The 113171-nt window shown below is 70.9% G+C and carries 104 protein-coding genes and 5 pseudogenes (1 of these 109 running past the window's edge); 59 read left to right on the forward strand and 50 right to left on the reverse strand.

The genetic code is table 11. The annotated features are described in order from the left end of the window. On the reverse strand, nt 1–218 hold a 218-nt coding region (locus ACFYOP_RS24350), incomplete at its 3' end, for a transposase (RefSeq protein ID WP_388452748.1). Between the two features lie 351 nt (nt 219–569). Between ACFYOP_RS24350 and ACFYOP_RS24355 the strand changes: the two genes are divergently transcribed. The 3 genes from ACFYOP_RS24355 to ACFYOP_RS24365 all read left to right on the forward strand — a co-directional run bounded on the left by ACFYOP_RS24355 (nt 570) and on the right by ACFYOP_RS24365 (nt 3216). Next, entirely contained in the window at nt 570–1514 is a 945-nt protein-coding gene (locus ACFYOP_RS24355; protein ID WP_356893731.1) for an AEC family transporter, read from the forward strand. A gap of 97 nt (nt 1515–1611) precedes the next feature. After that, nucleotides 1612–2577, forward strand: coding sequence for a pirin family protein (locus ACFYOP_RS24360; protein WP_356893729.1), 966 nt, complete (start codon nt 1612–1614; stop codon nt 2575–2577). 423 nt (nt 2578–3000) lie between these two features. Then, entirely contained in the window at nt 3001–3216 is a 216-nt protein-coding gene (locus ACFYOP_RS24365) for a hypothetical protein (RefSeq protein WP_356893727.1), read from the forward strand. Nucleotides 3217–3285: 69 nt separating this feature from the next. Here the strand turns inward: ACFYOP_RS24365 and ACFYOP_RS24370 are convergent, their stop codons facing one another. The 13 genes from ACFYOP_RS24370 to ACFYOP_RS24430 form a co-directional block, all read right to left on the reverse strand. Beyond that, the gene (locus ACFYOP_RS24370; RefSeq protein ID WP_356893725.1) at nt 3286–9303 is read right to left on the reverse strand and encodes a hypothetical protein; all 6018 of its coding nucleotides are present in this window, start codon (nt 9301–9303) and stop codon (nt 3286–3288) included. A 31-nt stretch (nt 9304–9334) separates the two neighbouring features. Beyond that, nucleotides 9335–11854, reverse strand: coding sequence for a hypothetical protein (locus ACFYOP_RS24375; RefSeq protein ID WP_356893723.1), 2520 nt, complete (start codon nt 11852–11854; stop codon nt 9335–9337). A gap of 76 nt (nt 11855–11930) precedes the next feature. After that, complete coding sequence (locus ACFYOP_RS24380) at nt 11931–14825, reverse strand: DUF6603 domain-containing protein (protein ID WP_356893721.1); 2895 nt, start codon at nt 14823–14825, stop codon at nt 11931–11933. Between the two features lie 6 nt (nt 14826–14831). After that, nucleotides 14832–15899, reverse strand: a complete 1068-nt coding sequence (locus ACFYOP_RS24385; protein ID WP_356893719.1) for a WD40 repeat domain-containing protein — start codon at nt 15897–15899, stop codon at nt 14832–14834. A 30-nt stretch (nt 15900–15929) separates the two neighbouring features. Then, nucleotides 15930–16304, reverse strand: coding sequence for a hypothetical protein (locus ACFYOP_RS24390; protein ID WP_388452754.1), 375 nt, complete (start codon nt 16302–16304; stop codon nt 15930–15932). Then, nucleotides 16277–17500 (reverse strand): hemopexin repeat-containing protein, encoded by a 1224-nt coding sequence (locus ACFYOP_RS24395; protein WP_356893715.1) that lies wholly within the window; start codon nt 17498–17500, stop codon nt 16277–16279. Before ACFYOP_RS24395 ends, ACFYOP_RS24390 begins: the two co-directional genes overlap by 28 nt. A gap of 94 nt (nt 17501–17594) precedes the next feature. Then, nucleotides 17595–18629, reverse strand: a complete 1035-nt coding sequence (locus tag ACFYOP_RS24400; RefSeq protein WP_356893713.1) for a hypothetical protein — start codon at nt 18627–18629, stop codon at nt 17595–17597. Nucleotides 18630–19339: 710 nt separating this feature from the next. Beyond that, on the reverse strand, nt 19340–20800 hold the full coding sequence (locus ACFYOP_RS24405) for a Yip1 family protein (RefSeq protein ID WP_356893711.1): 1461 nt from the start codon (nt 20798–20800) through the stop codon (nt 19340–19342). An 82-nt stretch (nt 20801–20882) separates the two neighbouring features. After that, entirely contained in the window at nt 20883–21575 is a 693-nt protein-coding gene (locus ACFYOP_RS24410; protein WP_356893709.1) for a peptidoglycan DD-metalloendopeptidase family protein, read from the reverse strand. A 10-nt stretch (nt 21576–21585) separates the two neighbouring features. After that, nucleotides 21586–22302 (reverse strand): peptidoglycan-binding protein, encoded by a 717-nt coding sequence (locus ACFYOP_RS24415; protein WP_356893707.1) that lies wholly within the window; start codon nt 22300–22302, stop codon nt 21586–21588. A 17-nt stretch (nt 22303–22319) separates the two neighbouring features. Beyond that, nucleotides 22320–23009 carry a hypothetical protein gene (locus ACFYOP_RS24420; RefSeq protein ID WP_356893705.1) on the reverse strand — a complete coding sequence of 230 codons (690 nt, stop codon included), beginning with the start codon at nt 23007–23009 and terminating at the stop codon, nt 22320–22322. A gap of 113 nt (nt 23010–23122) precedes the next feature. After that, nucleotides 23123–23902 (reverse strand): BTAD domain-containing putative transcriptional regulator, encoded by a 780-nt coding sequence (locus tag ACFYOP_RS24425; RefSeq protein ID WP_356893703.1) that lies wholly within the window; start codon nt 23900–23902, stop codon nt 23123–23125. A 57-nt stretch (nt 23903–23959) separates the two neighbouring features. Further along, entirely contained in the window at nt 23960–25063 is a 1104-nt protein-coding gene (locus ACFYOP_RS24430; RefSeq protein ID WP_356893701.1) for a hypothetical protein, read from the reverse strand. Between the two features lie 218 nt (nt 25064–25281). On the opposite strand from ACFYOP_RS24430, the gene ACFYOP_RS24435 reads away from it, so the two are divergent. Further along, nucleotides 25282–26157: a peptidoglycan-binding protein gene (locus ACFYOP_RS24435; protein WP_356893699.1), complete on the forward strand. Its 876-nt coding sequence runs from the start codon at nt 25282–25284 to the stop codon at nt 26155–26157. 98 nt (nt 26158–26255) lie between these two features. On the opposite strand, the pseudogene ACFYOP_RS24440 reads toward ACFYOP_RS24435, so the two are convergent. Then, nucleotides 26256–26858 (reverse strand): annotated as a pseudogene (locus ACFYOP_RS24440) (N-acetylmuramoyl-L-alanine amidase); the annotation flags it as partial. A gap of 567 nt (nt 26859–27425) precedes the next feature. Here ACFYOP_RS24440 and ACFYOP_RS24445 point away from each other — a divergent pair. From ACFYOP_RS24445 to ACFYOP_RS24455, 3 genes are all read left to right on the forward strand, one after another. Beyond that, complete coding sequence (locus ACFYOP_RS24445) at nt 27426–27929, forward strand: hypothetical protein (protein WP_356893697.1); 504 nt, start codon at nt 27426–27428, stop codon at nt 27927–27929. Between the two features lie 1109 nt (nt 27930–29038). Further along, nucleotides 29039–29656, forward strand: a complete 618-nt coding sequence (locus ACFYOP_RS24450; RefSeq protein WP_356893695.1) for a LysE family transporter — start codon at nt 29039–29041, stop codon at nt 29654–29656. A 39-nt stretch (nt 29657–29695) separates the two neighbouring features. Continuing rightward, a complete protein-coding gene (locus ACFYOP_RS24455) occupies nt 29696–30667 on the forward strand; it encodes a ParB N-terminal domain-containing protein (RefSeq protein ID WP_356893693.1) in 972 nt (323 codons plus the stop codon). A 48-nt stretch (nt 30668–30715) separates the two neighbouring features. On the opposite strand, the gene ACFYOP_RS24460 is transcribed toward ACFYOP_RS24455, so the two are convergent. Further along, on the reverse strand, nt 30716–31465 hold the full coding sequence (locus ACFYOP_RS24460) for a type 1 glutamine amidotransferase (protein ID WP_388452763.1): 750 nt from the start codon (nt 31463–31465) through the stop codon (nt 30716–30718). Nucleotides 31466–31559: 94 nt separating this feature from the next. Here ACFYOP_RS24460 and fdxA point away from each other — a divergent pair, with 94 nt between their 5' ends. The 5 genes from fdxA to ACFYOP_RS24485 all read left to right on the forward strand — a co-directional run bounded on the left by fdxA (nt 31560) and on the right by ACFYOP_RS24485 (nt 35977). Beyond that, complete coding sequence (gene fdxA, locus ACFYOP_RS24465; RefSeq protein ID WP_356893690.1) at nt 31560–31904, forward strand: ferredoxin; 345 nt, start codon at nt 31560–31562, stop codon at nt 31902–31904. 24 nt (nt 31905–31928) lie between these two features. Then, on the forward strand, nt 31929–33362 hold the full coding sequence (gene amrS / locus ACFYOP_RS24470; protein WP_356893688.1) for an AmmeMemoRadiSam system radical SAM enzyme: 1434 nt from the start codon (nt 31929–31931) through the stop codon (nt 33360–33362). A 15-nt stretch (nt 33363–33377) separates the two neighbouring features. Continuing rightward, entirely contained in the window at nt 33378–33758 is a 381-nt protein-coding gene (locus ACFYOP_RS24475; RefSeq protein WP_356893686.1) for a cupin domain-containing protein, read from the forward strand. Nucleotides 33759–33866: 108 nt separating this feature from the next. Continuing rightward, entirely contained in the window at nt 33867–35030 is a 1164-nt protein-coding gene (locus tag ACFYOP_RS24480) for an aminotransferase class V-fold PLP-dependent enzyme (RefSeq protein ID WP_356893684.1), read from the forward strand. Further along, nucleotides 35027–35977: a zinc-binding alcohol dehydrogenase family protein gene (locus tag ACFYOP_RS24485; protein WP_356893682.1), complete on the forward strand. Its 951-nt coding sequence runs from the start codon at nt 35027–35029 to the stop codon at nt 35975–35977. Before ACFYOP_RS24480 ends, ACFYOP_RS24485 begins: the two co-directional genes overlap by 4 nt. 52 nt (nt 35978–36029) lie before the next feature. On the opposite strand, the gene ACFYOP_RS24490 is transcribed toward ACFYOP_RS24485, so the two are convergent. Beyond that, nucleotides 36030–36887, reverse strand: a complete 858-nt coding sequence (locus tag ACFYOP_RS24490) for a diiron oxygenase (protein ID WP_356893680.1) — start codon at nt 36885–36887, stop codon at nt 36030–36032. Between the two features lie 178 nt (nt 36888–37065). Here ACFYOP_RS24490 and ACFYOP_RS24495 point away from each other — a divergent pair, with 178 nt between their 5' ends. The 6 genes from ACFYOP_RS24495 (at nt 37066) to ACFYOP_RS24520 (ending at nt 42542) form a co-directional block, all read left to right on the forward strand. Next, on the forward strand, nt 37066–38583 hold the full coding sequence (locus tag ACFYOP_RS24495; protein WP_356893678.1) for a ferritin-like domain-containing protein: 1518 nt from the start codon (nt 37066–37068) through the stop codon (nt 38581–38583). Continuing rightward, nucleotides 38540–38917, forward strand: a complete 378-nt coding sequence (locus tag ACFYOP_RS24500) for a 2Fe-2S iron-sulfur cluster-binding protein (RefSeq protein WP_388452770.1) — start codon at nt 38540–38542, stop codon at nt 38915–38917. The genes ACFYOP_RS24495 and ACFYOP_RS24500 overlap by 44 nt, the downstream gene beginning before the upstream one ends. 147 nt (nt 38918–39064) lie before the next feature. Continuing rightward, nucleotides 39065–39607 (forward strand): hypothetical protein, encoded by a 543-nt coding sequence (locus tag ACFYOP_RS24505; protein ID WP_356893675.1) that lies wholly within the window; start codon nt 39065–39067, stop codon nt 39605–39607. Then, nucleotides 39607–40524 (forward strand): ketopantoate reductase family protein, encoded by a 918-nt coding sequence (locus tag ACFYOP_RS24510; protein ID WP_356893673.1) that lies wholly within the window; start codon nt 39607–39609, stop codon nt 40522–40524. The genes ACFYOP_RS24505 and ACFYOP_RS24510 overlap by 1 nt, the downstream gene beginning before the upstream one ends. Before the next feature lie 40 nt (nt 40525–40564). Then, entirely contained in the window at nt 40565–41281 is a 717-nt protein-coding gene (locus tag ACFYOP_RS24515; protein ID WP_356893671.1) for a M24 family metallopeptidase, read from the forward strand. A gap of 28 nt (nt 41282–41309) precedes the next feature. After that, nucleotides 41310–42542 (forward strand): putative manganese transporter, encoded by a 1233-nt coding sequence (locus ACFYOP_RS24520; protein WP_356893669.1) that lies wholly within the window; start codon nt 41310–41312, stop codon nt 42540–42542. Between the two features lie 366 nt (nt 42543–42908). Here ACFYOP_RS24520 and gatA read toward each other — a convergent pair whose 3' ends face one another. The 4 genes from gatA to ACFYOP_RS24540 all read right to left on the reverse strand — a co-directional run bounded on the left by gatA (nt 42909) and on the right by ACFYOP_RS24540 (nt 46357). After that, on the reverse strand, nt 42909–44429 hold the full coding sequence (gene gatA, locus ACFYOP_RS24525; protein WP_356893747.1) for an Asp-tRNA(Asn)/Glu-tRNA(Gln) amidotransferase subunit GatA: 1521 nt from the start codon (nt 44427–44429) through the stop codon (nt 42909–42911). Between the two features lie 17 nt (nt 44430–44446). Further along, nucleotides 44447–44743, reverse strand: coding sequence for an Asp-tRNA(Asn)/Glu-tRNA(Gln) amidotransferase subunit GatC (gene gatC, locus ACFYOP_RS24530; RefSeq protein WP_356893667.1), 297 nt, complete (start codon nt 44741–44743; stop codon nt 44447–44449). A 298-nt stretch (nt 44744–45041) separates the two neighbouring features. Further along, a complete protein-coding gene (locus ACFYOP_RS24535; protein WP_356893665.1) occupies nt 45042–45410 on the reverse strand; it encodes a hypothetical protein in 369 nt (122 codons plus the stop codon). Then, the gene (locus ACFYOP_RS24540; RefSeq protein WP_356893663.1) at nt 45407–46357 is read right to left on the reverse strand and encodes a helix-turn-helix domain-containing protein; all 951 of its coding nucleotides are present in this window, start codon (nt 46355–46357) and stop codon (nt 45407–45409) included. Before ACFYOP_RS24540 ends, ACFYOP_RS24535 begins: the two co-directional genes overlap by 4 nt. Nucleotides 46358–46427: 70 nt before the next feature. On the opposite strand from ACFYOP_RS24540, the gene ACFYOP_RS24545 reads away from it, so the two are divergent. From ACFYOP_RS24545 to ACFYOP_RS24560, 4 genes are all read left to right on the forward strand, one after another. Further along, the gene (locus ACFYOP_RS24545) at nt 46428–47342 is read left to right on the forward strand and encodes an alpha/beta hydrolase (RefSeq protein ID WP_356893661.1); all 915 of its coding nucleotides are present in this window, start codon (nt 46428–46430) and stop codon (nt 47340–47342) included. Nucleotides 47343–47604: 262 nt separating this feature from the next. Next, entirely contained in the window at nt 47605–47943 is a 339-nt protein-coding gene (locus ACFYOP_RS24550; RefSeq protein ID WP_356893659.1) for a metalloregulator ArsR/SmtB family transcription factor, read from the forward strand. Further along, nucleotides 47940–48641: a cation transporter gene (locus ACFYOP_RS24555; protein WP_356893657.1), complete on the forward strand. Its 702-nt coding sequence runs from the start codon at nt 47940–47942 to the stop codon at nt 48639–48641. The genes ACFYOP_RS24550 and ACFYOP_RS24555 overlap by 4 nt, the downstream gene beginning before the upstream one ends. Nucleotides 48642–48908: 267 nt before the next feature. After that, nucleotides 48909–49307, forward strand: a complete 399-nt coding sequence (locus tag ACFYOP_RS24560) for a hypothetical protein (protein ID WP_356893655.1) — start codon at nt 48909–48911, stop codon at nt 49305–49307. On the opposite strand, the gene ACFYOP_RS24565 is transcribed toward ACFYOP_RS24560, so the two are convergent. Continuing rightward, nucleotides 49308–50249 carry an FAD-dependent oxidoreductase gene (locus ACFYOP_RS24565; protein ID WP_356893653.1) on the reverse strand — a complete coding sequence of 314 codons (942 nt, stop codon included), beginning with the start codon at nt 50247–50249 and terminating at the stop codon, nt 49308–49310. Between the two features lie 387 nt (nt 50250–50636). Here ACFYOP_RS24565 and ACFYOP_RS24570 point away from each other — a divergent pair, with 387 nt between their 5' ends. Beyond that, nucleotides 50637–51992 (forward strand): FAD-dependent monooxygenase, encoded by a 1356-nt coding sequence (locus ACFYOP_RS24570; RefSeq protein ID WP_356893651.1) that lies wholly within the window; start codon nt 50637–50639, stop codon nt 51990–51992. Nucleotides 51993–52230: 238 nt separating this feature from the next. Further along, nucleotides 52231–52473 (forward strand): hypothetical protein, encoded by a 243-nt coding sequence (locus ACFYOP_RS24575; RefSeq protein ID WP_356893649.1) that lies wholly within the window; start codon nt 52231–52233, stop codon nt 52471–52473. A gap of 233 nt (nt 52474–52706) precedes the next feature. Here ACFYOP_RS24575 and ACFYOP_RS24580 read toward each other — a convergent pair whose 3' ends face one another. Continuing rightward, the gene (locus tag ACFYOP_RS24580; RefSeq protein WP_356893647.1) at nt 52707–54251 is read right to left on the reverse strand and encodes a fused MFS/spermidine synthase; all 1545 of its coding nucleotides are present in this window, start codon (nt 54249–54251) and stop codon (nt 52707–52709) included. A 223-nt stretch (nt 54252–54474) separates the two neighbouring features. On the opposite strand from ACFYOP_RS24580, the pseudogene ACFYOP_RS24585 reads away from it, so the two are divergent. Then, a pseudogene (locus ACFYOP_RS24585) lies at nt 54475–55127 on the forward strand (TetR/AcrR family transcriptional regulator); the annotation flags it as partial. A gap of 112 nt (nt 55128–55239) precedes the next feature. Here ACFYOP_RS24585 and ACFYOP_RS24590 read toward each other — a convergent pair. From ACFYOP_RS24590 to ACFYOP_RS24630, 9 genes and pseudogenes are all read right to left on the reverse strand, one after another. Beyond that, complete coding sequence (locus ACFYOP_RS24590; protein ID WP_356893645.1) at nt 55240–56319, reverse strand: HAMP domain-containing sensor histidine kinase; 1080 nt, start codon at nt 56317–56319, stop codon at nt 55240–55242. Further along, nucleotides 56312–57007, reverse strand: coding sequence for a response regulator transcription factor (locus ACFYOP_RS24595; protein ID WP_356893643.1), 696 nt, complete (start codon nt 57005–57007; stop codon nt 56312–56314). Before ACFYOP_RS24595 ends, ACFYOP_RS24590 begins: the two co-directional genes overlap by 8 nt. Nucleotides 57008–57078: 71 nt before the next feature. After that, entirely contained in the window at nt 57079–57798 is a 720-nt protein-coding gene (locus ACFYOP_RS24600) for a VanZ family protein (protein WP_356893641.1), read from the reverse strand. Nucleotides 57799–58023: 225 nt separating this feature from the next. After that, nucleotides 58024–58302: pseudogene (locus ACFYOP_RS24605) on the reverse strand (dienelactone hydrolase family protein); the annotation flags it as partial. A gap of 193 nt (nt 58303–58495) precedes the next feature. After that, a complete protein-coding gene (locus tag ACFYOP_RS24610) occupies nt 58496–59074 on the reverse strand; it encodes a hypothetical protein (RefSeq protein ID WP_356893639.1) in 579 nt (192 codons plus the stop codon). A gap of 84 nt (nt 59075–59158) precedes the next feature. Continuing rightward, nucleotides 59159–60061, reverse strand: a complete 903-nt coding sequence (htpX, locus tag ACFYOP_RS24615) for a zinc metalloprotease HtpX (protein ID WP_356893637.1) — start codon at nt 60059–60061, stop codon at nt 59159–59161. Nucleotides 60062–60068: 7 nt separating this feature from the next. Further along, the gene (locus tag ACFYOP_RS24620; protein ID WP_356893635.1) at nt 60069–60347 is read right to left on the reverse strand and encodes a hypothetical protein; all 279 of its coding nucleotides are present in this window, start codon (nt 60345–60347) and stop codon (nt 60069–60071) included. After that, entirely contained in the window at nt 60344–61120 is a 777-nt protein-coding gene (locus ACFYOP_RS24625; RefSeq protein ID WP_356893633.1) for a PspA/IM30 family protein, read from the reverse strand. The genes ACFYOP_RS24620 and ACFYOP_RS24625 overlap by 4 nt, the downstream gene beginning before the upstream one ends. 250 nt (nt 61121–61370) lie before the next feature. Further along, nucleotides 61371–61949, reverse strand: coding sequence for a dihydrofolate reductase family protein (locus tag ACFYOP_RS24630; RefSeq protein WP_356893631.1), 579 nt, complete (start codon nt 61947–61949; stop codon nt 61371–61373). 1223 nt (nt 61950–63172) lie between these two features. Between ACFYOP_RS24630 and ACFYOP_RS24635 the strand changes: the two genes are divergently transcribed. From ACFYOP_RS24635 to ACFYOP_RS24670, 8 genes are all read left to right on the forward strand, one after another. Then, nucleotides 63173–66211: an amino acid adenylation domain-containing protein gene (locus tag ACFYOP_RS24635; RefSeq protein ID WP_356893629.1), complete on the forward strand. Its 3039-nt coding sequence runs from the start codon at nt 63173–63175 to the stop codon at nt 66209–66211. 7 nt (nt 66212–66218) lie between these two features. After that, nucleotides 66219–67001, forward strand: coding sequence for a leucyl/phenylalanyl-tRNA--protein transferase (locus ACFYOP_RS24640; RefSeq protein WP_356893627.1), 783 nt, complete (start codon nt 66219–66221; stop codon nt 66999–67001). 61 nt (nt 67002–67062) lie between these two features. Beyond that, nucleotides 67063–67836, forward strand: coding sequence for an N-acetyltransferase (locus ACFYOP_RS24645; protein ID WP_356893625.1), 774 nt, complete (start codon nt 67063–67065; stop codon nt 67834–67836). A gap of 78 nt (nt 67837–67914) precedes the next feature. After that, on the forward strand, nt 67915–68967 hold the full coding sequence (locus ACFYOP_RS24650; protein ID WP_356893623.1) for a methyltransferase: 1053 nt from the start codon (nt 67915–67917) through the stop codon (nt 68965–68967). Continuing rightward, nucleotides 68964–70736 carry an acyl-CoA dehydrogenase family protein gene (locus tag ACFYOP_RS24655; protein ID WP_356893621.1) on the forward strand — a complete coding sequence of 591 codons (1773 nt, stop codon included), beginning with the start codon at nt 68964–68966 and terminating at the stop codon, nt 70734–70736. The genes ACFYOP_RS24650 and ACFYOP_RS24655 overlap by 4 nt, the downstream gene beginning before the upstream one ends. 25 nt (nt 70737–70761) lie before the next feature. Further along, nucleotides 70762–71427 carry a transcriptional regulator gene (locus ACFYOP_RS24660; RefSeq protein ID WP_356893619.1) on the forward strand — a complete coding sequence of 222 codons (666 nt, stop codon included), beginning with the start codon at nt 70762–70764 and terminating at the stop codon, nt 71425–71427. A 67-nt stretch (nt 71428–71494) separates the two neighbouring features. Beyond that, the gene (locus ACFYOP_RS24665; protein WP_356893617.1) at nt 71495–72727 is read left to right on the forward strand and encodes a cytochrome P450; all 1233 of its coding nucleotides are present in this window, start codon (nt 71495–71497) and stop codon (nt 72725–72727) included. 106 nt (nt 72728–72833) lie between these two features. After that, the gene (locus tag ACFYOP_RS24670; RefSeq protein ID WP_356893615.1) at nt 72834–73394 is read left to right on the forward strand and encodes a pyridoxamine 5'-phosphate oxidase family protein; all 561 of its coding nucleotides are present in this window, start codon (nt 72834–72836) and stop codon (nt 73392–73394) included. 92 nt (nt 73395–73486) lie between these two features. On the opposite strand, the gene ACFYOP_RS24675 is transcribed toward ACFYOP_RS24670, so the two are convergent. After that, nucleotides 73487–74881, reverse strand: a complete 1395-nt coding sequence (locus tag ACFYOP_RS24675; protein WP_356893613.1) for an MFS transporter — start codon at nt 74879–74881, stop codon at nt 73487–73489. A 99-nt stretch (nt 74882–74980) separates the two neighbouring features. Between ACFYOP_RS24675 and ACFYOP_RS24680 the strand changes: the two genes are divergently transcribed. Continuing rightward, a complete protein-coding gene (locus ACFYOP_RS24680) occupies nt 74981–75565 on the forward strand; it encodes a TetR/AcrR family transcriptional regulator (protein ID WP_356893611.1) in 585 nt (194 codons plus the stop codon). Nucleotides 75566–75647: 82 nt separating this feature from the next. On the opposite strand, the gene ACFYOP_RS24685 is transcribed toward ACFYOP_RS24680, so the two are convergent. Both ACFYOP_RS24685 and ACFYOP_RS24690 read right to left on the reverse strand, forming a co-directional pair. Continuing rightward, entirely contained in the window at nt 75648–76058 is a 411-nt protein-coding gene (locus ACFYOP_RS24685) for an excalibur calcium-binding protein (RefSeq protein WP_356893609.1), read from the reverse strand. 544 nt (nt 76059–76602) lie between these two features. Further along, nucleotides 76603–76932: pseudogene (locus ACFYOP_RS24690) on the reverse strand (GMC family oxidoreductase N-terminal domain-containing protein); the annotation flags it as partial. 27 nt (nt 76933–76959) lie between these two features. On the opposite strand from ACFYOP_RS24690, the gene ACFYOP_RS24695 reads away from it, so the two are divergent. Together ACFYOP_RS24695 and ACFYOP_RS24700 are read left to right on the forward strand one after the other, a co-directional pair. Beyond that, nucleotides 76960–77598 carry a class I SAM-dependent methyltransferase gene (locus ACFYOP_RS24695; RefSeq protein ID WP_356893607.1) on the forward strand — a complete coding sequence of 213 codons (639 nt, stop codon included), beginning with the start codon at nt 76960–76962 and terminating at the stop codon, nt 77596–77598. 481 nt (nt 77599–78079) lie between these two features. Continuing rightward, nucleotides 78080–79681, forward strand: coding sequence for a peptide chain release factor 3 (locus ACFYOP_RS24700; RefSeq protein ID WP_356893605.1), 1602 nt, complete (start codon nt 78080–78082; stop codon nt 79679–79681). Between the two features lie 61 nt (nt 79682–79742). Here the strand turns inward: ACFYOP_RS24700 and ACFYOP_RS24705 are convergent, their stop codons facing one another. Further along, nucleotides 79743–80387 (reverse strand): LysE family translocator, encoded by a 645-nt coding sequence (locus ACFYOP_RS24705; protein WP_356893603.1) that lies wholly within the window; start codon nt 80385–80387, stop codon nt 79743–79745. A gap of 560 nt (nt 80388–80947) precedes the next feature. On the opposite strand from ACFYOP_RS24705, the gene ACFYOP_RS24710 reads away from it, so the two are divergent. After that, nucleotides 80948–81712: a hypothetical protein gene (locus tag ACFYOP_RS24710; protein ID WP_356893601.1), complete on the forward strand. Its 765-nt coding sequence runs from the start codon at nt 80948–80950 to the stop codon at nt 81710–81712. 27 nt (nt 81713–81739) lie between these two features. Here ACFYOP_RS24710 and ACFYOP_RS24715 read toward each other — a convergent pair whose 3' ends face one another. The 3 genes from ACFYOP_RS24715 to ACFYOP_RS24725 are packed head-to-tail and all read right to left on the reverse strand — an operon-like array spanning nt 81740 to nt 84194. After that, nucleotides 81740–82804 carry an ArsO family NAD(P)H-dependent flavin-containing monooxygenase gene (locus ACFYOP_RS24715; protein WP_356893599.1) on the reverse strand — a complete coding sequence of 355 codons (1065 nt, stop codon included), beginning with the start codon at nt 82802–82804 and terminating at the stop codon, nt 81740–81742. Then, nucleotides 82801–83883 (reverse strand): ACR3 family arsenite efflux transporter, encoded by a 1083-nt coding sequence (gene arsB / locus ACFYOP_RS24720; RefSeq protein ID WP_356893597.1) that lies wholly within the window; start codon nt 83881–83883, stop codon nt 82801–82803. The genes ACFYOP_RS24715 and arsB overlap by 4 nt, the downstream gene beginning before the upstream one ends. After that, nucleotides 83880–84194, reverse strand: coding sequence for a metalloregulator ArsR/SmtB family transcription factor (locus ACFYOP_RS24725; protein WP_356893595.1), 315 nt, complete (start codon nt 84192–84194; stop codon nt 83880–83882). Before ACFYOP_RS24725 ends, arsB begins: the two co-directional genes overlap by 4 nt. A gap of 93 nt (nt 84195–84287) precedes the next feature. Here ACFYOP_RS24725 and ACFYOP_RS24730 point away from each other — a divergent pair, with 93 nt between their 5' ends. Continuing rightward, on the forward strand, nt 84288–84701 hold the full coding sequence (locus ACFYOP_RS24730) for an arsenate reductase ArsC (protein ID WP_356893593.1): 414 nt from the start codon (nt 84288–84290) through the stop codon (nt 84699–84701). Nucleotides 84702–84916: 215 nt separating this feature from the next. Here ACFYOP_RS24730 and ACFYOP_RS24735 read toward each other — a convergent pair whose 3' ends face one another. After that, entirely contained in the window at nt 84917–85312 is a 396-nt protein-coding gene (locus ACFYOP_RS24735; RefSeq protein ID WP_356893745.1) for a MerR family transcriptional regulator, read from the reverse strand. Between the two features lie 396 nt (nt 85313–85708). On the opposite strand from ACFYOP_RS24735, the gene ACFYOP_RS24740 reads away from it, so the two are divergent. The 11 genes and pseudogenes from ACFYOP_RS24740 to ACFYOP_RS24790 all read left to right on the forward strand — a co-directional run bounded on the left by ACFYOP_RS24740 (nt 85709) and on the right by ACFYOP_RS24790 (nt 95734). Next, nucleotides 85709–87211, forward strand: a complete 1503-nt coding sequence (locus ACFYOP_RS24740) for a SulP family inorganic anion transporter (RefSeq protein ID WP_356893591.1) — start codon at nt 85709–85711, stop codon at nt 87209–87211. Nucleotides 87212–87426: 215 nt separating this feature from the next. Continuing rightward, nucleotides 87427–87618, forward strand: a pseudogene (locus tag ACFYOP_RS24745) (helix-turn-helix domain-containing protein); the annotation flags it as partial. A gap of 12 nt (nt 87619–87630) precedes the next feature. Further along, nucleotides 87631–88203 (forward strand): GNAT family N-acetyltransferase, encoded by a 573-nt coding sequence (locus ACFYOP_RS24750; RefSeq protein ID WP_356893589.1) that lies wholly within the window; start codon nt 87631–87633, stop codon nt 88201–88203. Nucleotides 88204–88465: 262 nt separating this feature from the next. Beyond that, a complete protein-coding gene (locus tag ACFYOP_RS24755; RefSeq protein WP_388452863.1) occupies nt 88466–88915 on the forward strand; it encodes a hypothetical protein in 450 nt (149 codons plus the stop codon). Between the two features lie 186 nt (nt 88916–89101). Beyond that, complete coding sequence (locus ACFYOP_RS24760) at nt 89102–89347, forward strand: hypothetical protein (protein ID WP_356893585.1); 246 nt, start codon at nt 89102–89104, stop codon at nt 89345–89347. A 102-nt stretch (nt 89348–89449) separates the two neighbouring features. Beyond that, nucleotides 89450–90520 carry a glucose 1-dehydrogenase gene (locus ACFYOP_RS24765; protein WP_356893583.1) on the forward strand — a complete coding sequence of 357 codons (1071 nt, stop codon included), beginning with the start codon at nt 89450–89452 and terminating at the stop codon, nt 90518–90520. Continuing rightward, a complete protein-coding gene (locus ACFYOP_RS24770; protein ID WP_356893581.1) occupies nt 90517–91017 on the forward strand; it encodes a gluconokinase in 501 nt (166 codons plus the stop codon). The genes ACFYOP_RS24765 and ACFYOP_RS24770 overlap by 4 nt, the downstream gene beginning before the upstream one ends. 174 nt (nt 91018–91191) lie before the next feature. Further along, complete coding sequence (locus ACFYOP_RS24775; RefSeq protein ID WP_356893579.1) at nt 91192–92316, forward strand: amidinotransferase; 1125 nt, start codon at nt 91192–91194, stop codon at nt 92314–92316. 287 nt (nt 92317–92603) lie between these two features. Further along, a complete protein-coding gene (locus tag ACFYOP_RS24780) occupies nt 92604–92960 on the forward strand; it encodes a PRC-barrel domain-containing protein (RefSeq protein WP_356893577.1) in 357 nt (118 codons plus the stop codon). Between the two features lie 45 nt (nt 92961–93005). Continuing rightward, on the forward strand, nt 93006–93173 hold the full coding sequence (locus ACFYOP_RS24785) for a hypothetical protein (protein ID WP_356893575.1): 168 nt from the start codon (nt 93006–93008) through the stop codon (nt 93171–93173). A 170-nt stretch (nt 93174–93343) separates the two neighbouring features. Further along, complete coding sequence (locus ACFYOP_RS24790) at nt 93344–95734, forward strand: LuxR C-terminal-related transcriptional regulator (protein ID WP_356893573.1); 2391 nt, start codon at nt 93344–93346, stop codon at nt 95732–95734. 265 nt (nt 95735–95999) lie between these two features. On the opposite strand, the gene ACFYOP_RS24795 is transcribed toward ACFYOP_RS24790, so the two are convergent. Next, nucleotides 96000–97976, reverse strand: a complete 1977-nt coding sequence (locus ACFYOP_RS24795; RefSeq protein ID WP_356893571.1) for a hypothetical protein — start codon at nt 97974–97976, stop codon at nt 96000–96002. 382 nt (nt 97977–98358) lie between these two features. On the opposite strand from ACFYOP_RS24795, the gene ACFYOP_RS24800 reads away from it, so the two are divergent. After that, entirely contained in the window at nt 98359–98922 is a 564-nt protein-coding gene (locus ACFYOP_RS24800; RefSeq protein WP_356893569.1) for a DUF2470 domain-containing protein, read from the forward strand. Between the two features lie 36 nt (nt 98923–98958). On the opposite strand, the gene ACFYOP_RS24805 is transcribed toward ACFYOP_RS24800, so the two are convergent. Beyond that, on the reverse strand, nt 98959–99552 hold the full coding sequence (locus ACFYOP_RS24805; RefSeq protein WP_356893567.1) for a TetR family transcriptional regulator: 594 nt from the start codon (nt 99550–99552) through the stop codon (nt 98959–98961). 120 nt (nt 99553–99672) lie between these two features. On the opposite strand from ACFYOP_RS24805, the gene ACFYOP_RS24810 reads away from it, so the two are divergent. From ACFYOP_RS24810 to ACFYOP_RS24820, 3 genes are read left to right on the forward strand one after another with little or no spacing between them, the layout of a single operon-like run. Continuing rightward, nucleotides 99673–100842, forward strand: a complete 1170-nt coding sequence (locus ACFYOP_RS24810) for an alkane 1-monooxygenase (protein ID WP_356893565.1) — start codon at nt 99673–99675, stop codon at nt 100840–100842. Beyond that, complete coding sequence (locus ACFYOP_RS24815; RefSeq protein ID WP_356893563.1) at nt 100839–101009, forward strand: rubredoxin; 171 nt, start codon at nt 100839–100841, stop codon at nt 101007–101009. Before ACFYOP_RS24810 ends, ACFYOP_RS24815 begins: the two co-directional genes overlap by 4 nt. Beyond that, nucleotides 101006–101179, forward strand: coding sequence for a rubredoxin (locus ACFYOP_RS24820; RefSeq protein ID WP_356893561.1), 174 nt, complete (start codon nt 101006–101008; stop codon nt 101177–101179). The genes ACFYOP_RS24815 and ACFYOP_RS24820 overlap by 4 nt, the downstream gene beginning before the upstream one ends. 36 nt (nt 101180–101215) lie before the next feature. On the opposite strand, the gene ACFYOP_RS24825 is transcribed toward ACFYOP_RS24820, so the two are convergent. Then, nucleotides 101216–101533 (reverse strand): hypothetical protein, encoded by a 318-nt coding sequence (locus ACFYOP_RS24825; protein WP_356893749.1) that lies wholly within the window; start codon nt 101531–101533, stop codon nt 101216–101218. Between ACFYOP_RS24825 and ACFYOP_RS24830 the strand changes: the two genes are divergently transcribed. Continuing rightward, entirely contained in the window at nt 101532–101867 is a 336-nt protein-coding gene (locus ACFYOP_RS24830; RefSeq protein WP_356893559.1) for a YnfA family protein, read from the forward strand. The two genes, ACFYOP_RS24825 and ACFYOP_RS24830, sit on opposite strands and share 2 nt — an antisense overlap. Nucleotides 101868–101916: 49 nt before the next feature. On the opposite strand, the gene ACFYOP_RS24835 is transcribed toward ACFYOP_RS24830, so the two are convergent. Continuing rightward, complete coding sequence (locus ACFYOP_RS24835) at nt 101917–102285, reverse strand: DUF4180 domain-containing protein (RefSeq protein ID WP_356893557.1); 369 nt, start codon at nt 102283–102285, stop codon at nt 101917–101919. A gap of 178 nt (nt 102286–102463) precedes the next feature. Here ACFYOP_RS24835 and ACFYOP_RS24840 point away from each other — a divergent pair, with 178 nt between their 5' ends. Further along, nucleotides 102464–104116: a GMC oxidoreductase gene (locus ACFYOP_RS24840; protein ID WP_356893555.1), complete on the forward strand. Its 1653-nt coding sequence runs from the start codon at nt 102464–102466 to the stop codon at nt 104114–104116. A gap of 18 nt (nt 104117–104134) precedes the next feature. Here ACFYOP_RS24840 and ACFYOP_RS24845 read toward each other — a convergent pair whose 3' ends face one another. The 6 genes from ACFYOP_RS24845 to ACFYOP_RS24870 form a co-directional block, all read right to left on the reverse strand. Then, a complete protein-coding gene (locus ACFYOP_RS24845) occupies nt 104135–104614 on the reverse strand; it encodes a carboxymuconolactone decarboxylase family protein (protein ID WP_356893553.1) in 480 nt (159 codons plus the stop codon). Further along, complete coding sequence (locus ACFYOP_RS24850; protein WP_356893551.1) at nt 104611–105690, reverse strand: dihydrodipicolinate reductase; 1080 nt, start codon at nt 105688–105690, stop codon at nt 104611–104613. The genes ACFYOP_RS24845 and ACFYOP_RS24850 overlap by 4 nt, the downstream gene beginning before the upstream one ends. A 176-nt stretch (nt 105691–105866) precedes the next feature. Beyond that, nucleotides 105867–106427, reverse strand: coding sequence for a hemerythrin domain-containing protein (locus ACFYOP_RS24855; RefSeq protein WP_356893549.1), 561 nt, complete (start codon nt 106425–106427; stop codon nt 105867–105869). A gap of 172 nt (nt 106428–106599) precedes the next feature. Further along, the gene (locus ACFYOP_RS24860; RefSeq protein WP_356893548.1) at nt 106600–107112 is read right to left on the reverse strand and encodes a hypothetical protein; all 513 of its coding nucleotides are present in this window, start codon (nt 107110–107112) and stop codon (nt 106600–106602) included. Nucleotides 107113–107230: 118 nt separating this feature from the next. After that, the gene (locus ACFYOP_RS24865) at nt 107231–108136 is read right to left on the reverse strand and encodes a carbohydrate kinase (protein ID WP_356893546.1); all 906 of its coding nucleotides are present in this window, start codon (nt 108134–108136) and stop codon (nt 107231–107233) included. Between the two features lie 63 nt (nt 108137–108199). After that, entirely contained in the window at nt 108200–108775 is a 576-nt protein-coding gene (locus ACFYOP_RS24870) for a TetR/AcrR family transcriptional regulator (protein WP_356893544.1), read from the reverse strand. Between the two features lie 56 nt (nt 108776–108831). Between ACFYOP_RS24870 and ACFYOP_RS24875 the strand changes: the two genes are divergently transcribed. From ACFYOP_RS24875 to ACFYOP_RS24890, 4 genes are all read left to right on the forward strand, one after another. Next, nucleotides 108832–109692 (forward strand): alpha/beta hydrolase, encoded by an 861-nt coding sequence (locus ACFYOP_RS24875; RefSeq protein WP_356893743.1) that lies wholly within the window; start codon nt 108832–108834, stop codon nt 109690–109692. Nucleotides 109693–109763: 71 nt separating this feature from the next. Continuing rightward, nucleotides 109764–110246 carry a hypothetical protein gene (locus tag ACFYOP_RS24880; RefSeq protein ID WP_388452807.1) on the forward strand — a complete coding sequence of 161 codons (483 nt, stop codon included), beginning with the start codon at nt 109764–109766 and terminating at the stop codon, nt 110244–110246. A 171-nt stretch (nt 110247–110417) separates the two neighbouring features. Next, complete coding sequence (locus tag ACFYOP_RS24885; protein ID WP_356893542.1) at nt 110418–111974, forward strand: uracil-xanthine permease family protein; 1557 nt, start codon at nt 110418–110420, stop codon at nt 111972–111974. Beyond that, nucleotides 111971–113171, forward strand: partial view of an amidohydrolase family protein gene (locus tag ACFYOP_RS24890; protein ID WP_356893540.1) — the 5' portion only. It continues 323 nt past the right edge of the window; the window shows 1201 of its 1524 coding nt (coding positions 1–1201); its start codon is at nt 111971–111973; its stop codon lies beyond the right edge, outside the window. Before ACFYOP_RS24885 ends, ACFYOP_RS24890 begins: the two co-directional genes overlap by 4 nt.

Genomic DNA, 113171 nt, shown 5'->3' on the forward strand with positions numbered 1-113171 from the left:
AGCAGGGCCGGCAGCAGCGCGGGCTCTCCGCCGGTCATGTCGACGGCCCAGGTGACCTCACGGCCGTCGGCCAGGTGAAGGACGTCACCGATCAGTTTCAGCAGCTCGGGCTCGTCGTTGGCGACCCGTCGCGACAGCAGCGTCCTGCCGTCGGCGTCCAGGACGAGGCCGTGATGGTGGCCCTTCCCACTGTCGATCCCCGCCCATACCTGGCTCATCGCGCTCCTGACGTGCTCGTTCGTACCTCTTTGTGCCACGGACGACCTCGCCGGCATTGCTCTACACAGCGACTGGTTCGCACTTCCTAATCGGCGGCCGAGTCGTCGTAGGGTGCCGGGCGGCGAAGCCTGGTGAGCCACGAGACGGCAGCGGGCTGATAGCCACACCCAGCACCCCTGGGCGACCCAACCCTACGAATGGCTCGATCAACCCGATCAAGAAGGTAGAGCGGGCTGAGGGGGTGTCCCTGCCGCCGGGTGCGGCCGGGCACCGCGGCGCGTCTCCCGCGGAGTCCTCCCGCCCCCGGGGGCGGCCGAAAGACCCTGATCACCCTCGGGCATGCTGGCGCGGTGACCGTGCTCTCCGGCTTCCTGCCCATCTGGGTGATCACCGCGCTCGGCTGGGCGGCCGGCCGCTTCGGCGTGCTCGGAGAGCACGGGCAGTCGGTCCTGGGCCGGTTCGCCTTCACGTACGCCATGCCGGCGCTGCTGTTCGTGACCCTGTCCCGCGCCCGTGTCTCCGACCTGGCGAACCCGGGGGTGGCGGTCTTCGCCGCGAGCGTGCTCATCATGTTCGGGCTCGGCCTGCTGATCGGCCGCCGGCTGTTCCGCCGCAAGCGGGCCGAGCGGGCGATATCCGCGATGGCGGGCTCCTATGTGAACTCCGCCAACCTCGGCATACCGGTGGCCGTGCACGTCCTGGGCGACGCGTCGTTCGCGGTCGCGGCGGCCCTCTTCCAGACCCTGATCGTCACCCCCCTGGTCCTGACCCTGCTGGACCTCGACGCGAGGCCCGGCGCGGGCGCCAGACGCCGCCTGCTGCGGCTGCCCCTGCGCAACCCGATCATCGCCGCGTCGGCGGCGGGCGTGGCCGTGGCCGCACTGGGCCTGCGTCTGCCGGAGGCGGTGACCGGGCCGGCCCAGATGCTCGGCGGCGCCGCCGTCCCCGCGGCGCTCTTCGCGCTCGGCATGTCGCTCGACACCCGTAGGACGGGTCCGGCCGCCCCGCCGCTCGCGGAGGCCGCACGGGGCGCGTGTGCCGAACGGTACGTCGTGGTCACCCTCAAGACAGTCGTCCAACCGCTCGTCGCCTACGCGCTCGCCCGCCGGCTGTTCGGCCTCGAAGGCCACGACCTGCTCGCGGTCGTGCTCTGCGCGGGGCTGCCGACGGCCCAGAACGCGTTCATCTTCGCGTCCCAGTACCGCCTCGACACGCGGCTCGTCTCGGACACCGTCGTACTGTCCACCCTGCTGTCCATGGGCTCCCTGACCGTGATCACCTGGCTCCTCGCCTGATCAGGACGGCGGCTGCCCGGCACCACCGGGCGACGGGTGGCGAACCCGCAGGGGGAGGATGGACTTCCGGCGCCCGTACGGGAATAGGTTGGGTCCCATGAGCAATCTCGATCGTCAGGCCGGCCTCTCCGTATGCGGCGGTCGTGGGTTCGTCGTCGCCGAGCCCGTCCGTGAACTCCTCAGCCCCCGGCGCGTTCCGCTCGGCGAGTCCACCGAGGTCCGCCGCCTCCTGCCCAACCTGGGCCGGCGCATGGTGGGCGCCTGGGCCTTCGTCGACCACTACGGCCCCGACGACATCGCCGACGAACCCGGCATGCAGGTGCCGCCGCATCCGCACATGGGCCTGCAGACGGTCAGTTGGCTGCACGAGGGCGAGGCGCTGCACCGCGACAGCACCGGCGTGCTCGCCACGATCCGTCCCCGGGAACTGGGCCTCATGACCTCCGGGCGGGCGATCAGCCACTCGGAGGAGAGCCCCCGCCCCCACGCCCGTTTCCTGCACGGCGCGCAATTGTGGGTGGCGCTGCCCGCGGAACACCGCCACACCGAGCCGCACTTCCAGCACCACACCGACCTGCCGCAGGTCACGGCCCCCGGCCTGACCGCCACGGTCGTCCTCGGCACCCTCGACGGAGCGACGTCGCCGGGTACCGCGTACACCCCGATCGTGGGCGCGGATCTGGCCCTGGCCGAGGGCACGGAGGCGAGCCTGCCGCTCGACCCGGACTTCGAGTACGCGGTGCTCTCCATGTCCGGCGAGGCCCACGTCGACGGCGTCCCGGTCCTCCCGGGCTCGATGCTCTACCTCGGCTGCGGCCGCACCGAACTCCCGCTGCGCGCCGCGTCCGACGCCGGGCTGATGCTGCTGGGCGGCGAGCCGTTCGAGGAGGAGATCATCATGTTCTGGAACTGGATCGGACGGTCCCAAGAGGATATCGCACAGGCCCGCGAAGACTGGATGAACGGCAGCCGCTTCGGTGAGGTGAAGGGCTACGACGGCCCTCCGCTTCCGGCGCCGGAGCTGCCGGCGACGCCGCTGAAGGCGCGGGGGAGGGTGCGCTGAGCTGAGGTCAGCTTTCGAACCGGCATCGGGTGGGCCGACTTCGTCAGTCTTCCGATTCCGAATTGGTCGCAGCCGCTGACTCGGTCCTGGGAGCGAGTCTCGCAAACGCGGGACCGACTGTCATGTGGCGCAGGGTGTGATGACCTTTGGCGGCACGAAGGCTGATTCAATGCCAACTTTCTGATGGGTAGTCAGTTACTGGGTGGCCGTCCATGTGCCGGTGCGGCCTCGAGAACGAGTCGGCCGAAGCGCCCCTGGCAAGGCTGCCGCGTAGTGCGGCGCAGGCAGTGTCCTGATTTGCGCCCCCGGTGATGGCAACGTGAAGACCCCTGCCTGCGTCGACCCGGCGGCTTGTAGCTAGTCGACAAAACGCCGTCTCGCCTTCCTCTCGGTTCGGGACGAGGCCGCTTCTGCGGTCGGGGCATGACCCGATTAAGCGAGTTCAGACGGGTGCCGCCGGTGAGGCAGCATCCGCGAGATCGCGGCGTCGAATTCACCTACGACGTGGCGTGTCTCGTCAGCCCCGGCCGGGAGATCGAAGGGCTGCGCGACGGTCTGGAGGAGGACGTCGCCTTCTTGGACGATGCCGGCGGCGGCCATGAGGGCGCTGGGGTGGGGTTGTTCACAGGCCTCGCGTAGGAGCCGAACGCCGGCCCTTGGGAGCCTGCTCGGTGGCCGGACGGCCGGTGCCCGGCGTGCGGCTGCTTCTCAGGGCCAGGGTTCGGTCGGCCGAACGGTGTCGAAAGCGAGCCCGCTGGAACTCTCTCCGGTACCCGGGGCCTTTTCCCTGCGCACCCAGCTGTGCCAGGAGCCGTCGAACCAGCGGGCCAGCACCGGGCGGCGTGTCGCGGTCACCCCGTCGCGCGGTACCTCCTCCTCGTGGACCCAGAGTCCGGGCGTGATCAACCGACCCTCCGGGCGGGAGTCGAGGCCCGGACCGGTCAGCTCCGCCAGCCGGAACCGGATCACCGCGGTGCTGACCGCCTCCGGGACCAGCGGGAACCAGTAGTCCGGCACCACCGTCTGCACCCCGTATGCGGGCAGCTCACCGGTCGCAACCGGCGGACGTGCCGCCGTCCGCGCCCACCGGTCCCGGCGGTCGATCAGCTCACCCCGGCCGTCCGTGTACCGGTGCTGTACGGCCCAGGCCAGGTTCGCCAGTTCGTCACGGGCCAGCGCCACGTGCTCGAGCACCTCGCCCACCTGGCCGCGCTCGGTGGGCAGCATCAGCAGCCCGGACGCCGCCGGGTGATCCGGGTCGGGGCTGTGCAGGCCGAACATCGACCAGGACGGGTCGTCCCGGCCGGCTCGTCGGACCAAGTGGTGACGGCCGAACACATCCCGCACCAGCAGCCGGTCCAGCACCGTCAGCGAGCCGGTCGGCACTTCCAGCGGCACCAGGAACCAGTCGTTGCCGTAGACCGTCGCGAACGAGATCAGCAGCAGCCGGCCGGTGTCCAGCGTGGACACGTCCGCCGAACCCAGGTCGACCCGCGCGTCCTCCATCTCCCAGAACCGGTCGGCCGGCAGTCCGCCGTAGCGCACCGTCGACGGCAGACCCTCGTCGGTGAAGGTGTGCCGCGGTCCGGGCGGCGCGGCCTCGCTGCCGGGATCGGGGTGCACGTCCAGGCCGTACCAGTCCAGGCCGTCGCCCAGGTACTCCTCGGCGCGCAGCACCGTGCCGCCGGCGGACAACTCGGCGGCGTACTCGAACCGGTGCGGGTCGAAGCAGTCCGGGCCGCGCTCGGCCAGCTGCCCGGTCCACCAGCGCCGCCAGCGCCCCGCCACCTCACCGAGCCCCGGGTCCGCTCCGCCGTCGAACGTGCCCGCGTCCAGCGCTGCCGCCACCGACACCGCGTCCGGCACCCGGCCGTCGAGCAGGCCGACCAGAGTCGTGTCGGACTCGCCGGCCGGCAGCTGATGCGGCGCCAGTGCCGTGACGGCGGCGGAAAGCAGCCCGGCGTCGTCGCACATCCGCAGCAGCGCGGCGCCGCCCTCGGCGCGCAGCCGTTCGTCGACATGGACGGGTTCGTCCTCGACCTGGACGTCCAGCGGACCGAGGCGCGGGTCGTAGGGCACCCAGTCCGCGGCCCCGGCCGGCCGCCAGGCGTCGATCGGTGCACTGTCGCCGGTCATCCGGACCACCGCGGGCGAGCCGGCGTCCTGGGCGGCGAACTCTCCGAACTGCCATTGCCGGGTGAGCAGCCAGAGCGGGTCGTGCACCCGCGCGGCCAGGCCGGATTCGACGTCACCGGTACGGTGCCCGGACTCCAGTCGGAACGGCCCCTCCGGGTCGGTGTTCGGCCGCCGGGTCTCGATCCCGGACAGCGCCTGCCCGGTCGCCCCCTGCGGGGAGATCCGGACAGCGGGGATCAGATCGTCCAGCAGCGGCAGGTCGGCGAGGTCGACGGCGCGCAGCTTGGCCAGTTCCAGAGTCTCCCGGAGCACTTGGACCAGGCCGTCGGAGGTCCAGCCGCGATCCAGGTCCGGGGGAACCGCGATGAGCACGTTGTGCGGTGCCTTGGCGTCCGGCCGGTCGTAGTGGAACGCGATGCCCGTCAGCTCGGTCTCCGTCGGTGCCTGGGCCGCCGGCGGAGACCCGGCCGGCGGCCCGGGTTCGGTGGTGGCCGGGCGCAGCACGTCCGAACCGGGCAGCAGCTCGATCCATTCGTCGAGCAGCAGCCCGCTCATGGCCGCACCGGGCGCGGCGTCGGCCGGGGCGTGCCAGACCAGGTGTGCGGTGGCCCGCGGCCGTCGCCCGGCCGGGAAGGTGCCACCGATCCAGGCGTCGGCCTCGCCGTCCGGACTCTGTGCCGCGCGCAGCCGCTCGACCCGTCCGGCCCGGGCCCCGGCCAGCACCAGCGTCTCGTGCAGGGCATGGACCACCGGCCGCACCGCCGCGTTGCGCCGCAACCAGTCCCCGACATCGGCGCCGGGCAGGTCGCCCCGGCCGGCCGGCACCGCGTGGACGAGCGCGGGCAGCAGCGGGACCTCCGCACCCAGCACCTCGGCCAGCGCCGTCCGTGCCCGGGACAGCCAGCCCTCGGCCGCGCCCGGTCCGGCCGGCTCCGACACCAGGGTGCCGAGCGCCGCCGCGCCGGGGTGCGCGGAGACCAGCGGGTCGGCAGCGAACTCCGCCAGCCGGCGCCGCAGATCAGTCGTCTCGACCGTGCGGTCGCCCGGGTTCTCGGAAAGGTGCGCCGGCAGCAGCGGCTGGGCAGTGGCCAGCAGCGAACGGATCCGGACCGCCCTGCCGCGCAGACCGGTCCAGCCGGGACCGGTGAAGGCGACCGGCGTGTCCGGCGGGGCGCCCTCGGCGTCCAGGACCGCCCGGCGCAGCCGGGCGTGGTCGCCGCCCGCTTCCAACACCGTGCTCAGCGCGCCCAGCCCGATCCGGTCGGCGGTGATCTCGAACGCCCGGCCGTTACCCGGGTCTTCGGGCCCGCGGTCCCGGTCGCCGCCCGGGGCCTCCCCGGGCCCGCCCAGCACGCCGGTCAGAGTCCAGCCCGTCGCCGGGCCGAGCAGGTGCGCGACCCAAGCCTCCACCGCCGGTTGCAGCGCGGCGACCGGGTCGGCGGGCCAAGCGGTCGCCCCGACCGGTAGGTCGGGCAGCAGCGCGGCCACTCGATGGGTCAACGCCCGGGCCCGGCGCGGTGTGCGCAAAACATGGAACGTGTCCGGCACGTCCTCACCACGGCCCAGCGTGTCGGCGGTCAGTCCCGCACGGATCGGGTTGCCCCCTACCAACTGGTGGACGCTCTCGGCCATCACCAGGTCGCCCACCGCGTCCAGTGCGTCGGCGAGGTCGTGCAGCAGGGGTTCCACCGCCCCGTGGTCGGCCGACGGCACCACCGGTGCGCCATCGATGACGCTGGGCAGATCGAGCACGCCGGTACCGGCCCGCACCAGGGCCATCCCATCGACGGCGTTGCGCGCGGAGACGGCCTCCGCGCTGCGCGCCCACAATGGCGCGTCAGCCCCCCCGCCTTCGGGTTCGGGCACGACGGGGAGGGGGAACTGGCGGCGGAACCGCTCGACGAGGTGGTCCAGCTCCGCATCGTGCAGTGACCGCTCGAACCGGTAGCCCAGCAGGGACCCCAGGTTCTGACCTCGGCGCACGCCGCCGAGCAGCCAGCGGGCGATCCGGGCGCGGCGGGAGGTGAGACTGACCGCGTAGGTCTGCTCGCCGGGGTGGCCGATGAAGCCCGAGCGCAGTACGGCCGCGGTCGCCGCGTGCTGAAGCGAGGGCGCGTGGATGTAGCCGTCCTGCCCCGACACCTCGGCAGTGGTGGCCTCGTCGTCCACCTCGATCTCGACCTGCTCCCTCGGCACCGCCGGCCGCAGGTCCTCCACCCAGCCGTAACAGCCGTACCGGACACCGGCGACCCCGGATGTCCGCAGCTCGGCCAGCCGGCGCGACGCCAGTGACGTGATCCAGGCGTCCAGCCGGTGCGAGTGGACGTCGATGACCTCCAGCAGAAGCTCGGGCAGTCGGGTCGTCGGTACGGCGGCGAGTGTCCGCAGCGCCTGCTCCAGTCGTGGCAGCGCGGCCGTGGCCCGGGTGGCGGCCGCGACCCGTTCCGCACGATCGCTGTCGGCCGAACCCTCCAGCACGTCGGCCACAAACTGGTCGACGTCGCTGGTGGCGGCCAGCGCCTGGCGGAGTGGGTCGTCCTCACCGTCGTCGGGGAACGCCCAGTTGGGGAGGAACAGCAGCGCATCGAGCAGCCCACTGGCATCCGGCGGAGCCTCCGGCTGTACTCCCTCGTCCTCGGACGGCAAGGCACCGTCCTCGGGGGGTTGAGCACTGTCCTCGGGCGGCTCGCCGCCCTCGTCCGGCACCTCCCCGCCGACGGCCGGAAGGTCGAAGAACGTGCTGGGCCGAGGCGGGGTCTCCCGGCCGGAGGACAGCTCCACCGGCCAGGCGCGGTCGTAGCTCTCGGCGTCCAACTCGCCTGCCAGGAAGGCGCGCACCGCGGCCAGGTAGTCAGCGGTGGCCGACGCCCGGGCCGGGAAGCCCACCGGGTCCGGGGTGAGCCGGGACACGAACGCCGGGATACCGGTCGCCTCGTCCAGGCCCCAGCCGAGATCGGTCCAGCCGTCGGAGCCAGTGGTCCAGCGCAGCACGCCGTCCGGGGGCAGGCCGGGCAGGCCGAGCTGAGCGGGGGGCTGGTCGCGCGGTGTCTTCGGCACCGCGAACCCGGGGCCGTCCATTCGGCGCATGGCCAGGCCGGTTGCCACTGGGAGCCGCTGCAACGCGTCCACCGCGACCTGATCGACCGGTGTGTCGGAGCGCACTCGGGGGATGGACTCCTCGTCGTTCAGCACCCCGCGCCAGCGGTCCCGCAGCCGCTGCAACCACGGCGCGAGCAGCGCATCCACGCCGCCGGCCTGCCCGGCGCGCCAGTCGCCCAGCGCGGTCGCGGGCAGTACTCCGTACGGCTGACGGCCGACCCGCAGCATCGGCAGCGGCCCCCGACTGCGGACATGCTCGGCGAGATGGTCCCGGACCGCGCGCCACGGCCCGGCCGGGTCGACGGCCCTGACGTGCTGGGCGCCGAGGTCCAGGTGGGACGCCGCAGCCTCGGCGAACCCCTTGCCCAGCGTCGGCCAGGTGAGGAGGGTCAACGCGGCGACGGCCGACGGTTCCGCGTCGGCGGCGCCGGGACAACCGCGCAGGAACCCCGCGTCCGGCAGGCCGAGCGCGTCGGTGAGTGCGTCGGCGACCTGCCGCTGACCGGCCGGCGGCTCCGCGTCTGGGTCCGGCCCGGGGTAGGCCGGGGCCGAGGACCAGCCGGATCGGGCACGCGGAGTGTTGTTGGTCGGGGTACCGGCAGGCAGCATGCCGAGCCCGCCGCCGAATCGGTGACCGTGCAACAAGTCGCGCAGCCGGGCGGCACCGTCCACTGCCGAGTCGTCGCGTACGCCGACGACCAGCAACTCGTCCAGGTGATCGGTGCCGTCGGTGAAGGTCAGCTCGACACCCATGCCCGCCTTGACCGCCTCGAACCAGTCGGTTTCCCAGCCCTCCTCATCGGCGCGCAGCATGCTGATGGGCAGTGGGTCAGGCACCGGACGGCCGAGTCTGTCCACCACCACCTGGCCGTCGGCCAGGCCGAGGAAGCGCCAGCGTTTCGGCATCGCGACCACCCGCCGCCGGCGTTCGTTCGGGTCGTCGGGGTGCAGCGCCGGCGCCGGGGCGCCGGGGCGGCAGGCGCGGACGGCCCAGGCGGCGCGTGCCGGGCGCAGCAGGGTGAGCACCTTCTGCCATGCTTCAGGGCCCGGGTCCTGCCAGTACTCGGTGGAGGCGGCTGCCTCCGCAGGGGTGAGCTCCGGGTCGAACTGGGACAGCAGGATGTCGTCCGGGTAGACCCGCACCCGCAGTGTGCCCGGTTCCCACCAGATGGTCTCCACCCGCACCGGCAGGAGCGCGATCGGGGCGGTGTTGTCCTCGGGGAACAGCGCGGTGCCGGCGGCCAGGGCCCCGGCCAGTTCCTCCCCGGCGCTGCTGACCGAGCTGTTCAGTTGGTCGGCCGTGCGCTGCAGCTCTGCCTGGGCCGCTTCTGCGGCGGTGAGCAGTTCGGGCGTGGCGTGCTCGTCGCCGACCCGGACGGCGTCCTGAAGCCGCCGCACGACGGTCAGTTGCTCGTCCGCGCGGGCCTGTGCGGTGTCCGCCTCGGCACGTGCTCGGTCCAGTTGCGCGCGGGCGGCGAACGGCTCGGTCATGTCCGGTGTGCTCCTGTCCTCGACACGGTGCTCAGTTGCCCAGCAACATGGTGGCCCGGAAGGCCAGTTGGAACGGCTGTTGGAAGGTGATGCGGGCCATGTCGGCCGCATCGCGGCCCCACACCGGTGGATCGGCCGTCGGTGGCCTGCTCGGCGTGGCGGGCGCCGGGTCGAGGCGCACGCATCTGGAGGCGTCCACGGTGACGCCGCTCCAGGTGAGGTCGGCCCAGGTCTCCACCGGAATGGGCTCACCGGAGTCGAATCCGAACTGGGTGCCGCGCATCGGTTCGCGGAACACGAAGAACCAGTCCTCGGCCCGGGCCCGATGCTCGTCGATGCCGGCGAACAGATAGAGCACGGTGGACTCGTCCAGGGCCAGCGGGGTGCCCGGCACCCCGCCGAACGCGGCGGGCAGCTTGCCCTCCTCGCCGCGTACCGCGAGCAGCGCGGTACCTGGGAACCGGCGCAGCAGCTCACCGCGCACCAGCAGCGCCAGGCTGCCCTCGCCGCCGGTGCGCAGCCCGCTGCCCAGCAGGGCGTCCAGCGGCCAGCGGGCGATCTCGTCGACGTCCGCCTCCTCGCCGGGCCAGAACCGGGCGAACGGGGTACCGCGCTGGTCGGTGGGGAACTCCCGCCACAGCAACTCCTGGTTGAACTCGTGGTTGAGCCCGACGAGCAGGGCGGCGACGAACTCCGGATTGGTCTCCAGCAGCGTCACCGAGTCCGACGGCAGGGCGCCGATCCCGGGAATCGCCCACTCGGGCCAGCGGGCCAGCAGTTCCTCGGCGATCGGCACGGTGAACTTCGGGTGCGCCATGATCGGCCGCAGCGGGCGGGCGTCGTCCTCTGTACGCTGCGCCCAGAACTCGGCGGGGATGCGGTCGGTCATCCGCAGGAGCTGCAGCCGCCGCGGGCCGACCCCCGAGCGGAGCTCGCCCGTCAGGCCGGCCTCGGGCGTCTCCGCGTCGATCACACCCATGTCGCTCAGCCGCTGCTCGACGACCGGCCTGGCCCCCTCGGCGAAAGACGTGTCGCCGGTCGCGACGCGGTCGGCACGGCGGGCCAGTGCGCCGGTGCGGCGGGTCAGCCGGACGAACGAGGTGTCGGCCGCCCCGGTCGGCACGGGGGATGCGGCCAGCATCATGGCCAGGGTCGTCGGGGCTCCGACCGGACCGGCGACGGCGTCGGACAGCGGCATGCGGTTGCCCACCGGCGCCATGACGGTGACCAGGTCGGCCACGTCCAGCGGGGTGAAGTGCTTGCGCTGGGCCTGCTCCGCAGCCGCGCCGGCCAGCTCGCCGACGGCCAGCAGCCGGTTCGCCTGCCGGATCTCGCCGACCTGCTCCCAGGCCCGGGCCATCAGGAACTCCTGCTCGAGCTGCACGTAGCGGGCGCCGAGCGCGGCGGCCACCCGGCGGCGCACCTCGAGGTTGAGCGTGCTCATCCAACTGTTCGGGTCGGTGGGCACGGTCTGCCGGCCGCTGTGGTGGCTGCCGTAGAGAGGCGGGGCGACGGCAGCGGTGTCGTGGTCGTCGACGGTAGACCCGGCCTCGGCGCGGCGCCGGGCGGGAGCGTCCAGACGTTCTCGGACGGCGGCCAGGAACCGTTCCTGCGCGGCCGGGTGCGACCACACCTCGGGTGCCGTCGTTCCCGGTACCCGCAGCGCCCCGTCCAGTGCCGTACTGGCCGGCCCGGTCTCCTCATCGGCGGGCCACGGCCGGCCGACGTCGATGGTCCGGGTGCCGAGTCCGGCCTCGGCGGCGGGCCGGAACCGCAGCCGACGTGCCAGTTCCTCGAAGGTGCCCGCCCTCGCGGTACGGAAGGTCCACCAGTGGTAGACGGGCAGGTCGACGGTGACGCCGTCGCCGGCCGTCCAGGCGTCCGCCGTGCCCGCTCCGACCAGGGGCGCGTTGAGGCCGGCGGCCCGGCCGGCCGCGGTGGCCGGCACCACGGCGGCGATCCAGCCGCGATCCGGCTTCAGCATGCGCGGACACAGCAGCCGCGCGACGACGTCGGCAGAGTGGTTGCGCACCCCCTGCGCGGCGAGCTGCTGGGCGGCGCCCAGCTCGGTGACGTTGTCCGGAAGGCGTGCCTCCACGTGTGCCCAGGCCCACCGCTCGGCCGGCGGCGGCAGCGCCGCGACCGGAGCGGTGAGCACCGGCAGCGGGTGCGCGGCGCGCGGTGCGGCCGCTTCGTCCTCGGCCAGCACGATCAATGCCAGCCACGGCAGCGGTGTCGGTCCGGACGGCGTCGGGACCTCGCCCGGGGACAGCAGCCACGGCAGGTCGGCGTGCGCCAGCTCGACACTGGCCAGCACGTTCTCCGCCGCCGGAGCCGAACCGGGCCGCGGTTCCTCGCGCAGCACCATCGTCCGGTCGAAGCCGAGCACATCGCCTGCCCCGACCAGTGTCAGCGTCGGTCCCGCCACCGGCTCCCGCTTCTCCTCGCCGTCGATCTCGCGCCCGAGCAGCACCGACGTCGGCAGCGCCTGCCCCCTCGCCGAAGCCGCCGCACCGACTCGCGCCGAGGAGAAGAACCATCGAGTACTCATGCGTCGCTCCAGCTCGGGCCGCGTGAACCCGGAGTGTGTCGTCGGGGCGTCGCCGGCCAGGTGCTCACCAGGGGGCTCATGTGCGTTGCTCCCAGCTCTCGACGAGTTGAACGGGGGCGTGCGGGTCGCCGAGCTGCCCGCGTACCGCCTCCCAGGCGTCCGCGGTGGCGTTGACCAGCGAGACGTCGTCGAGCACGGGGTGCAGGTCGTCGGCGGCGACCACGCTCATCGTCGGTGGGCGCACCCGGACGGCGGGCTCGGGTGCGCGCCACCGCTGCAGCCGTTCGGCGGCGCCGAGCTCGTACACCGCCTCGCGGCGGAAGAGCCCCGGCCACAGGGAGAACTCCCGTGACGGCAGGCGCGGCTCGTAGCCGGTCTCGTAGCCGTCGTCGACCCGGTGCCCGGCGCCGAGCCGGATGGCGTCGGCGCCCACCTCCACCCCGCCGGCGCGGCTGACGAATGCGGGCTCGGTGAGCTGCTGGTCCTCGGTGAGGTCGAAGAACTCGCCGGGCACGAACCACTCCGGCAGCGAGGGGAGACCGTCGGCTGCCCGCGGCGTGCCGACGGTCACCTCCTTGATCGTCCATTTCTGCACCGGCACCGGCCGACGCTCGAACCGGGAGATCGGCACGCCCAGCGGGACCACCTTCTGGCTGACCCGCAGGGTGGCGTCCGGGTGCACGATGTCGCCCTTGGCCAGCTTTTCGACCGCCGCGGGCGTGAATGCCAGCGCGGTGCGTTCGGCTGCCGGCCGTTCCGCCACCCAGGTCTTCGCCAGACCGACAGCGGCACGCAACGGCTCGAGCGGATCCCGCCCGGCCTGCGGCGTGACCGCCGGCGGGGACCCCCAGCGAATGTCGAAGTCGAGCTCGACGTCCCAGAACAGCACCGAGATGCTGCCGGTGCCGAACGCGTGCCAGGGCGCCGGGCCCTCCAAGGTGAAGTCCAGGCCGACGCTGGCCAGTCGGCGGCCGAACGCACGCACTGCCACTCCGGCCCGCACGCGCACCGCGAACGCGAACACCGGGTCGAAGACGAACAGCGCGTCCAGTCCGAGCCAGCCCTGTACCCCGCAGCCGGCGATCATCGCCTCGAGCTGCACCTGGCCGCCGAACATGACCGCGTTCGAGGTGACCGCGAAGTATGCCTCCATGCGCAGGCCGAAGCCGCTGCCCGGGGCCAGATCCACCTGAAGCCGGCGCAGCGCGGGCACCCCGGCGGGTCGGGTGTACCGGGGGTGGAAGCCGCCGGCGGACATGACGAACTCCGGACGCCGACCACCACGCAACAGCAGGTACATCTCGCCGCGCACGGCCAGTCCGACGATCCACGACCCGGCCAGCGATACCAGCAGCTCGAATTCGGGCACGCCCGTGTCGATCCGGCCGAGCACACTGGCCTGCAGCCGGATCAGCGGCACCACCGGGTCGGGAAGGGCGATCAGGAGCCGTCCCACCAGCACCGCGCGCACCGGGGCGGGCAGTTCCAGGATCAGTGCGCCGGAGAGCGACACCATCCGCCCGCCCCAGGTGATGCGTACCATCGGCCCGACCAGCACCCGCCCGGTGGCCACCGGGAACACGGAGGCCAGCGACTCGACGATCTCCCCGGCGCGTTCCACCGCCTGGTCCGGGAACAGCACCCGGTCGGCGTTGCCGTCGCAGACAAGCTGCTGGAGCGCGGTGACGTCCACGCGCCGGTTGACGCCGACCAGCCCGCCGACCGCGTCCAGCGCGAACCCCAGCCCCAGCTGGATACCGGGATCCGGGAACTTGGCGGCGAGCAGCACGAGGAAGCTGGTCTGGGCGCCTGCGACCGGCGGCCGGAACAGAGCGACGGCCTGCAGTTGCAGCACGCTCAGATCGATCGAGATCAGCCCGGCGTAGCCCTGGTCGGAGGTGCGTCGGACCACGCCGCCGCCGGACACCGGCGGCAGCTCGAGTTCGGTGCCGATGCCGTCCGGAAACAGCTGGCGCAGTCGCTGCGGATCGACTCCCGGCCGGGTCGCCGGCGACAGCACCACCGGCAGGTCGATGCCGGCCCTGTCCAGTGAAACGCGCAGCGGCAGCCCGGGCAGGCCCGCGCTGACCGACACGGACAGCGCCAGCCGCGGCTCGCCGCCGTCGGAGGTCAGTTCCAGGGCGGCGCCCCGGGATTGCACACCTGCGGCGTTCAGATGCAGTGGCAGAGCGGCGTGGAGCGCGCCGGTGCGGGCGAAGCGCAGCCCACCCGCGCGGTCCGCACGGAGGGTGACCGTGACCGACCCGGAACTGCCGGCCATCGGCCTGGCCCTCCCTACGCCGATCAGCTCGGCCAGAGCAGCCGGCAGGATGGCGGCCGCGAGTTCGCGCAGCTCCACCTCGACGGCCGACGGCGCGTCCGGGCTCGCGGTCACGGTGATCGCGATGCCGTTGACGCTGATCCCGGGCCCGTCGGCCATCCCGGCGGCCAGCCGGCCGGTGCGCTGGAACTGGAACGCCGCGGTGCCGCCGGGCGGCGACGGCGGCAGGCTGGGACCGAACGCCGCATCCCAGCCGTCCACCGCGGCGATCGTGGCCTGTGCACTCCACGGGCCTGTGGCCCGCGGCGGTATGGACAGGGCCGCCCCCCGGGTGACCACCACGTCGAACAACGGCCCGCCCGGGGTCACCCCGAGCACCGCACGTCCGGCCGCCGCGCCGGACGGGTCGGTCAGCACCAGGGCCACACCGAGCGGCGCCTCGGGCGCCCGCCGCCACCCGTGCAACCGCACCGGCGAGCCGGCGTCCAGGTCGCCGAGCATCTCCCTCACCAGATCCACCAGCGAGTTCCCCGGCGGCAGCCGGTCGTGTGCCGCGAGCAGCCGTCCGGCCAGTACGGTTCCGGCGGCCGACGGTTCCTCCGGCAGCTCGCGGACCAGGCCCTCCACCGCGTTCTGGGCCAGTGCGCGCAGCTGGTCGGTGACCTGGCGCAGGAGTTCGACGGGGTCCATGTCGGCTCACCCGAGCCCGAGTTCGCCGTTGTCGATCAGCAGCGCACGGCCGAAGCAGCCGAGTCCCAGCCAGCGGCCGTCCGGGCTGAACTCCATGGCCAGCACCTCGTCGGTGGTCACCGCGTAGAGCTCCTTGCCGTCCAGATTGAACAGGCGCACCACGTTGTCGATGGAGGCACTGGCCGCCACCTTTCCGTTCGGGCTGAACGCCACATGTGTGACGGCACCGAATCCGGGGTCGGGGAGACCGGGGGCCAGCTTCGGCGCCCGGCACTTCTCCACCCCTGACTCCGCCTCCAGCACCCGGGCGAACCCGTCGGAGCCGCCCACCACGGTCCACTTGCCCTTCGGGTCGAACGCCAGGCAGTTCGGGGCGGTGACCTGCTCGTCGACCTCGTCCTCGGTCGGCCACAACTGCGCCCCGTCGTCGGCCTGGAACATCCGGGTGGTGTCGTCGGCGGCGCAGCACAGCACCAGGGAGGCGTCCGGGCTGAAGGCGACGGCGAGTACCGCGTCGTCCGGAGTCAGCCGCCCGCGTTCGGCGCCGGTGGCCAGCTCCAGCACCCGCGCGGACCCGGCGTGCCGGTGGTCACCACCGTGACGTTCGTCGATGGCCAGCGCCACCAGGGCGCCGTCCCGGCTGAGGTCGACGTCTGCGATCTGTGGCGTGTCGACGGCGATCCGCCGCGATGAAGCCCCGGTCGCACCATCGAGTACGACGACCGCCGCGTCGGTGGTCGCGACCACCTTGCCGTCAGGGCTGAACCCCACCGTGTTCACGGAGCTGCCCGGGTCGATGGGACCCTGCCAGACCACAGCACCCGTCGAGCTGGAGCGGAGGAACACCTGCTCGAAGTCGGCCACCGCAAACGACGCGGCGTCCGGACCGAACACGATGCCGGTCACGGACCCCTCGCAGGGCACGTCCAGCGGAGCACCGACGCCGGCCGCGCGCACCCGCAGCACCGAATCGCTGCCGCCGCTGGCGAACCGGGTGCTGTCGGGCGTGAATGCGATCGCCTGGACCGATCCCTCATGTTCGACCGTGAGCGCCACGGTGCCCGGCTGACTCATGACCAGCTCCTCCTTGTACCGGACCGTCCCTCAAACGATCGGCAGCGAAAGCTCGAAGACCGCGCTCCCGCCGCGCACGGTCACCGTCACCGTCGTCGGGCCGAGATTGTCCGGATTGTTGAACCGGTACAGCGCGTATGCGTTGGCACCGACCATTTCGATGGCCGGCAGCGGTCCGGGGGCAGGCCCTTCGGCAAGGCTCAGGGGTTGCCCGCCTGCGACGATTTCCACGCCGACGTCGGTGTCCTCGAGATCGAACGACTTTTCCACCGCGATGGCCACATTGACGCGCACCGAACCGTCGGCCACCTCGCCGAGAGAGGGGTACACCCAGAAGTCACCGGCGAGTCGGGGAGCATCCGGAACCATGGGGCTCATCACGGCACCCTGCAATTCACGGTCCACTCCCGGGTGAACAGTACGGTTCCGCCGTTGCACACATCGATGAGCTGCCCGCGGAAATCGACATCGATCCGGTAGAAGGTGCCGGGTGGCCCGGCGCCTCCCGGCGTGTCCCTGCCCAGGTACTCCGTCCCGGAGCGCCGCTTGACCAGATACATGTCGTTGCGGTTCTCATTGCCGACGGAGGCGTTCCGGTGGCCGTAGTCCAGATCGACATGGAACGGGTTGGACGGGCTCGAGGCGGCCTGTCCGTCCTCGGTGAAATGGTCGTCGGTGGAACCAGGCCCTGGGCGGGAACGCATCAGCCGTGGCGACGGCACCCCGTTCTCCTTGGTGATGTACGCCACCGGCTGCCCGTTCACCTCGAGCTCGCCCCGGACGAACTGCCGGTACTCGCCACAGGCCGGTACCGACGGGTCGGCGTCCGTGAACACCGCGTGCATGTCGAACTCACCGCCGCACCGCACGTTGGGCTGTGTCCGCTTGCTGCAACTCGACAACCTTGCCGGAACGTCCACGCTCGCCACATCGGCCTGCGGCCACTCGATCACGTCGTCGATCGGGCCGGTGAAACCTGCTCGGACCAGCTCCGGCCATTTCCCCGGCGCGGTGACCGGCAGTGGGTAACCCGGGCGCACCACGCTGTTCTCGATGTCGTAGTTCAGGTAACTGGCGCCCTTGAAGAAGTATGCCGACCCGTTTCCCCAGTTGACCGCGCCGTCCACGCCGGACATGAACGCCGCGGGGAAGTCCGGCCAGCCCTCGCTGATGTCGCGGGGGTAGATGGCGTGGTCGACGAAGTCTTTCGCGATGTGGTAGCAGACGTACTTCGACCCCTTGAAGAAGAACGCCCGGCCGTCACCCCAGTTGATCGCCGCGTCCATCCCGGCGGCGAACGACGCGGGCAGGGCCGGCCACTGCTCGGCCGTGTCATGCGGGTAGAAGTCGGCGTCGACGGTCTCGTCGGTGGCGTCCCAGCCGACGTATCGCGGACCCTTGAAGAAATAGGCGAAGCCGTCCGGCCAGGTCACCACAGCGTCGATGCCGTGGGTGAACGATGCGGGCATCGCGGTCCATGCCTCTGCGACGCCGCGCGGGTAGAAGTCGTGATTGACCGTCTCCTCGCCGGTCGCCGCATCGATCTCGTAGCGGACGTATTTGCCGCCACGGAAAAAGAACACTGTCCGTACGGATGCCATAGCTGCTCCTTCCATGAGCAGGAGGTCCACTCGGTTGGCTCCGACGGGCGCTCCGGAGTTCCGTGGCCGCTGTCTGCTGTCGCGGCAGCCCGGTCTAGCTGCCCCCCTTCTTCTCCACGGCCATCTCGGCCCAGGTCCCCGCCGTGACCCCTGCTTGGTCGAGGTGCCAAGCGGCCTGCAGGCAATGGAGTGCCGGGGTGCCGACTCTCCCGTACAGGCTGCTCGCCGGTATGAGTTCGGCGAGGCGAGTGGTGAGCTGACCCACGTCGAACGGCGCATCGGCGTGTGCTCCGTTCCGCAGTTGCGCGATGACATTGAGGGAGTCGGCCGATTCCTCGCGCGCTTTCCAGAAGTCCTTGACCCCTTCGATTTCCCATTTCGGGGGAAGCAGGTTCTTAAGACTCCATCCGAGAGCACGATCGGACACGGTCGTGAATATGGCATTGGTGCACACCTCGGCTGCCTCGCCGAGCGGTACGTCCGGTACATCCTGTGCGGAAGCGGCTTCCTCCTGCTTCTCCTTCATCTCTGCGGTCTGCTGACGAAAGACCTCCTGAGCTTTTGCCCGATCCTTCTTCGACCCCTCGGGATCACCCAGCTTCGGCAGGGACGAGGCGGCCCGAGCTGTGGCCCTCGCGAGCTCGCGCCGTTGCTGCGGAGGCGTCTTCGGGTCGCTGACCATTTCTGTCGCTCTGGCCACGTCCGCCGCCGGCCCCGCCACCCGCGCGATCTCCGGGACGGTCCTCGCTGATCGGCCGGGCACGCCATCGCTTCCTGGAGCCAGTGCGGCGGTCAGCGGCTGCAGGATCAGGTTCAGCTGCTTCCGGAGCTCGGGAGGCGTCTCAGGATCGCCAATCACTCCCAGAGCTGAAGTCGCCTGCTCCAACGTCGAGGTGATGGTCGCCCGTAGCTCGGCCGGCACCTGCGCGTCGTGGCTCCCCTCCAGCGCCGAGGCGACCTGCCGCACGATCACCGTCAGCTGCTCCCGCGTCTCAGGAGGCGTCTCAGGGTTGCTGATCACCGCCAGCGCGGAGGTCACCTGCTGTGCGATTCCGGTGACCTCTCCGCGCTCCTGCGGTGACGTCTTCGGGTCCTTCACCGCCTTGAGCGTCGCAGTCAGCTGCTGCATGGCCGGCACGAGCTCCTCAGGGGCGTTCTGCCCGGCCGTGTTCAGGTCCGTCGTTGCTGCTTCAACCTCCTTCTTCTGCTCTGTCAGCTGTTCGGAGACAGAACGCCCCGGGCCTACGTCCACTGACGGCGGATCAGGCTCTGGTGTCTTTCCCGGCGAGAGCGTGTCGCCCGGCGAGAGCGTGTCGCCCGGAGGGGGCGTGTTCTCCGGCGGGGGCGGGTCGTCCGGCTCCGAGGGAGGCGCTGTGGGGGTTCCCGGAGGCGGGGGCGGGTCGTCCGGCTCCGGAGGAGGAGGCGTTGTCTGAACGGGTGCTGCCGTCGTGCTCCCGGTGCCGGTTCGAGGCGCTGCCGCTGCACTTGCCAAGCCGGCCGGCAGTACGAGCGAGACCGCCAAGGCGGTTGCTCCGACCACGCGGATGAGGTTGCGCCGGGCGATTGTGGCCATGATTGGTTCCAGATGCGCCTTTTCGGTGGTGTCGGCTGGTCCGTTGCGGACCGGCCCCTTGGGAGAGAGAACGGCTCCCACCGGAGATCTGCGGCTCAACAGTGCATGAGCGATCTGACTTCCACTCTTTACCCGTATGGCGCATCCTGCAACGCGACGGGTATGCCGCCACTGATTGAAGAGGAAAATGTGTGACTGGCCAAACATGTCGCCGTCAGTCGGCCCGGCGGTTGGTCCGGCACGTCGCGCTTTTGGCGGAGAAGAGGCTAGGTTCCGTTCGGCCGCAGCAGTTGTGCGAAGGGGATCGCGGCCATGGTTTTGGTGAGCGCGACGCCGTATCTCTCCCTTTCTCGCTCATCCTCTTCCGCCGCCTCCTTCCTGAAGCGCAGGACTTCGCGGGGCTCGTACGACAGAATATATGCTTGGAAGTCGGCGCTGGACCCCGTCCACCCGTAGTAGGACACCACGTGTCTGGCTTGGCGAGTCACGTTGATCATATTGTTGTTGTGAAGGACTCTGCCGCGATTGATGATGTGGTCATCGCATTCGATGGGAGGACAGTAGAACTGCTTGTCGTCTGTGTGCCAGGAATAATGCGGGACTGTGAAATCATCATCGATTCTCCCGCGGTCCTTCCGCATGATGGTCATGGTCAAATCGGACTCGATCACGTCGTACGTGGCGGATTTGGGCAGTTGCACAACTCTTTCTTTGACGTATTGCTCGCCCGGCTCGAGCCAGTTGCCGGGTCCGTAGAATCGTCCGGCGCTGATCGTCTCCCGGATGGGAGACTTCACGTAACGCCCTACTTTTGATTCATCGGTCGTGGCGCCCGACAGCTTCCTCCAGTCCATCAGCCCGCTACCGTCGCTCGCGTACTTCGCAGAGGTCCCGTAGACCCCGAAACCGTCGCTGATGATGTAGGCCGGAACCTTTCCGGAGTTTCGGGCCCGGAAGGTCACGGGGAGATGGATGAGCGGCTGCTTCGCATCGGACTGCGGCGTCCCGAATTCCACCTCCAGCTCGAAAAGGACCGGAGCGGACGTCGGTTGATAGAGTGCAGAATACGCCAGGTTCAAGGTGGCCAGAAGAGTTGTTGCCGTCACACCGGCCGCAAATTGTTTGGGGTAGGGAATCCCTCTCCATGCTTTTTCTCTGATGAGCGACTGCATCGCCCACAGGGACCAGCACCAGAGCGGAAGGTATGTCAGCACATAGGGCGTGTATTCTCTCTCCTGGAGCCACATGGACAGCAGCAGGCCATTGACGACGAGTCCAATGAAAACGCCGAGCAGGACCACTGCGCCGGAGAACTTCAGCTGGCGCTTTCCCCAGTAGTCGAGCACCGCCAGTGCGGCCACGCCCTGCACTGCCCCCGCGAAGGCGAACAGGAACCCGGTGACACGCCCGGCGAAAGTCAGGGCCCCGATGGCGTCCGGCATCCCTACGGCAATGAGCAGGACCATGGAGCCCAGCAGGCCGGCCATCATGAGAGCGATGGTCGAGCGCCTCCGCCATGGGCGGGCGGGCCAGGTCCTGCTGTCTCCGCCGAGCCAGACTATGAATGACCGGTCTTCCACATCCACGTTGTCCGGGTGACCGAGGCGTCGGAGAACCTTTCGCAGCCCCCGCAGTGACCAGGCGCTGCCTACCTTCTTGCCACCCGTGGTGACCTCGCGCAGGCCGCGGCCGTCCGGTGGCTGCACCACCACCTTCGGTCTGTTCATGGGGCCACGATCAGATTCGCCCCGGGTGCGTGCAAACCAGGTTGGACCGTCCAGCGCAGCACCAGGCCGCCGGGGCCGGCCTTCAGTATCGGGGCTTGGCGACTTGGCCGTAACGCCATTCACGGCCCTTCGACATCTCGAAGTGCAGGTGCGGGCCGGTGGAGTTCCCTGTGTTGCCCACCTTTCCGATCTGCTGGCCCGCGGCGACCTGCTGGCCGGGCTTCACCTGGCGCTGTGACAGGTGGCAGTACGTGTAGACATGACCGTTGTCCCCACGCAGTCCGATCCACTGGCCGTACGCGCCCCCCTCGCCGTTGGACCAGGCGATGGTGCCGCTGCGTACGGCTACCACCGGAGTGCCCGACCGGGCGGCGAAGTCCTGGCCGGTGTGCCGTCCGGTGCCGTCCGGCTTCCATGCGTACGGGCCGGGTGAGAAGAATTCGAAGGTGACCTTGTGGCCGGGCACAGGTGACGTCACGCGTCCCTTGGCCGGCGGGCTGGCGCGGCCGGCGGCAGGGCGGGCACCTTTGCAGTCGACGGAGAAGCCGGCGTGACGGCCCAGTGTGGTGAGGGAAGTGCAGCCGGGTACGCCGTCGGCGTCCGCCCCCTTGAAGCCCTGGGCGAGTTGTTCGGCACGGTAGGCGGCCTTGGTCTGTTCGCCGAAGAGCCCGGTGGCTCCGTCCGGGATCTTTCGGCCCCGGGCGATCAGGGCTTTCTGCACCGTGTGGACGTCCGTGTTCTTCTTGCCGAACTGGACGTTGGAGAGTGCGACCATGACGGTCTCCTTAGTATCCGCGGGCAGGCCGGTTCGGGTCCGCCTGCTGAACGCGGGTGGCGAAGTCGGAGCCGGACCGGTTCACGTGGTAGCGGTCGCGCACGTAGTTGATCGTGGCGCACATGTCCGCGACCACGTCGTAGGGAGTGGTGGCTGTGCCCGCCTGGTGGTACATCGCGAATGTCGGTGGGACGCACTGCGTTGCGCCGCGTGAGCAGTTCTTCGGGTGGCCGTCCGGCGCGCGTCCACCCCGCGCGTTGGCGTCCGTCAGGTTCACCCGGAACTTCGGGTGGTTGTCGAGGGACTCTCGCCGGGTGATGGTGGTCAACGCCGGGACGCCGAACCACGGATCCATGCCCGTCAGCTCGCACGCCTTCTTGGCGTAGCGCCGCATGGCAGCCTCGCCGACGCCGTCGTCGGGGTCGTGGTAGGTGACCTGGCTGAGGCTGAGCCCACCGCCACCGCCGGTGAGTGCGGCGCTGCAGTCGACGGAGAAGCCGGCGTGACGGCCCAGTGTGGTGAGGGAAGTGCAGCCGGGTACGCCGTCGGCGTCCGCCCCCTTGAAGCCCTGGGCGAGTTGTTCGGCACGGTAGGCGGCCTTGGTCTGTTCGCCGAAGAGCCCGGTGGCTCCGTCCGGGATCCTTCGGCCCCGGGCGATCAGGGCTTTCTGCACCGTGCGGACGTCCTCGTTCTTCAGGCCGAAGCGGACGCTTGACAGGGCGACCATGACTGCTCCCGTCCAGCTCAGCATTCACCGATGCCCGGAAGCCAGGCGTCCGGGTGGTCGATGAAGATGTTGGAGAGATAACCGCCGAGCGCCGGTACGAAGGACCAGGCGTTGTTGATGAGTCCCGAGGCATTGACTGTGTCGCCCTGCGTCTGGCACTGCACCAGCACGCGCGTCGGCCCGGACAGCACAGTGACGACGGGTGCCCCGAGACGGGGCTCCGCCCGTACATTGACCCTGGTCCCCCATGTGACGAAGTTGCCTTCCGTGGCGTCGCCGTCGCCGTCGACCGGCGCCTCCCCCAGAATGGGCGCGCTCCAGTCCTGCGCGTCGTCGCAGCGCGCGTCCGCCACCACCGAGAGATGGAAATGCCTGTCGTGCGGGTTGGGACCGTTGTACGGCTCCCACTGCCAGCTCCGGTTGGTGGCGATCCGGCTGTTGGCGATGACGTATTTGATCCTCGGGTCGCGGGTGCCGAGCAGCTGGTCGGCCACCTGCTGGATGTCGAGACCATGAGCGGGGTCATGCGTGAAGTCGCGGGCGGTGACGATGCCGGGCCCGAACCAGGGGTTGTGGTCGCTCGCGCTGCCGCGCGCCCAGTGGGCCTGGTCTCCGATGCCGCCGTCGGAGGCGAGGCTGCGTCCGGGGAATCGGGCGTCGAGCTGCCGCCGAAGGGTTTCCAGGCTGTTCGCGACGCGCCACGACATGGTGGCCTCCTAGTCGATGTCGGCCCGGTGCCCGGTTGCCCACCAGTCATGGCGGACGGTCGATGCCGGCGCGCCGTCACATCCGAGGCTACGGACCTGCTGTCACCCCAGCGTCAACGAGTCGTCGGATGCCCGGGAGACCACGGCTCACGGTGGTCGCGAGGAGCGTGGCCCTGCCGGTGCACAGGAAGCATCCTGGCGAACCGAGGGGACGGTTCAACCCCCAGTTCCTCATTCAACAACTGCCGGAACGCCTGGTAATGGTGCACCGCCTCGCTGAGGTTGCCCTCCGCGAGGTGCACGGACACGACGCCCCGATGGGCGCTCTCCCGCAGCGGTTCCGTGCGTACGCTCGCCCACGCCGCTTCCAGCGCCAGTGCCGGTTTTCCCTGCCTGACGAGGGTCTCGGCCAGCGCGTCGAGGGCGTGCAACCGCAATTGACGCAGACGTTCACGTTCCAGCCGCACCCAGTCCTCGTCCCAGCCGGGCAGCAGGTCCTCTGCTTCCAGCACTCCCAGCAGCAGGTGACCGGGAAGCGGTGAACCGTAGCCCTGTACGACGCCGAGTGCCGTCTCGGTGAATGTGTGAACGTCCACCTGCATTGTTTCCCCGGCCACGAGCCAGTCCCCACAGCCCTTGACCAGGGGCTGATCATTGCGCGGCAATTTCCAGAGCGCCGTACGCAGACTGCCCCGGGCATGCTCTTCTGTTACCTCGGGCCACAACATGCCGGCGAGTACCGTGCGGGAGACTCGTCCACGCAGCCCCACGAAGGCCACCAGTCGCTCGGCGTTCCGGCACAGTTCGACGGGACGGGCGCCGAATTCAAGTCGGAACTGGCCGAGCAGCCACACTCGAGGGGTCGGGGACACTGGTTTGATCGCCTCGCTCATCAGTACCTTGTAGGACCGTCACCCTGCGCCCGGGGTGCTTTGCCCGTACCCGTCTGCCTATCCGCCGGCCGGTCCTTGCGCTCGTACGCGTCTGTTCTCCTTTTCGGCGTCTCCGACATTGCTGCCCGGCGCCTTTACGTTGTCGATCAGGTGCTGGCCCTGCCGGTCGACTGCTCGAGTGACGGACTCTTGCAGGATTCCGAAGGCGAAGGCCCATGCACACACTTGCGTCGACGTATCGAGGTTGGTGAGGCCGGGTAGAAACTCGCCACTCATCAAGAGAATCCCGGCCACGGCCGTCAAGGCTCCGACGGGTAGCCGCAGGATTATCAACCCTGTTGCTACGTGGTAGGGGCCCGAGGTGCCTCTGACGCCCTTCAAGGACACAGCCCCCGCTACGGCTGCCGCAAACAGCCCGATGAATTCGAGAAAAAAGATGCTTGCCGCCTTCGGACTCTCCCCGAGGGGACAGACTCTGGTCGCGCCCCCGCCATCCTGTGTCGCCCTTGTGTTGGTGAAGCAGACGCGCTCCGCGACATCCGGGGCGAGGATCCCCCAGACCCCCAGGGAAATGGCTATCAACCAGAGGGCTCCGGCAGCCATGACCACTATTTGGGTAAAGCTCCGAACGCGGGCTCGTTCTGCTTCCTCTGCCTGATAGGCGGCGTGCAGCGTGAGGGCTGCCAACTCCCGGCCGTTCGACCCCAGCGACTTCCGCCGACGGCCGCCGCCGAACCTTCTCCTCGGCGGACTGTGCAGCGCGGCGGTCAGCTGCTGCAAAAGTACGTCGTCATGCAAGAGGTGCAGCTTGGCATGCGAGAGGGCATACAAGCCTTTGTCGTGAAGCTCACTCTCCGGCGCCACCCTGAGCAGGGCGACTTCTGCCTCGTGCATGTTCGCCAAAGCCCTGTCGGCCGATGCGCCCAAAAGATGTTGCCGCCAGGAGCAGTCCCACAGTGTTTTCCGGGCCGCCTCAAGGTGAGCATTCGCCGTGGCCACAATTCTGGCATCGTCGGCAGATATGCCGCCCCCAGTCTTTCGTTGCTCTTCGAACCTGTTGAGCTGCCCCTGGAGATGCGCCACGTGAGCATTGGCTCGCTGATACCAGGAGGATCCCTTGACCGTGACGTCGGGGTCTGTGCCACCCCTGTCATCCAGCATGGGTTCATCCTCCTTGGCGGACACCTCAATTTCAGTGAACTCCTGCGGGGTTTGGTAAGCAACTCAGGTCGGGTCCGGTGCGGTGGGGCGTCGCCGGACCGGTCATGAGGTAGGACTGTGACCCGGGTTGCAGACAGACCGGGAGGGGCAGACGCTGAGAACCGATTTCCCGACTTCGCGGTACAGACGCGGCTCCGCGGTACAGAGAGGCTGACACCGTGCATCAGATCGTCCGCGACCATTGGATCGCATTCAACAATCCCCTCGAAGGCCGAGTGGATTTCATGTATCTCGATCAGAAAGGGTGGGTGAGTACGGGGATCGGCAACAAGATCGACCAGACCGCCGCGCCCAACTCTCCTGCGAGTCCGGCGGAGCGGGCCGCCTCCCTGGCTCTGGTCAACGAATTGCGATGGCTGGACAGCAGCGGTTCTCCGGCGTCGGCCGACCTCGTAGCTTCGGAGTGGGACAAGGTCAAGGCACGTCTCGATCTCGCCCGGCAGGGACACAGAGCCTTTCAGCCGCCCTTCACCTCACTGCATTTGGAGGCCGGCGAGATCGACCGCCATGTGTTCGCCAAGCTGGATCAGATGGAGTCGTTCCTCACCCAGCGCCCCGAGTTCACCGACTTCGACTCCTGGCCCGCCAACGCACAGCTCGCGACCTTGAGCATGTGCTGGGCGCTGGGACCGGCGTTCAAGTTCCCCAAGTTCCAGGGACACGTGTCGGAGCGTAACTGGAATGGTGCGGCCGACGAATGCCATTTCACCCCTGACGAAGGCACCATCAAGATCCGGAACAAACTCGACCGGGCGCACTTCCTGCTCGCCCGGGCCGTAGAGGACCGTGGCCTTCCCACGGATCGACTGGCCCTCGACCTGTCGAACGTGTTCGGTGTGCAGGGCGCACTGCTCGTACTCCGATACGACCCCGGACCGCAGGACGGAGCGGACGGGACCCGCACTCGGGCTGCGGTCCGCAAGTTCCAGGGTGACACCGGACTCGACCAGAACGGATCCTCCAGCGATCCGGCCACTCTCGCCGCAATGGGCTCACGGCTCTCCGAGTCGGGCTTCACCGTGTTGGGGATCTGAGCGGTGACGCCCGCGGTCCGGGGTCGGCGGCTGGTCCGAGGTCCGGACCGGGCCCTGGCGTTCACCGGGCCCGGACACCACTCCGGAGATCACCGGGTGCCGGATGCTGCGACGCCCAGGCGGTCCGCGATCCGCCGGCGCACGGCCGCCATCTCGAGTCCTCTGGGATCGACCTTGCCCGGCTGCCATTCCAGATGGCCGATCACGCTGCGCTCGCTCCAGCCGTGCGCGCGGCACATGGCGGCGGCCGCCTTCTCCATCGCCACCACCTGCTCCTCCGGCCAGGGATCCCGGCCGTCGCCGAGGTTCACACACTCGAAGCCGTAGAAGTGGGCGTTCCCGTCTGCCCGTGCCTCGTTGTCCGGAGGCAGCGCGACCTCGTCCATCACCGCCCGCAGGACGTCGGGGTCGCCCTTGCCGGCGTGGTTGGAGCGGCCGTTGCCGACCATGTGGACAGTGCCGTCCTTCGCGATGACTCCGTGGCACAGCGGGCCGGGCAACGCGGAGTGCCCGTTGTAGCAGAGCTCCACGCTGGTCTGGGTGCCTGAGGTGACCGTGTGATGGATCATCACCCCGTGCACCGGTCCCCAGGGGCCCTTGTGGTTGCGGTTGTGGGTTCGCCACGACCGGTGTTCGACGACGTTGAGCCCTTCGTTGTGCAGCGCGGCAAGCAACCGGTCCGGTGAGAGTGGAGTGGCCATGATTCTCCTCGCGAGACTCGAACGGCCCACTGTTTTCAATTCCGAGGAGCCGCGAAGTCCCGACGTGTACGGCGGCCGAATGATGGCCGGGGCCGCAGGATTGCGAACGGCATGTCCGGTCACCTTGGGAATGGTGACGAACTTCGTGGTGTCGTCAGACATCGGAAGTCGTGCAGAACACAGCTCGATTCCACTGTAGATCGGCCCCCAGGGACCGACCACCCTCCTATTTCGGGCCGGTTTCGTTGAATGAGAACCGATCATGGCGGCGCTTCTTCACCACAATTCCCGTAGTCGGCACGGTTGATCGCGCCTATACTGAGAACGACATCGCCGTCCCGGGCAAGCCCGTGAAGGGGCAACGACGACGGGCCGCAGAGCCTGGCATGCACCGAAGGGGATCCGGCGTCGACGGTTCACGGATCAACCGTGTCGTCCATGATCCGTACTGCGGTTTCCCACGTGGTTCCCGTATGCGCGCGTGAACCGGACAACAGGACCGGCTTCTGTCCGTCTGCCCCCGCGCCGGCGATCCAGTGTGCACGGCGAAGCGAGTTGGAGGCGGAAGTGACTGCCATCGACGACAAGTGGGGGCAGATCCAGTGGATCGGTGCCCCTTTCGACGCCGGCGCCGGAAGCAACGAGGGCCCCAACCCCGACGGGCGGGGCACTTCGCGTGACTTCGACCACGGGTCGATCTACTGGTCCGCACAGACGGGCGCGCACGAAGTGCACGGGGACATCCGGATCAAGTACGCCCAACTCGGCGGCTCCGGCGGGTTCCTCGGATATCCGATGACGGATGAGTTGGGGTGCCCCGACGGAAGGGGCCGGTTCAACCACTTCCAGGGCGGCTCGATCTACTGGACACCGTCGACGGGCGCGCATGAGGTGCACGGACCCATTCGCGACCTCTGGGAGAGCATGGGCTGGGAGACCAGCTTCCTCGGCTATCCGGCGAACGACCAGATCGGCACGGGAGACAGCCGCTCCAGCCGCTTCCAGCACGGCCACATCAGTTGGTCTCCCGCGCAGGGCGCGGTGGCGCACCGCAGCACTCTCATCGACTGATCGACCGACCGGTGGCGGAGTGCGAGACGGGTGGCAGCCGGGACTCCGTGGCTTCCCCGGGGACAGTGGACTCACTGCCGCTGCCTCCTGCAGAAGTGCTCCCAGACGCCGGCCGCGACCTGGCCGACTGCGTGGCAAAGGTGTTCACGTACGGATCAGGGAGCGGGCTCCGGCTGGTCCGTGATCGCCTGCCGTGCAGGACGGGTTTCGGCGCGGACTCTGTCACGGGGCTCCCCGAGGCTGCTATGTCGTGTCGAGCCGCTCAGGAAGCGCTCTTCCGCGTTCGGCTGGGTCCTTCGTTCGAGGATCTCGAAAGCGCACCGATCCCCGGCCAGGCGTCGGTGAGTTCCGGAAGCCGGCTCAGTGCCGTCCGCTTCGCCTGCTGGAACCGGTCCAGATCCTTCCCGGCCTTCGCGCGGACCGGCTCCTCCGCCCGCGCCTGGACATCGGCGATCCGCTGGTGCGTGTCCGTGGAGAGCCGGCACCTCGGCCACGAGCGTGGACAGCGTGGCGCTCACGGCCTCAGCACACCGCAATCCGCGGGCACTTCGAGGAGGAGGGAGGGAGAGCCGCAGGGTCGCCGCCTCCCTTCGGGGTAACGGTACTGGCTGGGCACCCGCCGCGTCGGCGCGTTGGGTTCGGTTGCCGGAGGGCGATGTCCGCGAGCGGCGGGCGCACGTGGCCGAATTGAACGCCGAATTGTCGGATGAACGTAACACCGTTATTTCAGGCCCGTGGCGCTCGCGTTACCCGTAAAGAGCCCACCCCACTGGTGAATACGCGGGACCTGGCCGGGGTCAAACCCTCGGGCTCCGTCCGTCCGTGGAGCGGGGTCTGCTGCCGCACCGGCGTGTGTCCGTCGACGTGGCGGCCCCTGGGCGGGCCCGTCAGGGCGGGCTTTTCGGCCAGCAAGGAGGGGGCCCTGACGGGGGATGTATGATTCCAGCCGTTCCGCGCCGGAAATGAAATGACCGAAAAGAATTCGCCAGTTGTCGAGAAACGTCGATGCCGCAGGTCGGTGGCTTGACTGGCCCTCGACAAGGCAGTTGTATGACGTGAGAATCCAGTGATCGACGAGCTTCAGGGCAGACACGCACAACGGGGGAAAAGTGAATGACATCCTGATCGCCGGTGCGCTGGCAGGGTATGGCATCGCCATGCCGGTCGGGGCCATCACGGTTATGATCGTCACGCTTTCCGCGCAGGAATCCCTGCGCACCGGTCTCGCCGGCGCGATGGGAACGGCGACGGCCGACGGACTGTACGCGCTCATCGCCGCGTTGACGGGGGCCGCTCTGGCCGGGCTCCTCCAGCCCGTCGCGGTACCCATGCGCTGGGCCGCCGCGGTCGTGCTGCTCGCCCTCGCGGCAAAGGGGTTGACGGACGCCGTCCGCCGCTCGCTGGACCCGGACTCCGTCCAGCGGATCCAGGCGAAGCGCCCCTTGAACATCTACCTGCAGTTTCTCGGGCTCACCATCCTCAACCCGTTGACCATCATCTACTTCTCCGCGCTGGTGCTGGCACTCCGCAATGACGACTGGCCGCCCATGGGCGGCCTGATTTTCGTTGCCGCCGCGTTCATCGCGTCAGCCAGCTGGCAGGCCCTGCTCGCCGTCGGCGGAGCACTCGTCGGCCGCGTTCTCACCAGCGGCAAAGGTCGCCTGGGCACCGCGGTAATCGGCAACGGGGTGATCATCTTCCTGGCTGTCCGGCTTCTGCTGTCCTGATGCCCTCCTTTTCGCGTACAGGTCCCCCTGCTTGGAGGCATGTCTGTGAAAGAAAGCGAGCAATTCTTAGATACCACCCCTTACGACCCACCTGCCCTCCAAAGGCCGCAGACGGCGGTGATCGAGGTCCCGATCGACTCCGTCCTGGCCTCGGACTCTCCGCGGAGTGCGGGCAGCAGCAGTACGCACGCCCGTCTGCTCGCGGAGACCGACGCCGACCTGCCTCCCATCGTCGTCCACCGGCAGAGCATGCGGGTGATAGACGGGATGCATCGGCTCGAAGCAGCCAGGCTCCGGGCCGCCCGCACCATCAGGGTGGTGTTCTTCGACGGCGATGACGAGGAAGCGTTCGTGCTTGCCGTCGAGACGAATATCCGGCACGGCCTGCCGCTCTCCCTCGCCGACCGCAAGGCAGCCGCTCTGCGCATCGTGAAGGCCCATCCGCACTGGTCCGACCGGGCGGTGGCGGCGAAGGCCGGGCTGACGCACAAGACGGTGGGCCTCCTGCGTCGCCGGTCAACTGGGGAAATTCCCCAGTTGGAGGCGCGCGTCGGACTGGACGGCAGACTGCGCGCCGTACGGCCCGCCCGGAAGGCGGAACGCTGTACCGACGGCCCGGACGAAGAACAAGCCACCACGGTCGAAGGGCGGAGCCGGAATTCCCCGGCCGTCTCGGCCTGCCACACCGCCGCCTGCCCCGTCACCGAACCAACCGCTGCGCCGGCGGGGCCGACCAGACGGCACACGGGGGCCCTGCTGGATGCGGGTGTCGACTGGAACGTCCGCTTGCAACGCCTTCGTGCCGACCCTTCGTTGCGGTACACCCAGATCGGCCGAATGGTGCTGCGCATCATGGACTTGCACGTGGCGACGGCGGCCTACTGGCCCCAGGTCGCCGAACAGGTCCCGGTCCATTGCCTGGACACCGTCTCGGACTTCGCGCTCAGATGCGCCGAGGATCTGCAGCGCCTGTCCCTGCGCCTCGAGCAGCGCAGGGACGAGAACCGCTGATCCGTCGCCGGCCGGCGGCCCGTACCACTGGATGTACCGCGGCCGGTCTCACCGGACCTTCGCGACGAGGTCGACCCAGCCGCCGAACACCCGCCGCGCACACCGTTCCATGCGGACCGCGGCCGCGCGCAGCTCCTCGGTGATCGCCCCCGGACTGCCGGGACCGCATCGCTCCACGAGCTCGCCCAGGCAGTCGGGCGTGCGCAGCCAGTCGTCCAGCAGCCGCTCGCCGACCTCCAGATGGAACTGGATCCCGTACGCGCTGTCCCCCACCCGTATCGCCTCGTTGGGGCATCCGGGCGAGCCGGCGAGCCGTGTGGCACCGGCGGGATTGTCGAAGTTCTCTCCGTGCCACTGGAAGACGGGCACGGTCCGGGGCAGGCCGCCGAAGAGCGGGTCCGTGAAGGCCCCGGGCGCCAGCTCCACCGGGTGCATCCCGTAGTGCGTGTCGGCCGGCTTCACCGGCGCCCCGAGGCTCGACGCAAGCAACTGCGCCCCCAGGCACACCCCGAAGAAGGGCACTTCGGTGCGCACGGCCCGGCGAATGTACTCCTTCTCGGGTGAAAGCCAGGGCAGGCTGTCGTTGACACTCATGGGACCGCCCATGGCGAGAATTCCATCGGCAGAGCTCAGCTGTGGCGGCTGGTCTCCTTTGTCGACTCGTACGGGGATCATGATTGCTCCGCGTTCGTCGAGAACTCGACCGAAGGTGCCCGGGCCCTCCCAGCCTGCATGCTGAAGTACTACGATGCGCAGAGGGCCGTCGCCTTTTGTATGCCCATTCCCGTGCAAGTCCATCTCCTTGCCTGTGCGATATCGCCGAATCACCTGGCCGATGTTCGGGTTTCACTCCATCGTCCACTCTGCTCGCTCTCACGAATAGGGGATTCGCATGGTTTACGTCATCGCAGAACCGTGTGTCGACATCAAGGACAAAGCCTGTCTGGACGTATGTCCGGTCGACTGCATATATGAGGGTGCCCGGACCCTCTATATACACCCGGACGAATGCATCGACTGTCACGCGTGTGAGCCGGCCTGTCCGGTGGAGGCCATTTATCCGGCGCACGAAGTGCCGGACGAATGGGGCCACTACACGGAGATCAACCGCACGTTCTTCGTGGAGGTCACCGACCTCGGCAGCCCGGGCGGGGCCTCCGGTGTGGCCCCCCAGCAGGTGGATCACCCCACCGTGACCGCGCTGCCCGTCACGCTGCGGACCGCAGACCACAACTAGTACAGCCAATCGAGGGAGATCCAGATGGCAGACAAGAAGTGGCAGGAAGTCGGATACCCGGCGCGGCTGGAGGAGCGCCTCCCCGACGATGTCGTCCGGTGCCACCTGAGCCCACGGAATTGCAAGATCAGGCCCGGTCAGCACGGATTCTGTATGGTGCGGGCCAACCGTGACGGACGGCTGGTCAGCCTGAACTACGGGCGGTCGGTCCACGCCACGGAAGAGACGATCGAGACCGAGGCCGTGTTTCACTACGAGCCCGGTGCGCGGATCCTCTCGATGGGCAACATCGGCTGCATGCTGAATTGCGACTACTGCCACAACTGGAAGACGTCGCAGGCCAGGTTTGTGGAGGACAAGGACGTCTTCTACTACACGCCGCAGGAGGTCATAGACATCGCGAAGCGCCACGACATCAAGGTGATCTCGTGGACGTACAACGACCCGGTCGTCTGGCATGAATTCGTGGTGGAGACGGCGGCCCTCGCCAAAGAGGCGGGAATCGTCAATCTCTACAAGTCGGCCTTCTTCATTTCCCCGGAGGCCATCGAAGAGCTGATCCCTGTCATCGACATCTTCTCCGTCTCGATCAAGTCGATCGACCCGAAGTACTACCGCAAGATCACCAAGGGCTGGCTGGAGCCGGTGCTGGACGGGACGGAGCAGGTCTACCGGGCCGGCAAGCACGTCGAGGTGTCGACGCTGATGGTCACCGACCTCAGCGACGACGAGAAGACCGCCTACGAGATCGGCAAGTTCGTCCTGGACCGGCTGGGCCCCGAAGTGCCCACGCACTACGTCCGGTTCCACCCGGACTACAAGATGACCAACACCATCCGGACGCCCGTCGACCGGCTCGAGGCCGCCCGCCGGGTGGGCCTGGACATGGGTCTGCGCCACGTCTATCTGGGCAACGTGTACGACACCGAGTCGACCAACACCCACTGCCACAACTGCCAGGAACTCCAGATCACCCGCTACGGGCTCAACGCCCGCGTCCTCGGGGTCAACTCCGCCGGAGCCTGCACGAACTGCGGCGCGGACGCCAACATTCGCCGCATCCCCGGCGGTTCGACCTTCCCGGAGACGGTCGCCGAGCTGCCCCCCGGCGGGGGTTTCGACATCGCCAACTTCGACTGGTACGGCGACATCCGGGCGCTCCACGTCCAGGTGCGCAACGACGCCGCTCAACCCCAGCAGGTCTACTACCGGCGCAACCGCTCCAGCACCTCCGACTCGCCATGGTCGGTGCTGCCGCTCCAGCCCCAGGAGAGCTACCGGTTCATCGCCGCCAAGTCCGAGCTGGACGAGCTCGGCGTGGCCGTCGCCGTGCCGCAGGGCTGCACCTCGTCCCTGCACCAGGTGTTCGACCGCGCGCACTTCCCCACCACGGAGGCGGACAACGGTTCACTGAACGCCGACGTCACGCCGCTGCCGCTGTTCGACTCGCGGCGCTGAGACGGAAGGACACACATGACCACCAACGACGTAGCTGCCGGAACCGACGACATCGTCATCGTGAAGGGCGCCGACGTCACCGGCCGGGAGGCGTTCGACAACCTGACCCGGCGGGTGCTGGCCCACAACGACAAGCTGATGCTGGTCGAGCACGTGATGGAGCAGGGCTCGGTGTTCCCGCTGCACAGCCACCCGCACGAGCAGCTCGCCTATCTGGTGTCCGGCCACATCCGAGTGCGGGCCGGCGGCGAGGAGTTCGAGGCCGTCGCCGGTGACAGCTTCGTGGTCAGGGGTGACGTCGAGCACCAGGTGCACGCCATCGAGCGGTCGGTGGCCCTGGACATCTTCACCCCGTACCGCGCGGACTACGCGGAGTGGAAGGACGAGCGCTCCTGAGCGCTCCGTCGTTTCGGCCGGGTCCGGGCGGCAGTCGGCGGGCTTTCGCCCGGGCTGCCGTCCGGCCCGTCACCCCCGGTCCGAGGTCCCCGCAGGAAAGGGAGAGCGTTGGCCACACAGGCCGAAACAGGCCAGTCAGAGGACTACTTCGACCCCGCGGAGCCGCTGGCGATGGTGGTCGGCCCCACCCGCCCGGCGTCGTCCGTACTGAAGCGCATGAGCGAACCCGCACCGCCCATCACCGATCCGGAGTTCATCGCCGAATTCGGCCGCTGCCTGTCCAGGCTGCGGACCCTCGTCGGCTCCGCCACGGCGACCACGGCGGTGGTGCCCGGCACCGGCACCAGCGGCATGGAAAGCCTCGTCGTCAGCCTGCTGCGCCCCGATGTTCCGGTGCTGGTGGCCTCGACCGGCATGTGGGGCGACCGGTGGCGTGACATCTGTCTGCGCCTGGGCGTACCCGCCCACGCCCCGCGCTTCCCGGCCGGCCGCGCACCCGATCCCGAGCTGCTGGAGACGCTGCTTTCCCGACACCGCTACCAGGCGCTTCTCGTCGCCCACGTCGACTCCAGCAGCGGGGTGCGTGCCGACCTTCCCCGGCTCGCCGGGCTGGCTCACGAGTACGGGGCCCTGTGTCTGGTGGACGGCGTCTCGGCGATCGGTGCGGAAGAGATCGAGATGGACGCCTGGGACCTGGACGCCTATCTCGGGGGTCCGCCCAAGGGCCTGGCCGGGCCGCCCGGGCTGGCCCTCCACGCGCTCGGCCGGCGGGCGCTGGACGTGCTGCGTGACCGCGACTGGACCCCGCGGGCCTACTCTCTCGACCTGCCGCCCTGGCTCACGGTCATGGCGGCGATGGAGCGCGGCGAGTTCGGCTATTGCCAGTCACCGGCCGGGAACCTGGTGCTCGGCCTGTCCGAGGCCCTGCGGCTGGCGCTGGCCGAGGGGCGGCAGGCCCGGGTCGCCCGGCACGCGACGCTCCGCGACACCCTGCACACGGAGCTGGCCGCACTCGGCATCGGGCTGCTGGTCCCGAAGCCGGGGGAGCGGGCCAACGGCATCACCGTCGGTGTGGTGCCGCGAGACCTGGCCGAGCCGCGGTTCATGGGGGCCGTCGCCGAGCAGGGCGTGCTGCTGCAACCGGGCACGTACCGGTCGACGGGCGACCGCACCTTCCGGATCGGGCACCTGGGCACGGTGTGCGACACCGACATCACACGGACGATCAGCGCCATCCGGTCCGGCCTGCGAACCTCCCGGAGGACTTCGTGACTTCCCGCATCCTGGCAGCCCGCCTCACCGACCTCGGCCGCCCGCCGGAGGTGACCGAGGTCGACCTGCCCGAGCCCGGAGAGGGCGAGGTGGTGGTCGATCTGCACTTCGCCGCGCTCAACCCTCTGGACACATACGTCGTCCAGGGCACGGTCGGCGGCGCGGCCGCGCGGCCCCGCACCCTCGGTGTGGAGGGCGCCGGGGTCTGCGAGGGCCGGCCCGTCGTCGTCCACGGAACGGGTCTCGGCATCGTCCGGGACGGCACCTGGGCCGAACGCGTCGTCGCGCCCCGGGACGCGCTCGTGCCGGTGCCCGACGGCATCGGCCTGACCGCCGCGGCCTCGGCGGCCGTCGTCGGCACCACGGCGATCCGGGTGACCAGGGACCTGGGCCGCATCGACGGCAACGACCGGGTGCTGGTCCTCGGTGCCGGCGGCGCCGTGGGCCTGGCCGTGACCAGCCTGTGCAAAGCGGCCGGTGCGCAGGTCTGGGGACAGACCGCGAGCCCGGGGAAGGCGAAGGCCGTCATGGCAGCGGGGGCGGAGCCGGTCCTGGCCGCGACCGCCGCCCGACTGGCCGACGCGGCGGACGTGGTGGTGCCCACCGTGGTGTTCGACGCGCTCGGCGGGGCCTTCACCGGCACCGCCGTGGAACTGCTCGCGGAGAACGGCCGGTTGATCAGCTACGGCACCAGCGCCGACCCGGAGAGCACGCTGCCCATGCGGGTCCTCTACCGCAAGAACCTGACCCTGGCCGGCTACGGCGGGGTGGGCGAGCCCCCTGCCCGGATCCGGTCCGGCACGGAGCTGGCCCTGCGGGCGATGCTCGACGGGTCGCTGGTCGTCCCCGTGCACGAGGTCCAGCCACTGACCCAGGTCGGGGCGGCTCTGCGGGCATTGACCAGCCGCACCGCCGCGGGCAAAGTTCTGCTCGACGTCAGGTCCTGAACGTCGAACGAGCCGGCCGGGCGCTCCAGCCCGGCCGGCTCGTTCCAGCCGATCACCCCAGTAACCCGCACTGGAAGAAGGAGTCGGCCACCTTGTGCGACTCGAACACCCCGTTGCGCTCGAACAGACGCAGCGTGGATGCCGCGGCCGCACGCATCTCAGCGTGCAGCCGGGCGTCCGGATATGTCTCCCCGATCACCTCCCTGACCGACTCGGAGTCCATCCCGGTGAACCTGAGCATGTCGAATGTCGCGTCCACATCCGGCCTGAGAAACGCAACGGTGAACTCCGGCAGCAGAGTCCCGATCAGATCCCGTTGCTCCGGCGTCAGTTGACGCCACGCGTACTCGAAGAACCGCACGAAGTAGGCGTGGTGCCGGCCCTCGTCCTCGGCGTGGTCCGCGATCGTCTCCCGCACCACGGTGCACACCCGCTGGTCCTTCGGTATCCCGGACAGGATGCTGGAGATCAGAGTTTCGGAGACCACCGTGAAGAAGAGTTCTGCCAGTGGCCGGAGGGACGGGTCGAGTCCCGCCTTGAGGGTTTCCAGCCGGGTCAGGAAGTACGGCTGGCGGGCCGCACACGGAAGTTCCTTCGTGGCGGCCATCAGCTGGCCCTGCAGATCGTCGGAGAACTGCGCATGCCATGCCTCGTCCGTGCATATCTTGTAGGAATCCCGGAGCATTTCGCCCGGTAGCTCGAAGCCGCTGCGTCGACGGCTGATGAGCTGCGTCACCGGTGTCACCACGAGCTGTTCGAGATCTGCCGTGAAGTCGAGATAGATATAGAGGCGCTGCAGCAGCAGACTCTGGATGACCTCCTCCTCCTGCTCCCTGACGAGGGGGTGGTACAGGGCGGGAACCAACTCGGGCGGAAAGAACACCTTTCCCGCCTCCAACTCTTCGAGCATCCGGCGCGGTTTGGCACGGACACTGGCCCTGTTTTCCCAGCTGGAAAAGCAGGACCGATACTGGTGTGAATCCGCTGCGGAAGGCACAGTGATCCCCCAAGGGAAGAAGTTGAAACCCCTGATGTGAGCTACTTCGACAGAATCGACCGAATGCGGAATCGAATCAAGGGGCAGGGAAATGAGTGAAGCCAGCAACAGGGAATGGTTCGTCGACTCGGCTGTCGTGGAGAAGCTGGGTACGGCATACACCGGAGCTCTGACGGACATCCTCGACGGCCTGGGCTATGTGAAGCAGAGCCTCTCCGGGAACTTCCTGTTCCGGGACCCCGACATGCGCATGGTCGGGCCGGTGTACCCGGTCGAATGCAGGCCCAACCCGCTCGCGGTCTCGCACGGAAAGAGCGCCCGCGGCCTCTTCGAGATGCTGGGTTCGGTGCCCGCCGGCCACATCACCGTCGTGCAGATGAACGGCATCGACGCCTCCATATTCGGCGACCTGTCCATCACCGCGCTCCAGGCCCGGGGCGCGGCCGGCGCGCTCATCGACGGCGGCGCCCGTGACGTCCACACCGTGCACGAGATGGGCTTCCCGGTGATCTCCCGGTTCGTCCGGCCGCAGGGCTTCATCCAGCGCGGCGACTGGGTCACCTGGGGCAAGGAGCCCGTGCACGTCGAGGGGGTGCGGATCGCCCCGGGCGACTACCTGGTGGCCGACGGGTCGGGCGTGGTGATCGTGCCGCGGGAGGTCGCCGCGAAGGTCGCCGACGAGGCGGTCGACGTGGCCGCCAAGGAGGAGTCGCTGCGGGACGCCGTACGGTCGGGGATGAGCCCTCTGGAGGCGTTCGAGCGGTACCTGGTCAACGGCGAGACCCGGGCCACCGGCACCGCCGCGTCCGGCCCGCGTGACACGGGCGCGAGCGGCTGCTGCGGCGAGCGCAAGGCGGCTCAGCAACTGGAGCGCGGCCGCGGCCGGGCCGCCACGACGGTCACCCCGGCCGCGCCGGTCGCGGCCACCCCTGCGGCCGCCACCGCCTCACGCCCCTACCAGGGCCGGGTGGCGGAAGGCGACCTGACCCGGCGGGCCGGCGTGGAGCAGCTGGAGGAGCGCGGCGTGGACGTCGTCGCGCTGCGGGAGAAGCTGATCGACGCCGCCGCCGCCGAGTTCACGACGTACTACTACTACACCGTGCTGCGCCACTTCCTGGCCGGCAAGGAGGACTACAAGGCGATAGCCGAGGACGCCCGGCTGGAGGACCGCTCGCACTTCGAGCTGATCACCCCCCGGATCTTCGAACTCGGCGGGACCATCCCGTTCGACATCAGGGACTTCGCCGACCGGGCCGGCTGCCCGGACGCGTACCTGCCCAACACCAACAACGGGCGGATGACCTGGGGCATGGACGGCGGCGACGCGGTGAGCCCGGCCGACTCCGTCGAGATCCTCACGGTGCTTCTCGAGGCCGAGCGCTGCGCGGTGCGCTCCTGGTGGGAAATCTGCGACATGACCTTCGGCAAGGACCCGCGGACCTACGAGCTGGCCATGCGCATCCTCAACGAGGAGATCGAGCACGAGGCGTGGTTCATCGAACTGCTCAGCATGGAGCGGGACGGCGTGGCACGCCCTTCCGGACACTTCAAGCGAGGTGAGATCGGTGACGCCCCCTGGAGCCGGAACAAGCCCTTCGGACACCCCTGACGAGCAGGGTTTCGAGATCCGCGTCGAATTCGAGGGAACGGTCCGGACGATATACGCCTACCGGAGTGAATTCCTTCTCGACGCGGCTGCCCGGCACGGGATATTCCTGCCCCGGACCTGCCGTCAGGGGTGGTGCACGACCTGTGCCGCGCGGGTGGAGCGGGGTGTCGCGGAGCATTCGGCGGCCAAGCGGTTCTACCAAGCGGACGAGGCGGCCGGGTTCTCCCTGCTCTGTTCGGCCCGGCCGCTGTCCGACATGTCGGTGGTGGCGGCCCAGCACGCCGCTTTCCGTGAGCATCGGATCAACAGCGGACTGCCTGTTCCGCGGGCTTGAACATCTCCGGAAAAACGGAAGAGAGGCAGCGGTCGGCGTGATCGGGAAGACCCGGTCGGGCCGGCCGCCTTCCCGTGTCTTCCGGCCGACTCCGCGCGGCAGGCGGTCCGTTGACAACAACTCGGCGCCTCTGTTCTTCTGTCGGCCATGCACATATTCATCGCCGACAGGCTGTGTATCACGGTGGAAGGTGTCGACTTCCACAATCCGAATCGCCCGCAGGACGGCCGGGAATGCGGTGCGCGACTTGAACTGCGGTTCGTTGAAAGGGACAACCTGCCCGGGTCGATCTACGTCTCCCGCGCCCTCTCGCTCGCCCGGGCCGTCTGCCGCTTCGATTTCCTGGAGTCCGCTCCGGGGAAGCAGGACCGGATGCACTGGCACCCGGCGATGGAGGACGGCGAGGCGTTCAAGCGGCTGTACGACGAGGACCTGAGCCGCGACCCGCTGGCCTGGCTGGGCGAGCGCCTGCGTGACGGCGTTCGCACCCTGGAGTTGGGCGGCGTCGAGGACTCCGGGCGATTCGCGGACGACGCAGAGGCGCTGGCGCTGCTGGCCGACGCGATCGTCGCCGAGACCGCGGCGACCCTGGACGGATTCCGCCGGTCCGGGTGGCCGCCGGTGACCGGGCGCGACGAGCGGGGCATGGCCGTGCGGACCCGCTCCGGCGCGGCCGGTACGGCGTCCTGATGCGGATCCTCGTCGTAGGCGCCGGCGCCACCGGCGGGTACTTCGGCGCACGGCTGGCCGAGGCGGGCCGCGACGTCACATTTCTGGTCCGCCCCGAGCGGGCGGACCGGCTGCGGTCCACCGGCCTGGTGATCCGGGGTCCGCACGGTGATCTGCGGCTGGACCCGTCGCTGGTCACCGCGGACGAACTGCCCGGCGCCTACGACCTCGTACTTCTGGGCGTCAAGGCGTACGCCTTGAACGTGGCGATCGGGAACCTCGTCCCGGCCGTCGGCCCGCACACGGCGATCCTCCCCATGCTCAACGGGATGCGTCACATCGCGGTGCTCAAGCGGAAGTTCGGCCCGCAGGCCGTCCTCGGCGGCGTCTGCCAGGTGACGACCACCCTCGACCCGGACGGCGGGATCAGCCGGCTCGGCGGCCATCAGCAGCTCGTCTACGGAGCCTGTCACTCTCCCGGCCCGGTCCGCATCCACGATGTCGACGCGGGGCTTCAGGGGGCGGGGTTCACCGCCCGGCTCGCCGACGACATCGTCCAGGAAATGTGGGAGAAGTGGGTGCACGTGGCCGCTGTGGGCGCGATCACCTGCCTCATGCGCGGGGTGGTCGGCGACATCGTCGCGGCCCCCGGGGGACGCGATTTCGCGGAACGGACGGTCGCCGAGTGCGCGGCCGTCGCGGCCGCCTGCGGACAGCCGGCGCGGGCCGCGGCGCTTGAGCGGACACTCGCGGCCGTCACCGAGCCGCACGCCCCTACCGCTTCCTCGCTCTACCGCGACCTGCTGCGCGGCAGTCCGGTGGAGGCCGACCACATCCTCGGCGACCTCGTGGAGCGGGCGGACCGGAGATCGGTTGCGATTCCGCTGCTCCGGCTCGCGTACACACACCTCAGCGTGTACCAGCGGTCGTCGGACTGAGAACGATGTCGAGCACGTGTCCCTGACGGAGGTACAGGTCGTGAGCGAGTTCCTGAGGAAACCAACCGTCGGCGAGGCCGCCCGGGCACGGAACCTCGTCGAGGCGGAGCGCAAGGCGGTCGCGCTGTTCGACGAGGTGACCGCGGCGGGCCTGATCAAGCCGGGACTGCTCGAGTCGGAGGTCAGCGACCAGGTCCGGGATCTGGCCGCGGATCTGTTCGGCACCCGGAAGCACTGGCACAAGCGCATCGTGCGCTCCGGCGAGAACACCCTGCAGCCGTACCGGGCGAACCCGCCGGACCGGGTCATCGACGAGGACGACATCGTCTTCCTCGACTTCGGCCCCGTCTTCGAGGAGTGGGAGGCCGACTTCGGGCGTACGTACGTGCTCGGCGACGACCCGGTGAAGCTGCGGATCGCGGCGGACCTCCCGAAGGTGTGGGACGCCGGCCGGGCGCACTTCGAGAGCCACCCCGAGATCACGGGCGCCGAACTGTACGCCCACGTCTGCGGACTGGCAGAGGCCGCCGGCTGGGAGTTCGGCGGCCCGCACAGCGGTCACCTGGTCGGCGAGTTCCCGCACGAACTGATCGACGCGGACCTGGTGAACAGCTATATCGCCCCCACCAACCCCAACCGCCTGCGCGGCAAGGACGATGCCGGCCGGGACTGCCACTGGATCCTCGAGATCCACCTGGTCGACCGGCAGCGCGGCTTCGGCGGCTTCTACGAGCAACTGCTCACCCTGAGCCGCTGAGCGCGCAGCGCGAGGAAGGGGCACGACGGTGATCGAGACCCTGGTCCGACCGCTGGCGGACGGCTTCATGCAGGTGGGGGTGTTCGTCGCACTGCTGGTCGGGATCTTCGCCTGGCTGCGGCGGCGGTACGGCAGCCGACTGCTGGACGTGCTGGTGAACCGCCGCCGGATCGGGCCGCTCGTCGGCGCGCTGCTCGGGGTGTCCCCCGGATGCGCCGGAGCCCTGATGCTCACCCCGCTCTACACCCGGGGGACGATCTCGTACGGCACCGTGGTCGCCGGGGTGACCGCGACCATGGGCGACTCCTCATGGGTGATCTTCGCGGCGAAGCCGCTGATGGCGCTCAAGGTGCATCTGCTGCTGTTCGCCACCGGCCTGGTCACCGGGTACCTGGTGGATGCCTTCCGGCTCACCCCGCAGCGGTTCGGCGCCGCCGGGCGGCAGGGTGCGGTGCGGCACAAGCGGCTGGGCGCGAAGGAACTGACGGCCGCGGGCGGCTCCAATGCCGCGCCGCCCGGCGCCCGCCCCGGCCCGGCCGCCGCGGCATTGGAGCCGCCCGTCTCCGTGCCCACCGGGCGCGGCGGAGCGGCCGAGGCGTCGGCAGGCTCCGTGCCCACCGGACGCGGTGGAGCGACTGAAGCGGCCGAGGCGCCGGCCGGGCTGGGGCCGCTGTCGTTCCTCCTCTGGATCCTGGCCGGGCTCGCGTTCCTGGTCGCGGCCCCCATTGCGTTCCAGCTGGTGGCGGAGAGCACCCTGACCGGTCTCGCCGGCGGGGTGAACCTGTATCTCGTCCTCGGCGCGGCCGGCACCCTGACGGCCGGCCTCATCCTCGTCACCGGCCGGGGCCAGCCCCAGCACGACGACGGCATCTCACCGCAACGGCCGTCGATCGCGCTCGCCGGCGGCGCGCGCGAGATGTCCGTGATCGTGGTCCCGGTGTCGGCGATCTACGTCGCCTGGAGCCTGGTCCAGACCCTCACCGGCTTCGACGGCAGCCAACTGCCGCTGCATGGCTGGCTGGGGGTTCTCGTCGGCGCGTGCATCGGCCTGATACCCGGCTGCGCCGTACAGATCGCCTTCACCGCGCTCTACATCACCGGCGGCGCCCCGCTGCCCACGCTGGTCGCCAACGCGGTGAGCCAGGACGGCGACGCGCTGCTCCCGCTCATCGCCAGGGACGGCCGGGCCGCCGCGCTGACCACGGTCGTCACCACGATCCCCGCCCTCGTGGTGGGGTTCGCGCTGCTGCTCGCGCTCTGAGCAACCCCGGCACGACACGCGGAACGACACGTGGCGCGACACGCGACAAGACGACGGAGGCTCACCGTGGCGCCCTCGGCCTGCTCGCACACGTACCGCTCCCGGTGGACCCGCTCACGGTCACTGTGGCTGAGAAACGGGGGTGGCAGTTCCGGCCGGCGAGGATGTCCATGGAGGGCATCCTGCTGCTCCGGCCATCCGGTGGGCGGGCCTGTGGGATCGGGACGCTGTGCTTCCTGCCGGCGGTGGACACGCTCGTCCAGCCCTTCATACGGGTGAACGAGCGTGTCCTGCGGATGCCGAACCTCGGCATGCCGGCCTTCAGCGCCCTGAGCGCATGGGGCACGAGGTCGGCAACGCCCGTGCTCAGTACGCCGGGCGAGCCAGTTCCGGCGCCTCCGTCAGCAGTGGATGCCCACGCCGCCCGTCGAGGGCGGCCTCGACGGTTCCGCCCACCCGGTAGAGGCGGTCGTCCGCCATGGGAGGGGCGATGATCTGAAGTCCCACCGGGAGGCCGTCCTCCGGTGCCAGCCCGCACGGCAGCGACATGACCGCGTTGCCGGCCAGGTTGGACGGGATCGTGCACAGGTCCGCCAGATACATCGCCAGCGGGTCGTCGACCCGTTCGCCGATCGGGAAGGCCGTGGTGGGGGTGGTCGGCGACACCAGCACATGCACCTGCTCGAACGCAGCGTCGAAGTCCCGTGAGATGAGGGTGCGGACCTTCTGGGCGGAGCCGTAGTACGCGTCGTAGTAGCCGGAGCTGAGGGCGTACGTACCGAGCATGATGCGGCGCTTGACCTCGGGGCCGAAGCCGGCCGCGCGCGTGAGGGCGGTGACCTCCTCCGCGCCGCGCGTGCCGTCGTCGCCGACGCGCAGGCCGTACCGCATGGCGTCGAACCGGGCCAGGTTGGAGGATGCCTCGCTGGGCGCGATCAGGTAGTAAGCGGCGAGCGCGAGGTCGAATGACGGGCAGGACACCTCGACCACCTCGGCGCCCAGTTCACGCAGCAACTCCACCGCCTCGCCGAACCGCGTCATCACACCGGCCTGGTAGCCGTCGCCGCCGAGTTCCCGGACGACGCCGATGCGCATGCCGCGGACCTCGCCGCGCCGCGCGGCCTCGACCACGGAGGGCACCGGTGCGTCGATCGACGTGGAGTCGAGCGGGTCGTGGCCCGCGATGACCTCGTGCAGCATGGCCGCGTCCAGGACCGTACGGGCGCACGGGCCACCCTGGTCGAGCGAGGACGAGTACGCGACCAGGCCGTAGCGGGACACCGCGCCGTACGTCGGCTTGACGCCGACCGTGCCGGTGAGGGCGGCCGGCAGCCGGATGGAGCCACCGGTGTCCGTCCCGATGGCGAGGGGGGCCTGGAAGGCGGCCAGGGCTGCCGCGGAGCCGCCGCCGGAGCCGCCGGGGATCCGGGTGAGGTCCCAGGGATTGCCGGTGGGGCCGTAGGCGCTGTTCTCGGTGGACGATCCCATGGCGAACTCGTCCATGTTGGTCTTGCCGAGGAGGACCGTCCCCGCCGCCTTGAGCCGCTGGGTCACGGTGGCGTCGTAGGGCGGGATCCAACCATCCAAAATCTTCGAACCACAGGTGGTGGGCATGCCCTTGGTGGTGAAGACGTCCTTGAGGGCGAGCGGTACGCCGGCCAGCGGGCCCAGTCGGTCACCGCGGGCCCGGGCGGTGTCGACCGCGTGCGCCGCCTCCAGCGCGCCTGCGTCGTCGACGTGCAGGTAGGCGTTGACCAGCTTGTCGACGGCTCCGATCCGGTCCAGGTGTGCCTGGGTGACCTCGACCGCGGAGATGTCGCCGGAGGCGATGGCCGCGGCGGTCGACGCGGCGGTCCAGCGGGTGACGCCGGACGTATCCGTGTTCATGTGCGCGCTCACGGCCGTCAGCTCTCCCCGAGGATCTGCGGGCTCCGGAAGCGCTGTTCCGCCTCGGCCGGCGCGCCGGACAGGGCGTCCTGGGGGCTGAGCGAGGGCCGGACCTCGTCCGCGCGCATGACGTTCGTGAGCGGGAGGGGATGGGAGGTCGGCGGGATCTCCTGCGCGGCGACCTCGCCGACGCGTGCCACCGCCTCGACGATGTCGGTGAGTTGCTCGGTGAAGTGGTCCAGCTCCTCGCCCGTCAGTTTCAGCTGCGACAACCGTGCGAGGTGGATGACTTCCTCGCGGGTGATGCCAGGCATACGGCTATCCCTCGGGGGTGGGGTGGTCTGCGGACCCGGCGGCCGGGCCCAGGGAAACCGTCAGCATAGTGAGAAGGGCCTCCCGCGGCAGCCGCATTGATTTCAACCACCGCTACCACAACGATGTCGGGCTGAGCGTGTCCCCCGGACGGATGATGTCGCGCCCCGTGAGCCAAGGCCCGACGGCCCATGCCCCGGCCCGGTACGCACCACCGGCCCATTCTGTTTCGGCCGTCGGCGACGCATCCGCAATACGACCCCGGCGCCCGGCAATCCACGGCCACCTGGACGACGGCCCTCATATCTCCCCCGGTCGGCGCCGCCGGGTCAGCGTCCTCGTATGACCAGCCGGCGGACGGCCTGCAGACGGCAGGATCGGCAGTTCCTCGTCGCGGTGCGGCTGCTGCCAGGTGCAGATCTCGGCGGTGTCACAGGAACGCTCGGGCGCCCGGGCGAGGTTGGGGCCGACCGCGGCCATGTGGTCCTCGAAGACGGCCGGCCGCAGGTCCCGTCGCATGTCGGCCGGCACCGCCGGCTTCGTGCGGTCGGCGCCGGGCCGCGGGACACGGCGCACGAAGGTGAGAACGAGCCGGCCGAAGCGCCGCTGGCAGGGCTGCCGGCCACCACCGCCCACGACGACGGATTCGATGCCCGGTTCCGCCGTCACGTTTCGCCGAAGGTGCGTCGGTAGGCGCCGGGTGTGGTGCCGAGGTGCGCCCGGAAGCGGCGGCGCAGGTTGACTGCCGAGGCGAGTCCGACGCGGGTGGCGATGGTCTCGACCGGCAGGTCGGTCTGCTCGAGGAGTACCCGTGCCGCGTTGAGGCGTTGGCCGAGCAGCCACTGTCCCGGGCTGGTGCCGAGCTGTTCGGTGAATCGGCGGGCGAGGGTTCGGCTGGACAGCCCGGAGCGTTCGGCGAGGCGATCGAGGGTCAGTGTGGTGTGGAGCCGGGAGGCGGCCCATTCCAGCAGCGGCGCCAACGACTCGTCCGCCCTGGCCGGTGCGGGCTGTGCGGCGTACTGGCGTTGGCTGCCCTCCCGGTGGGGCGGCAGGACCATGTTCCTGGCGATCTGGGCGGCGTATGCCGCGCCGTGGTCGGCACGGACCAGGTGCAGGCACAGGTCGATGCCCGCGCCGGTTCCGGCGCTGGTCGCTACGTCGCCGTGGTCCACGAAGAGCACGTCCTGGTCGACCCGGACCCCGGGGAAGGCGGCGGCGAGTTGGGCGGTGCGGCGCCAGTGGGTGGTGGCGCGGCGGCCGTCGAGCAGTCCGGCCTGAGCGAGGACGAACGCCCCCGTGCAGATGGCGACGATCCTCGCTCCTCGCCGGTGGGCAGCCCGCAGCGCGTCGGTGACGGTCGGCGGTGCCGGTCTGCCGGGCGGCTGCCAGCCGGGGACGATCACGGTGTCCGCTTCCTGCAGGGCCGCGAGCCCCGCGTCGACGAGCATCGAGAAGCCCACGGTGGTCCGCAGAGGGCCGGGGTGCTCGGCGCAGGTCCGGAAGTTGTATCGGGCCGGCACGTCCTGCACGACGGTGCCGAAGACCTCGGCGGCGCAGCCGAGTTCGAAGGGGGACTGGGGCGGGTTGAGCAGGGCCACCACCCGATGGAGGTTCATGGCAGGAATGTACCTGTGAGTGTCTTTCTTGACTCTCGGCCGGCGGACCGGCCTCGGTCACAGTGGTCCCATGAGTGAAACCACCGGAACGACAGTGCTGAGGACCGAAGTCCAGGTCGACGGCGAAACGGCCAGCTACCTGACCGTGGAGCAAGCCGGCCCGGTCGTGTTGCTGCTGCACGGCACGTACTGGAGCCGGGTCTGGCTGCCCGTGCTCGACAAGCTCGCCGCGAGCGGGCTGCGGCCCGTTGCGGTCGATCTGCCGGGACTGGGCCGCTCAGCGGGCGAGTTGACCCTCGAAACGGCGACCGTCCCGGCGCTGGCGGCCTGGACGGAACGGTTCCTGGACGGCATCGGCGTCGGCGGTCCGGTGATGGTGGCCGGGCACGACATCGGCGGGGCCGTCGCGCAGCGACTCCTGGCCGACGGCGGCATCGAGGTCGAGCGCCTTGCCCTGGCCAACTCGGTCACCTTCGACTCGTGGCCGGTGCCCACGGTGGCCCGGTTCAGCGATCCGGCGGTGATCGCGTCGACGCCGGCCGGGGAACTGCTGGCCGCGCGCCGCGCTGCGACGGCCAAGGCCCTGGCCCGCCCGGCGTCCGAGGAGGAGATCGAGGAGTACGTCGATCCATGGCGTGACCCGCGTGTGTGCCGCTCCTGGATGGCTCTGGCCGGCGCCGCCGACAGCAAGTACACCCTCGAACTCCTGCCCGCCCTGCGCGCGTCCACGGTGCCCAAACTGCTGGTCTGGGGCGAAGACGACACCTTCCAGCCCGTCACCTACGCCGAGCGGTTCGCCGCGGAGATCCCGGACACCACCCTGGTCCGTGTCCCCGAGGCCGGGCACATCCCCATGGAGAACGCCCCCGACGCCGTGGCCGACGCGCTGGTCACGTTCTTCACGGCACCCGCACGACAGGCGGACACTCGGTCAGGCCGCTCGTCGTTGTGGCCCCCGGAGGAGCGAGCGGTGCCCGACCCGTGAAGTCAGACAGTCGGTCTGTTCACCGGACGCGCAGGACCCGGTACACCACCAGGCCCCGATCCCGGGCCTGGTTGAACTGGCCGCCGCCGCCCGCAACCCCGGGCGCGGCGAGCACCTCGCGGACGCGCGGGGCGGATGCGTTGAGCCGCGGGGGCGGATCCTGGTGCGGCCTGCATCCGGGACGCGGACGGCGGTGGCGGTGGCGGTCGGGAATCATCGTTCACAATTTCGTGGATTCACGATCGCATGTACTGTTGCTCGGGTGCTGAATCTCGCTGCCGACATCGAGGTGCTGGCCCGCTTCGGCCGGGCCCTCGCCGACCCGATCCGCTGCCGCGTCCTTCTCGCCCTGCGTGAGGCCCCGGCCCATCCCGCCGACCTCGCCGACGTGCTGGGCATCTCCCGTACCCGGCTGTCCAACCATCTGACGTGTCTGCGCGACTGCGGCCTGGTCGTCGCCGTACCGGTGGGCCGCCGTACCCGCTACGAACTCGCCGACGAACGCCTCGGCCATGCGCTGGACGACCTGCGTAACGCCGTGATCGCGGTCGAGGCCGACAAGACGTGCGCGGAAGCGGACGCGGAGGACTGCTGCCGATGACCACCACACCTGCCGGCGTGGGCTCGGCCACGTCCCGGCGCGACGTGCTCGCCCGCCGCATACGGCTGCTGGTCGCGGTCACCATCGCCTACAACGTCACCGAGGCGGTCGTCGCGATCACCGCCGGGGCGCTCGCCTCTTCCACCGCGCTGATGGCCTTCGGCCTGGACTCCGTCATCGAGGTCTCCTCCGCCGCGGCGGTCGCCTGGCAGTTCTCCGCCCGTGAGCATGCCGTGCGCGAGGCCCGGGAGAAGACAGCCCTGCGGATCATCGCAGTGTCCTTCTTCGCGCTCGCCGCGTACGTGACCCTGGACGCCACCCGGGCGCTGACCGGCGCCGGTGAAGCCGAACGCTCCGTCGCCGGCATCGTCATCGCCGCCCTCTCCCTGGCCGTGATGCCGTTCCTGTCGGCGGCCCAGCGGAAGGCCGGCCGCGAACTCGGCTCCGCCAGCGCGGTCGCCGACTCCCGGCAGACCCTGCTGTGCACCTACCTCTCCGCCGTCCTCCTGCTCGGACTCGCCCTCAACGCCACCCTCGGCTGGTCCTGGGCCGACCCGGTCGCCGCCCTCGTCATAGCCGTCGTCGCGGTCAAGGAAGGCCGGGACGCCTGGAACGGCAAGGGCTGCTGCGCGGTGCCCTCCGCCGCGGCAGCCCCGTCTGCCGGCGCCGCGGGGGACGCCTGCGGCTGCTGCGGCTGAACCGACCACCCTGGGGACCGGTTCCGGTTCCCAGGGTGGACTTGGACGCTGCCCGGTCAGCGCGGCAGAACGGTGTCAACCGTCTGGCCACGCAGCCCTGAATACCCTTTCCGACGGTCCCCGGGCGCGGCTCACCGCCGCAGTGGCAGCAGCTGTCGTAGTCCCCGGCCAGGTGCGGAAATCGCGTAGCCGGCGCGTTCGCGGTGCCGGTATCGTCCCCTCTCCCGACCCGCCGTACCGGCGGCCCCCGTTCAGAGAGCTGTGCACATGACCCGCCGGCAAGCGACGACGACCCTGTGGCGCCCCACCGGCCCCAAGGAGCTGGATCTGGTCCGGGAGCTGAACTGGCGTGCGTGGCCGCCCCGGTTGCCCGAGCAGCCGATCTTCTACCCGGTCCTCAACGAGGACTACGCGATCAGGATCGCGCGGGACTGGAACGTGAAGCACGATGGCGCCGGCTTCGTCACTCGCTTCGAGGTCGAGTCCCGATTCCTGAGCCGGTATCCCGTCCAGCAGGCGGGCGGGCGGACGATCCTCGAGCTCTGGGTTCCGGCCGAGGAACTTGACGACTTCAACGCCCATATTGTGGGCGAGATCCAGGTGGTCCACGAGTTCCGGGCCTGCGCGGTGGCCGACCCGGTCTCCGACCGCACCGCTCAGAGGTGATCACCGAGCCGGCAGAGGAAGCATTCGTGTCGCGTAGTAGGCGTGCAGTGCTGCCTCACTGCCGGAGCCCATCGCGGTCATGATCCGCTGGAAGCGGGCGGAGCGCAGGTCGCCGGCGACGATGAGGCGGGGGTGTTGGCCGGTCGGTGGACAGTAGCCGTCCGTTCCTCGGACGAGGTCGCCGGGCGGGGCGGCGGGTGCGTTGCCGATGCTGACGTGGACGGCGTCTGCTGCGACCGTGTGCCGTTGGCCGTCGCGGGTCGTCGTTTCCGCCGTCGCCGCGGTCATTTCGGAGCGGCTCAGGGTCAGGTGCTCGACGGGAAGGAGTGTGACGCGGGGGTCGTCGCGGATCTCTTCGATCTTGTATGCGTCGGCTTCCGGGTATGCGACGAGCAGGCGGGTGGCGGTGGTCGGGTGGGCGCGCAGGAACGTGCCGATCGGACGGTCGCCGCCGAGGACGAGGAGGGTGCGGCCTTCGGCGTCGTCCGCGTCGGCCTGCCACAGCGGGGGCAGCGTGAGGCCACTGGGGGCGGTGATCCAGGCGACGTCTCGTGGCTGGAGAGGGCCGACGCCGGTGGCGACGACGGCGTACGGAGCGGTCAGGCGCGTGCCGGTGTCCAGGGTGACGGCGACGTGGTCCTCGCCGGCGTGGAGTCCCACTGCGTGGCGGCCGAGTTGGAGGCGGCACAGGTCTGTGCTCTTCAGCTCCGTGGTGATGCGGTGGGCGAGTTCGGGGCCGCTGGTGTGCCCGCCGAGGACGTTGTTCAGGGCCGGGATGCGGTACAGGTTGCGGCACAGGATGTCCGGCTCGATCAGGATGGAGCGCATGCCGACGCTTGCGGCCATGCGGGCGGCGGCACAGCCGGCCGGGCCGCCGCCGACGATGATCAGGTCGGTGTCGTGGGTGGCGGGCGAACCGGTGCGGGACGGTGTGTCGGCCATGGGACCATTCCAGCACCGAGCGGTTCAGCCTGCCGTCGGGCGTCCGCCCCGCTTCGCCCTGGGAATGGGGCACGCTTGGAATGACGCTCCCCGTCGGCCGGAGGCTCTCTCTGGAGTGCGGCCGCGTGTGAGGCGTACGCCGACGACCGGGACGACGTCACCGAATCCGGGCGGCTGCCGCTCAGTGCGGAGCAGGTCCGGGGGAGTGGTCCGGCAGATGTGTTCGGGACGCGCGGAACGGCGGGAACGCGGTCAACTGGCCCTGCGGACCGGGATACTGGTGCCTTCTCACAATGTGGCGACCAGGGGAGCGAATCGGTGGACTCTGCCGGAGAGACAAGCCGTTGGGGCGTGGGCGGCGGTCGGGGTGGGCGGCATGCGGTCGTCGTGGGCGGGAGCCTCGCGGGGCTGCTTGCGGCACATGTCCTCGCCGGGCACGCCGACCGGGTGACCGTCATCGAGCGCGACCGGTTCCCGGACGGTATGAAGCCGCGGCCGGGCGTACCGCAGGGCCGGCATCCACATGTCCTGTTGGAGGGCGGGCAGATGGCTCTGGAGTCGCTGCTGCCGGGCTTCCTGGCGGAGCTGCGGGCGGCGGGGGCGCCGCGGGTGGGCATGCCGTCGGACCTGGTGATGTGGCAGACCGGGCGCTGGTTGCGGCGGCTGCCCGCGACGACGCACATCTACACGGGTTCCCGCGCGCAGCTCGAGGAGCGGGTGCGGCGGCGGGTTCTCGCCAACCCGGTGATCAGCACGGTGGAGGGGAGCGAAGTCGTCGGGCTCCTCGGTGACGCCTCGCGCGTACGGGGCGTGCTGCTGCGGGAGCGCTCCGGCGACGCCCGCGGCGAGCGGCGGGAGCTTGAGGCCGACCTGGTCGTCGACGCCTCCGGCGGCGGCACGAAGGCCACGCAGTGGCTGACGGCGATCGGGGCCGAGGCCCCGCACGAGGAGACCATCGACACCGGGCTCGCGTACGCCTCGCGCGTCTACCGCGGCAGGAGCGGCGTCCTCGGCGGCGACACCGCCGGCTACTACGTCTACCCCAGCCCCGCCCAGGTCCATGGCGGCGGTGCGCTGCCGCTGGAGGACGGCACCCATCTGGTCATCGTCTCCGGGCTGCGTGGTGACGAACCGCCCACGGACGACGACGAGTTCGTGGCGTACACCAAGAGGCTGCCGCATCCGCTCCTGCACCGGTGGCTGCAAGAGGCCGAGCCGCTCTCGCCGGCGTTCGGCTACCGGCGGACCGCGAACATCCGCCGCCGCTACGACCTGCCCGGCCGCCGCCCCGCCGGATTCCTCGCCACCGGCGACGCCCTGTGCACCTTCAACCCGATCTACGGGCAGGGCATGGCCGTCGCCGCGATGAGCGCGGTCGCCCTGCGTGACGCACTGGCCGATCCGCGCCGGACCCCCACGACACGGCATGTGCAGCGCGCACTCCTCACGGCGTCCCGGCAGGCGTGGGACATCTCCGCCGGGGCAGACCGCAAGATGCCGGGCGCGGTCGGCAACGCGGTCGCCGCCGGGCCCGCGGACAGTGTCGCCGACTGGTATCTGCAGCGCGTCCAGGAGCGTTACGCCGGCGACGCCGTCGTGGGGCGCGCCTTCCGGTCCGTGCTGACTCTCTCCGCGCCTGTCACGACCCTGTTCGCCCCGCACGTGGCCCGGGCCGTCCTGTTCCGTCCGCCCGCGCCGACGCCCACCGAGCCGCCGGCGACACCGGAGGAACCGGGGACCTGAGCGAGGTCGGCAGCCGACAGCGTCTTCCGCACCGTTCCGCACGTCAACGTTGGTGGAGTGACGGTCTCACCCTCTGCCCTCTGCCCTCTGCCCTCTGCCTGGTGCCTGGCGCCTGAGGCCGTCCGTCGCCGGGCGGGCTCCGCCGGATTCCGTTCGTCGCGGGGAGGCTGGCCGTTTGACGGCCAGCGCGGCGGTTACCCGCCCGGCACGAGGTCAGATCTCACGGTTGGAGGCAGTCATGGCACTGCCCATGCGACGCGGAGGCGGCGGCGCACCGGAACGACGGCGGCCGGCCTGGACGGATCCCTTCGGTGAGTTCGAGAACAAGTGGAGCGAGACGGGCAAGCTCCTGGAGCGGGCCGCGGCCCCGACAGCCGCCGGCGAGGGCGGGTGGATGCCGACGGCCGAGGAGGCGGAAGAAGAGGGCGTGTACGTGGTGCGGACCGAACTGCCCGACGTGGGTGAGACCGATGAGGCATGACGAGTTCCTGGCACGGGTGCGCGAGCGCGGTGAGTACGCGGATCAACCCGATCTGAGCGACTGACCGCGTCGGCGACGCCGGTGGCGGCAGCGGGCCCGCCACCGGAGCGCACGCGTGCGCCGCTCGGCGTCCACTCGAGAGTGTCGGTGACCAGGCCCAGGGGCGCGTCGACGGACAGGATCCGCCAGTCACTCGAGGACGAACTCGCACAGTGGCCCGGGCGTGTGTCCTGTCACCGGGCGCTCGGCGGGCGGTAGGGCTGGAGGAGCTGGTCGACGGGGGCGTAGTCGTCGGTGAGCAGGCGGGCGTCGCCGATCCAGGACGTGAGGTCGCCGCCGGTGGCGATCTTCCAGCCGGTCTGCCGGGCGTCCAGTGTGTCCTGGGCCGCGCGCAGGTCGACCGGTCGGTCGGAGGCCAGTACCACCATGTTGCCGCCCGCGGGGGTGGCGGTCGGGTCGAGGCCGATGTCGGTGGGTTCGCCGACGAGGGCGACGTGCTCGAAGGTCTCGCTGAGGGTGGCCACCTCGGCACGTGCGAAGGCCATGGCACCGTGATCGATGAGGTTGGCGACGTACAGGCCGTCCTCGTCGAGTACCCGCCGTACGTCCCTCATCGCCTCCAGCGTAGTGAGGTGCCACGGCACGCTGACGCCTCCGAAGGCGTCACCGACGACGAGGTCGCGGCTGCCGGCGTCCAGCCGCCGCAGCCCGAGCCTGCCGTCCTCGGTGCGTACGTCGATCCCGGCCGCCGAGCGCAGACCGAGCCGGTCGCGGTTGAGGCGCAGGACCCCGTTGTCGATCTCGGACACCAGGCTGCGGGTGCCGGGCCGCGTGGCCGCGAGGTAGCGGGGAAAGGTCAGCCCGCCGCCGCCCAGGTGGTGGGCGGTGAGCGGCTCGCCTTCGGGAAAGGCGGCGTCGACCACCGACGCGATGGCCCGCACGTACCGGAACTCCAGGAAGGTCGGGTCGTCGACGTCGACGTAGGAGTGCCGCAGGCCGTCCAGGACGAGTGTGCGGCCGCCGCCGCGTTCGGGGTCTGCTACGACCCGTGCGCAGTGGTACTTGGTCTCCGCGTCGCAGCCACCGGGCGCGACCACGGTGGCGAGGCCGCCGGCGACGACGACGAGCGCGAGGGCAGGGGCGCCGCTCCACCGGCGCGTTCGCCACTCGAACAGCGCCGAGCCGGCCACCAGCAGGGCGCCGAGGCCGATCAGGATGCCGCTGACCGGCAACCGCGAGACGAGGACGAAGCCGGTGAGCACCGTGCCGACAATGGCGCCGACGGTGCCGACGCCGGACAGCCGGCCGACCACCGTGCCGGTCTCGGCGAGGCTGGTGAGACGCAACTTGGTCACGATCGGCGTCACCGCGGACAGCAGTGCCCCCGGCACGAGGATGGTCAGCGACGCGATCAGCAAGAGCATCGCCGGCGCCCACTCCGCACTGGTGCGCAGCACAACGGGGGTGAGCGCCACGACCGTTCCCGACACCCCGAGCGCGGGGCCCACGAGCCGGCGTGGATCGACCTGGTCGGCGAGGCGCCCGCCCAGCCACGAGCCGAGGGCGATCGCGGTGAGGGCGATGCCGATCACCAGGGTGCTGGTCTCGAGGGTGAGGCCGAGGTAGGGGGCCAGCAGCCGCAGAGCGACGATCTCGACCACCAGGACCGCGGCCGAGGACCCGAAGACGAGCGCGGCGGCGGTACGGGGACCCAGCCCGGCGTCGCGAGGCGTGCCCTCGTCGACAGGCGGGGAAGACGATGTGGTCACGGGCGACATCCTTGCACGCGACTCATCGGCCGTGGTTCGACTGGGACGTTGGGAGCGAACGGGTGTGCCCGGACCGACGGGTTCTCGCATGGTCGGCGGTGGCGTGTCGAGGGCCCGTGAAATGGCGCAGTGTCACACTCGTTGACCGGTCGCGAGGTTGACCGCTCGTTGGAGAGCGGGCAGTGCGGCCGGCAACTCGCCCGGTGTCGCTCATGTGTTCACGACGACCGTGGTGGCGCGGGCGCCACGCGCCCGCCGGTCCGGGTGCCGTTCTACGGACGGTACGGACGGTGCGGAGCCGGGGACGGTCCGGCCGGGCGGGCGCACGGCGCGGGTGCGGGCGGCGGTGCTTCAGGCGGCCCGGGACTGCCTGGCCGAGCGCGGCTTCGCCCACTTGGACCTCGCCGACGTCGCGCGTCGCGCCGAGGTGGGCAAGACGACCGTCTACCGCCGCTGGGGAACCGTGACCGGCCTGGTGGCCGACCTGCTGACGGACATGGCCGAGCAGTCACTGCCGCGCACCGAGACCGGCTCGCTGCTCGGCGGCCTCAGGGCCAACGCCCGGCTCGTACAGCGCACCTTGGCCGATCCGCGGCAGGGGGCGCTGTTCAAAGCGGTGATCGCGGCCGCCACCCGCGAGCCGAAAACGGCCGAGGCCCTGCACCACTTCTACGACATCCGCGTCAAGGAGTGGGCGCCGTGCGTGCGACAGGCCGTCGACCGGGGCGAGTTGCCCGACGGCACTGACCCCCATGAGGTGATCCGCGCCGTCTCCGCCCCCTCTACTACCGCCTGCTGACCAGCGGCGATCCCCTCGACGAAGCCGCCGCCGACTGGGCCGCGGAGGCCGCCGCGACGGCGGCACGCGCGGGAGCGTACCTGCGGAGAGAGGGGCCGGGTGAGCCGTACGCGGCCGCCGCAACACGAACGTCGAGGCGGAGCTCCGGCGGGACGGCTCCGGAGAGAAGCCGCCGGGCGACCTGCTCGCGGAGGATGTCTACGGCGTGGCGGGGAGCCGGACCGTGACGAGGAGGCCGCCGGTGGGGCGGGGTGCGAGGTCGAGGGTTCCGCCGTGGGTGCGGACGATGCTGTGCACGATGGCCAGGCCGAGGCCGACGCCGGCGTGCTCGTCGGTGCGTACGCGTTCCGTGCCGCGCTGGAAGGGTTCCGTGAGGGTCGGCACCAGGTCGGGTGGGAGCCGGTCGCCCGTGTTCTCGACCCGCAGCACGCTCGTGTCGCCGTGCTGCTCGGTGTGGACCGTCACGGCGCCGCCGGCGGGGAGGTTGTGGACGACGGCGTTCTGGACGAGGTTCGTCACCATCCGCAGCAGGAGCTCCGCGGAGCCGCTGGTCCGGGTCGCTCCGCCGGTGACGTCGAGCGTGATTCCGCGGTGTTCGGCGAGGGGGAGCAGGCCCTCTGCGGCTTCTTCGGAGACGAGGGAGAGGTCGACGCTCTCGCGGGTGAGGATCCCGCGGTCGCTGCGGCTGAGGAGCAGAAGGGCCTCGGTGAGGTCGATCGCGCGCGAATTGACCGCCTGCAGGCGTTCCAAGAGTTCGGCCCGGTCCCGCGTGGGGTCCTTGCGGGCGACGTCGAGGAGCGTCTGCGAGATGGCCAGCGGGGTGCGCAGCTCGTGGGAGGCGTTCGCGGCGAACCGCCGCTGCTCGGCGACGTGCGACTCGAGTTGTTCGAGCATCGTGTCGAACGCGTCGGCGAGTTCACGGAATTCGTCCCGGCGGCCCTTCATGCCGATCCGGTGGGACAGCGACCCGTTCCCCGCCGTCCGTGCCGCAGCCGTGATCCGTGCGAGCGGTGCGAGCATCCGGCCGGCGAGGATCCATCCCCCGACGAGGCCGAACACGAGCAGGAAGCCCATCGCCACGGCCGCGGCGGGGGCGAAGGTGCGCACCAGGAGGTAGCGGTTGGGCGCGATTCCGAGCAGGCCCTGGGAGTTGTCGGGCACGTAGCGCAGCAGGAACCCCCACACCACGGCCAGCAGGAGAGCGCCGGCGACGGCGAGGAACCCGGCGTAGCTGAGGGTGAGTTTCAGCCGCGCGCTGAGCCCCGGGTGTCTACGCATGCGTACGCCCGGGGCCGGTGGTGCCGGGGCCGGTGTCGATGCGGTAGCCGACGCCGGGCACGGTGGCGATGATCCATGGTTCGCCGAGCCGTTTGCGCAGCGCGGAGACGGTGATGCGCACGGCGTTGGTGAGCGGGTCGGCGTTCTCGTCCCAGGCCCGTTCCAGCAGCTCTTCGGCGCTGACGACCCCGCCCTCCGCAACGACGAGGACCTCCAGCACGGCGAACTGCTTGCGGGTGAGCGCGACGTAGCGCCCGTCGCGGAAGACCTCCCGGCGGAAGGGGTCGAGCCGCAGGCCCGCGATCTCGCGGACCGGGGGCCGGGCGTACGCGCGCCTGCGGTCGAGCGCCCTCAGCCGCAGGACGAGCTCCCGCAGCTCGAACGGCTTGGTGAGGTAGTCGTCGGCGCCGAGCTCGAACCCGGATGCCTTGTCGTCGAGCCGGTCGGCGGCGGTGAGCATGAGGATCGGGATGCCGCTGCCGGAGGCGACGATGCGCCGGGCGACCTCGTCTCCGGAGGGGCCGGGGATGTCGCGGTCGAGGACCGCGAGATCGTAGGAGTTGACGCCGAGCAGTTCCAGGGCGGAGTCGCCGTCGCCGGCGATGTCGGCGGCGATCGCCTCCAGCCGCAGGCCGTCACGGACTGCTTCGGCCAGATAGGGCTCGTCCTCCACGATCAGTACGCGCATGGCCGAAGCCTAAGCAGCCCCGCATATCGCCGGCGTATGCAACGACGTGCGCAACGACGTGCGAGCATCGGTCACGCGCTTCGGCCTGCCGGCGCCGGTGCCGGCACGGGGCGAAGCCGGTCCGACGGCGCCTTCGCCGTAGTGCGCCACCAGCGGCGCGACGCCAGCGCGGCCAGTACGGCGCCGGCCGCGTTGACGAGTACGTCGTCCACCGAGGACACCCGGTCCAGCCGCAGGACGTACTGCGCGGTTTCGACCAGGATCGAACAGCCCGCCCCGAGCGCCAGGATCCGCGGCACGGACGCCAGCGCCGCGAACCGCATGGGTGCGAAGAACCCCAGCGCCGCGAAGACCAGCAGGTTGCCGACGAGCCCGAGCGTCCCCATCGTGAGCAGGTCCCGCACCGGAATCAGGCTCACCCGGCCGGGGACGACGCCGGCCCCGGATCCCGGCATCATCGTCAGCCAAACGAACGGCACCGTCCCGTGGACCATGCCCACCTCGGCCAGCGACATCCGCCACGCCGATGCGACGCCGGCGGCACGCCGACGGTGCGCCAGAGCCCACGCCACCAGCGCGGCCAACGGCAGCGCGACCAGTGTCATGAGCACCACACCGTTGAACGTGTCGAAGCAGCCGTGCCACCGCCCGGCCATGCACATCGGCGCGGACATCATGAGCGGCCGCCGCACGACGAACACGGCGCTCGCCACGCCCAGGATCACCAGGCCGACGAGTACGATCCGGCGCGCGCGGCCCGGCGCTGCCGACAGGGATGCGTTGTGGTTCATGCCCTTCATTGGAGACGGCGGGCCGTTGCCGTGGCGTATGCGATTTTCGATACGCCCGCGATACAGGCGATACAGGCGACAGAGGCGATACACGCGATCCCCGGCGTCGGGCAACCGGCGCGAGCCGGCGGCGAGATGGCCCCGCCGCCGGTGAGCGCGCCGGTACCCGGCTACGGAGTCTCAGCCGTTGGCCACTGTGCGGTCGAGAAGGGGGAGCAGACGGTCTCAGTGGCGTTGCAGTCCGGCGGGGTCGAAGGCGTCGGTGTCGGACATGGTGAACCCGTGGACGGTGCCGGGGTAGATCTCGGAGGTGCACTCGACCTTCGCGGCGTCCAGGGCCCCGTTGAGCTCGCCCAGGGCCTCGGGCGTCAGATCGCTTTCCGCGTGGCCGAAGTGCGCCTGGGCGGTGATCCGGGCGAGCGGGCCGGGTCCGTCCGCACCCACGGGACCGTGGAACGCGGCGAGGGCGGCCACCTGCCCGGGGTGGGCCGCGGCGGTGCGCATCCGCGCGGACCACCCTCAGCAGCTCGGCCATCGCGCAGTGGAGCACGCTGCCCGGAGCCGTACCGCCCACAGGGTGGGCGGCTCCGGACTCCGCAAGGTCGCGCAACGCCCCGGACGGTGTGGCGGGAATGGCCGTCGCTGCCGAAGTCGCAGACCGTACGGGCGAGCCGGCTCGCCAAACGCGAGCGGCAGGTCATAGACCCGGGGCGCCCCAGAGGGGGAACCAGCGGGTGAGGTCCTGTTCGATGCGGAGGTCGTCCTGGACGGCGGCCTTGACCTGGAGTTCCAGCGGGTTGTCGCGCTTCTCGCCCGGCAGGGGCGCGAAGGGGTAGAACGTGCCGCGCTTGTAGAGGTAGACGAGTGTGAGCGGGCGCTGCTCGGCGTCGTGGAAGACGGTCAGGGAGCAGAGCAGTTGGGGCCCGAAGCCGCTGTCCTGCAGCGCGGTGTTCACGGCGTGCAGGTCGCTTACGAGAGCGGGCAGGTCATCGGGGCCGCGGCGGGAGAGGAGCCACGAGTAGCCGTAGGCGTCGCGGCTGAACTCCACTTGCGTGCCGCCTCGCTCGGAGTCCGCGTTCAGCAGGGCGCGAACCTCCTGCTGGATCCGGGCGAACGCCCCGCCCTCGATGGAGGCGAAGCACACCGAGCCCGCGCCGGTCGGGACGAAGCCGGTGGCCGCCTGGAGTGTGATCGCTGCCGAGGGCAGGCCGAAGAGCTGGTCCAGGTCGGGCTTGGCCGGCTTGCTCCGGCCGAACAGGACATCGAGGAAACCCATGCGGTCAGCTCCTTCTCCACGGCTCCGGGCCGGGCGGGACAGGCGGACCGGGCCGGACCCGGCCGGCGGTGAGGTCGTGCGTGGTCATGGCGTCTCACCGAGCTGCCCCGAGACCTCCGCGAGGGCCTCCAGCCGGCGCTCGAGGCTGGGATGGGTGGAGAACAGCTTGGCCACCACCGTGCCGGGCCCCAGCGCGGGGGTGAAGAAGAACGCGTTGAACGCCTGGGCGGTGCGCAGATCACGGGTGGGAATCCGGGCCATGTCGCCGCTGATTTTGGTGAGCGCCGAGGCGAGGACGGACGGCTTGCCGGTCAGCATGGCCCCGGCCCGGTCGGCGGACAGTTCGCGGTAGCGGGACAGCGCCCGGATGAGCAGGAAGCTGATCGCGTAGACCAGGGCGGAGACCGCCATGACGATCGCGAGCACGGCCGCGGTGTTCTGGTCCCGCTGGCGTCCGCCGAACAACTGCGAGTAGAAGGCGAAGCGCACGATCAGGCCCGCGATCACGCCCAGGAACGAGGCGATGGTGATCACCGCGACATCACGGTGTGCGACATGGGACAGCTCATGGGCCAGGACGCCTTCCAGCTCCTCGGTCTCCAGACGACGCTGCAGTCCGGTGGTCACGCAGACGACGGCGTGGTCCGCGTTGCGGCCGGTCGCGAAAGCGTTGGGCAGATCCATGTCCGAGACGGCCACTCGGGGCTTGGGCATGTCCGCGCTCGCGCACAGCCGGTCGAGAATTCCGTGCAGCTGTGGCTGCTCCTCGCGGCTGACGAGGCGGCCGTGCATGGCGTACAGGGCGATCCGGTCGGAGAACCAGTACTGCGCACCCAGCAGCCCGGCGGCTATGACGACCACCAGGAGCAGCGACTTGAGCAGCACGACCAGCGCGGCGACGAACGCCACGTACAGCAGCCCGAGCAGGAACATCGTGACCACCATGCGGGTGGTCAGCTGCCGATCGGGCTCGAAGCGGCTGCGCATCTCCCACTCACCCCGGGATCAGACCCTCATCGGAGATCATTGCCTGCACCTGCCGCAGGCTGGTGTCCGCGTCGGGCAGCACCAGGTCGGACGGTGTGATCATCTCGTCCGGCAGCGGCGCGCCGAGCGTGCGGACCGCGTCCAGCAGGGCCGACAGAGCGGCGGCGAACGCCTGCTCGTCGTCCGCGTCGGCGGCCGACTGCACAGCGGTGTCGAGCCGATTGAGTTCGTCGATGCGGTCTTCGGCGATCTCGAACTGGCCCTCGCCCAGAATCCGGATGATCATGAGCCGGCCTCCTGGTCCGGAGGAGTCCGGCCGCCCTTGCCGCCTTCCACGGCCGGCGGAGCGCCGGACGCCGGAAGCTGGGCCTTCATCCGGGCCAGCTCGGTCTCCACGTCCTGGCCTGCCGTCGCGGCCTCCAGTTCGGCCTGGAGGTCGTCGCGGCCGGCCGGCAGGGTGGCGTCCTCCAGCGCGCCGGAGGCGACCAGCTCGTCCAGGGCGCCGGCGCGGGCCTGCATCTGCTCGGTCTTGTCCTGGGCGCGCTGCATGGCCAGGCCCACATCGCCCATCTCCTCGCCGATGCCGGTCACGGCCTCCGAGATGCGGGTCTGGGCCTCGGCCGCGGTGTAGCCGGCCTTGATCGTCTCCTTGCGGGTACGGAACGAGTCCACCTTCGACTGGAGCCGCTGCGCGGCCAGCGTGAGCTTCTCCTCCTGCTCCTGCAGCGATGCCTGCTGGTCCTGCAGGTCCGTGAGCTCCGAGGCCACCGCCGTCCGCCGGGCCAGCGCCTCGCGGGCCAGGTCCTCACGCCCCACGGCCAGGGCCTGCTGCGCCTGTGACTGCAGCTTGCCCGTGGACTGCTGCAACTGGCTCGCCTGGAGTTCGACGCGTTTGCGACTGGTTGCCACGTCGGCCACGCCGCGCCGTACTCTCTGCAGCATCTCCAGTTGCTGCCCGTAGGAGTAGTCCAGGACCTCGCGGGGATCCTCCGCCCGGTCCAAGGCATTGTTCGCCTTGATGCGGAAAAAGTCGCCGATACGGCGAGCGATGTTGCTCATGCCGACCGCCTCCCTCAGCTCTGCGCCCCGCGGCCGTACATCCAAGGGGCCGAACCGGTACATGCCTGCCTGACGTCGGCCCGCCGCACTCACCGCTGAACGCGCTTCTTCCATTGTTGCGCGTGTCGCACGCCCGCTCCTGGCAGGACAGCCCGGCCGCAGGAGCACGGGCCGGTGCGCCCGGCACTCAGCTTGTCGCGGAGAGTGGCGATGGCGGAACCGACCGGAGCGGCGGCGATGTCGGCATGACTCAGGCGTGCAGGGTGGGCCGGTAGATCAGCTCCTGGATGTGGCCGTCGAGCGTCCGGCTCCCGATCAGCTCGAGGTCGAAGTCGGCCGCGCCCTGGAAGACCGGGTCCAGTCCGGTCCGGCCGGTGATCACAGGGAAGATCGTCACCTGTACGCGGTCGACCAGGCCGGCGGCCATCAGCGCCCGGTTCATCGACAGGCTGCCGTGCGAGCGCAACGGCAGGTCGGACTCCTTCTTGAGCCGGGCGACGACGTCGACGGCGTCACCGCTGACGAGGGTCGCGTCCGGCCAGTCGAGTGGGCCTTCGAGTGTCGTCGACACCACCGTTGCCGGCGTGTTCCGCATCCGCGTGACCCATGGGTCACGCACGTCGGACTCCTCGGTGCTCTCGGCCAGCATCCGAGCGAACATCCGGTACGTGGTGGCTCCGAAGACCATGCGCTGCTCGTCGCCGTACAGGGCGAGGCGGTGGTCGAGGAGCTCGGGGCCCTGCTTGCCCCAGTAGCCGGTCCAGTCGCCGCCCGCGGCGCCGAAGCCGTCGAGGCTGGAAAAGACGTCGAAGGTGTAGGTCGCGGTCATGGTGAATCTCCTCGAGTGCGGTTGCTCGCCTGTCGGGGATACAGACCCGCCGGCGCGGCGAGATTCATCGGCCCCGGACTCCACGAGCGTGGCACGCCCGCTGCGAGCATGGCCTCGCGACCACCATGGTGGTCGAGGTCCACCTCCCGTTGCTGCCGATGCCGTCCTGCCGGACGGCTCCTACCCGTTTCCCTGGATCGACGCGGCAGAAGAGTCCGGCCAGGGACGACGGGTGACTCTTCCGCCGGCTGCGGTCTGACGATCGGCACAGAGCCTGCGGCTGTTGCCCGGATCCGGCCCCGCGAGCCACGACAGGCCGCCCGGGTCGAGTCCGGGGGGCATCCGTCGGCCGAGGACCGCCAGTCGAATGCCCTGGTGTCCGTCATACGCCCGATGCTGTCACCCGCCACTGACAGCGCACCGCCGCTCGCTGCCGCCAACGCGACTCCCGCGTTCGCGACCTGCCCGGCAAGGACGACATTTCGGTGTTCCGCATGAGCGGCCTTTCGTTTCGGCGAGTGTTTATGGCACGTTCCGTCCGCGGGACCGGCACTTCATTTGACAAAGTGTCTACGCGCTGGACGGGGCGACGCTTCCGTCCGGCCTACCCTGACGGCGACGCTCTTTCTGGTCTTTCGCGGTTGCCATGGAAGTTCCATTTGTCAATCGGCTGCAGGCTCCGCCGGAGCCTGGCTTCGCCATTCGGAAATGTGCTTCACCTCGTACTCGTAAGCCCTCGCCACCAGGCCGAACATCGATTTGCACCGCGACCGTCACACCGGAATCCGAAGACTACGGGCTGGTTGACAAGTTCCGGCGGGATGGGGTTTTCTCTGACGAGTAAAGGACTGCCGAGTAAGTCCGGGAGTCGCCGGACCGCCCTTCATTTGTCTACTGGCACGTGAGCGACAGAACGCGTTTCTGAAGTGCGAGGCTGTTGGATCGGAGTTCCGTTTGCGCAGAATCCGCCATGTCGTACCGGTGAGGCAGAGGGAATCGGAAACGCTTGTCGAGCGGTGCCCGCACCGGCCGGCGATCTGATCGTGTCCTCGTACCGAAAAGCGCCGCGTACCGAAAAGCGCCGCGTACCGAAAAGCGCCGCGTACCGAAAAGCGCCGCGTACCGAAATGAGCTGCGTACCCACAGACCTGAGTAGACAGCCACGCCCGTGGGGCTGCTGACGCTTGACCAGATGTGCCCGCGCCACTGAACCGAGGGGACCAATGGGAAACGACGGCAAAACGTTAGTCCACGAGCGTTTCGCGCTCCGCGCTGCCGCGCAGCCGGAGGCGATCGCAGTGGAGCACGGTGATCTGCGGATCACTTACGCCGAACTCGACGAACGTGCCAACCGGCTGGCCCACCGCCTGCAAGCCGAAGACGTCGGCCGCGGCTCGGTCGTCATGGTCCACATGGAGCGGTCGATCGAACTGATCGTGTCGATGCTCGCCGTGTTCAAGGCGGGGGCGACCTATCTGCCGGTCGATCCGAGCCTGCCCGACCACCGTGTGACAGCGTTCCTCGAGGAGACGGGCTGTGCGGCCGTGCTCGCCGGCCCGGGCACACCGGACCGCTCCCAAAGACAGGGCCTGTCCGTGCCGGCTCCCGGGGCGGACGGAGGACCGACCTCGCGGGAACCGGCGGCCTCCTTGGACGTGGCGGTCGACGGCACGGACTGCGCCTACGTCATCTACACGTCCGGTTCGACCGGTACTCCGAAGGGAGTGAGGGTAGAGCACGCATCGCTCGCCTACCTCTTCGACGAGATCAACGAGCGCTACGGAATCGGCCCCGACGACCGCGTGCTGCAGTTCGCGGCCATCACCTTCGACACCTCCGTCGAGCAGATCCTCGTCACGCTGCTGAACGGAGCGACGCTGGTCCTCCCCGACCGCCTCTGGGCCCCCGGCGAACTGCCCGACGAGCTGGTCCAGCGCCGTGTCAGCGTCATGGACCTCACCCCCTCGTACTGGCGTGCGTTCCTGTCCGAGCTCGCCGCCGCGCCGAGGGAACTCCCGGTCCGGCTGACGATCGTGGGCGGCAGCGCGGTGCATGCGGAGGACTGCCGTACCGCGCTGCGCCTGATGCCGCAGTCCCGGCTGGTGAACGCGTACGGACTGACCGAGACGACGATCACCTCCTGCACGATGGAGATAACACCCCAGGCGCTTCCCGAGCTTGGACCCGCCCCGGTCGGCCGGCCGCTGCCGGGCACCCACGTCCGAGTCCTGGACGAGAACATGCGACCCGTCCAGCCGGGGGAGCACGGCGAGATCTACCTCTCCGGGCACGGTGTCGCCCGCGGCTACATGACCGAGAGCGCGACTGGCGCACGGTTCCTGCCGGATCCTCACGCGGAGCGGGCCGGGACGCGGATGTACCGGACCGGGGACCTCGGCGGCTGGACGCGTGACGGCGACCTCGAGATCGTGGGGCGCGCCGACCGGCAGATCAAGGTGCGGGGCTTCCGTGTCGAGCCGGGCGAGATCGAAGCGACGCTCACGTCGCACCCACTGGTCGCGGACGCCGTGGTCACCACGTACCACCGCCGTGGTGAGACCGAGATCGCCGCGTACTACGTCACGACCGCGGGCGACTCCCTCCACTCACGGGTCCTGCGCGCGTACACCGCGGATCGGCTGCCCGGCTACATGGTCCCGGCGGCGTTCGTCCGGCTCACCGACATGCCGGTGAAGACCAACGGCAAGGTCGACCTGGCGGCCCTGCCCGAGCCCCGGCCGGAACACGGGCCCACGCCGGAATCGACCCCGACGAACCCCCCCGAGCGGCCCGCCGGGCTGGTCGAGCGCGCCGTCGCCGGAATCTGGCGGCAAGTACTCGACCTCGACCACGTCGGGCCGGGCGACAACTTCTTCGAGCTGGGCGGGAACTCGGTCCTGGCCGCCCAGCTCCTCGCCAAGGTCCGGGCGTCCCTCGGCATCATGATCACCCAGGTGCGTCCGCTGATCCGGCTGCTGCTCGACGACGCGACGCTCCGAGGCTTCGCGTCCGCGGTCGAGTCGGCCAGGGCCGGCACCTTCTCCGACGACGCGAAAGCAGTGGACTTCGCCGCCGAGACCGTGCTGGACGTGCCCGTACGGCGCATCCCGGCCGTACCCGCCTCCTGGCAGGAGCCGGCCCACATCTTCCTCACCGGCGCCACCGGGTTCCTCGGGATCTACCTGCTGCGCGAGCTGCTGGCCACCACCGAGGCGACCGTCCACTGCCTCGTCCGGGCCGGCGACGAGAGCCACGCGATGGACCGCCTCCAGGCGAACGCGCGGCACTACTTCGGCGACGACCTGGTGGCATACCGCACCACGGGGCGGATCGCCGCTGTCCCGGGCGACCTGGCCGAACCGCGACTGGGCCTGCCGGAAGAGGAGTTCGACCGGCTCGCCCGGCTCGTCGACGTCGTCCACCACCCCGGCGGGCTCGTCAACTTCATCTACCCCTATACGCACATGCGCGCCGCCAACGTCGAAGGCACCCGCGAGATCATCCGCCTGGCCGCCCGCTACCGCAACGCACCCGTGCACTACACCTCCACCATGGCGGTGGTCTCCGGCTTCGGGACCGCCGGTGTCCGGCACGTCACCGAGCGCACCCCGGCCGCCCACGTCGATCACCTGTCCGTCGGCTACGTCGAGAGCAAGTGGGTCGCCGAGGCGCTGCTGCAGAACGCCGCGAAGGAAGGGCTCCCGGTCGCCATCTACCGGGCCGCCGACATCTCGGGCGACCGCGAGACCGGTGCGTGGAACACCGCGACGGAGATGTGCGCGATGAAGCGGTTCATCGTGGACACCGGCACCTCGCCCATCGCCGAACTCCCCCTGGACTACACGCCGGTGGACTGCTTCGCCGCGGCTGTGGCCCACATCGCCAGGAAGCAGCTCCCGGCGGGCGAGGTCTACCACCTCACCAACCCGGGCAAGGTCAACGTCGCCGTACTCACCGACCGGCTGCGGGCGCACGGCCACACCATCCGCGACGTGCCCTGGAACGAGTGGCTCGACCAGGTCGTCAAGATCGCGGTGGAGCAGCCCGACCACCCGATGACTCCGTTCGCCCCCCTCTTCATCGACCGGTGCTCGACGGGCGTGATGAGCGTGGCGGAGATGTACCTCGAGACGACGTTCCCCGTCTTCACACGGGACAACGTGGAAGCGGCGCTGCGGGACAGCGACATCCGGATCCCACCCGTGGACGACGAGATGCTCGACCGCTACATCCGGTACCTGACCGACATCGACTTCCTGTGAGGCGGGCATGCTGATCGCCGGCCTGCCGCGGCCCAAGTCGGCCTGGGACTCCCTGGATCTGACGGCCTCGCCCGTCGAAGGACCGGTCGCCTTCGGCGACGATCTGCGGCCCTACAGTCTGCTCAGCGCCTATCGGCAGGGGCTGTACCCCTTTCCCGCCGACACCGTCGAGCACCGGCTCCTCAACGAGATGAGCTACGAGCCGGAGGTGGCGGCCGGCCGGGTGAAACTGCTCACCGGCTCGGAGGAGCCGTACGCGGTCGCCTGGTGCTCACCGGACCCGCGGCCGCTCATTCTCGTGGACCAGGCCCGCGTCCAGCGCAGCCTGCGCCGCCAACTGCGCGGCGCCGACTGGACGACCACGGTCGACGTCTGCTTCGAACGCGTCGCCGGCCTGTGCCGGGAGGGCCGTTCCGAACGCTGGCTGACCGACGAACTGCTCGCCGGCCTGTGCCGGCTGCACGAGTGCGGCTACGCCCACAGCGTGGAGGTGTGGGACGACGGCGAGCTCGTCGGAGGCACGTTCGGTGTGCGGATCGGCGCGGTCTTCAGCGCCGACTCGCAGTTCACCCTGCGCAGCGGGGCGGGCAAGGTCGCCGTCGCGGAGCTCACCCGCCGCTTCGCCGAGGCCGGCGGCGTCGCCGTCGACGTACAGCACGACGGTGATCACGCCAGGCTGCTCGGGGCGCGCCCCGTCTCCCGGGCGCGGTACCTCGAACTGCTCCGAACTCCCCACCGGGGCACGGCGCTTCCGACCGGCACACGGCCCGCCCGCCGGCTCGCCGGCTGAAGACGACGGACACCGACTGACACCGAAGACGACCCCCGCCACACACGTCAGGAGAGCTGCCATGTCCACCAGCGCTGTCGGCACCGAACTGCACGTCGCCAGTCTCGCCGAACGGCCCGATCTGGAGCCGGCGATGCTGACGATGGAGTCGTCCTGGCCCGCGTACATCCGGCCCGAACCGACGCTGGTCCACTGGGTGTTCGAGCGACACGCACAACACCAGCTCGTGGTGTTCGACGACGACAACACCGTCGTCGCCCGCGCGGCCAGTGTGCCCCTGGTCTGGGACGGCGCCCCGGACACACTGCCCGACACCGGCTGGGACGAGGCGCTGCGCCAGTGCATGACCGACACCTACTCGGGCCACCGGCTCAACGCACTGTGCGCCATGGAGATCGCCGTGGCGCCCGACCGCAAGGCGCAGCACCTGTCCGGACGGGCACTCGACGCCCTCAAGGACCACGGGCGGCGGATGGGCTACGGCGACATGGTGGCGCCGGTGCGGCCGAGTCTCAAGCACAGCCGTCCGCAGCTCTCCATGGACGAGTACGCGCGGCGCACACGCCCGGACGGGCTCCCCGAAGACCCCTGGCTGCGCGTGCACGTGCGCGCCGGCGGCGAGGTACTCAGGGTCTGCCCGGTGTCGATGACGATCTCCGGCAGTCTGGCGCAGTGGCGCGGATGGACCGGTCTGCCGTTCGACACCAGCGGACCCGTCGAAGTGGCCGGCGCTCTGAGCCCGGTCGTCGTGGACGTGGAGAACGACCACGCCGTCTACATCGAGCCCAACGTCTGGGTCCGCCATCGGCTCACCGACCCGGCCCGGCCCTCCTGAACACCACGGCACTTTCGAACATCTGTGATCCCGGACCGCCCGGTCCCTTTGACGATCGACCACGGAGGACGAATCCCGATGACTGCAGCTGCCAACAACCCCACCGAGAAGATGCGCCTGCGAGCCGCCCTGATCGAGCGGATCGGCGGTTACATGACCGCCCACTCCATCGGTGTCGCGGCCGAGCTGGGGATAGCCGACCTGATGAAGGACGAGACGCGGGGCAGCGACGAGATGGCGGCGGAGAGCGGGACGCACGAGCCGTCGCTGCGGCGCCTGCTGCGCACGCTGACGGCCGTAGGACTCGTCACGGAGCCCGAGCCGGGCCGCTTCGCGCTGACCGACGTCGGCGCCCAGCTGCGTTCCGACTCGCCCGACTCGCTGCGCGCCTTCTCCCGCATGTTCTGCCACCCCATCCTGCTCCGCGCCTGGCAGGGCCTCGGTCACTCGGTCACCACCGGGGAGCGCGCGTTCGACCACGTGTACGGGAAGGACTTCTACAGCTACGTGGCCGATCAGGGCGAGGCCAACAGGCTGTTCAACGAGGCGATGAGCGAGGAGTCCAGGATCGCGGCCGCGCAGCTCGCCGCCGGATACGACTTCTCGCACGCCAGGAAGGTGGTGGACCTCGGCGGCGGCGACGGCACGCTCCTGTCGGCCATCCTTCCCCACCACCCCCACCTGAAGGGGATCGTGTTCGACAGCGCCGCCGGCGTGGCCGAGGCGCCCGAGGTCCTGGAGAAGGCAGGCATCTCCGACCGCTGCGAGGCACGGGCGGGCGACTTCTTCCAGGACATCCCCTCGGACGGAGACCTCTACATCATCAAGAGCGTCTTCCAGGACTGGAGCGACGAGGACTCCCTGGCGCTGCTGCGCTCCTGCCGGTCGCAGATGGCCGACTCGGCCACGCTGCTGATCGTGGGCTCGGTCCTTCCCGAGACCGCGTCGACGGAACAGCCGATCATGTTCTTCACCGACCTCAACATGCTCGTCAACACGGGCGGACAGGAGCGGACCGAGAGCGAGTTCCGCGCCATGCTCGAGGAGACGGGCTTCACGGTGCGGTCCGTCCGACTCGGCGCCGCCGGACCGCTGTCCATCATCGAAGCCGTACCCGCGGCGAGTCGGTGACGGCGCCGGCCTTCGGTGCGGAGCTGTTCCTCGGACGGCTCCGCACCGACCTTCTCACCCTGCCCGCCGGCGACCCGAGGCTTCTCGGCGACGAGGAGACGCGATTCCTCACCTCACTGCGGGAGTTCTGCGAGAAGAGCATCGACGGCGAGCTCATCGAACGGGACGACCGCATCGCGGACGACGTGATCGAGGGGCTGAAGGACCTCGGCGCCTTCCGCATCAAGATCCCGCGGACGTACGGCGGGCTCGGCCTGTCCGGTCTGTGCTACCTCCGGGCGCTGATGATCGTCACCACCGTCCACTCCGCGCTCGGGGAGCTGCTGGCGGCACACCAGTCCATCGGACTGCCGCAACCCGTCACCCTCTTCGGGACCGAGGAGCAGAAGCGGGCGTTCCTGCCGCGCTGCGCGCGTGAGATCTCGGCGTTCGCGCTCACCGAACCGGACATCGGCAACGACCCGTACCGGATGCACACCACAGCGGTGCCCGACCGGGCGTCGGGCACGTACACGCTGAGCGGCGTGAAGCTGTGGGCCACCAACGGCGTCATCGCGGACCTGCTCATGGTGCCGGCCATGGTGCCCGCCTCGGACGCGGGCCCCGGCGGCATGACCGTGTTCGTGGTGGAAGCGGACTCTCCCGGCGTCACGGTCGAGCACCGCAGCTCCTTCCTCGGGCTGCGCGGCCTCGAGAACGGTGTCATCCGGCTGCACGACGTCGTCGTCCCGGCGGGCAACCGGATCGGCGACGAGGGCGCGGGCCTGGAGGTCGCCCTCGCGGCGCAGGACACCGGTCGGCTGTCGCTGCCCGCCGTCTGCGCCGCGGCGGCGAAGTGGAGCCTGAAGATCGCACGCGAATGGGCCGGCGCCCGGGTGCAGTGGGGGCGGCCGATCGGAGAACAGGAGGCGGTCGCGGGCAAGTTGGCCTTCATCGCGTCGACCGCGTTCGCTCTGGAGTCCATGGTCGAGGTCTCCGGCCGCCTGGCGGACCTGGGCAGCGCCGACACGCGGCTCGACGCCGAGCTGGCGAAGCTGTTCGCCTCGGAACAGGCATGGCTGGTCGCGGACGAGCTCGTACAGCTGCGGGGCGGCCGCGGATACGAGACGGCCCGGTCGGCGGCGGCCCGGGGCGAGCGCGGTGTCCCGGCGGAGCAACTGCTGCGCGACCTGAGGATCGGGCGGATCTTCGACGGCTCCACCGAGGCGTTGAGAACGTTCATCGCCGCGGCGGTCGTGGAACGCCGCCGCGGAGAGGCCGAGGGTCCGGCAACCGTCGAGGACATCGGCGAGGCGCCGGCCGACGACGGGGACTCCCTGGCCGGACACAGGCGCTTCGCCGCCCGCGCGGCGCGCCGACTGGCGCGGTCGATCGGCGAGTTGGCCGATCAGCCGGACAGCGAACTCGCTGCGCGCCAGCGCCACTTGGGCCGGATCGTGGACATAGGCGCGGAGCTGTACGCGATGTGCGCGAGCTGCGCCTACGCCGAAGCCCTCACCGGCCACGGCGACACTCCGGCGCAACTCGCCGACGCCTTCTGCCACCGGTCCCGGCAGCGGGTCACGGAGCTTTTCGAGCGACTGACCCACAACACCGACGCGGGCGATCGCGGGCTCGCCCGCCGGGTGCTCGACGCCCGGTTCACGTGGTTGGAGGACGGCGTCATCGACCCCTCCGTCGACGGCCCGTGGATCGCGGCACCGAAGCCGGGGCCGGCCACCGGACCGAATCTGCGCCGCATCGTGCCGGCAGGCGGACGCACTGGCTGAAGCCGACCAGGACAAGGAGCACACGATGGACGACGACCTCACCCACCTGATCGAGTCGGCGCGGCAGCAGGTGGCCGGACAGCCCGCGGCGAACCGCTTCCTGGAGCTGCTCGAAGCGGGCCGGCTGCCGAAGGAGACTCTCACGGTGCTGGCCGGTGAGCTGTACCGCCTCGTAGGCAGCGACCGGCGCAGCTTCGCCCTGCTCGCCTCCCGGTTCCCGTCACCTCCGGCAGGCGATCTCTTCCTCTCGATGGCGCAAGGAGAGGGGCAGGCCCTGAGCCTGCTGCTGGACTTCGCCGCCGCGCTCGGCATGGACGAGCAGCAGCTGGCCGCCCACGAGCCGGCGCCGCTCGCCCAGGCATACCCCGCCTTCCTGACACAGACAGCCCTCTTCGGCGCGCGCAGTGACATGGCCCTCGCGCTGCTCGCCAACGTGGAGGCGTCCGGACGCCAGTACGCGCGTACCGCCGATGCGTTGCGGTCCCGGTACGGATTCGGCGAGGAGGCGGTCGCGCATTTCCTCTTCTTCGCCGACACGCCGCGCGAACTCCTGGAACAGGCCGAGGCCACGCTGCAGGAAGGCATCTCCGCGGGCGACGACCCGGTCGAGGCCCTGCGGACCGCCCGGATGGTCCACGCCTACGAGACCGCGTTCTGGCGCTCCCTCACGCCGGACGCCGTCCACGGGTGAAGCACACCGCCGGACGGGCACGGCACCGCACCGAATTCCTGGAAACAGCTAGCTGCAAGGGGTACCCATGATTGCCTTCAGTACGGCCCCCACCACGGCCCTCGACAGCTCGGGCGGCCGGTGCATGTACGAACAGGTCGACCGGCTCCGTGAGATGGGGCCCGCCGTCCCCGTCCAGTTGCCCGAAGGCGTCGGCGCCTGGTCGGTCACGCGCGGCGATGTCGTCAGGCTGCTGCTGACGCACCCGGGCGTCTCAAGGAACCTCAAGAAGAACGTACCGAGCTACGAGCCGGGCTCGGTGCCCTGGCTGTCCCCGTGGGTGGACGTGGACTCCATGGCCACCGCGGAGGGAAAGGACCACGCGCGGCTGCGGAAACTGATCACGCCGGCCTTCACCCCTCGGCGCGTCCAGGCGATGCGACCGCAGGTCGAGGCCATTGTGAACCGGCTCCTGGACGAACTCGCGGCCCGGCCGGCCGACGAGGCCGTGGACCTGCACGCGGCCTTCTCCTACCGGGTGCCGACCGAGATGATCTGCGACCTGTTCGGCGTGCCCGCGGACCAGCGGGCCAAGGTGCTGCACCTCTTCGTGGCGGTCGGCGAAACCGACGTCACCGAGGAGGAGTCGCTCGCCATCAACAACGATCTGGTCTCGACGATGCGGACCCTCATCGACACCAAACGCCAGGACCCGGGGGAGGACCTCACCAGCTTCCTCCTCGCCGCCCGGGAGGAGGGCAACGACCCCCTCACGGAACACGAGTTGATCTCGACGCTGCTCCTCATGCTCGGCGGCGGCAGCACGACCACGATCAACCTGCTCGATCACACCGTGCGGGAACTGCTCGCCCACCCGGAGCAGCTCCGGACCCTGCGCGACGCGGAACCGGGCCGGTGGACCGACGCGATCGAGGAGTCGCTGCGTCTCCACTGCCCCGTCATGCACCTCCCGATGCGATGGGCCGTCGAGGACATCGACCTCGGGGAGGGCGTCGTCATCCGGGCCGGCGACGCGATACTGATCGCCTACGGAGCACACGGCCGCGACCCCGCCGTCCACGACAGGCCCGACGTCTTCGACATCGACCGGGCGGACAAGGACCACATCGCCTTCAGCCAGGGGGCCCACTTCTGCCCGGGCTCACATCTGGCCCGGCTCGAGGCCCTGGTGGCGCTGCCGGCTCTGTTCGACCGCTTCCCGCGGCTCCAACTCGCCATCAAGCCCGACGAGACGGAGCACGAACGCACCTTCATCGGCAACGGCCTCACCGCGCTGCCCGTCTTCCTGCGCCACTCGTAGCAACCGGCGCGCCCTGTGCCGGCCGCCGTTCGGACGACCGGCACAGGGCCACCGTCGAGCGCGTTCGGCCGACGGCCGCGCGTGTCCCGCGACCCTGGAGAATCGGATGCCTGACAGCTCCCCGCCCTTGCGGCCCGCGGTGACCGCCGCGGACCTGGACAGCATGGTGGACCGGACCCGCCGACTTCTGGACGAAGCACGGTACTTGAACCTCGCCACGGTCTCTCCGGACGGGCGTCCCTGGGTGGCGACGATGGAGTACGCCTGGCTCGGCGACCCGTTGCGTTTCCTGTTCGGCTCGGCGCGCGGATCCCGGCACAGCCGCGACATCGCCTCGTCGCCGCAGATCAGCGGCTCACTCTTCCTCGGCGCAGGTGCTGCCGGGCTGGACATCGCCGCTGTCGACGGCGCCCAGTTCACCGGGACCTGCGCGGAGGTGCCGGCCGGTGACCTGGGCCGGTATCACTCCGCCTTCTACGAGGCCGTGTTCCCGGACGCGGCGGAGCGTGCCCGGTGGGCGTTGCCGCCGACGTCACTGAGGGCGCCGGCCGATCACCGCCTCTACCTGATCGAGGTGGAGCGGTGGTGGCTGATCGACACACGGACCTGGGAGCACGACCGGATCGACCGACGCGTCGAGCTGCCGGTCGAGGAACTCCTCGCGTAGCGCTTCCGGCTCGGGAGCTTTGGGGCCGGTCCTCGACGGCAGCGGTGAGGCCGGTGGGAACCACGTTCCCACCGGCCTCCTGCCGCGTTCGGCTACGCCGCCGCCGGTCGCGGGCTCGGCGTGATGACGAAGGCCAGCAGAGCGGCCACGACAGCCACGACCGCGCCGGTCGCGAAGCCGCGGGAGAACCCCGCGGCGTCCGTTCCGGCGATACTGGCCGCCGCCATGCTGGACACGACCGCGGCGCCGAGTGAGGCCCCGAACTCGTGGAACGTGCTGACGATGCCGGAAGCCAGGCCGGCTTCATGGGGTTCGATCTGCCCCAGCGCCGTGGCGGAAGCCACCACGAACACCACTCCGGTTCCGGCCGCCGCGACGCCCACGCCGGCGACCATGGCCACCGTGCCGCTCCAGAGTGCGGGAACCGTCATCCCGACGGCCGCGACGAGGAGTCCGGCAACTCCCAGGACCCGCGGCCCCGTACGACCGATGATCTTGCCGGCCGCGCTGGCGCCCGCCATGGTCAGCAGCGCCACGGGAAGGAAGAGGACACCCGTCATGAGCGCGCCGTACTCGCGGTGGTCCTGCAGATAGAACGTGCCGAGGAAGAAGACCATGATCATCAGCGCTGTGGCCACGAGAATGAGCACGGTGCCCGCCGCGACCGGTCGCCGGGCCAGCAGCTTGACGTCCATGAGCGGGCTCGCCGCCAGGCGCTGGCGCACGACGAACGCCGCGTAGAGCACCACCGCCGCCAGGAACAGAGCGGCCGTCGTCAGCGTCGCCCACCCCTGGTCGCCGGCCCTGATGAGCGCGTACGTCAACGTGCCGGTCGCGGCCGTCACAAGCACGGCGCCCGGCACGTCGAGCCGGCCGTTCGTGCCGGAGCGCTGCTGCCGGGGAAGCTGCGTCCGGAGGGTCAGGAGCAGCACCACGCCGACGGGGACGTTGATGTAGAAGACCCACGGCCATCCCGGTCCCGCGGTGAGAAGTCCTCCGAGGAGAACGCCCAGGGCCGCGCCGCTGCCGCCCAGTGCGGACCAGATCCCGAGCGCCTTGTTCCGCTCGTCGCCCTCGAAGAGCGTGACGACCAGCGCGAGCGCCGACGGTGACAGCATCGCCGCCGCCAGCCCCTGCGTGACGCGACCGCCCAGCAGCATGGGACCGGAGGTCGCCAGTCCGGCGACCAGGGACGCGGCGGCGAACAGCGCCAGGCCCACCAGCAGGAGCCGTCGGGCGCCGAAGAGGTCGGCGGCGCGGCCGCCGAGGAGGAGCAGTCCGCCGAAGGCGAGGGTGTAACCGCTCACGACCCAGGTGAGCGTTTCCCGCTCGAGTGAAAGCTCCGCCCCCATGTGGGGCAGGGCGATCGCCACGACGGTGACATCGAGGATCAGCATCAACTGGGCGACGCCCACGAGCCCGAGGATCTTCCAGCGCCGTGGATCGGGGCTGTGCGTCTCTGGGGTGGCCGCAACGGATTCGGTCATGACTTTGGGCCCTTTCGGGTTAAGTCGAACACGGGTGTTCAATTTCCGTTGGGTACTGTAACTCATACAATGCTGTTCGAGTTCGAAGGTGGAGGTTGTATGTCACGTTCGGTGGCCAAGCCCGCACGGAGGTCCGATGCGCAGCAGAACGTGGAGAAGATCATCGACGCGGCAGTGGCCTGCCTGAGCCGGAACCCGGAAGCGAGCGTGAGCGAGATCGCTCAGGCGGCGGGAGTCGGCCGGGTCACCCTGTACGGCCACTTCCCCTCCCGGGACGTCCTGATCGAGACGGCGCTGACGGGACTGATCGGCCGGGGGGAGGAGGTCCTGGCGGAGCTGGATCTCGCAGGCGATCCCCGTGAAGCTCTGCGCAGCCTGATCGGATCGAGCTGGCTGCTGATCGCCCAGTCGAGCGCGCTCCTCGAAGCCGCGCAGGCGGCCCTGCCGCCGGGGCGGCTCCGCGAACTCCACGCCAAGCCGGAGCACCGCGTCGGCGACCTGATCGGACGGGGGCAGGCGGAGGGGGTCTTCCGCCAGGATCTCCCCGCCAGTTGGCTGGCCAGCGTCCTGCACCATGTCATCAAGGGGGCGGCGGAGGATGTGGCCAAGGGACGGCTGGACCGGGCGGATGCGCCACGCCTGATCACGGAAACGGTGCTGGCGGCATGCAGGCCGACCGGCTAGAGGATGGTCCCCCGGCATGGACCGTCCCTCCCGCGCCAGGTTGGGAGGGACGAGGGGCGGCCGGGCCGGGGACTGGTCGTGGTCAGGTTCGGCGACGGCGCCGGACCACCGTGTACGCGATGCCTGCGGTCGCGCCGACCGCCAGGCCGAGGCCGATGCCGATCTCCAGGTTGCCGGACTCCCGCGCCGCGCCGCCCGTTCCGCCCTCGGTGCCTCGGGTGGGCATCACGGTGGGACTCGCGGGTAGAGGCGCGCGGGTGGCGGAAATGAGGCCCCGCCTCGGCAGGACTTCGCACGCGATGCCGTCATCGGGCCCCGGATCCTCATCCAGCCGGTGCGGGTCGCTGCGATCGCGGTCGAACACCGCCTGGGCGTCTTCCTGGAAGCGGAAGTCACGGCAGTCGAGATCGGGCTGAGCATGGGCCGCGCCGGAGAGCGGAGCGATGAAGGCGAAAGCCAGAGCTATGCCGGCCACAGCGGTACGGCGATTCACTTGGACCTCCTCATGTGCCCCGAGACGGTCGGTTCGACCCTAGGAGCACGGCCCCCACGGGGCGTCGGCAGGTGGGCCGAACGGGTGTCACGCCGCCCCGACGGCGTAGCCGGAGGCATCGGCTCTGCGGTGACCGTGTGCACCCACATGGGTGCGCACCGGTTGCCGAACCGCGGCGGGCATGTGAACCGTCCGGCCAACGTGTTCCAGGCCGGCAGCCGCCCGGCCGGTGGGACGGTCACGATCACCGGAGCCCGCCCACGAGCGTCGATGCCAGTGGGTGCAACTACGTTGCCGACATGCAAAGTCGGATCGACAGGCGGCTCGGGGAGACGTGTCCGGGCCACGAGGTGAGCCTTGTCTTCGTCCGCGGGCTGAGCGCCGACGCAGCCGCCGAGCGGCTCGACGGGCTGCCGCGTCAGGTGCTGGAGTCGGGGTCGTCCGGCGGGCGGGCATGGGCGGTGCACGACAGTTTCTCTCCGGAGAGCGGGGACTTCGGGGAGGCGGACTGTCGGCCGCTGTGCGAGGGCGGGGTCGAGGCGGTGGCCCCGGCCGCGGCCCAGCCGTCGTAGTCGGCGCGGTTGCCCCGGATGTAGATCATCGCGTTCATCGAGCTGGTGCCGCCGAACATCTTGCCCCGGGGGACGTAGGTCCGGCGGCCGCCGAGCCCCGGCTCCGGGTCGGTGTCGAGGTCCCAGTCCAGGTCGCTCTTGAACAACTGGGGGAAGGCCGCCGGGACATGGATCTCCTGCGCCGTGTCGGGGCCGCCTGCCTCGATCAGGGCCACCCGGACGTCGGGATCCTCCGACAGCCGCGCCGCCAGCACGGAGCCCGCGGATCCGGCGCCGACGATGACGTAGCCGTACACGCTCATTCCATCCCCTGGGAGAGTGCAGAGAACATGGACAGTCAGCACTGGGACGACATGTACCGCAGCCGCGACCAGGTCCTCAGCGGCGCTCCCAACGGAGTGCTCGTCACCGAGGTCACCGACCTTGCGCCCGGGCGAGCCCTCGACGTGGGATGCGGTGAAGGCGCCGACGCGCACTGGCCGGCCCGGCACGGCTGGCAGGTCACCGCGGTCGACGTCTCACCGACCGCCCTCCGGTGCGCAGCCGCCGCGGCCCCGGACGTCGAGGACCGTGTGACGTGGACACACGCCGACCTGACCACCTCGCCGCCTCCGGCCGGCGCGTTCGACCTGGTGTCCGCGCAGTGCTTTCCGCTCGCGCGACAGCCGGACCGCACCGCGCTGCGCGGTCTGCTCGACGCCGTCGCCCCCGGCGGCACGCTGCTCGTCGTCGGCCATGACCTCGCGGACCTGTCCCCGGAACATGGGCACGGGTTCGACCCCGACGCCTACTGCGTGCCCGGCGGCATCGCCCGCCTTCTCGACCGTGACTGGACGGCCCTGGTCAACGAGATCCGCCCACGAACCGCGCCCGCGCCCGCCGGCACGCACCACACCCGCGACACGGTTCTGCGGGCGCGGCGGACGCCCGCGTCCTCGGCGGCCGGGGGGAAGGAAGGGCGGAGGTGACCCGACGGCGGTGGCCCGTCGGAGGCCGCCCCGCTGCGGCGATTGCCAAGCTACCCTGACGTCAGGGTAGGTTTGGGGTGGGTGGCGCGGACGACACGGCGCAGGCGGTTACTGTGGGCGGAAAGCTGATGCGGATCGGCGAGCTGTCCGAGCGCACGGGCTTCCGGCTCCATGCCGAGGCGGAGGTGCGCCGGCTCCCACCGGTGCGAAGGGTGCGGCCTCCTGACCAGGCGCGGGCGGGCCTTGCCGGGACCGGCCGCCCGACACGGCGGGCCCGGACAGGCCCCTGCCCGAGAGCGTTGAGCGTTGAGCAAGCGTACGAGGAATTGGTGACGAGGTTGCGGAAACACTGGGTGCGGGCCGACGAGCGCCGCGAGGACCTGCGGCGGGAGCCGGGGGCGGCCGGGGAGTGCGCCCGTTCCCCGTACGGGCGACCGGCCCGCCTCGTCGATGCCCCGACGGCCTCGAGGGCGGGACGCCGATGAGCGCCACCACCCAGGGGGCGGCTTCCGAGGCTGCCCGGCGGCGGACCTTCGCCGTGATCAGCCATCCGGACGCGGGCAAGTCCACCCTCACCGAGGCCCTGGCCCTGCACGCGCACGCGATCACCGAGGCCGGTGCCGTGCACGGGAAGTCGGGCCGGCGCGGTGTCGCGTCGGACTGGATGGAGATGGAGAAGGCGCGCGGGATCTCCGTCACCTCCGCGGTGCTGCAGTTCGCCCATCGCGGGTGTGTGCTGAACCTGCTCGACACCCCCGGGCACGCGGACTTCTCCGAGGACACCTACCGGGTGCTGGCGGCGGTGGACTGCGCGGTGATGCTGATCGACGCGGCCAAGGGCCTGGAGGAGCAGACCCGCAAGCTCTTCGACGTCTGCCGTCACCGCGGCATCCCTGTGATCACCTTCATCAACAAGTGGGACCGGCCCGGCCGTGAAGCGCTGGAGCTGCTGGACGAGATCGAGCGCGAGTTCCGGCTGCGGCCCACCCCGGTGACCTGGCCGGTCGGCGTCGCGGGTCACATGCGCGGCCTGATCGACGCACGCGAACCCGGGCGGATGCTGCGCTACACCCGGACGCCCGGCGGCGCCCGTGAGGCGATCGAGGAGACGGTCCCGGCGGAGGAGGCCGCCCTCGCGGAAGGCGCCGACTGGGAACAGGCCATGGAGGAGCTGGAACTTCTCCACGCGGACGAGGCCGGATTCGACCGCGAATCGTTCCTTGCGGGCACCTCCACCCCCGTGTTCTTCGGTGCGGCGATCTCGAACATCGGTGTCCGGCTGCTGCTGGACGCCGTCGTGGACCTCGCCCCGCCGCCCGGCCCGCGCCCGCTGGAAGGCGGCGGCAGCCGACCGCTCGACGCGCCGTTCTCCGGGCTCGTGTTCAAGGTGCAGGCCAACATGGACCCCTCGCACCGCGACCGGATCGCCTTCCTGCGAGTCTGCTCGGGCGTCTTCGAACGCGGCGCGACCGTGACCCGGGCCGCCTCCGGGAAACCGTTCGCGACCAAGTACGCGCACAGCGTCTTCGGCCAGGACCGCTCCATGGTCGACACCGCCTACCCCGGCGACGTGGTGGGTCTCGTCAACGCGGCCTCGCTGCGCGTGGGGGACACCCTGTACGCCGGGCCGCCCGCGCTCTTCCCGCCGATGCCGACCTTCGCGCCCGAGCACTTCGCGGTCGTGCGCCCCGAGGACATCGGCCGCTCGAAGCAGTTCCGGCGTGGCATCGCCCAGTTGGACGAGGAGGGTGTCGTCCAGGTCCTCGTGTCGGACGTGCGCGGCGACCAGGCTCCGGTCCTCGCGGCCGTCGGCCCCATGCAGTTCGACGTCGTGTCCGCCCGGATGGCAGGCGAGTTCTCCGCTCCCGTGCGGCTGGAGATGCTGCCCTACCATCTGGCGCGCGCCACCGACGCGGCCGGCGCCGCGGACCTGAACGGTTCGCGGCTGGTGAAGGGCGAGGCGCTGACCCGTGTCCGGGACAAGGCCGTGCTCGCCCTGTTCCCGGACCGCTGGCAGGCCAACTCCTTCGAGCGGGCCTTCCCCGACGCCCGCCTCGAACACCTCCTGGCCGCCCACGACTAGGCACTGCCCGGCCGATCGCAGCAGCACCGGTCTCCAGGTCTGCAAGGCGCACGTGCATGGCTCAGGCCGCAGCAGGCGTACGGGACAGGGCTGTGCGCAGCGCGAAGACACCGAGCAAGCCGCCTGCCGTGAACCGCTGAGCGGTCATCACGCGGGGCCGGGCAGCCAGAAACCCCGACACCCGTGCTGCTCCCAGCATGATCAGAGCATTCACGGAGATCCCCACGATGATCTGCACACCACCGAGCTGCAGCAGTTGCGCCCAGGCCGGACCCGCCTGCGGATCCATGAACTGGGGCAGAAGAGCGGCGTACATGAGAGCGATCTTGGGGTTGAGCAGGTTGGTCAGGAGCCCCATCGAGAACAGGCGCGCGTCGGAGACAGGAGGCAGGTCCCGGGACGGAGCGAAGGGCGAACGGCCACCGGGCTTGAGCATGTCCCAGGCCAGATAGGCCAGATAGGCGGCCCCGGCGAGCTTGACCACCGTGAAGGCGAGCGGCACGGCGGCGAACAACGCGGACAGGCCGGCGGCCGCGGCCAGCAGATAGCACAGGAATCCCACGGCGGTCCCGCTCAGGCTGACCAGGCCGGCCCTGCGGCCTTGGGTGATCGCGCGGGAGGCGAGGTGGATCATGTTCGGTCCCGGGGTCAGGGCCATGCCCAATTCGACCAGGGCCACGCCCCCCACTGCGGCCGGACTGATCACTGGTCAACTCCCGTTCGTCAGCCGGGCACCCGGTACCCGGCGCAGGCGACGCCCGCCGGCGACGGACGGCTGCGACGCATCGGCAGTGCCCGCGTCGCCTGCCTGAGAATACGGCCGGCCCGCGCGGCTCCGCCGAACGGGCGCACCGCAGACAGAGCGGCGGATGGGCGGCCCCGGCCACCGTCGGGTGGAGGATCTACCGGGGACCGCCGCGTCGGCAGGACGTGTCCAGTGATCGGCCGACGGCAGAGGACTCTGCATCAGTGTGAGAGTCCACCACTCAACTGGTGCGGACCGGAAGGAATTCACAAGTGGCCAACCCTCGCACTAGGTTAGAGATGCGTGGTCGGGAGTTTCCGCCGGAGACTCCGCCCCCGGGACCACCCCGGGCGGGGTGCCGCGGCGCTTCCGGGGCGGCCTCACCGCCGCCGCCCGCGGCTCCGGCGTCCTGCCCTGACACCGTTCCGGACTCGCGGGCCACGCGGTCCACGACGGGGGAGCGCGGCCGTGCGTCCTCTTCTCAGGGGCACAGCGCCGTGACACACGCAAGGAGACCCGCAATGCCGTCCCGTACGCCTCCTCCTACCTCTGGTGTCGAGAGCCGGGACAGCGACAGCGGCGCGGAGCGCCTGGTGTCCGCCGCCGTGCGCCTCGCCGAGGAACTGCCCGCCGGCCGACGCGTGCTGGGCGTCCTGCGGGGCTGGAGCCGCGGCGACCGTGAGCGGGCCCGGCTCCTGCGCGAGGGCCTCGCCCACCACGGTGTCCGGACCGTCGAACTCAGCGCCGTGCCGGATGCCGGGGAACGCCACCGCATACCGCAGAGCGGCCGGCGTCAGCGTCACCATCTCCTCGTACGCGCCGCCGGCCCGTACGACCAGGCGCTGCGGGCCGCGGCCCTGCAGAATCTGCCGCTGCTCACCGAGCGCCCGTCTCCCGAAGACGCCGGCGGAGGCGATGCGCCGACCCTCTACGGGGCCCAGCGGCACTCCGTCATAGGCATCCACCTGTCCGGCGACGTGCTCGACATCGCCGTGCGCCGGCTGACCATCACCTGCCTCCAGCCGCACCCCGGCAGCGCCTGCCTCCTGATCGACAACGAGAAGATCGCCACTCCCGCGGGCCTGCCGCTGCACATCGAGCTCACGGCGGACGGCGTCCTGCGGGTGCGCAGTGAGGCCATCGCCACCCGGCGCGTCCGCCGCATACGGTACGAACGCCCTTGGGGCACCTACCGATTGGACGTCGACGGCACACCGGCGCACGACGTACGCGCGCCCCTGCGTCTGGAGCCCCTGCCCGGCCGGCTGCACCTGCTCCACCCCTGAGCGGCTGACCGGGTCCAGATCAGCAGGTCAGGCCCGGCTCCGCAGCAGCTCCTGGATCTCCCGAGCGGCATCGCGGGCCGGGCGTCCGACGCCGATGAGGGTGGCGGAGGCGGGGCCGGTCCAGTCGCCGTAGCCGAGCAGGTGCAGCCTCGGTTCGGCGGTGGCGCGGGTGCCGGTGGTGGGGATGTGACCGCGCGGGCCGCGCAGGCCGAGGGGCGCGAGGTGGGAGAGGGCGGGCCGGAAGCCGGTGCACCAGACGACCGCGTCCGCCTCCGCGGTGGTCCCGTCGGCCCACTGAACGCCGCGGGCCGTGAGGCGCGCGAACATCGGGGACGCCTTCAGCAGGCCCGCGTCACGCGCCTCCCGTACGGGGGGTACGGCGACGATGTCCCCGAGCGACGCGACCCCGCCGGTGTCGGTGCGGCCTTGGTCGAGGGCGCGGCGGCGGGCGGTGGCCGCGTCGAAGAGGACGCGGCCGTCGATGTCGTCGGCGAGGAAGCGGGGCGGGCGGCGGGTGACCCAGGTGAGTTCGGTGGCGTACGCCAGGTCGGCGGCGATCTGGGCGCCCGAGTTGCCGCCACCGACGACGACGACGCGCTGCCCCGCGTGGTCGGCGGGCCCCCGGTGGTCGACGGTGTGCAGTTGCCGGCCGGTGAAGCGGTCGCGGCCGGGTACGGCGGGCACGAACGGCCGCCACCAGGTGCCGGTCGCGCTGACGACGGCCCGGGCACGCCATCCGCCCGAGTCGGTCTCGACGCGCAGGAACGCCCCGTCGTGGTGCACCGAGCGCACCCGGACCGGGCGCCGGACCGGCAGGTCGTAGCGCTGCTCGTAGTCGGTGAGGTAGTCGACGACGTGCCGCGCGTCCGGATACGTCGCGCCGGGCTGCGCGGGCATGAGGCGGCCGGGCAGCGAGGAGTACGCGGCGGGGGAGAAGAGGCGCAGCGAGTCCCAGGCGTGCTGCCAGGCCCCGCCGGGCGTGGACCGCGCGTCGAGGACGACGAGGTCCACGCCGAGACGGCGCAGGTGGTAACCGGCGGCGAGCCCGGACTGGCCGCCGCCGATCACCACCACGTCGGCGTGCCGGGTCACACGGCCGCCGTGAACTTCTTGCGCCAGGCCAGCGACACATAGACGAGCGCGACCAGGACGGGGACCTCGATGAGCGGGCCGACGACGCCGGACAGGGCCTGTCCGGACGTGACGCCGAAGGTGGCGATCGCGACCGCGATGGCGAGCTCGAAGTTGTTGCCGGCCGCGGTGAAAGCCAGCGTGGTCGTGCGCTCGTAGGTGAGGCCGATCAGCCTGCCGAGCAGGAAGGTGCCGAACCACATCACCGCGAAGTACACCAGCAGGGGCAGGGCGATGCGGGCGACGTCCAGCGGCTGGGAGGTGATCGTCTTCCCCTGGAGGGCGAAGAGGATGACGATCGTGAACAGCAGTCCGTACAGCGCCCAGGGGCCGATCTTCGGCAGGAAGCCGCTCTCGTAGGACTCGCGGCCGAGCTTCTGCTCGCCGATGCGGCGGGTCAGGAAGCCGGCCAGGAGTGGGACGCCGAGGAAGATGGCGACGTTGAGGGCGATCCGCCACATGGAGATGTCGAGGGTCTCGCCGTTGCCGAGGCCGAGCCAGCCGGGCAGCAGGTCGAGGTAGAACCAGCCCAGCACACCGAAGGCGATGACCTGGAAGACGGAGTTCAGCGCCACCAGGACGGCGGCCGCCTCACGGTCGCCGCAGGCCAGGTCGTTCCAGATGATGACCATGGCGATGCAGCGGGCGAGGCCGACGATGATCAGGCCGGTGCGGTACTCGGGCAGGTCCGGCAGGAACGCCCATGCCAGCGCGAACATGACGGCGGGGCCGAGGACCCAGTTGACGACGAGCGACGAGATCATCAGCCGGCGGTCGCCGGTGACGGCGTCGAGGCTGTCGTAGCGGACCTTCGCCAGGACCGGATACATCATGATCAGCAGGCCGACGGCGATCGGCAGCGAGATGCCGCCGATCTCGACCTTCGCGAGGGCGTCGTTCAGCCCCGGGATCAACCGGCCGAGACCGAGCCCCAGGCCCATGGCGAGCAGGATCCAGACGGCGAGAAAACGGTCGAGCGTCGAAAGCTTCGCGACGACCGAGGCTTCCTCGGTCGTCGCGGGCGCTTTGGTGCGGGTCACGGACATGCCCTCTTCGTGTCGGCGGCTCGGGTGGCACGGGCGGCACCGGCGAGCTCCGCGAAGGATCCCGCCACGGCCTCGATGACTTCCGGGCGCAGCTTGTAGTACGTGAAGCGGCCGCACGGCTCGGTCTCGACGACCCCGGCCTCGCGCAGCACTCTCAGGTGGTTGGAGAGGTTGGTCTGCCGTGCGCCCGTCTCTTCCACGAGATGGGTCGTGCAGAGCGTCTCCTTGGCGAGAAGGGTCACGATCCGGATCCTGAGCGGGTCGGCGAGCACCCGGATCAGTTCAGTGTCGACTGACGTCATCATGGGCTGATACTGTCACATCAGTGGCCGCTGAAGCCACCAGGTGCTGATGTCACCGGTGCCTGATGCCGATGTGAGACAAGAGAGATCTGGCTGATGTCCGAGAAGCCCTCTGTGCTGTTCGTCTGTGTCCACAACGCCGGCCGTTCGCAGATGGCCGCCGCGTGGCTCAGCCACCTGGCCGGCGACCGCGTCGAGGTCCGCTCGGCCGGCTCCGCACCGGCCGGCCAGGTCAACCCGGCGGCCGTGGAAGCGATGCGCGAGGTCGGCATCGACATCACCGCGGAGACGCCGAAGATCCTCACGGTCGACGCCGTCAAGGCGTCCGATGTCTGCATCACCATGGGCTGCGGCGACACCTGCCCGGTCTTCCCCGGCAAGCGCTACCTGGACTGGACGTTGGAGGACCCGGCCGGCCAGGGCGTCGAGGCCGTCCGTCCGATCCGCGACGAGATCAAGAAGCGCGTCGAGGGCCTGATCGCGGAGATCGCTCCGGAGCGGAGGGCCTGAGCGCGGGCGCGGCTTCCGGGCCCGGCCCGCCCCGGACGACGGGGCTACCTGCGGGTCCGTTTCCGTCGTCGTGTGCGAACACCCCGGGCGCCGTCGACCGCACCTACCGCCAGGCCCAGGCCGCACCGCCGCCTGACCTCCGGCGGCCCGACTCCATCCGCCGGCCGGCAGTGGCGGAAGAGGGCGTCCCGCACCCAGGACCGCTCCTGCCGCCGTCAGTTCCCCAGCCGGCGGCGCAGCGTCGCGGCGAAGTCCTCGGCCGCCAGCAGTTGTGCGCGCAGCGTCTCGCAGCGGGCGTCGGCGACCTTGCGGTAGGAGTCGAGGCGCTCGCGCAGCCGGGCCTTCTCGTCGGCGGGGACCTCCACGTCGGTGCCGGCGAGCCTGTCGGTGATCTCCAGCAGGTCCCGCATCTCCTCGAGCGAGAAGTCCAGCGGCTTCATACGGCGGATGACCATCAGGCGCTCGACGTCGGCCTCGGTGTAGAGACGGAAGCCGCCCTTGCTCCGGGCGGAAGGCGCGACGAGGCCCACTTCCTCGTAGTGACGGATGGTGCGCAGCGACAAACCGGTCCGCTCGGCGACCTCGCCGATCTGCATCTGCCGCTCTGTCATCGTCACGCCTTCTCCTTCTGCGTTTCCCGGAAATTCGAACGAGTGAAGTCCCCCGGCGCACGTGTCTGGGATCACATGATCCGAGCTCGTGTTTACCTGCATTTCATAAGCCGCAAGTCGCACTCTGCCCTCACGTCAGGGTACAGTGTTGGTCGAGGCCGCCCGTGCTGCGCAAGCGCGGAAGGGGCGTCTCAGCCGGAGCCGGGCCCTGATCGGGCCCACCGGCACCCGAAGACTTCCGGGCAATGATGCCCGATCGGCAGCCGCTTCGGCTGTCACTCGCACCGGCAGGGCCCCCGTCGAGGCCGGGCCGCCGGGATTTCGCCCCGATGCGGAGTCGAGTACGACGCGCTTGCATCCTCAGGTGGATGTGTGCGCCTGAACAGAAACGGTTGCATGTCTTCACCGCTGACCGCAGGTCCCAAGCTGGGTATGTCGAAGCCCGACTGGCTCGCCTCCCCGAAGGTCTTCCGCACCGAGGTGCTGGCCGGTCTCGTCGTGGCCCTGGCGCTGATCCCCGAGGCGATCTCCTTCTCGATCATCGCCGGTGTCGACCCCGCCGTCGGACTCTTCGCCTCCTTCACCATGGCCGTGGTGATCTCCATCGTGGGCGGCCGCAAGGCCATGATCTCGGCCGCCACCGGTGCGATGGCCCTGGTCATCGCACCGCTCAACCATGAGTACGGCCTCGGCTATCTGATCGCCGCCGTCATCCTCGGCGGACTGATCCAGATCGTCCTCGGCGCCCTCGGCGTCGCGAAGCTGATGCGCTTCGTGCCCCGCTCGGTCATGGTCGGCTTCGTCAACGCCCTCGCCATCCTGATCTTCATGGCGCAGGTCCCCGAGATGACGGACGTGCCGTGGGCCGTCTACCCGCTGATCATCGGCGGGCTGGCGCTGATGGTGTTCTTCCCGAGGATCACCAAGGTCGTCCCGGCCCCGCTGGTCTCCATCGCCATCCTCACCGTGATCACGGTCGCGGCGGGAATCGCGGTGCCGACCGTGGGCGACAAGGGCGACCTGCCCTCCTCGCTCCCCGTCCCCGGCCTGCCGGACGTGCCGTTCACGATGGACACGCTGACCACCATCGCCCCCTACGCCTTCGCGTTCGCGCTGGTCGGGCTGATGGAATCGCTGATGACCGCCAAGCTCGTCGACGACATCACCGACACCCACTCCAACAAGACCCGCGAATCCCTCGGCCAGGGCATCGCCAACGTCATCACCGGCTTCTTCGGCGGCATGGGCGGCTGCGCCATGATCGGCCAGACCATGATCAACGTGAAGGTGTCGGGTGCCCGCACCCGGCTGTCGACGTTCCTGGCCGGTGCGTTCCTGATGGTCCTGTGCATCGTCTTCGGTCCGGTCGTCTCCGACATCCCGATGGCCGCGCTGGTCGCGGTGATGGTCATGGTGTCCGTCGCCACGTTCGACTGGCACTCGGTCCAGCCCAAGACGCTGAAGCGGATGCCGGTCGGCGAGACCACCGTCATGGTCGTCACCGTCGCCGCCGTGGTGGTCACCCACAACCTGGCCATCGGCGTGGTGCTCGGCTCGATCACCGCCATGGTCATCTTCGCCAAGCGGGTCGCGCACCTCGCCGAGGTCACCGGAGTCATGGACCCCGACGGCAACCAGGTCGTCTACGCGGTCACCGGCGAGCTGTTCTTCGCCTCCTCCAACGACCTCGTCTACCAGTTCGACTACAAGGACGACCCGGACGACGTCGTCATCGACCTCTCCGACGCCCACATCTGGGACGCCTCCTCGGTGGCCGCCCTCGACGCCATCGAGACCAAGTACGCCCAGCGCGGCAAGAAGGTCACCATCATCGGCCTGAACAAGCCCAGCGCCGACATGCACGGCAAACTCGCCGGACAGCTCACCGCCGGCCACTGACGAACCTCGTCGACCGATACGGATTCGGCCCCGACCGCCCGCCCCGAGCGCCGACGACGGCATGCTCGGGGCGGGCGGCTTTGCGGGTCAGTCCAGGTGCGCGAAGGAGTCCAGCAGCTCGGCGGCCTCCGCCACGTCGTCGGTGAGGGGCCGGCCTCGCGCTCGCCGGTCTCCAGCGGGTCCTCTACAGCAACCGCCCCGCACAAGGGCCTCCCATCACCCCCGCCAACCTGGCGGTCCTCTAGAACGGCAGTGCCAAGGCGGTGCGGTTCGCGACGCTCGGCGCGCTCTGCGAGGTGCTCGAGTGCCAGCCGGGCGATCTGCTGCGCTGGGAGCCGGAGGCGGCCGAGGAGGCGCAGGAGACCGGGGAATCCGCCGGCCGTGCGGTGTCGCCACGAGCGTTGTGACATCGTGGTGCCATGGCCATCGAAGTGCGCCCGGCTTCCGTCTTCGAGGACGTCCGCTCCGTGCTCGGCCCCAAGTCGCCCGGAGCCGGCGTCTGCTGGTGCCTGAGCTACCGGATCCCGTCCAAGCTCAACAACGGGCTGCGCGGCCCGGCCCGCGGCGAGTACGTCGCCGAGCTGTGCCGGGCGGAACCCCCGCCCGGAGTCCTCGCGTACGACGGCGGCGAGCCGGTCGGCTGGGCCGCCGTGGCACCCCGCTCGGGCACGACGTTCGCACGCAACCGGAAGATCCCGCACATCGACGACCTGCCGGTCTGGTCCCTGTGGTGCATCCGCGTACGCCCCGGCCACCGCAAGCAGGGCATCTCGCACGCCCTCATCGCCGGCGCCGTCGACTTCGCCCGTACCCGGGGCGCCCCGGCGGTCGAGGCGTACCCGCTCGACAACGGTGACGCCAAGGTCGACCTGACGATGGCGTACGCGGGCCTCAGGAAGAACTTCGAGCGCGCCGGGTTCGTCCACGCCGCCGACACCACCTCGGTGCTGGCCGGTCATCCCCGGGTCCTGATGCGGCTCGGCCTGCGCTGAGCCGTACCGCGCCGGGCTGAGCCGCGCCGCGCTGAGCCGCGCCGCGCTGAGCGGTCTGACGCCGAGCCGCGCCGAGCCGTTCCGCGCTGACCCGTGAGCGGCGCGGAGGCAGGTTGCCCGGCGTCGTGGATGGACGTTCGCCGGATAGGCCGTTCGGGGCAATGTGAACGGACCCGCGTCATGGCTGCCGCACAACCGCCTCTCCCTCATGACGCCGCGTCTGCGGCGTGCAGCGACAGGGAGATCAGCCGTGAGCGAATCGATGACCAGGGCAGCGGTGGCGTGGCTGGCGGCGGCCGCACCCGAGCCCCGGGCCGTCCGCCTGGAGTGGGAGCGCAACCCCTTCCAGACCCAGCTTCTGCCGGCGGGCAAACTGTGGGACGTCCTGCTGGTCCCCGGAAGAATCGGTTATCCGGCCTTCGACGTGCTCGCCCGCCGCGTCGACTCCCCGGGCCCGGTGCTCGCCGACCTGGGCGGCACCCGCACCGGATTCTTCGTGCCCCCCGGCACCGCCGACCGCTGGGCCGGCACGGACGCGCGCGGAGCGGGCCGGGGCACATGGATCGTCGTCCCCTGCCCCGGCCGGGCCCCCGGTGGAACGCGCTGGCTCGTACCGCCCGACGGCAGAGGATCCCTCAACGACCCGATCCTGCTCGACCAGGCCCTCCACGAGGCCGCGGCCATGCTGGCGGCCGGGGACAAGCGGCAGTGAACGCAGCTGCGGCCGCCCCGCCGACGGCGGACGAAGAACACGGCTTGTCGCGGCGAGGGCACCATGGACACCATGGACACGCCGAGCCCCGACTGGATCACTGTGGCCGCCTACGAGAACCTGCCGGGCCGCCCCCGGCCGATGGCGGCCGTCCGCGCTTGACTGCGTGAGCGCGGGCTCGACTGGATGCCCTTCGGCCAGGACGAGATCCGCTGGGACCTCGCCTGCGGGACCGGCCGGGACGGCCACTGGCACGGCTGGTTCGGCGTTCGCGTCCACGCCGGCGCCCTGCGGCGGCACGGTCTGCATCCGGACCGGTCCACCGCCGAGGTCACCGGCCCGTCCCCACCCGGGTGGTGGCACGCCGCCGCGGAGCGCGACGTTCACCGGCACGTGCCGGACGGGGAGGAGACCGGCTCCGGCAGCCGCTGATCCGCTCCGCACCCTCCGTGCTCCGCTTCGAGTTTTCGGTTCCCGCGCCGGGATACCCGGCCCGGTGGTTCTCGCGGTCCGCCCGACGGAGAAGGGAAGCCGATGCGCGCACTGACCGTCCGCCCGCACGTCAAGAATTCGCTGGAGGTCCGGGAACTGCCCGAGCCGGACCCGCGGGAGGGGCAGATCCTGGTGGACGGTCTCGCCATGGGGGTCTGTGGCACGGACAAGGAGATCGTCGACGGCGCCTACGGATGGCCTCCGCCGGCGCGGGACCGGCTGGTGCTGGGCCACGAGTCGCTGGGGCGGGTCCGGCAGGCCCCGCCGGGCAGCGGCTTCTCGGCCGGCGATCTGGTCGTCGGAGTGGTGCGCCGGCCCGATCCGGTGCCCTGCGGGGCGTGTGCGAGGGGCGAGTTCGACATGTGCCGCAACGGCCGGTACACCGAACGCGGCATCAAGGAGATCGACGGGTACGGCTCCCAGGCGTGGTGCGTCGAGACCGACTACGCGGTGCGGCTCGACGCGCGGCTCGAGCGCGTCGGGGTGCTGCTGGAGCCGGCGTCCGTGGTCGCCAAGGCGTGGGAGCAGGTAGAACGGATCGGCGGCCGGTCGTGGTTCGAGCCGGAGCGGGTGCTGGTGACGGGCGCCGGGCCGATCGGCGCGCTGGCCGCCCTGCTCGGCGTACAGCGCGGCCTGGAGGTGCACGTGCTGGACCGCGTCACGGAGGGGCCGAAGCCGTCGCTGATCGCGGCGCTCGGCGCGACGTACCACTCGGAGGACGCCGGGAAGGCGATGTCGTCGCTTCGTCCGGACGTCGTGATCGAGGCGACGGGCGCGGCCGAGGTGGTGTTCGAGGCGGTGTCCGGAACCGCGCCCTACGGCATCGTGTGCCTGACCGGCGTCTCGCCCACCGGGCGGAAGCTGAGCGTCGAGGCCGGCACCATCAACCGCGAGATCGTGCTCGAGAACGACGCCGTGGTGGGCTCGGTCAACGCCAACCTGCGGCACTACCGACTGGCGGCGGACGCGCTGGCGAAGGCCGACCTGTCGTGGCTGGAGGGCTTCATCACCCGCAGAGTGCCACTCGACCGCGCCGACGAGGCGTTCACGGCGCGGCCCGACGACATGAAGGTGGTCGTGACCCTCGACGCGTCGGCCGATGATGCCACGTGAGCGCTCCCCTGATCGTCGTCACGGGCGTCTCGGGGTCGGGGAAGACGACCATCGGCCAGAAGCTCGCCGGGCGTCTCGCCGTGCCGTACGCCGAGGCCGACGACTTCCATTCGCCGCACAACGTCGCCAAGATGCGGGCCGGCGTCCCGCTGGACGACGAGGACCGCCGCCCGTGGCTCGACGCGATCGCCGCCTGGCTGGCCGGGCACGCCGACCACGGAGGCGTGGTCACCTGCTCGGCGCTCAAACGCGGCTACCGTGACCGTCTGGCCGCCGCGTCGCCCGACGCCTTCTTTCTTCACCTCGACGGCTCGGCGGAGCTCATCGCCGGCCGGCTCGCGGCACGCGAGGGCCACTTCATGCCGGCGAGCCTGCTGCGGTCCCAGATCGACGCGCTGGAACCGCTGGGGCCCGACGAGTCCGGGGCGGCGATCGCCATCGACGGCACGCCGGAGGAGACGGCCGCGCTGGCGTACGCCGCTGTCATGGACCGGTGAGCGCCATGCAACGAAAGAGCCCGCGCACGGTCGCTTCAGGTAACGGATCGGATACGATGGGTTGCTGGACTTCCGTGATCGAAAGTGGTTGAGCATGGCGGTAGCGCATAGGTCGGGCATTCCGGCGGAAGCGGCGGCACGCGGCCGTTCCCGCACGTCAGCGGCGGTCCGCGCATGATGCCGGAGCCGGCGGTCACGACCGCCAAAGCCACCGAACCCCTGGTGTCGCCGGTCGGATCGCACAACGAGTGGGACCCGCTGGAGGAGATCATCGTCGGGCGTCTCGACGGCGCCACGATCCCCTCCAGCCACCCGGTGGTGGCGTGCAACATCCCACCGTGGGGCGCGCGGTTGCAGGGCCTCGCCGCCGGACTCAGATATCCGGGCAGACTGGTCGAGCAGGCACAGCAGGAGCTCGATCAGTTCGTCGCTCTGCTGGAGTCCCTCGGCGTCACGGTCAGGCGCCCGGACGCGGTCGACCACAGACAGCGCTTCAGCACTCCCGACTGGTCGTCACGCGGTTTCTGCAACACCTGCCCGCGCGACAGCATGCTGGTGATCGGCGACGAGATCATCGAGACCCCGATGGCCTGGCCGTGCCGGTACTTCGAGACCCACTCCTATCGCGCGGTCCTCAAGGACTACTTCCGGCGCGGCGCGCGCTGGACGGCGGCGCCGAGGCCGCAGCTCACCGACGAACTGTTCGAGCCGGACTTCCGCGTCCCCAAGGCCGGCGAGCCGATGCGCTACATCCTCACCGAGTTCGAGCCGGTCTTCGACGCGGCGGACTTCGTCCGTGCGGGCCGGGACCTGTTCGTCACCCGCAGCAATGTCACCAACCGGATGGGCATCGACTGGCTGCGCCGCCACCTCGGCCCCGGCTACCGCATCCACGAGATCGAGAGCCGCTGCCGCACACCGATGCACATCGACACCACGTTCGTCCTGCTCGCGCCCGGCAAGGTCATGGTCAACCCCGAGTACATCGACGTCGACCGCCTGCCCGACGTCCTGAGTTCGTGGGACGTCCTGGTCGCGCCCGAACCCGACCCGATCGACGAGCGCCTGCTCAAACTGACCTCGATGTGCGGCAGGTGGCTCAGCATGAACGTACTCATGATCGACGAGAAGCGGGTCATCGCGGAGCGGCACCACACCGGGATGCTGCGCACGCTCGAACGCTGGGGCTTCGAGCCGATCCCGTGCGACCTGCTGCACTACGCGCCGTTCGGCGGCTCGTTCCACTGCGCGACACTCGACGTCCGGCGCCGCGGCACGCTCGAGTCGTACGTCGACTGATCCGGGTTCCGGGGGCTTCCCTCACGCCCAGCCGAGTCCGGTGCAGGAACGCCCGGCGCGAACGCCCTCGAACGCGGCCCGGGTGCAGGGCACCGTCCGGTCCCGCAGGGGCGGGAACAGGACAGCCGGCGGGGCCGCCCCCGGGCGGGCGGCCGGAGTGCGGCAGCGGGCCGGCCGTGCGAGCGTGTGGGATGTATCCGGCCCGCCCCGTCGTTCCCGTGCGGTGCATGAGAACGGACCCTCCGGGTACTCGTCGATCCACCGTTCGAAGTCCGGGGGAGCATCCCGTGTTCGAGTGCACTGACATCAGAGAGTGGCGCGGCCGAGACGTGGTCGACGTCGGCGGCGACAAGATCGGCACTCTGGAGGCCGTCTACGTCGACACGAGCACCGATCTGCCCTCCTTCTGCACCGTGAAGATCGGCCTCCCCACCCGTCATCGCCTGGCCTTCGTGCCGCTGTACGACGCGCGGGTCGGCCCCGACTACGTCCAGGTGGCCGTGGCGAAGAAACTGGCCAAGAGTGCGCCCTCGATCGACCTCGACGGGGTGCTGCCCGCCGAGGACGAGCCCGCCGTCTTCAAGCACTACGAACTGGACCACCGGACCGGAACCGGCGGCGAACGGCGACTCGCACGACGCTGACCGGAATGTCACCACGAGTGTGAAGCCCGCGAGAAAGGCACCACGATGTCGACCTTCCTGCTCCTCGTCCTTGTCGCGGTCGTCCTGGGCATCATCGGCGTCGCCGTCGAGGGCCTCTTCTATCTACTGATCATCGGCGTGGTCGTCTTCCTCGCCGCCGTCCTCTTCCTCGGCCTGCGCATGGGACGGCGTAAGGGACGCAACCCGCGCTGAGCGAGTCCGCCGCCCGACGGTCGTCCCGTCGGCGACCGCCACGGCCATGGCCAGAGAATGACCCGATCAGGTGATCGCACCGCACTCGCATCACCCCACGCGACGACTTGCGTACGCTGTGGCGCGCCGGTGCCCACTGGGGGCGGCGGAACGATGGCCGCGGGGGTGCCATGGGATTCGGATTCGGGCAGCGCAGAAGGGGAGAGCTGCCGGTGGAGCGTACGAGCTTTGTCGGCCGCGTCGAGGAGCTCCGCCTGATCGAAACGGGTTTCGAGGGGTCACGGCTGGTGACCCTGGTCGGGCCCGGTGGTGTCGGCAAGAGCCGCACGGCACTGCGTGCGGCCGCCGCCGTGCGGGAACGTTTCCCCGACGGGATCTGGCTGGTCGAGCTGTCGTCCCTGCGGGACGCGGAGCTGCTTCCCGCGACGCTCGCGACCGTGCTCGACGCGCCCGAGCAACTGGGCATGGCGCCGATCGATGCCGTGGTGGCGCATCTGCGGGGACGACGGCTGCTCATCGTGCTCGACACCTGCGAACACGTGCTCGACGCCTGCGGGATGCTCTGCGACATCCTCTTGCGCGAGGCGGAGGGGGTGAGCGTTCTCGCCACCAGCCGGCAGCCGCTGGACGTACCCGGCGAGCGGTGCGTGCAGCTCGCGCAGTTCGGCACGGAGGACGCCGTGGACCTGTTCGTCGAGCGGGCCGCGGCCGTCGTGCCGGGGTTCGCCGTCACGGCGGACAACCGCGGCCAGCTGGCCGGCCTCGCCGAGCGGCTGGACGGCATCCCGCTGGCGCTGGAACTCGCGGCCGTACGCCTGCGCGCCGTTCCGCTGCCGGAGCTCGCGGCCCGGCTCGACCGCAGGCTGGACACGCTCACGGGCGGGCTGCGCACCGCGTCCCTGCGGCACCGGACGCTGAGGAAGGCGATCGGCTGGTCGTACGAGCTGTGCACCCGCCGGGAACGGCAGCTGTGGCAGCGTCTGTCGGTCTTCGCCGGTCCGTTCGACCTGGCCACGGTCGAGCAGGTCTGCGCCGACGGCGTGCTGTCGCGCGAGGACGTGCTCGAAGCCCTCATCGGGCTGGTCGACAAGTCCGTGGTGCAGCGCCTGGGGGAGCGGGACTCCCGTTACCGGCTGCTCGACACGATCCGGGAGTACGGCGCGGACCGGCTCGACGGATCGCGAGCCGCGGCGGCCGTGCGCGACCGGCATCTGGCCCACTTCGAGGAGCTGGGCCGGTGCCTGTGGGACGAGTTGCTGACCCCGGCCCAGGTCGGGCTGTACCGCGAGGTGAGCTCCCAGATCGCCGACGTCAGGGCCGCCCTCCACCATGCCTACGACGGTGCGGGCACGCGGGAGCGGGGGCTGCGGCTGGCGTGGCGGTTGGGGCCCTACTGGCGTGCTTCCGGAGCTCTGTCGGAGGGGCGTTACTGGGTCGACAAGGGGCTCGCCCTGGTGCCGGAGGACTGCGGGGAGCGGGCCTGGGGGCTGTTCATGGCGGGCGTGTTCGCGGTGTGGACGGCCGACCTGGACACCGCGCCGGGGCGGTTCCGCGAAGCGCGCGAGGTGGCGGACCGCACCGGTGAGGACCGGGTGGGGCTGTTCACCGACGCGTATCTGGGCGCGATGACCGCGTTCGGTGGCGAGGTCGAGGAAGGGTTCGCCGCGCTGGAGTCGGCACGCCACCGGATCGTCGCCGTGAAGGACGGGCTGGGGATGGCCGTCGTCCACTACGAAGGGGCCCTGCTCCGGGCCGTGTTCGGGGACACGGCGGGGGCGCTCGCGCTGTGCGAGGCCGGGCTGGCGTTCCTGGAGGGCACCGGCGACCGTCAGTTCTACGGGTCCACGCTGGGAGTGCGGGGCGTGATCCTGTGGCTCGCCGGAGAGCACGAAGCGAGTGCTGAACCGTTACGCCAGGCACTGGAGGCCGTCAGCGAGATCGGCGAGGTGCTGGTCGCGGCGCTGGCCTGCCTGGTACTCGGCTGGCATGCCGCACGGCACGAGCGGTACGTCCGGGCCGGGTGGCTGCTGGGGTACGCGGAGAACGCGCGCCGGCTCAGCGGCGACCCCGTCTCGATGCTGCCCTCTCTGCTGGAACAGCAGGAGTCGGTGCAGCGGACGGTACGGGCCGCGCTCGGCCCCGCGGAGTTCGAGCACTGGTGGGGGATCGGGGCGCGGATGTCGGGGACCGCGGTCCTGCGGTCGGTACGGGCGGACGCGGACGTGCCGCTGCTGGAGCCCCGGGCCTCCCGCCGGCGGGAGGACGGGACGCGGCGGGCGCGCACCGGCGTCCTGTCGCCACGGGAGCGGGAGGTCGCCGCGCTCGTGGCGAAGGGTCTGTCGAACCGGCGGATCGCCGAGGATCTGGTCATCTCCAAGCGGACGGTGGACGCGCACGTGGAGCACATCCTCGCGAAACTCAAGATCTCCTCACGCGTGGAGATCCCGGCGCAGGAGCCGCCTGAGCCGCCTGAGCCGCCTGAGCCGCCGGAGCAGCGAGAACCGCGAGAGCCGCAGGAGCACCCGGAGCAGCCCGAGGAGTCGGTGTGGCCCTCGGCATAGGTGTACCGACGGCGCCGTCGCCGCCTGGAATTGCGTATACCGACGGCGGCCGGATCGCGGTTGCCGGGGGTCGCGGGGCGGACATGATGTGAACGCCGCCGGGGGTGGCGAAGGTCCGAGGGCCGGCAGTTGCTCCCCCACCTCGACTGTCATGGCGTGGTGCCCGTGCCTCGCTCTTCCCGGCGGCGCGGAGGTGGTGGCTGCCCAGTCGGTGCGGCAGCCGCCACCCTCTTCTCGCGCCGCCCCCGCTGCAGAGCGCCGGTGGTCAGGGGCAGGGAAGCCGGCTGATGAGGCGGGGCAGGGGGACGGCCGCGCCGGTCGGGGAGTCGGGGCAGAGCCGGGCGCGCGCCGGACGGCCGGCCTCGATGTCCGCGATCAGCTGCTCCAGCGCGGCCGTGGTCCCGTGCTGAGCGGGCCGGCGGCGGTCCAGGGACGCGAGCGTCCTGCGCGCCCGCCGCAGGGCACGGCCCTTGCGGCCCTCCTGGTGATCGGCCAGCGCGAGGGCGTAGCGCGCGACGACGCACGCCCAGGTGTCGATGCGGACCCCTGGCTGGGTGAGGGCCCGGCGGGCGGTGTGCCGCGCCGCGCCCGGGGCCTCGCCGGACTGGGCGACGGCCAGGGCCGCCAGACTGACCGCGGTGGAGGGCCCGGCGGGCGCCTGGGCCGGGATGGCGCGGACGGCCTCCTGGAAGTGCTCGACCGCGGCCGCCGGATCGCCCTGGTGCATGGCGAGCACTCCCTGCACATGTGCGACGCGGCCGACCGTGGCGTCGTCGCCGGCCATGACCGCCGCCGTCCACGCGTGGTGCAGCAGTTCGCAGGCCGCCCGGGGGTCGCGGCCCGCGGTGAGCCACGCCTCCAGCCACATGCCCCGTACGACGGCCGGGTGCTCCTCGTGGCACAACGGCAGCAGCAGTTCGAGATACCGGCGGCCCTGCTCCGCGCAGCCGTAGACCGTCCACCAGAACCACAGGTTCACGACGGCCTCCAGGAGCGGGGCCGGCTGGTCGATCTGGTGCGGGACATGGTCGAGCATGGCCACGAGGTTGTCCCGCTCCTCCCGTACGAGCTGGACGGCCTGCGGCTGGCGGCCGCTGTTCCACAGGAACTCGGCCGCCGCCGCCACCCGCCGGCCGTGCATCGCGTGCCGGTCCTCGGCCACCGCCAACTCCCCGGCCTGTTCGAGCCGTTCGGTCCCGAAGTCGCGGGCGGCGGGCGCCATGCGGTACCGGGGTTCGCCCATCCCTCCGGGGTCGCCGACCGGCTCCAGCACCCCCGTGGCCGCCAGTTCCGCGAGACAGGCGGGCACCTCGTGGGCCGCTACGCTGCCGCCCGCGCACATGAAGGCGGCCGCCGAGGCGTCGAAGGAACCGGCGAAGACGCTGGTCCTGGCCCAGACGACCCGTTCCTCCCGGTCGCACAGCACATAGGCCGACGCGACGGCGCGGCGCAGCGAGCGGTGACGGGGGAGCGCCACCCGGCGGCTGGTCAGCCAGCACTGGCGGTGCCGGAGCAGGCCGGCCAGGTCCTGCGGGTCGCTGCACGCCATCTGCGCCGCGGCCAGCTCGACGGCGAGCGGAAGGCCGTCCACGCTGCGGCAGACGGCCGTCACCGCGTCCAGGTCCCCCTCGGCGACGGTGAAGCCCTCCCGCGCGGCGCGTGCTCTGTCGAGGAACAGTTCCACCGCCGGCGGCGGACCCTCGCGGCCGGCCACCGGCACGGTGCTCAGCGGCGCCAGGCGCAGCACCCGCTCGTCGCCGAGCCCGAGGGGCCGCCGCGAGGTGACCAGCACCCGCAGCCTCGGCACGGCGTGGAGCAGTGCCTGCACCAGACCGACGCCCTCCCGGTGAACGGGGTCGGCGTCGTCGAGGAACAGCAGCGGCCTGCCCTTGCGCAGCGCGCGCATCACGTCGTCGAGCACGGAGGACTCCGCCGAGCCCGGCCGCGGCCCCCTGCCCGTCGCGGCGTGCAGGACCGCGTTGGTCAGCGCGCCGGGCGGGCCGGGCCGGGCGCCGTGCCGCCGCACCCGCAGGACCCGGTCCCAGTCGCCGCGCGTCGTCCCGGTCACGAAGGCGGCCAGGCAGCTCTTGCCCACCCCGACGCAGCCGGCGACGGTGACCAGCCGGGACTCCGCCAGAAGGCCGCTCAGCCGCGATGCCTCCGCCTCCCTTCCGATCGGGCCACCGGCCACGGGTCCGCTGCCCGCACGCTCTTCGCCGTCCGAGACGGCACCTGTCCACACTTCGCTGCTCCCCGTCGGTCCATCTCGTCGGCCGCCGGCAAGGCCGCCGGCGGCGTCGGCAATCGCGGTGCAGAACCGTCACTGCCGCGACGTCACGGCACCCCCAACGCGCCGGGTGCTCCCCGGGTGTCGCCCATGGGCAACAGATCACACTCCGCAACGACGATTCGAATGCGCGTACAGCCGTGGGTGGTTGACCGCCACGGGCGGGGCCCGGCGCCTGCGTGCGGGGCGCTGTAGGTACGGGCGTGCGGTGTCCGGCCGGCGGTCGCGCGGCGTCCGGGGAGGCCGGGGGCCTGTGCCGCGGCACGCCGGCCGGACCGCGCTCGTGTCCGGATGCGGCGGGTGTACGTATACGCAGGGCCGTGCGGCGTCCGTGCGGATGGGTGCGAAAGGGGTCCGGCGTGGGGCGCGCGGTGCTAGGTCAGTTCATGGAGTCCTCGCCGCGCTGCTGGAGTTCACGGACATCGCCCCCGCCGCCGTCCGCGACCGGGTCCGGGCGCGCGTCACCCTCGCCGGCCGGCTCACGCCGTCGGTGACCCAGCCCGCGGCCGGCGTCCTGATGCTCCGGCTCGACACCGCGCGGGCGAGCATCCGGCGGCACGGGCTCGTGGAGCATGTCGGCCCCGACGACCTCCACCGGGCCGAGCCCGACGCGCTGGCGAGTGCGGAGGCCGCGATGCTGAACCATCTCGACGAGGACCACCGCTACGTCGTGGCGCAGCTCGCCCGGCTCGCCGACCCGGAACTGCTGCGCGGGGCCGTTCGCGTCGTGCCGTTCGCGATGGACCGCCACGGGATCACCCTCCGGTGCGAGTACGCCTCCGGTTACGCGGACCACCGCATCGCGTTTCCGGCCCCGGTGCGGGACGCGACCGGCGTCGGCCGGCAGGTGGAGGCTCTCCTCGGCCGGGTCCGCGCCCGCGCTCGTGCGCGGCGTCGCTGAACCTGCCGCCTGCCGTGCCGAGGGCGGACGCCCGGGTCAGTGCGGGGGCCGGGCCGCCCGGGCCGTGATCTGAGCGATGCGGCGGGCCGATTCCTCGGGGGAGGCGCCGGGCTGGACGATGTGACTGAGCGTCAGCCGGACGACCGTCTCCACGGCGAGACTGCGCGACTCCGCCTCGATCTCCGGCCAGGCGTCGGCCGCGTACGTGTCGAGCATGTCCGTCGCCGTGTTGAAGACCGGCTCCGGCTTCGTCGTCAGGTACGACAGCAGATCGTCCTCACCGCTGTCGCGGGCGCTGGTGAGCACGCCCTTGATCAGCGCGTTGTCGGCCGCCTGCCGCAGGGTGAAGCCGACCCCGGCCGCGACGGCGGCCTCCAGGTCCGCACCGTGCGCGTCCAGCTCCCGCTGGATGCCGACCATGAACCGTTCGGCCTCCCGCTCGACGAGAGCGCGGCCGATGGCCTCCTTGGAGCCGAACTCGTTGTAGAGGGTCTGCCGACTGATCCCCGCCCCGCGCGCGATCGCCGCCAGGCGCAGCTTGGCCCAGCCCTCGGCGGCGACGAGTTCATGGGCCGCGTCCAGCACCTGCTCCCGGAGCAGCGACCGGACATTCTCGCGAAAGCGTGTCATCGTGCGCCCACTCTAGCGATTCCCAAGGCGTGCCCAACCCATTGACACTCTTCAGTCAGACTGTCTAAATGCTGGACGTCGGGGCTTGCAGGTGTCGTCTTTGAAGGTGGGAGCCGAACCATGGAAGGAACGACCGCGGCCGGCGGAGCACGTATCGCCTGGCGCGACCCCAAGCGCTACCTCTGGCTGATCGGCCTGATCGTGCCGATGTTCCCCTTCCTGGCCTGGGGACTGGTGACGGCCACCGGACACGGCGCCTTCTGGTGGACCGGAGTCGTCCTGCTGTACGTGATCTTCCCCGCCGTGGACCATCTCCTCGGCAAGGACTCGGCCAACCCGCCGGACAGCGCGCTGGCTTGGCTGGAACAGGACCGCTACTACCGCTGGTGCATCTTTCTCTACCTCCCCCTCCAGTACACCGGACTGGTCCTGGGGTGCTGGCTGCTCACCCACGGCGGCCTCGGCCCTCCCGACCGGCTGGGCCTCACGATCACGCTCGGCGGCGTGGCCGGCATCGGCATCAACACCGCGCACGAACTGGGGCACAAGAAGGAGTCGGTGGAGCGCTGGCTCTCCAAGATCGCCCTGGCGCAGACCTGTTACGGCCACTTCTACATCGAGCACAACCGCGGCCACCACGTCCGCGTGGCCACCCCCGAGGACCCGGCCAGCGCCCGTCTTGGTGAGTCCTTCTGGCGCTTCCTGCCGCGCACCGTCACCGGCAGTCTGCGCTCCGCCTGGCAGCTGGAGAGGACACGCCTCGGCCGGCTGGGCAAGGGTCCGTGGACGCCGCACAACGACGTGCTCAACGCGTGGGCCATGTCCCTCGCCCTCTTCGGCGCGCTGACGGCCGCGTTCGGACCCGGCATCCTGCCGTACCTCTTCATCCAGGCGGTCTTCGGCTTCTGCCTGCTGGAGGTCATCAACTACACCGAGCACTACGGCCTGCTGCGCGAACGCACCGCCTCCGGCCGCTACGAGCGCTGCGCACCGCGGCACAGCTGGAACAGCGACAACGTCGCCACCAACGTCTTCCTCTACCACCTGCAGCGGCACAGCGACCACCACGCCAACCCCACCCGCCGCTACCAGGCCCTGCGCCACTTCGACGAGGCGCCCGAACTGCCCACCGGCTACGCCGGGATGATCCTCCTCGCCTATTTCCCGCCGCTGTGGCGCCGCGTCATGGACCCCCGCGTCATCGCCCACTACGACGGTGACGTCACCCGCGCCAACATCCAGCCGTCCCGGCGCCCCGCCGTCCTCGCCCGTTACGGAGACGCCGCATGAGCCGCTACCGCTGCCCCGTCTGCGAGTACGTCTACGACGAAGAAGGCGGCGCGCCCCGCGAGGGCTTCCCGGCGGGCACCCCGTGGCGGCTGGTGCCGGACGACTGGTGCTGCCCCGACTGCGGCGTCCGGGAGAAGATCGACTTCGAGCATCTGGAGAGCGCATGAAGAAGTGGCAGTGCCTGGTGTGCGGGTTCGTGTACGACGAGGCCGATGGCTGGCCGGAGGAGGGCATCGCGCCCGGCACCCGGTGGGAGGACATCCCCGACGACTGGTCCTGCCCCGACTGCGGCGCGGCCAAGGCGGACTTCGAGATGACCGAGATCACGCACGCCTGATCCACCGCCGGACCGCCGGGTGTTCCGGCACGGACGTCAGAGGACCGCGACGCCCAGGGGACGTTCGCCCGCCGCCAGGCGGTGGGTGTCGCCGGAGGCCAGGTCCACGACCGTGACGCCGTTCCAGTAGCCGTCGCGGGTGAAGCCCCCGGTGACGTACCCGGTGCGGCCGTCGCGGGAGACGGCCGGTTCCGCCGCTTCACCTCGTCGTGGCGGCCGGCCTTCCCGCGCGGACCGGCGGGGTCCACCGATCGGCTGACCCGTGCGGGCCTCGCGTGCGGTAGACCTGAGGTCCGTACCGGCGGTGACGGTGCAAAGGAGGGAGCGGGGGCCGCCGGTAGGGTGCCGGATCATGACCGTTGCGCGTTCCGTGGCCCTGTTCGTCGTCGCCGCCCTGTTCGAGATCGGCGGAGCCTGGCTGGTGTGGCAGGGCATCCGGGAGCACCGCGGCCGGCTCTGGATCGGCGCGGGCGTCATCGCCCTCGGCCTCTACGGCGTGGTGGCGACCCTGCAGAGCGACGACGACTTCGGACGCGTCCTCGCCGCGTACGGGGGGATCTTCGTGGCCGGTTCGATCGTGTGGGGCATGGTCGCCGACGGCTACCGGCCCGACCGCTACGACGTGATCGGGGCCCTGGTGTGCCTCGCGGGGATGGCCGTGATCATGTACGCGCCCCGCGGCCGCTGACCGGGGTCGCGTCGCCGCGATGCCGCGTGGGGCGCAGGCTCTCAGGCTTTCAGGCCAGGGCCTTCAGACGGGCGTCGAGCGCGTCGACATCGGGCACGAACCAGATGTGGTCGGACCGGTTCGACTCGTGGACCAGGGCGCGCAGCGCCGAACTGGCTTCGAGGTGGCGGGAGATGTCGCCCACGACGGCCAGGCGGAGCCGGTAGTTGGCGAACTTCTGCATGACCTCGCCCGCGAAGCGGGTGCCCAGCGAGAAGAACTGCTCGTCCAGCCGCTCCGCGGGCACGGCCACCATCTCGGCACCGAGGAAGACCGCGCCGACGAGGTCCAGCGCGTCCTGCGTGGTGGCCACCTTCGGCCCCGCCGGATCGCACATCAGGACCTGCACACCGCTCCGCTCCTCCACGACGTCCGTCACTGTGGGCCCCCGTCCGGTCGATGTGATCGCTGACCTGTCCGACCCACAATCTAGACCAGTCCACTTGCCCGGCGCGCCCGCACGCCTCCGGCCGGACGTTACCCATCGGTATGCCGTGACTTCCCACACGGGCGGCAGTAGAACATGTTCCCCTTCATCGAAGAGTGAGGAACATCACATGAACCCTTGCCTCGCGCAGGGCAGGCCCGTTCGGGGTGTGTCCCGCCGTGACCTCATCACTGGAACGGGTTCCGTTCTCGGCGGCGCACTCCTCGCCGGCGCGACGACGGCCCACGCCACAACGACCACGCCCGCCACTACCACCGCCGCGCCCATCGCCTCCGGGGCACATGTCGCGGTGCTCGTCGTCGGCACCGGATACGGCGGCTCCGTCGCCGCCTTACGCCTGGCCCGGGCCGGCGTCGAGGTGCACATGGCCGAGATGGGGATGGCCTGGGACACGCCCGGCCCCGACGGAAGGATCTTCGCCAACACCACCAAGCCCGACCACCGGTCGTTCTGGCTCCGCACCAGGACCAGACAGCCGCTGAGCGACTTCCTCGGCTTCCCCCTCGACACGGACGTCCCCCGGTACACCGGGATCCTGGACGCCGAGGAGTTCGGCGGCATCACCGTCTACCAGGGCCGGGGCGTCGGCGGCGGCTCGCTCGTCAACGGCGGCATGGCGGTCACGCCCCGGCGGGAGAACTTCCCGGCCGTCCTGCCCACCGTGGACGCCGACGAGATGTACGACGTCTACTACCCGCGCGCCAACGCCGGGCTCGGCGTCGGCCTGGTGGACCAGGGCTGGTGGGAGAGCGCCGCCTGCTACCAGTACGCCCGGGTCGGCCGTAAGCACGCGGAGCGCTCCGGCTTCCCGTTCGTCCTCGTGCCCAATGTGTACGACTGGGACTACATGGAACAGGAAGCGGCCGGCGCCGTTCCCCGCTCGGCGCTGGCGGGCGAGGTCCTGTTCGGCAACAACCATGGCAAGAAGACCCTGCGGAAGACCTATCTCGCCCGTGCCCTGGCCACCGGGCGGGTCACCATCTCGCCGCTCCACCAGGTCACTTCGGTCGCCCCGGCGGCCGGCGGCGGCTACACCGTCCGCATCGGACGGATCGACACCGCCGGAACCGTCGCGGAGACCAAGACCGTCACCGCGGACAAGGTGTTCTTCGCGGCCGGCAGCGTCGGCACCAGCAAGCTGCTGACCAGACTGAAGGCCACCGGTGCGCTGCCCGCTCTCAACGACGAGACCGGCAGGGGCTGGGGCGACAACGGCAACGTCATGTGCGGCCGCGCCAACCACATGTGGGACGCGACGGGCAGCCTCCAGTCCGCCATGCCCACGGCCGGCATCGACAACTGGGCCGCCGGCGGGGTGTTCGCCGAAGTGGCGCCGCTGCCGACCGGGATCGAGACCTACGCCTCGTTCTATCTGTCCATCACCAGGAATCCGCACCGGGCCGCGTTCACCTGGAACGCCGCGGCGGGACGGGTGGACCTGGACTGGCGCACCGCGTGGAAGCAGCCGTCGATCGACGCCGCGCGGACCGTCTTCGACAGGATCAACGCCAAGGAAGGGACGATCTACCGGACCGACCTCTTCGGCGCGTACAAGATCTGGGGCGACCACCTCACCTACCACCCGCTCGGCGGCGCGGTGCTGGACCGGGCCACGGACAACCACGGCCGGCTGCACGGCTACCGGGGGCTGTACGTCATCGACGGCGCGCTGATCCCCGGGAACGCGAGCGTCAACCCGTTCGTCACCATCACGGCCCTCGCCGAGCGGAACATCGAAGCGATCATCGCCAAGGACCTGTGACCGCGCGCGGCGCCGAACTCAATGCCCGGGCAGGGCGCACGCGGCGTCCAGGCCCAGCACGTGGTTGAGACGGCCGAACGCCAGCCAGGAGCCGATGCTCATGCTCAGCTCCACGATCTCGAGTTGGCTGTAGTGCGAGGTCATCCGCGCCCAGAACGCGTCGTCCAGACCGTGGTGATCCAGGGCGTACCGCTCGGCGTATTCGGCGGCCAGCCTGGTGCGGTCGTCGAAGGCGTCGGTGGTGCGCCACCGGGTCACCGCGTCGGCGAACGAGTCCTCGACCCGCTGCCCGTCGCGATCGGTCCGCCAGCCGAGGCAGAACAGGCACCCGTTGATCTGCGCGATCCGCAGCCGCGCGGCCTCGAACTCCCGCAGCGCCAGCGTCGTATGGGCGTAGACCGCCAGGGAGAAGTCCGCGGCGGCGGGCCCGATGCCCGGAACCATCTCGCCCCATACGTACTCGATCGGGTTCCTGCCCTCGGGGACGTCGATGTTCACAGCGGTCTCCTTCCGAGTCGGCCGGCCGCGGGGCGCAGCGGGACGTCGAGCGCGTCGTACAGTCCGGGGCCGGCGGCAACCAGCCAGTCGACGGCGTTCACCAGCCGGCCCGCCGCGGTGGCGTTCCCGCCCGCGGACCGGTTCTCGTCCTCGTCGGTGGCCGAGACCGTCACCTCGATCCGCGGACGGCCCTCGATGACCACCCGGTGGGCGCCGGCCCCGTCGGGCGGCGAGGGCCAGTGGGGCGCGCAGGACGGATGGATACGGGTGATGTGCTCGACGACGATGCGGGGCTCCCCGCCGACGACGCCCTGCACCTCGAACCGCACCGCGCCCTGGGTGCCCGCCTCGAACCCGCCCATCGACCGGGTGCTCACCCGGGTGTCCAGCGGGCACCGGTCCACGGTCTCCCGGATCTCGTCCACCTCCGCGCCGAGCGCCCTCGCCATCAGCCGTATCTGCCCGCCCCACACCATGGTCGGGACGGACGGCGCGAGCATCGGCGGCCGGTACTCCATCGGCTGCCCCATGCCGATCAGTTGCCGGACCGAGTCGGGCTGGTCGTACGTGGAGTAGTCGAAGATCTCCTGACAGCGGACGGCGTCCACCGTGGTGGCGAGCCCGCTGACCAGTAGCGGCAGCACGTCGTTGCCCCAGCCGGGGTCGACGCCCGAGACGAACAGCGAACCGCCGCCCTCCTTGATCGCGGCCAGCACCGGCTCCCGCAGCTCCGGCGGGGCGCCCCGCCGGTCGTAGAGCCCGTACAGCGACGGCGTGACGACCGCCGCCCCCACCCGGACCGCCCGCAGCACGTCCGCGAGGGCGTCGTCGGGCCGGACGTCGCCGGACGCCGCGTACACCACCGCACGGGGGCGGGCGGCCAGGACCGCGCCGGAGTCGTCGGTGGCCGCGACGCCCAGTTCCCGTCCGAGACCGGCGAGTTCGCCCGCGTCCCGGCCGGACTTCGCCGGGTTGTGGACCACCACGGCCGCCAGGCCGAGGGCAGGATGGGCCGCCACGGCGCGGATGGCAGCGCGGCCGACATTGCCCGTACCCCACACCACGGTCGGAATCATGCGGCGGAGGGTAGCGCCGGGGTCCGCAGGTTCCCAGTGCCGCGCACCGGGCAATGCGACCGATACCCGTGCGACACACCCACCCGGCACCTGCACCGGCGCTGACGACGCGCACGGCGAGGAGCCCGGCCCCCGCTCGGGGCCGGGCTCCCGGGACGCGCTGTGCGCTGCGGTGGTCAGCCCTTGCCGCGGCTCGTGAGGAGATCGCGGACCCTGTCCACCATGCCCATGCCGGGGGCGAGGAGCTTGTTGGCCGGCGGCGTGTCCGGGGTCGAGGGGTGCGGGCGGGTCGGGGCGGTCTCCTTGGCCCGGCGGACCTTCTCTCCCAGTTCCATCAGGAACTCGGGCTTGCACGACTCGGCGAGCAGCGGGAACAGCCGCTTCTCCTCGTCGGAGACGTGCGAGGTGACCGATGTCTTCAGCTGCGTGATCAGGGTGTCGAAACGGGGGTCGCCCGCGTCGCAGCCCTCCAGCTCCTTCAACAGACGCTCGACCTCGGCATGGTCGGCGACCTCCTGGTCCGCCAGGTCGTCACCGTCGTCCACGAAGCGGCGGACCGCGGGGTACAGGTACTCCTCCTCGGCGACCGAGTGCCGCACGAGTTCCTTGGTCAGCTCGTCCGCCAGTTCCCGGCGCCCGGGGGCCCCGGGGCCCAACGCGTCGATCTCGGCGAACAGCTGGTCGACCTCGCGGTGGTCGGCCGTCAACTCCTGGATGACGTTTCCGCCGTGTCCCATGTCCTGGCGTCCTCTCTCGCTCGCTGCGAAGAATCCCCCCACGGGCCTGGCTGCCCCGCCTCACCGGCGACCCTAACGCGGGTGCCCTGCTCCGGCGCGCGCACCGGGCGGCGGCCACCCGGTGGATTTCATGACCGGTCCGCGATCTCTTCGCGCAGCGGGTCCGCGCGCGTCAGGCCACGTCGGGGACGGCGGCGCGGAGCCTCGTACGGAGCTGCTCACCGTGCAGCTCGGCGACCGGGGCCAGCAGGTCCGGATGGCGCAGCAGCGCGGCCGCCCGCCGGTCGCTCCCGTCGGGCGAGACCAGCCGCCGGTACACCCCGGGGACCTCCTCCGCGAGCCCGGCCACCGCGTCGGCGGCGAGCTCCGGGCTGCCGAGCAGACAGGCCGCCCAGCTCGCGACGACCTCGTCCACCCAGCTCCGCCAGGCATGCTCCTGCGGTGAGTCGCCGCCTGCGTGGCCCGTGTCGCTCAGACCGTCGAGCCTGCCGGAGCCGCCCGGGCCGGCCAGGGCGGCGAGGGAGGCGTCCATCGGCGTCGGATACCGCAGCAGCGCGGCGACCGTGACCGCCTGTCGCGCCTGCGCCTCGCACAGCGCGGAGGCCATCGCCCCGCCGACCGCAGGGTAGGCGCGGGTCAGCCAGGTGGTGGTCGCGGCTATGAGCGGCGACAGATCAGCATGCACAGCGGCCGCCCGTTTCGGAAGAAGGGGTGAGGCTTCAGGGATGGTGAGGCGAAACTACCGCCGTCGTCCGCAGCGGCAAATGACGTACGTCACGCCGCGGTGCCACAGCCGGGCCGTGCTACAGCTCGCGGGCGTACGGAGGCTCCGCCCCCGCCTTCGCGCAGGTGAGCGCCGCGGCCCTGGCGGCGAGGCCCAGCACCTCCCGCCAGCCGCCCGGCGACAGCGACGCCACGGCGTCCGGGGCCAGCAGGTCCCGCTCGGCCAGGGCGTGCAGGAGTGCCGCGTTCACCGTGTCGCCCGCCCCGATGGTGTCGATGACCTCGACCCGCTCGGCGGGGACGGAGACGGCGGTCCCACCGCGGGTGAGCACGGTCAGCCCGTCGCCCCCGTGGGTGATCACGACCGCGGCGGGACCGGCGGTCACCAGCTCCCGGGCGTCGGCGCCGAGCCAGTCCGCGTCCTCCTCGCTCAGCTTGAGCAGCGAGACATGGGGAAGCCAGTTCTTGAACCGGGCCCGGTAGGCGTCCGCGTCCGGAATGAGACCGGGTCGGATGTTCGGGTCGAGCGCGACGAAGACGCCCCGTCCGGCCTCCCGGCGCATCAGCTCCTCGTACGCGCTCGCCCCCGGCTCCAGCACCAGCGAGCAGGTGCCCAGCGACAGCGCGCGGGTGGCGGCGGGCAGCTCGGGCGGCAGCTCGAAGAGCCGGTCGGCGGTGCCCTCCACATAGAAGGTGTAGGCGGCGGCGCCGCCGGCGCCGATCGACGCGACGGCCAGCGTGGTCGGCTCAGGACCGCGCTGCACCAGTTCGAGCCCGACGCCCTCCTCGCGCAGCCGCTCGGTCAGCGACTCGCCGAAGGCGTCGGTGGAGATCCGGGAACAGAAGGCGACCCGGGCCCCGAGCCGGCCGAGCGCGATCGCGGTGTTGTACGGGCCGCCGCCCCGGGCGGGCAGCAACGGCGCCGGCGGCCCGCCGCCGGTCTGCGGCACCAGGTCGATCAGGGCCTCACCGGCGACGACGATCACGGGGCGTCTCCTTTCAGGGGTACGGAACGCATGGGCACGGAGCTCGTCGTGGTCACGTGGGGATCATCCGGCGGCGGCGCGGACGATGGCCGCGGCCGCGGGGGCGACGGCGAGGACGGGTGCGGTGGAGCGGGCGGCGCGGCCCAGCATGAACGCGCCCTCGAGGAGCGCGAGCACGGCGGTCGCCGTCGCGCGGGGCTCGGCGACGCCGCAGGAGCCGTAGTAGCCGGCGAGGGCCTCGGTCCAGGAGGCGAACACCTCCGCCGTGGCCAGTCGCAGGGTCTCGTTCGTCCCGGCGACCTCCATGGCGATGGTCGCGATGGGACACGGGTCGGCGAAGTCGAGGTCGAGCAGGGTCTGCGCGGCACCGGTGAACGCCCGGGCGGTGGTCTCCGCCGGGCCGGTGCCCCGGTCCTGGAACAGCTCGGAGATCAGTCCCAGGTAGGCCGCGCCGGAGGTGCGGACCACCTCCTCGCCCAGTTGCGTCTTGCCGCCGGGGAAGAAGTGGTACGCGGAGCCGTAGGTGGCGTCCGCCGTGGCGAGGATCTGTTTCATGCCGGTCGCCGTGTACCCCTGGCGCCGGAAGAGCTCGGTCGCCGCGGTCAGGATGCGCGCTCTGGTATCGCCCGTCGTTCTCATCTCGGCTAGTCTCTCACTAGATCGATCAATCCAGTAGGAGGGTCGGGCAGATGCCGATGTCGGAGATCGAGCTGAGTGCCGGGACCATCGCGTACCGGGACACCGGGGGAAGCGGTGAGGTCGTCGTCCTGCTGCACGGCCTCGCCTTCGACGACTCGGTGTGGGACCGGGTGACGGACGAGCTGAGCGCCGACTTCCGTGTCGTGGTGCCCGTCCTGCCGCTCGGCAGCCACCGCACACCGATGAACCCCGGCGCCGACGTGTCCGCACAGGGCGTGGCGAACCTGGTGGCCGAGTTCCTGGAACGGCTCGACCTGCGGGACGTCACGCTCGTACAGAACGACGCCGGGACGGCCCAACTGCTCGTCGGCGTACGGGACGAGCGGGTCCACCGGCTCGTGCTCACCTCGTGCGAGGCGCTGGAGAACTACCCGCCCGGCGTGCAGGGCAGGACCCTGCAGGCACTGTCCCGGATTCCCGGCGGCATCTTTCTGCTGCTGCAGTCCTTCCGGGTGCCCTTCCTGGTCCGGCTGCCGAACGCGCTCGGCGGCATGGCGAAGCACCCCATCCCGTACGCGATGGTCCGCCGCTGGTACGGGCCGCTGCTCGCGGACCGGCGGATCCGGCGGGACTTCGACGCCTTCCTGCGCAGCACCCGCAAGGACACCTATCTGCGGGCGGCGGAGCGGCTGCGCGGGTTCCGCGGCCCCGCGCTCGTCGCCTGGGGCGCCGAGGACCGGATGATGCCGCCCGCGACCGGCCGGCGGCTCGCCGATCTGCTGCCCCGCGGCGAGTACGTCGAGATTCCGGGCGCCCGCACCCTCGTCCCGCTCGACAACCCCGGCGCCCTCTGCGCCGAACTGCGCCGTTTCATCAAGGAGTCACCCAACCCACGCCGCGAAGACCCGGCCGGCTGACACAGTGGCTGCGTGATCCCGCGGGACCGCCGTGATCCCGCCCAGCCGCCGTGGAAAGTACGCGCCCGCCGATGAGAGCGACGCCGCTGTTGACCGGACTCGACGCACGGCTCCCCGCACTGCGGGAGCTCTACCAGGACCTGCACGCCCACCCCGAGCCGGCGTTCCAGGAGGTGCGCACCGCGGGCGTCGTCGCGCAGCTGCTGCGGGACCAGGGCTGGGAGGTCACCGAACGCGTGGGCGGCACGGGCGTGGTCGGCGTGCTCCGGTCCGCGGCCGGGCCCGTCGTCCCGCTGCGGGCGGACATGGACGGACTGCCCGTGCTGGAGGCGACCGGGCTGCCCTACGCCTCCAGGTGGACCGGTGTCGACGCGGACGGCGCCGAGGTGCCCGTCATGCACGCCTGCGGCCACGACATGCACGTCACCTTGCCCGACCATCGAACTCGGCGTGCGGGCGCTGCTGGGCGCGGCGGGACAGTGGCTCGTGGTCGGGGACGCGGGATAGCGCCCGTCCCCGGGCCTCCTGGTCACCGACTCCTCGCCGGCCCTTGACGGTCGGCCGGTGGGCTCACATACTGGCGGCCAAATCGATTTGGCCAAATCGATTTGGCTCTCCGTCCAGGGCCGGATCGCGGCTGAACATCCGAGCGTGCCGTACGCCCGAACGGAGCCCGAAACGTGTCCAGTCCCCGCCAGACCCGGCCCGGAGCCGGTCACCCACCCATGCCCGACGGTACCGGCGCCGCGCGCCCCGCCGACGAGCCCCAGGCCGGCGGGAGCGCCGGTCCCGACGAGGCCCGCCCCGCCGGGGAGTCCGCCGGCCTCGACAGCGCCCACCCCGTCGAAGAGCCCCGCACCGCCGGGATCAGCGGCGCCCGCACCGCCGAGGAGTCCCACGCCCCCGAGGCCGAGGACGCCGACGAGGCCGGCCGCGCCGGTACCGCCGGCGCCGTCCACCCCGTCGACGAGTCGCGCCCGCTCGGGCGCATCCTGCTCTTCGGCATCCAGCACGTCCTCGTCATGGCCGCCACGCCCATCTCGGCGATCTTCCTGATGAGCGCCACCCTCGGGCTCAACGCGTCGCTGACCGTCGATCTGCTCTCCGCGGCCTTCGTGCTCTCCGGCGTCGGGTCACTGATCCAGTCGCTCGGCCCCTGGAAGTTCGGGCCGCGGCTGCCGTTCGTGATGCTGCCGGGCGGGGCACCGCTCATCCTGTTCCTCGCGATCGCCGAACAGCACGGCCTGCGCACCGCCGCCGGCGCCGTCATCCTCACGGCGGTCTTCTACTTCGTCGTGCTGCCGGTCTTCTCCCGGCTGCTCGCGTACTTCCCCGCCCTCGTCATCGGCACGATGATCGTCATCGTCGGCGTCAACCTGGTGAAGGTCGGCGCGGTCCTGGTCACCGGCCGTCCCGGCCAGCCCGGTTTCGCCGACCCGGTGAACCTCGGCCTCGGCATGGCGACCATCGGATTCACCGTCGTGTTCTATCTGCTCTTCACCGGCGTCCTGCGGCAACTCGCCGTCATGCTGGGCCTGCTCGCCGGTACCGCTCTGTCCGCCGCGGCCGGCGCGATCGACTTCGGCCGTGCCACCGACGGCGGACTGGTGAACCTGCCGCAGCTGATGCCCTTCGGCTCGCCCGAGTTCAACCTCGTCGCCGCGCTGCCGCTGATGCTCTACAGCCTCGCCTCCATGGCGGAGGCCACAGGTCAGACCGTGATCAACGCAGAAGCCGTCGGCAAGGAGATCGACAAGCGGACCGACGTACCGAAGACCGTCAGAGGCGACGCGCTCACCTCGCTCTTCGGCGGGTTCTTCGGACTGCCGCTCATGGTCACCAGTGGCGAGAACATCGGCATCGTCCGCGTCACCGGCGTCCGCAGCCGCTTCGTCACCGCCGCGGCCGGCGTCGTCCTCATCGGCATCGGGTTCCTCGCGCCCGTCACCCGCGCGATCAGCGTCATCCCGTCCGCCGTCGTCGGCGGCACCGCCATGGTCGTCTTCGCCGTCATCACCGTGCTCGGCATTCAGATGCTCGGCCGCTCCGACCTCGACAAGCACACCAGCACCTTCATCTGCGCCGTCGCCCTCGCGCTCGGGCTGCTGCCCATCCTCGTCCCCGGCGTGTACGGCGGCTTCCCGCCGAACGTCCGGATCCTCCTCGAAAGCGGGGTCGCCGTCGGCGCGTTCGTCGCCGCCGTCCTCAACATCCTCTTCCACCATGTCAGGCCCGGCATCACCGCCCGCCTGGCCACCGCACGCACGGAAAGCGACCGATGAACCAGTCCGACCAACTCCTCGCCGGCCCCGGCCCGCTCCTCCTGGTACCGCGCGCGGTCCTGCTGCCCGAAGGCCCCCTCGACGGCTGGGCCGTCGTGGTCGACGCCGGACGCTTCGAGGCCGTAGGGCCCGCGGACGAGCTCCAGCACAGATATCCGCAGCTGAACGCCGTACGGCTGCCCGGCCGGCTGCTGATGCCCGGCTTCGTCGACGCCCACCACCACCTCACGCAGAGCTTCGGCTCCGCACTGGCCTTCGGGGAACCCTCGGAGATCTTCCGCCGGGTATGGGTGCCGCTGGAGAGCACGCTCGACGAGGAATCCGCCTACACCGCAGCCAAGTTGGCGGCGCTCGAAGCGCTGCGCGGCGGCTTCACCACCGTCGCCGACGCCGGCACCCGCGCCGATGTCGACGTCGACGTGGTCGCCTCGGCGGCGCGCGACGCCGGGATCCGCTGTGTCCTCGGACTCGTCTGCAACGACGCGCAGGACGCGGACGTCGCCGACGACGCGGACCCCGGTGTCCTCAGGAACGCCGAGAAGCACCTCGCGCGTTACGCCGGCGACCCGCTCGTCCACCCCTCGCTCGCCGTCTCCGTCCCCGAGGCGGCCACCGACCGGACCCTGCACGCCACCGCCCGCCTGGCCGCCGAGGCCGGGGCCGTCGTACAGATCCACGTCAACGAACATCTCGCCGGTGTGGAGCGCTCCCTGGTACGGCACGGGCTCCGCCCCCTCGAGCACCTGGACCGAATCGGTGCGCTCGGCCCCCAACTGCTCGCCGCGCACGCCACCCTCCTCACACCGCGCGAACTCACCCTGCTCGCCGACACCGGGACCGCGGTCAGCTACAACCCCGTCGCCAGCGCCTGGAAGGGCAACGCCGTCGCACCCGCCACCGCCATGGCCGAGCGCGGCATCCGCTTCGGGCTCGGCACCGACGGCACCCGCGGCGACGGGTTCCGGCTCGCCGAGGCCGCCGAGTTCGCCCAGCGGCTCGCGTACGGGCTGGTCACCGGCGACTCGTCGTGCGGCGCAGGCTGGACCTGGCTGGAGCACGCCACCCGCGGCGGCGCGGACGCGGTCGGCCTCGGAACCCGCACCGGCACCGTCGCGGAGGGACTGGCGGCCGACTTCCTTCTCGTCGACGTGGACACGCCGGAGCTCGCGCTCTCCTGGGACCTGCCGTGGGAACTGG

It is taken from the genome of Streptomyces sp. NPDC006294 (assembly GCF_042870895.1).
Taxonomy (GTDB): Bacteria; Actinomycetota; Actinomycetes; order Streptomycetales; family Streptomycetaceae; genus Streptomyces.

Bases quoted from the DNA above. Each gene is read 5' to 3' on its own strand.
- ACFYOP_RS24360 (WP_356893729.1), top strand. From the start codon at position 1,612: ATGAGCAATCTCGATCGTCAGGCCGGCCTCTCCGTATGCGGCGGTCGT.
- ACFYOP_RS24365 (WP_356893727.1), top strand. From the start codon at position 3,001: ATGACCCGATTAAGCGAGTTCAGACGGGTGCCGCCGGTGAGGCAGCAT.
- ACFYOP_RS24370 (WP_356893725.1), bottom strand. From the start codon at position 9,303: ATGACCGAGCCGTTCGCCGCCCGCGCGCAACTGGACCGAGCACGTGCC.
- ACFYOP_RS24375 (WP_356893723.1), bottom strand. From the start codon at position 11,854: ATGAGTACTCGATGGTTCTTCTCCTCGGCGCGAGTCGGTGCGGCGGCT.
- ACFYOP_RS24380 (WP_356893721.1), bottom strand. From the start codon at position 14,825: ATGGACCCCGTCGAACTCCTGCGCCAGGTCACCGACCAGCTGCGCGCA.
- ACFYOP_RS24385 (WP_356893719.1), bottom strand. From the start codon at position 15,899: ATGAGTCAGCCGGGCACCGTGGCGCTCACGGTCGAACATGAGGGATCG.
- ACFYOP_RS24395 (WP_356893715.1), bottom strand. From the start codon at position 17,500: ATGGCATCCGTACGGACAGTGTTCTTTTTCCGTGGCGGCAAATACGTC.
- ACFYOP_RS24400 (WP_356893713.1), bottom strand. From the start codon at position 18,629: ATGCAGCAGCTGACTGCGACGCTCAAGGCGGTGAAGGACCCGAAGACG.
- ACFYOP_RS24405 (WP_356893711.1), bottom strand. From the start codon at position 20,800: ATGAACAGACCGAAGGTGGTGGTGCAGCCACCGGACGGCCGCGGCCTG.
- ACFYOP_RS24410 (WP_356893709.1), bottom strand. From the start codon at position 21,575: ATGGTCGCACTCTCCAACGTCCAGTTCGGCAAGAAGAACACGGACGTC.
- ACFYOP_RS24415 (WP_356893707.1), bottom strand. From the start codon at position 22,302: ATGGTCGCCCTGTCAAGCGTCCGCTTCGGCCTGAAGAACGAGGACGTC.
- ACFYOP_RS24420 (WP_356893705.1), bottom strand. From the start codon at position 23,009: ATGTCGTGGCGCGTCGCGAACAGCCTGGAAACCCTTCGGCGGCAGCTC.
- ACFYOP_RS24425 (WP_356893703.1), bottom strand. From the start codon at position 23,902: ATGAGCGAGGCGATCAAACCAGTGTCCCCGACCCCTCGAGTGTGGCTG.
- ACFYOP_RS24430 (WP_356893701.1), bottom strand. From the start codon at position 25,063: ATGCTGGATGACAGGGGTGGCACAGACCCCGACGTCACGGTCAAGGGA.
- ACFYOP_RS24455 (WP_356893693.1), top strand. From the start codon at position 29,696: ATGTCTGTGAAAGAAAGCGAGCAATTCTTAGATACCACCCCTTACGAC.
- ACFYOP_RS24460 (WP_388452763.1), bottom strand. From the start codon at position 31,465: ATGGACTTGCACGGGAATGGGCATACAAAAGGCGACGGCCCTCTGCGC.
- fdxA (WP_356893690.1), top strand. From the start codon at position 31,560: ATGGTTTACGTCATCGCAGAACCGTGTGTCGACATCAAGGACAAAGCC.
- amrS (WP_356893688.1), top strand. From the start codon at position 31,929: ATGGCAGACAAGAAGTGGCAGGAAGTCGGATACCCGGCGCGGCTGGAG.
- ACFYOP_RS24475 (WP_356893686.1), top strand. From the start codon at position 33,378: ATGACCACCAACGACGTAGCTGCCGGAACCGACGACATCGTCATCGTG.
- ACFYOP_RS24490 (WP_356893680.1), bottom strand. From the start codon at position 36,887: ATGCTCGAAGAGTTGGAGGCGGGAAAGGTGTTCTTTCCGCCCGAGTTG.
- ACFYOP_RS24495 (WP_356893678.1), top strand. From the start codon at position 37,066: ATGAGTGAAGCCAGCAACAGGGAATGGTTCGTCGACTCGGCTGTCGTG.
- ACFYOP_RS24505 (WP_356893675.1), top strand. From the start codon at position 39,065: ATGCACATATTCATCGCCGACAGGCTGTGTATCACGGTGGAAGGTGTC.
- ACFYOP_RS24510 (WP_356893673.1), top strand. From the start codon at position 39,607: ATGCGGATCCTCGTCGTAGGCGCCGGCGCCACCGGCGGGTACTTCGGC.
- gatA (WP_356893747.1), bottom strand. From the start codon at position 44,429: ATGAACACGGATACGTCCGGCGTCACCCGCTGGACCGCCGCGTCGACC.
- gatC (WP_356893667.1), bottom strand. From the start codon at position 44,743: ATGCCTGGCATCACCCGCGAGGAAGTCATCCACCTCGCACGGTTGTCG.
- ACFYOP_RS24540 (WP_356893663.1), bottom strand. From the start codon at position 46,357: ATGAACCTCCATCGGGTGGTGGCCCTGCTCAACCCGCCCCAGTCCCCC.
- ACFYOP_RS24545 (WP_356893661.1), top strand. From the start codon at position 46,428: ATGAGTGAAACCACCGGAACGACAGTGCTGAGGACCGAAGTCCAGGTC.
- ACFYOP_RS24555 (WP_356893657.1), top strand. From the start codon at position 47,940: ATGACCACCACACCTGCCGGCGTGGGCTCGGCCACGTCCCGGCGCGAC.
- ACFYOP_RS24560 (WP_356893655.1), top strand. From the start codon at position 48,909: ATGACCCGCCGGCAAGCGACGACGACCCTGTGGCGCCCCACCGGCCCC.
- ACFYOP_RS24565 (WP_356893653.1), bottom strand. From the start codon at position 50,249: ATGGCCGACACACCGTCCCGCACCGGTTCGCCCGCCACCCACGACACC.
- ACFYOP_RS24575 (WP_356893649.1), top strand. From the start codon at position 52,231: ATGGCACTGCCCATGCGACGCGGAGGCGGCGGCGCACCGGAACGACGG.
- ACFYOP_RS24580 (WP_356893647.1), bottom strand. From the start codon at position 54,251: ATGTCGCCCGTGACCACATCGTCTTCCCCGCCTGTCGACGAGGGCACG.
- ACFYOP_RS24590 (WP_356893645.1), bottom strand. From the start codon at position 56,319: ATGCGTAGACACCCGGGGCTCAGCGCGCGGCTGAAACTCACCCTCAGC.
- ACFYOP_RS24595 (WP_356893643.1), bottom strand. From the start codon at position 57,007: ATGCGCGTACTGATCGTGGAGGACGAGCCCTATCTGGCCGAAGCAGTC.
- ACFYOP_RS24600 (WP_356893641.1), bottom strand. From the start codon at position 57,798: ATGAACCACAACGCATCCCTGTCGGCAGCGCCGGGCCGCGCGCGCCGG.
- ACFYOP_RS24610 (WP_356893639.1), bottom strand. From the start codon at position 59,074: ATGGGTTTCCTCGATGTCCTGTTCGGCCGGAGCAAGCCGGCCAAGCCC.
- htpX (WP_356893637.1), bottom strand. From the start codon at position 60,061: ATGCGCAGCCGCTTCGAGCCCGATCGGCAGCTGACCACCCGCATGGTG.
- ACFYOP_RS24620 (WP_356893635.1), bottom strand. From the start codon at position 60,347: ATGATCATCCGGATTCTGGGCGAGGGCCAGTTCGAGATCGCCGAAGAC.
- ACFYOP_RS24625 (WP_356893633.1), bottom strand. From the start codon at position 61,120: ATGAGCAACATCGCTCGCCGTATCGGCGACTTTTTCCGCATCAAGGCG.
- ACFYOP_RS24630 (WP_356893631.1), bottom strand. From the start codon at position 61,949: ATGACCGCGACCTACACCTTCGACGTCTTTTCCAGCCTCGACGGCTTC.
- ACFYOP_RS24635 (WP_356893629.1), top strand. From the start codon at position 63,173: ATGGGAAACGACGGCAAAACGTTAGTCCACGAGCGTTTCGCGCTCCGC.
- ACFYOP_RS24640 (WP_356893627.1), top strand. From the start codon at position 66,219: ATGCTGATCGCCGGCCTGCCGCGGCCCAAGTCGGCCTGGGACTCCCTG.
- ACFYOP_RS24645 (WP_356893625.1), top strand. From the start codon at position 67,063: ATGTCCACCAGCGCTGTCGGCACCGAACTGCACGTCGCCAGTCTCGCC.
- ACFYOP_RS24650 (WP_356893623.1), top strand. From the start codon at position 67,915: ATGACTGCAGCTGCCAACAACCCCACCGAGAAGATGCGCCTGCGAGCC.
- ACFYOP_RS24660 (WP_356893619.1), top strand. From the start codon at position 70,762: ATGGACGACGACCTCACCCACCTGATCGAGTCGGCGCGGCAGCAGGTG.
- ACFYOP_RS24665 (WP_356893617.1), top strand. From the start codon at position 71,495: ATGATTGCCTTCAGTACGGCCCCCACCACGGCCCTCGACAGCTCGGGC.
- ACFYOP_RS24670 (WP_356893615.1), top strand. From the start codon at position 72,834: ATGCCTGACAGCTCCCCGCCCTTGCGGCCCGCGGTGACCGCCGCGGAC.
- ACFYOP_RS24675 (WP_356893613.1), bottom strand. From the start codon at position 74,881: ATGACCGAATCCGTTGCGGCCACCCCAGAGACGCACAGCCCCGATCCA.
- ACFYOP_RS24680 (WP_356893611.1), top strand. From the start codon at position 74,981: ATGTCACGTTCGGTGGCCAAGCCCGCACGGAGGTCCGATGCGCAGCAG.
- ACFYOP_RS24695 (WP_356893607.1), top strand. From the start codon at position 76,960: ATGGACAGTCAGCACTGGGACGACATGTACCGCAGCCGCGACCAGGTC.
- ACFYOP_RS24700 (WP_356893605.1), top strand. From the start codon at position 78,080: ATGAGCGCCACCACCCAGGGGGCGGCTTCCGAGGCTGCCCGGCGGCGG.
- ACFYOP_RS24710 (WP_356893601.1), top strand. From the start codon at position 80,948: ATGCCGTCCCGTACGCCTCCTCCTACCTCTGGTGTCGAGAGCCGGGAC.
- ACFYOP_RS24725 (WP_356893595.1), bottom strand. From the start codon at position 84,194: ATGATGACGTCAGTCGACACTGAACTGATCCGGGTGCTCGCCGACCCG.
- ACFYOP_RS24730 (WP_356893593.1), top strand. From the start codon at position 84,288: ATGTCCGAGAAGCCCTCTGTGCTGTTCGTCTGTGTCCACAACGCCGGC.
- ACFYOP_RS24735 (WP_356893745.1), bottom strand. From the start codon at position 85,312: ATGACAGAGCGGCAGATGCAGATCGGCGAGGTCGCCGAGCGGACCGGT.
- ACFYOP_RS24740 (WP_356893591.1), top strand. From the start codon at position 85,709: ATGTCTTCACCGCTGACCGCAGGTCCCAAGCTGGGTATGTCGAAGCCC.
- ACFYOP_RS24750 (WP_356893589.1), top strand. From the start codon at position 87,631: ATGGCCATCGAAGTGCGCCCGGCTTCCGTCTTCGAGGACGTCCGCTCC.
- ACFYOP_RS24755 (WP_388452863.1), top strand. From the start codon at position 88,466: ATGACCAGGGCAGCGGTGGCGTGGCTGGCGGCGGCCGCACCCGAGCCC.
- ACFYOP_RS24760 (WP_356893585.1), top strand. From the start codon at position 89,102: ATGCCCTTCGGCCAGGACGAGATCCGCTGGGACCTCGCCTGCGGGACC.
- ACFYOP_RS24765 (WP_356893583.1), top strand. From the start codon at position 89,450: ATGCGCGCACTGACCGTCCGCCCGCACGTCAAGAATTCGCTGGAGGTC.
- ACFYOP_RS24775 (WP_356893579.1), top strand. From the start codon at position 91,192: ATGATGCCGGAGCCGGCGGTCACGACCGCCAAAGCCACCGAACCCCTG.
- ACFYOP_RS24785 (WP_356893575.1), top strand. From the start codon at position 93,006: ATGTCGACCTTCCTGCTCCTCGTCCTTGTCGCGGTCGTCCTGGGCATC.
- ACFYOP_RS24790 (WP_356893573.1), top strand. From the start codon at position 93,344: ATGGGATTCGGATTCGGGCAGCGCAGAAGGGGAGAGCTGCCGGTGGAG.
- ACFYOP_RS24800 (WP_356893569.1), top strand. From the start codon at position 98,359: ATGGGTGCGAAAGGGGTCCGGCGTGGGGCGCGCGGTGCTAGGTCAGTT.
- ACFYOP_RS24805 (WP_356893567.1), bottom strand. From the start codon at position 99,552: ATGACACGCTTTCGCGAGAATGTCCGGTCGCTGCTCCGGGAGCAGGTG.
- ACFYOP_RS24810 (WP_356893565.1), top strand. From the start codon at position 99,673: ATGGAAGGAACGACCGCGGCCGGCGGAGCACGTATCGCCTGGCGCGAC.
- ACFYOP_RS24815 (WP_356893563.1), top strand. From the start codon at position 100,839: ATGAGCCGCTACCGCTGCCCCGTCTGCGAGTACGTCTACGACGAAGAA.
- ACFYOP_RS24820 (WP_356893561.1), top strand. From the start codon at position 101,006: ATGAAGAAGTGGCAGTGCCTGGTGTGCGGGTTCGTGTACGACGAGGCC.
- ACFYOP_RS24830 (WP_356893559.1), top strand. From the start codon at position 101,532: ATGACCGTTGCGCGTTCCGTGGCCCTGTTCGTCGTCGCCGCCCTGTTC.
- ACFYOP_RS24825 (WP_356893749.1), bottom strand. From the start codon at position 101,533: ATGATCCGGCACCCTACCGGCGGCCCCCGCTCCCTCCTTTGCACCGTC.
- ACFYOP_RS24840 (WP_356893555.1), top strand. From the start codon at position 102,464: ATGAACCCTTGCCTCGCGCAGGGCAGGCCCGTTCGGGGTGTGTCCCGC.
- ACFYOP_RS24850 (WP_356893551.1), bottom strand. From the start codon at position 105,690: ATGATTCCGACCGTGGTGTGGGGTACGGGCAATGTCGGCCGCGCTGCC.
- ACFYOP_RS24855 (WP_356893549.1), bottom strand. From the start codon at position 106,427: ATGGGACACGGCGGAAACGTCATCCAGGAGTTGACGGCCGACCACCGC.
- ACFYOP_RS24870 (WP_356893544.1), bottom strand. From the start codon at position 108,775: ATGAGAACGACGGGCGATACCAGAGCGCGCATCCTGACCGCGGCGACC.
- ACFYOP_RS24875 (WP_356893743.1), top strand. From the start codon at position 108,832: ATGTCGGAGATCGAGCTGAGTGCCGGGACCATCGCGTACCGGGACACC.
- ACFYOP_RS24880 (WP_388452807.1), top strand. From the start codon at position 109,764: ATGAGAGCGACGCCGCTGTTGACCGGACTCGACGCACGGCTCCCCGCA.
- ACFYOP_RS24885 (WP_356893542.1), top strand. From the start codon at position 110,418: ATGCCCGACGGTACCGGCGCCGCGCGCCCCGCCGACGAGCCCCAGGCC.